The sequence below is a fragment of the Seonamhaeicola aphaedonensis genome (assembly GCF_003386195.1).
Taxonomy (GTDB): Bacteria; Bacteroidota; Bacteroidia; order Flavobacteriales; family Flavobacteriaceae; genus Seonamhaeicola; species Seonamhaeicola aphaedonensis.
The window spans coordinates 1-84,472 of the sequence record NZ_QRDX01000002.1 but is presented as its reverse complement, the minus strand read 5'-3'; the positions used below and the strand labels follow the sequence as shown (position 1 = coordinate 84,472).

68 protein-coding genes and 1 other RNA gene are annotated in these 84,472 nt (G+C 33.3%); 25 read left to right on the top strand and 44 right to left on the bottom strand.

The genetic code is table 11. The features are described 5' to 3' along the window. From DFQ02_RS15115 to DFQ02_RS04130, 3 genes are all read left to right on the top strand, one after another. On the top strand, nucleotides 1–1,185 hold a 1,185-nt coding region (locus tag DFQ02_RS15115; RefSeq protein WP_181896345.1), incomplete at its 5' end, for a T9SS type B sorting domain-containing protein. Nucleotides 1,186–1,197: 12 nt separating this feature from the next. Next, nucleotides 1,198–2,124, top strand: a complete 927-nt coding sequence (locus DFQ02_RS04135) for a PorP/SprF family type IX secretion system membrane protein (protein ID WP_116039746.1) — start codon at nucleotides 1,198–1,200, stop codon at nucleotides 2,122–2,124. Between the two features lie 15 nt (nucleotides 2,125–2,139). Then, nucleotides 2,140–4,056: an OmpA family protein gene (locus DFQ02_RS04130; RefSeq protein WP_116039745.1), complete on the top strand. Its 1,917-nt coding sequence runs from the start codon at nucleotides 2,140–2,142 to the stop codon at nucleotides 4,054–4,056. A gap of 659 nt (nucleotides 4,057–4,715) precedes the next feature. Here the strand turns inward: DFQ02_RS04130 and DFQ02_RS04125 are convergent. The 7 genes from DFQ02_RS04125 to rpsA form a co-directional block, all read right to left on the bottom strand. Continuing rightward, entirely contained in the window at nucleotides 4,716–5,210 is a 495-nt protein-coding gene (locus tag DFQ02_RS04125; protein WP_116039744.1) for a CAP domain-containing protein, read from the bottom strand. Between the two features lie 163 nt (nucleotides 5,211–5,373). After that, entirely contained in the window at nucleotides 5,374–6,021 is a 648-nt protein-coding gene (gene pdxH, locus DFQ02_RS04120) for a pyridoxamine 5'-phosphate oxidase (RefSeq protein ID WP_116039743.1), read from the bottom strand. Nucleotides 6,022–6,053: 32 nt separating this feature from the next. After that, a complete protein-coding gene (locus tag DFQ02_RS04115) occupies nucleotides 6,054–6,959 on the bottom strand; it encodes a ribonuclease Z (protein WP_116039742.1) in 906 nt (301 codons plus the stop codon). A gap of 72 nt (nucleotides 6,960–7,031) precedes the next feature. Further along, nucleotides 7,032–7,364 (bottom strand): ribonuclease Z, encoded by a 333-nt coding sequence (locus DFQ02_RS04110; RefSeq protein ID WP_116039741.1) that lies wholly within the window; start codon nucleotides 7,362–7,364, stop codon nucleotides 7,032–7,034. 10 nt (nucleotides 7,365–7,374) lie between these two features. Next, complete coding sequence (locus DFQ02_RS04105; protein WP_116039740.1) at nucleotides 7,375–8,304, bottom strand: aspartate carbamoyltransferase catalytic subunit; 930 nt, start codon at nucleotides 8,302–8,304, stop codon at nucleotides 7,375–7,377. A gap of 75 nt (nucleotides 8,305–8,379) precedes the next feature. Further along, nucleotides 8,380–8,919: a bifunctional pyr operon transcriptional regulator/uracil phosphoribosyltransferase PyrR gene (pyrR, locus tag DFQ02_RS04100; RefSeq protein WP_116039739.1), complete on the bottom strand. Its 540-nt coding sequence runs from the start codon at nucleotides 8,917–8,919 to the stop codon at nucleotides 8,380–8,382. Between the two features lie 142 nt (nucleotides 8,920–9,061). Beyond that, complete coding sequence (gene rpsA, locus DFQ02_RS04095; RefSeq protein WP_116039738.1) at nucleotides 9,062–10,897, bottom strand: 30S ribosomal protein S1; 1,836 nt, start codon at nucleotides 10,895–10,897, stop codon at nucleotides 9,062–9,064. A gap of 299 nt (nucleotides 10,898–11,196) precedes the next feature. On the opposite strand from rpsA, the gene DFQ02_RS04090 reads away from it, so the two are divergent. Next, on the top strand, nucleotides 11,197–11,577 hold the full coding sequence (locus DFQ02_RS04090) for a LysM peptidoglycan-binding domain-containing protein (RefSeq protein ID WP_116039737.1): 381 nt from the start codon (nucleotides 11,197–11,199) through the stop codon (nucleotides 11,575–11,577). A 21-nt stretch (nucleotides 11,578–11,598) separates the two neighbouring features. Here DFQ02_RS04090 and cmk read toward each other — a convergent pair whose 3' ends face one another. The 4 genes from cmk to DFQ02_RS04070 all read right to left on the bottom strand — a co-directional run bounded on the left by cmk (nucleotide 11,599) and on the right by DFQ02_RS04070 (nucleotide 16,787). After that, nucleotides 11,599–12,309, bottom strand: a complete 711-nt coding sequence (cmk, locus tag DFQ02_RS04085) for a (d)CMP kinase (protein ID WP_116039736.1) — start codon at nucleotides 12,307–12,309, stop codon at nucleotides 11,599–11,601. An 87-nt stretch (nucleotides 12,310–12,396) separates the two neighbouring features. Further along, nucleotides 12,397–13,416, bottom strand: a complete 1,020-nt coding sequence (gene porQ / locus DFQ02_RS04080; RefSeq protein ID WP_116039735.1) for a type IX secretion system protein PorQ — start codon at nucleotides 13,414–13,416, stop codon at nucleotides 12,397–12,399. Nucleotides 13,417–13,516: 100 nt separating this feature from the next. Beyond that, on the bottom strand, nucleotides 13,517–15,967 hold the full coding sequence (lon, locus tag DFQ02_RS04075; protein ID WP_116039734.1) for an endopeptidase La: 2,451 nt from the start codon (nucleotides 15,965–15,967) through the stop codon (nucleotides 13,517–13,519). Between the two features lie 175 nt (nucleotides 15,968–16,142). After that, on the bottom strand, nucleotides 16,143–16,787 hold the full coding sequence (locus DFQ02_RS04070; RefSeq protein WP_116039733.1) for a rhomboid family intramembrane serine protease: 645 nt from the start codon (nucleotides 16,785–16,787) through the stop codon (nucleotides 16,143–16,145). 162 nt (nucleotides 16,788–16,949) lie between these two features. Here DFQ02_RS04070 and DFQ02_RS04065 point away from each other — a divergent pair, with 162 nt between their 5' ends. After that, nucleotides 16,950–17,831, top strand: coding sequence for a lysophospholipid acyltransferase family protein (locus DFQ02_RS04065; protein ID WP_116039732.1), 882 nt, complete (start codon nucleotides 16,950–16,952; stop codon nucleotides 17,829–17,831). Here DFQ02_RS04065 and glmM read toward each other — a convergent pair. Continuing rightward, the gene (glmM, locus tag DFQ02_RS04060) at nucleotides 17,828–19,216 is read right to left on the bottom strand and encodes a phosphoglucosamine mutase (protein WP_116039731.1); all 1,389 of its coding nucleotides are present in this window, start codon (nucleotides 19,214–19,216) and stop codon (nucleotides 17,828–17,830) included. The genes DFQ02_RS04065 and glmM overlap by 4 nt on opposite strands. 76 nt (nucleotides 19,217–19,292) lie before the next feature. Between glmM and DFQ02_RS04055 the strand changes: the two genes are divergently transcribed. After that, nucleotides 19,293–19,892, top strand: coding sequence for an acyl carrier protein phosphodiesterase (locus tag DFQ02_RS04055; RefSeq protein WP_116039730.1), 600 nt, complete (start codon nucleotides 19,293–19,295; stop codon nucleotides 19,890–19,892). Between the two features lie 32 nt (nucleotides 19,893–19,924). Then, nucleotides 19,925–20,725 (top strand): hypothetical protein, encoded by an 801-nt coding sequence (locus DFQ02_RS04050; protein WP_245940196.1) that lies wholly within the window; start codon nucleotides 19,925–19,927, stop codon nucleotides 20,723–20,725. Nucleotides 20,726–20,731: 6 nt separating this feature from the next. On the opposite strand, the gene DFQ02_RS04045 is transcribed toward DFQ02_RS04050, so the two are convergent. Beyond that, the gene (locus DFQ02_RS04045; RefSeq protein WP_116039729.1) at nucleotides 20,732–21,256 is read right to left on the bottom strand and encodes a hypothetical protein; all 525 of its coding nucleotides are present in this window, start codon (nucleotides 21,254–21,256) and stop codon (nucleotides 20,732–20,734) included. A gap of 107 nt (nucleotides 21,257–21,363) precedes the next feature. Continuing rightward, the gene (locus DFQ02_RS04040; protein WP_181896344.1) at nucleotides 21,364–24,747 is read right to left on the bottom strand and encodes a M12 family metallo-peptidase; all 3,384 of its coding nucleotides are present in this window, start codon (nucleotides 24,745–24,747) and stop codon (nucleotides 21,364–21,366) included. Between the two features lie 226 nt (nucleotides 24,748–24,973). Between DFQ02_RS04040 and uvrA the strand changes: the two genes are divergently transcribed. From uvrA to DFQ02_RS03995, 9 genes are all read left to right on the top strand, one after another. Further along, complete coding sequence (uvrA, locus tag DFQ02_RS04035; RefSeq protein WP_116039727.1) at nucleotides 24,974–27,805, top strand: excinuclease ABC subunit UvrA; 2,832 nt, start codon at nucleotides 24,974–24,976, stop codon at nucleotides 27,803–27,805. 20 nt (nucleotides 27,806–27,825) lie between these two features. After that, nucleotides 27,826–28,515 carry an LOG family protein gene (locus tag DFQ02_RS04030; protein ID WP_116039726.1) on the top strand — a complete coding sequence of 230 codons (690 nt, stop codon included), beginning with the start codon at nucleotides 27,826–27,828 and terminating at the stop codon, nucleotides 28,513–28,515. A gap of 108 nt (nucleotides 28,516–28,623) precedes the next feature. Then, a complete protein-coding gene (locus DFQ02_RS04025; protein ID WP_116039725.1) occupies nucleotides 28,624–31,455 on the top strand; it encodes a gluzincin family metallopeptidase in 2,832 nt (943 codons plus the stop codon). Between the two features lie 170 nt (nucleotides 31,456–31,625). Further along, nucleotides 31,626–34,034 (top strand): alpha-ketoacid dehydrogenase subunit alpha/beta, encoded by a 2,409-nt coding sequence (locus DFQ02_RS04020; protein WP_116039724.1) that lies wholly within the window; start codon nucleotides 31,626–31,628, stop codon nucleotides 34,032–34,034. 146 nt (nucleotides 34,035–34,180) lie between these two features. Next, complete coding sequence (gene budA, locus DFQ02_RS04015; RefSeq protein WP_116039723.1) at nucleotides 34,181–35,002, top strand: acetolactate decarboxylase; 822 nt, start codon at nucleotides 34,181–34,183, stop codon at nucleotides 35,000–35,002. An 87-nt stretch (nucleotides 35,003–35,089) separates the two neighbouring features. Then, nucleotides 35,090–35,356 (top strand): DUF202 domain-containing protein, encoded by a 267-nt coding sequence (locus DFQ02_RS04010; RefSeq protein WP_116039722.1) that lies wholly within the window; start codon nucleotides 35,090–35,092, stop codon nucleotides 35,354–35,356. Beyond that, complete coding sequence (locus DFQ02_RS04005) at nucleotides 35,353–35,829, top strand: hypothetical protein (protein WP_116039721.1); 477 nt, start codon at nucleotides 35,353–35,355, stop codon at nucleotides 35,827–35,829. Before DFQ02_RS04010 ends, DFQ02_RS04005 begins: the two co-directional genes overlap by 4 nt. Before the next feature lie 72 nt (nucleotides 35,830–35,901). Next, a complete protein-coding gene (pheT, locus tag DFQ02_RS04000; RefSeq protein ID WP_116039720.1) occupies nucleotides 35,902–38,328 on the top strand; it encodes a phenylalanine--tRNA ligase subunit beta in 2,427 nt (808 codons plus the stop codon). A 95-nt stretch (nucleotides 38,329–38,423) separates the two neighbouring features. Then, complete coding sequence (locus DFQ02_RS03995) at nucleotides 38,424–38,663, top strand: putative signal transducing protein (protein WP_116039719.1); 240 nt, start codon at nucleotides 38,424–38,426, stop codon at nucleotides 38,661–38,663. On the opposite strand, the gene DFQ02_RS03990 is transcribed toward DFQ02_RS03995, so the two are convergent. Continuing rightward, complete coding sequence (locus tag DFQ02_RS03990; protein WP_116039718.1) at nucleotides 38,660–40,285, bottom strand: ABC-F family ATP-binding cassette domain-containing protein; 1,626 nt, start codon at nucleotides 40,283–40,285, stop codon at nucleotides 38,660–38,662. The two genes, DFQ02_RS03995 and DFQ02_RS03990, sit on opposite strands and share 4 nt — an antisense overlap. A gap of 185 nt (nucleotides 40,286–40,470) precedes the next feature. Between DFQ02_RS03990 and DFQ02_RS03985 the strand changes: the two genes are divergently transcribed. Then, on the top strand, nucleotides 40,471–41,895 hold the full coding sequence (locus DFQ02_RS03985; protein WP_116039717.1) for a TlpA family protein disulfide reductase: 1,425 nt from the start codon (nucleotides 40,471–40,473) through the stop codon (nucleotides 41,893–41,895). Between the two features lies 1 nt (nucleotide 41,896). On the opposite strand, the gene DFQ02_RS03980 is transcribed toward DFQ02_RS03985, so the two are convergent. Both DFQ02_RS03980 and ffs read right to left on the bottom strand, forming a co-directional pair. After that, nucleotides 41,897–42,700 carry an SDR family oxidoreductase gene (locus DFQ02_RS03980; protein ID WP_116039716.1) on the bottom strand — a complete coding sequence of 268 codons (804 nt, stop codon included), beginning with the start codon at nucleotides 42,698–42,700 and terminating at the stop codon, nucleotides 41,897–41,899. Between the two features lie 78 nt (nucleotides 42,701–42,778). Further along, an RNA gene (gene ffs, locus DFQ02_RS03975) (signal recognition particle sRNA small type) lies at nucleotides 42,779–42,877 on the bottom strand. An 89-nt stretch (nucleotides 42,878–42,966) separates the two neighbouring features. Here ffs and DFQ02_RS03970 point away from each other — a divergent pair. Then, the gene (locus DFQ02_RS03970; RefSeq protein ID WP_116039715.1) at nucleotides 42,967–43,998 is read left to right on the top strand and encodes a glutaminyl-peptide cyclotransferase; all 1,032 of its coding nucleotides are present in this window, start codon (nucleotides 42,967–42,969) and stop codon (nucleotides 43,996–43,998) included. 1 nt (nucleotide 43,999) lies between these two features. On the opposite strand, the gene DFQ02_RS03965 is transcribed toward DFQ02_RS03970, so the two are convergent. Next, entirely contained in the window at nucleotides 44,000–46,003 is a 2,004-nt protein-coding gene (locus tag DFQ02_RS03965; RefSeq protein WP_116039714.1) for a protein-disulfide reductase DsbD family protein, read from the bottom strand. 156 nt (nucleotides 46,004–46,159) lie between these two features. Between DFQ02_RS03965 and DFQ02_RS03960 the strand changes: the two genes are divergently transcribed. After that, nucleotides 46,160–48,574 carry an outer membrane beta-barrel family protein gene (locus DFQ02_RS03960; RefSeq protein ID WP_245940195.1) on the top strand — a complete coding sequence of 805 codons (2,415 nt, stop codon included), beginning with the start codon at nucleotides 46,160–46,162 and terminating at the stop codon, nucleotides 48,572–48,574. 45 nt (nucleotides 48,575–48,619) lie between these two features. Here the strand turns inward: DFQ02_RS03960 and DFQ02_RS15110 are convergent, their stop codons facing one another. Genes DFQ02_RS15110 through DFQ02_RS03930 form a run of 6 tightly spaced genes read right to left on the bottom strand, consistent with a single transcriptional unit; the run spans nucleotide 48,620 to nucleotide 55,168 of the window. Next, nucleotides 48,620–49,771 carry a hypothetical protein gene (locus DFQ02_RS15110; RefSeq protein ID WP_181896343.1) on the bottom strand — a complete coding sequence of 384 codons (1,152 nt, stop codon included), beginning with the start codon at nucleotides 49,769–49,771 and terminating at the stop codon, nucleotides 48,620–48,622. A gap of 24 nt (nucleotides 49,772–49,795) precedes the next feature. Beyond that, a complete protein-coding gene (locus DFQ02_RS03950; protein ID WP_245940194.1) occupies nucleotides 49,796–50,824 on the bottom strand; it encodes a Gfo/Idh/MocA family protein in 1,029 nt (342 codons plus the stop codon). Next, nucleotides 50,811–52,076 carry an MFS transporter gene (locus tag DFQ02_RS03945; protein ID WP_116039711.1) on the bottom strand — a complete coding sequence of 422 codons (1,266 nt, stop codon included), beginning with the start codon at nucleotides 52,074–52,076 and terminating at the stop codon, nucleotides 50,811–50,813. Before DFQ02_RS03945 ends, DFQ02_RS03950 begins: the two co-directional genes overlap by 14 nt. Nucleotide 52,077: 1 nt before the next feature. Further along, entirely contained in the window at nucleotides 52,078–53,478 is a 1,401-nt protein-coding gene (locus DFQ02_RS03940) for a four-carbon acid sugar kinase family protein (RefSeq protein WP_116039710.1), read from the bottom strand. Beyond that, nucleotides 53,478–54,113 carry a cyclase family protein gene (locus DFQ02_RS03935; protein WP_116039709.1) on the bottom strand — a complete coding sequence of 212 codons (636 nt, stop codon included), beginning with the start codon at nucleotides 54,111–54,113 and terminating at the stop codon, nucleotides 53,478–53,480. Before DFQ02_RS03935 ends, DFQ02_RS03940 begins: the two co-directional genes overlap by 1 nt. 5 nt (nucleotides 54,114–54,118) lie before the next feature. Beyond that, nucleotides 54,119–55,168 (bottom strand): isocitrate/isopropylmalate dehydrogenase family protein, encoded by a 1,050-nt coding sequence (locus DFQ02_RS03930; protein WP_116039708.1) that lies wholly within the window; start codon nucleotides 55,166–55,168, stop codon nucleotides 54,119–54,121. Between the two features lie 185 nt (nucleotides 55,169–55,353). Here DFQ02_RS03930 and DFQ02_RS03925 point away from each other — a divergent pair, with 185 nt between their 5' ends. Continuing rightward, entirely contained in the window at nucleotides 55,354–56,370 is a 1,017-nt protein-coding gene (locus tag DFQ02_RS03925) for a LacI family DNA-binding transcriptional regulator (RefSeq protein WP_116039707.1), read from the top strand. A gap of 35 nt (nucleotides 56,371–56,405) precedes the next feature. Here DFQ02_RS03925 and DFQ02_RS03920 read toward each other — a convergent pair whose 3' ends face one another. The 11 genes from DFQ02_RS03920 to ytxJ all read right to left on the bottom strand — a co-directional run bounded on the left by DFQ02_RS03920 (nucleotide 56,406) and on the right by ytxJ (nucleotide 66,913). Further along, nucleotides 56,406–56,699 (bottom strand): DUF2188 domain-containing protein, encoded by a 294-nt coding sequence (locus tag DFQ02_RS03920; RefSeq protein ID WP_116039706.1) that lies wholly within the window; start codon nucleotides 56,697–56,699, stop codon nucleotides 56,406–56,408. 114 nt (nucleotides 56,700–56,813) lie between these two features. Then, nucleotides 56,814–58,007, bottom strand: coding sequence for a serine hydrolase domain-containing protein (locus tag DFQ02_RS03915; protein WP_245940193.1), 1,194 nt, complete (start codon nucleotides 58,005–58,007; stop codon nucleotides 56,814–56,816). A gap of 129 nt (nucleotides 58,008–58,136) precedes the next feature. Beyond that, nucleotides 58,137–59,534, bottom strand: a complete 1,398-nt coding sequence (gene mnmE, locus DFQ02_RS03910; RefSeq protein ID WP_116039704.1) for a tRNA uridine-5-carboxymethylaminomethyl(34) synthesis GTPase MnmE — start codon at nucleotides 59,532–59,534, stop codon at nucleotides 58,137–58,139. 30 nt (nucleotides 59,535–59,564) lie between these two features. Then, the gene (locus DFQ02_RS03905; protein ID WP_116039703.1) at nucleotides 59,565–60,398 is read right to left on the bottom strand and encodes a CvfB family protein; all 834 of its coding nucleotides are present in this window, start codon (nucleotides 60,396–60,398) and stop codon (nucleotides 59,565–59,567) included. A 305-nt stretch (nucleotides 60,399–60,703) separates the two neighbouring features. Continuing rightward, nucleotides 60,704–61,042 (bottom strand): DUF2853 family protein, encoded by a 339-nt coding sequence (locus DFQ02_RS03900; RefSeq protein WP_116039702.1) that lies wholly within the window; start codon nucleotides 61,040–61,042, stop codon nucleotides 60,704–60,706. Between the two features lie 204 nt (nucleotides 61,043–61,246). Next, nucleotides 61,247–63,001, bottom strand: a complete 1,755-nt coding sequence (gene menD, locus DFQ02_RS03895) for a 2-succinyl-5-enolpyruvyl-6-hydroxy-3-cyclohexene-1-carboxylic-acid synthase (protein WP_116039701.1) — start codon at nucleotides 62,999–63,001, stop codon at nucleotides 61,247–61,249. Nucleotides 63,002–63,096: 95 nt separating this feature from the next. After that, nucleotides 63,097–64,227: a chorismate-binding protein gene (locus DFQ02_RS03890; protein ID WP_116039700.1), complete on the bottom strand. Its 1,131-nt coding sequence runs from the start codon at nucleotides 64,225–64,227 to the stop codon at nucleotides 63,097–63,099. A 5-nt stretch (nucleotides 64,228–64,232) separates the two neighbouring features. Beyond that, nucleotides 64,233–64,658 (bottom strand): PaaI family thioesterase, encoded by a 426-nt coding sequence (locus DFQ02_RS03885; RefSeq protein WP_116039699.1) that lies wholly within the window; start codon nucleotides 64,656–64,658, stop codon nucleotides 64,233–64,235. Nucleotides 64,659–65,404: 746 nt separating this feature from the next. Beyond that, on the bottom strand, nucleotides 65,405–65,692 hold the full coding sequence (locus tag DFQ02_RS03875; RefSeq protein WP_116039698.1) for a hypothetical protein: 288 nt from the start codon (nucleotides 65,690–65,692) through the stop codon (nucleotides 65,405–65,407). 51 nt (nucleotides 65,693–65,743) lie between these two features. Beyond that, nucleotides 65,744–66,385 carry a 3-keto-disaccharide hydrolase gene (locus DFQ02_RS03870; RefSeq protein WP_116039697.1) on the bottom strand — a complete coding sequence of 214 codons (642 nt, stop codon included), beginning with the start codon at nucleotides 66,383–66,385 and terminating at the stop codon, nucleotides 65,744–65,746. A gap of 117 nt (nucleotides 66,386–66,502) precedes the next feature. Beyond that, nucleotides 66,503–66,913: a bacillithiol system redox-active protein YtxJ gene (gene ytxJ / locus DFQ02_RS03865; protein ID WP_116039696.1), complete on the bottom strand. Its 411-nt coding sequence runs from the start codon at nucleotides 66,911–66,913 to the stop codon at nucleotides 66,503–66,505. Nucleotides 66,914–67,079: 166 nt separating this feature from the next. Here ytxJ and clpB point away from each other — a divergent pair, with 166 nt between their 5' ends. The 4 genes from clpB to deoD all read left to right on the top strand — a co-directional run bounded on the left by clpB (nucleotide 67,080) and on the right by deoD (nucleotide 72,261). Continuing rightward, nucleotides 67,080–69,686 carry an ATP-dependent chaperone ClpB gene (gene clpB / locus DFQ02_RS03860; protein WP_116039695.1) on the top strand — a complete coding sequence of 869 codons (2,607 nt, stop codon included), beginning with the start codon at nucleotides 67,080–67,082 and terminating at the stop codon, nucleotides 69,684–69,686. Nucleotides 69,687–70,068: 382 nt separating this feature from the next. Next, complete coding sequence (deoC, locus tag DFQ02_RS03855) at nucleotides 70,069–70,716, top strand: deoxyribose-phosphate aldolase (protein WP_116039694.1); 648 nt, start codon at nucleotides 70,069–70,071, stop codon at nucleotides 70,714–70,716. 171 nt (nucleotides 70,717–70,887) lie between these two features. Next, complete coding sequence (deoC, locus tag DFQ02_RS03850; protein ID WP_116039693.1) at nucleotides 70,888–71,556, top strand: deoxyribose-phosphate aldolase; 669 nt, start codon at nucleotides 70,888–70,890, stop codon at nucleotides 71,554–71,556. Nucleotides 71,557–71,562: 6 nt separating this feature from the next. Then, nucleotides 71,563–72,261, top strand: a complete 699-nt coding sequence (deoD, locus tag DFQ02_RS03845; RefSeq protein WP_116039692.1) for a purine-nucleoside phosphorylase — start codon at nucleotides 71,563–71,565, stop codon at nucleotides 72,259–72,261. Here the strand turns inward: deoD and DFQ02_RS03840 are convergent. The 9 genes from DFQ02_RS03840 to DFQ02_RS03800 form a co-directional block, all read right to left on the bottom strand. Further along, on the bottom strand, nucleotides 72,258–73,106 hold the full coding sequence (locus DFQ02_RS03840) for a 5-oxoprolinase subunit C family protein (protein WP_116039691.1): 849 nt from the start codon (nucleotides 73,104–73,106) through the stop codon (nucleotides 72,258–72,260). The genes deoD and DFQ02_RS03840 overlap by 4 nt on opposite strands. Beyond that, nucleotides 73,099–73,830, bottom strand: a complete 732-nt coding sequence (gene pxpB / locus DFQ02_RS03835) for a 5-oxoprolinase subunit PxpB (protein ID WP_116039690.1) — start codon at nucleotides 73,828–73,830, stop codon at nucleotides 73,099–73,101. The genes DFQ02_RS03840 and pxpB overlap by 8 nt, the downstream gene beginning before the upstream one ends. A gap of 3 nt (nucleotides 73,831–73,833) precedes the next feature. After that, nucleotides 73,834–74,574 carry a 5-oxoprolinase subunit PxpA gene (gene pxpA, locus DFQ02_RS03830; protein ID WP_116039689.1) on the bottom strand — a complete coding sequence of 247 codons (741 nt, stop codon included), beginning with the start codon at nucleotides 74,572–74,574 and terminating at the stop codon, nucleotides 73,834–73,836. Further along, complete coding sequence (locus DFQ02_RS03825) at nucleotides 74,574–75,803, bottom strand: Nramp family divalent metal transporter (RefSeq protein ID WP_181896342.1); 1,230 nt, start codon at nucleotides 75,801–75,803, stop codon at nucleotides 74,574–74,576. The genes pxpA and DFQ02_RS03825 overlap by 1 nt, the downstream gene beginning before the upstream one ends. Nucleotides 75,804–75,829: 26 nt before the next feature. Then, nucleotides 75,830–79,054 (bottom strand): S41 family peptidase, encoded by a 3,225-nt coding sequence (locus DFQ02_RS03820; RefSeq protein WP_116039688.1) that lies wholly within the window; start codon nucleotides 79,052–79,054, stop codon nucleotides 75,830–75,832. A gap of 87 nt (nucleotides 79,055–79,141) precedes the next feature. Continuing rightward, nucleotides 79,142–80,260: a DUF2891 domain-containing protein gene (locus tag DFQ02_RS03815; RefSeq protein WP_116039687.1), complete on the bottom strand. Its 1,119-nt coding sequence runs from the start codon at nucleotides 80,258–80,260 to the stop codon at nucleotides 79,142–79,144. 16 nt (nucleotides 80,261–80,276) lie between these two features. Beyond that, the gene (locus tag DFQ02_RS03810; RefSeq protein ID WP_116039686.1) at nucleotides 80,277–81,815 is read right to left on the bottom strand and encodes a YifB family Mg chelatase-like AAA ATPase; all 1,539 of its coding nucleotides are present in this window, start codon (nucleotides 81,813–81,815) and stop codon (nucleotides 80,277–80,279) included. Nucleotides 81,816–81,873: 58 nt separating this feature from the next. Beyond that, complete coding sequence (locus DFQ02_RS03805) at nucleotides 81,874–82,890, bottom strand: transglutaminase domain-containing protein (protein WP_116039685.1); 1,017 nt, start codon at nucleotides 82,888–82,890, stop codon at nucleotides 81,874–81,876. Further along, on the bottom strand, nucleotides 82,891–83,574 hold the full coding sequence (locus DFQ02_RS03800; RefSeq protein ID WP_116039684.1) for a carboxypeptidase-like regulatory domain-containing protein: 684 nt from the start codon (nucleotides 83,572–83,574) through the stop codon (nucleotides 82,891–82,893). Between the two features lie 343 nt (nucleotides 83,575–83,917). On the opposite strand from DFQ02_RS03800, the gene DFQ02_RS03795 reads away from it, so the two are divergent. Beyond that, a partial coding sequence (locus DFQ02_RS03795) for a RagB/SusD family nutrient uptake outer membrane protein (protein WP_147297728.1) occupies nucleotides 83,918–84,472 on the top strand: 555 nt, incomplete at its 3' end.

Below are 84,472 nucleotides of genomic sequence, written 5' to 3'. Positions count from 1 at the left end.
ACGTGGTCATTGGTTGATAACTGTGGTAATGCCGCTGAAGATCAAACACAAACCATAACCATCTCTGATAATATCGCACCGACATTTACGGCGCCTGCCGATATAACGATTAACTGTCAAGATGATGCTAGTGATTTAACTATTACGGGTGATGTAGCTAATGAAGCTGATAACTGTTCTACAGGCATCCAAACTACCTATTCTGATAGCATAGCCGATGGTGATTGTCCAAATGAACGCATTATTACTAGAACTTGGTCTTTAGTCGATAACTGTAACAATCCAGCTGCTGATCAAGTACAAATTATAACAGTGATTGATGATGAAGCACCTGAGTTAGTAACGCAATTACCAGGAACTATTTCTGCAAGTTGTGATGCTATTCCTGATGCTCCAGAACTCGGTTTTGCGGATAACTGTTCGGAAAACGTTCAGGTAACATTCAGTGAAGAATACATGTACACTACTAATGCTACCGAGAATTATGAAATTATAAGAAAATGGACAGCGGTTGACGACTGTAATAACACTAGAGTAGTAGAACAAATTGTTACTGTTACTATTGATGAATTTGTTACTCAACTAGTGGATAGTGCTTGTTATGATGATGGTACAATCAATTTAGATAATTATATTAATAATTTCTCTGATAGTGCTAGTTGGACATTTGTCTCTGGTGTTGGTACCCCTGTTCTAAATGATAACATTTTCGATCCATCTAACTTGGAGGATTTCTTAGGGGAATATACTTTTAGTTATACCTATACAAGTCCTACAGGCTGTTTAGAAACTACTGAAGTTACATTATCTATTGATGATTCTTGTATTGTTTTCCCTTGTAACTCTGAGGATATCATCATATCTAAAGCAGTAACACCTAATGGTGATTTCTATAATCAAAGTTTCGATATTGACGCTGACCCAGGATGTGGTTTTACTTCTGAGGTAAAAATATTTAATAGATGGGGTGCTTTGATTTATGAATCTAACAACTACCCTATTGGTGTCAATGAGACAGGAATGTCAGAACCTTTAAAATGGGAAGGCCAAGCCAAGGGTGCTATAGGAAACGCTGACAAAGCTCCAAACGGAACATATTATTATATAGTAATTCTAAAAAATAGTGATGGATCAGCATCTGGATTAGCTCCATTTACCGGACCAGTATACTTAGGAACCAAATAAAAACTTTAACCTATGAAACTTATTAAACATTATATAATCGCTATTGCATTGTTTAGCACTGTGTTTGGAATGGCTCAACAGCTACCACAGTTTACGCAGTACATGTACAATACAATCTCAATTAATCCTGCTTATGCCGGTAGTAGAGAGGCTTTGAGCATCGTTGGATTACATAGAAGTCAATGGGTTGACTTTAATGGAGGTCCTATCACACAAACGCTTTCTATTCATTCACCATTAAGAAATGATAGGGTTGGTTTGGGATTGTCTTTTATTCAAGACGATTTAGGTCCTCAAAACTATTCTTACTTGTATGGAGATTTCTCATATAGCATACCTACAGGTGTGGATGGTAAGTTAGCTTTTGGTTTAAAGGCTGGTTTTACGGGTTATAGTTTTGATCAGGAATTCATTAACGACCCAAGTATTATGAATGATCCGTTTTTTAATGGAACCCAAAGTAGATGGACACCAAACATAGGTTTAGGTCTTTTTTGGCACACCAATAAATGGTACTTAGGCTTATCAGCGCCTCGTGTACTTAATAATGACCAAAATAAGGAAGAGGGCTTTGAAGCACTTGAAAGGCTAAGTTATTACTTCACCGGTGGTTATGTGTTTAACTTAAGTGACAAGTTGAAGTTTAAACCCTCTTATTTAATAAAAGCTACTAACGGTGCACCACTATCTTATGACTTTACGGCTAACTTTTTATTTAATGAGAAGTTTTGGATTGGTGGTTCATACAGAATGAATGAATCTGCTGGAGCCTTTGGAGGTTTTATGGATGTGCAAGTGTCTCGACAATTACGTCTTGGTTATGCCTATGAAAAACCAAATTCTGATATAAATAACTATACGAGTGGTACACATGAAGTATTGTTAATTTATGAATTTAAGTTTATGAGTAATAAATTAAAATCACCTAGATATTTCTAATAAAAAGAATCACCCATGAAATTAAAAAATTACATATTAGTTTGTATCCTATTGACGGTGAGTTTAACGGCCTCTGCACAATATGGAAAACAGAAAAAAGCAGATACATTATTTAATAAGTTCTCATTTGTAAAAGCTACTGAAACTTATCTTGAGCTTCTTGAAAATAAGTATAACGAAGATTATGTTGTTAGACGTTTGGCAGATTGTTATGCACTTATGAGAGATGCTAAAAATGCTGCAAAATATTACAAAAAAGCAGTAGCTCAAGAAAACGTTCCTATTGAATATTACTATAATTATGCTCAAGCCCTTAGAGGTATTGAAAAATACGATGAATCTAAAGAGTGGATGAAACGCTATCAAGATTCTGGAGGTGTTGTAAATACCGGAAAATACTTAAAGAAAGGTAATTTTATTACTAATATCTTTAATGCAAAGCAGCAGTACTTTTTAAGTAAATTCAATCATAATTCTAAACTAAGTGACTTTGGTGCTTATGAGTACAATGGTAAAATATACTTTGCCTCTACCAGAGATGAAGGTGTTTCTATCAAAAGACTTTACGGCTGGAATGAACAACCTTTCTTGGACGTTTACGCTGTAGATAAAGATAGTAAAGAGCCTGCAGACCACACTTCAAAATTAAAAGGAGATGTAAACTCTATATATCATGATGGTCCTGTTACAATCACTAATGATGGCAACACAATGTATTTTACCAGAAATAGCTTTATTAAAAACGTTTACGACAGTAATAGTAAAGGTATTAATCAGGTAAAAATCTATAGAGCTACTCTTAAAGATAGCATATGGTCTGATGTTGAGGATTTATCTATTAATGATTCTGAATTTAGTACGCAGCACCCTGCGCTAAGTCCAGATAATAAAAAACTATATTTTGCATCTGATAGACCTGGAGGCGTTGGCGCTTCAGATATCTATGTTGTTGATATTAATGATGATGGAAGTTTAGGTGAACCTAAAAACTTAGGTAATGTAGTAAATACAAGTGGTTCTGAGGGAATGCCTTTCATCAATAATGAAGGTAGCTTATTCTTTTCTTCTGATGGACATGTAGGACTAGGAATGCTTGATATTTTTGGAACTATTACCAATGAAGATGATGAAATTGTAGATGTGATTAACCTAGGAGTTCCTGTGAATTCTAGTAAAGATGATTTTTCCTTTACTATGAATGAAGACGGGTTAACGGGTTACTTTGCTTCCAATCGTCCGGGGGGGAAAGGAGATGATGATATCTATGCTTATAATAGAGTGCCACTATTAAACGTTGAAGGTGTGGTAACTGATATTGTCAACAAAAAGCCTGTACCTAATGCCATTATAACTTTATTAGATGGTAATGGTAAACAAATTGCTTATATGGAAACTGATGAGGAAGGTTATTACGAAATTAATATCGATAGAGATGTAGACTATAAAATTACAGCGAGTCAAAAGAAATACGAAGATGACGTTAAAGAATTTACTTCTAAAGGAATTGAACCTAAAGTTACTACCATTACAGCTAACTTAGAACTAACGCCGGTTAGAGATGTTCCAATTTTAGCAGATTTAGGTATCATCTACTTCGATTTTGACAAGCACAATATTCGTCCTGATGCAGCGGTAGAATTAGACAAGATCGTTAAGTTAATGAACGAAACGTATCCAGGAATGGTTATTAGAATAGAATCACATACCGATTCGAGAGGAACGTTAAGTTACAATGACAAACTATCTATAGATAGAGCTAACTCAACCTATCAATATTTAATTGATAATGGTGTTGACGCAGCTAGAATTACAGCTCATGAAGGATTTGGTGAGCGTAGATTAACTAATGGATGTGATGGAAGCGTCAATTGTGAAGAAAACAGTCATCAGTTAAACAGACGTACCGAGTTTATCATTATCAAAATGGAATAGAGTATTAAAGCTAAACTCAATTATTGTATAAAACCACCAAGCTTAAGCTTGGTGGTTTTTTTGCTTATATAGATAAAAATCAAATAGAAAATAAACCGCTATGTATTTGAAATATATAGTTTTAAATAAAAGAATGAAATTCTTTTGAGAATCATGTCATACCTAGAGAGCAAAGTGACGAGGAATCTAACAATTTTTAAAATAGTATAATGTATTAAATAGTCTCTTGATGTCCTAGTGTTGATTTAGTGTCATACCAAACTCGTTTTAAAAACCCAAAACACTAATAAATATTGATATTTTTTAGAGAACCTGAAACAAGTTCAGTTAACAATGCTTCATAATTTATCATAGACATTCGAAAAAGAATTAATATAAATAGAAGACCAATACATTATAGCCAATACATCCTTATAAATAACTCCCCAATTAATTTTGGAAATGGAAAGGCTTTTAGAATAACTTCCTTAGTTTACAAATACAAAAAACCTTCCTATCTATAGGAAGGTTTTATACCTAAAGCTAAATTCAATAACATAAAGTTATCATAAATAACCTATTTAATTTTTTAATTGCACAATACCTCTACCGTGCAAAGTTGCTAAATCAGTAAATCAAATAAGGTTATGGGTTCATATTACTTTTGGAACTAAGTAATATTATTTTTTAATAAAGATATTGGTATAATACCACTTACCTTCTGCATTTTTTTCTGCTGAAACATCAAAATAAGTAAAGTCTCCTTCAATGGTTTCTCTATGTCCTTCACTTCTTAACCAAGCTTTAACAACAGTTTCGGCAGATGTATATCCGTAAGCCACATTTTCAGAAACACTCTTAGCACCTACGTTTTCCTTTAGGTAATTACTTCGTGTAAAGAAGTTATCATGAGAAATTTGATCTTTATCAACCATATAATCTGTATGGCTAAAAGCAACCGATTTTACAACGCTCATATCAGTCAGGGGTTTAAGACCTACTGACAACCTATGGTGGTTAATTTGTTCTAAAATTTCAACTTCAATAGTTTTTGTTTGGGGAGTTTTAAGGCTTAATTCAATACTATTAACCTTTTCATCTATGCTATCTGTAGAGCAGGAAAAACTCAAAACAGCTAACAATGCCAATATTGGCAATTTTGTTAATAACTTCATAAGTAGGTAAATTTAGATTTGGTTCCATAAATTTATTAACCTAATTCAGCCTACCATTTTATTTGATATAAAAATCGATGAAATGCATTTTTAAAATCGATGAAATACATTTTTAAACGATTAAATGACTTTTTTAAACACATAAATGTATTTAATCGTTTTATTAAGGAGATAATCGATGAATTACCCAATTATAATCTGGTTGAAGTTTGTATCTAATTCTATCGTGTAAGCGGTTGGGTCTCCCTTGCCAAAATTCAACTTCAACGGGCTTTACAATGTATCCCCCCCAACTTTTAGGTCTGGGTATTTCTTTCCCTTGAAATTCTTTTTCTAAATCAGATAGTTTTTGCTCTAAATACTGGCGATTTTCTATCTCTTCACTTTGATTAGATACTAGCGCCCCTAGCTGGCTACCACGTGGCCTAGATTCAAAATAGCCATCACTTAAATTTTCGGCTATCTTTTCTGCTTTTCCTTTTATAATGATTTGACGTTCTGCACCGTGCCAGAAAAATGACAAACATACATTAGGGTTTTGCTCAATTGCCTTTCCTTTTTCACTTAAATAATTAGTATAGAAAATAAAGCCTTCGTAGGTATATTTTTTAAGCAATACTACCCTATTCTTTGGATATCCGTCCAAACCAATGGTAGAAATAGTCATGGCATTAGTTTCATCTTCGGTAAAATAATTATCTACCTCAAAAAACCATTTCTGAAATAGTTCCATTGGGTTTTCTGGAACATTGTTTAAAAGTAGCTCCCCTTTTTCATAAGACTTTCTGTAGTTACTTAAGTCATTTTCCATATTCAAATGTATTGAATAAGAATTAAATCATTTTAAAATTCAAAAACTTTTCCATCTTCTGAAAGCTCAACAGCTTCAAACACCTCTCTTGCTTCCGTTTTAAAAACATTTAAGTCTTTATAGCGCGTAGAATAATGCCCAAGCAGTAATTTCCCTACATTAGCTTTTTTTGCAATTGTAGCGGCTTCTTTTGCTGTTGAATGTTTTGTTCTTAATGCTATGTGTGCTTGTGTGTCTAAAAAAGTAGATTCGTGATATAACACATCTGTGTTCTCTATGATAGGAACAATATCCTCTTTATACATGGTATCACTACAAAACGCATAACTCTTTGGTTTATCACCCGGTCTTGTTACCGCTTCGTTTTTTATAGTAATACCATCTTCATTAACAACATCAAAACCTTGAGTTAGTTTACGGTAATACGCTACATTAATATTAGCTTCCTCAACAGCAGCAATGTTTAGTTTTCGTTTACCTTTTTTTTCCTTAAATAGGAAACCATTTGTATAAACTCTGTGATTTAAAGGGATAGTATGTACTTCAACTTTATCGTCTTCAAAAATTAATTCAGACTTTTTGGAAGTTAACTCATGAAAAATGAGCTTATAATTGGTCCAAGAATCTGCTAATTTCATTTGAAGTGTAATAACTTCTTTAATACCCTCAGGACCATAAATATGTAAATCGGCTTCTCTGGTAAGTAATCTAAATGTTGAAATTAAACCAACCAATCCAAAAAAATGGTCGCCATGTAAATGTGAAATAAATATATGTTTAATACGGCTAAACTTAACTTTGTGCTTTCTTAATTGAACTTGTGTTCCTTCTCCACAATCAATCAAAAACATATGACCCTTGGTCTCTAAAACCTGAGCAGTTGGATTGGTTAAAATTCTTGGGGTGGCACTATAACAACCTAAAATGGTTAATTTCATGTAAATCTGTATGTTGTTAATTTGTAAAGCTGTATCGACTTAATAACGACATACAACTAAACAACAAACTTATTAAAATCCGAGGTCACGCTCCATTTCCTCCATTTCAATAATATCATAAGCTTCCTGAAGTGTAGGAACTACAACAATCTCATCAGGAACCTCGTCAAATTCTACTTTATTGGTAACAAGTATAAAAGAGTGTTTAGACGCCCTATGAGTATTTGAAAGCTGCAAAAATTCAATAATGTCATCTAAACTAATCTTACCAAGCGTAGTTAAATTAACAATAATATTATTGTTTTTGTATTTAGGATATAGAGCTTGAAGTTTTTTCACAAGCTCAATGGTAGTAGCTTTTTCTTGTGTTATGATAGTTATATTTCCGTCTTGATCAAAAATCATAGATTAAAGATTAATGTTTTATTTTAGAAGCTAATAAATAAATCACTGCCATTCTTATAGCTACGCCATTCTCTACCTGATCTAAAATGATTGCTTGATTAGAATCAGCAACATCACTGGTTATTTCAACACCTCTGTTTATTGGTCCTGGGTGCATGATAGTGATTTCTTTATCTAAGGAATCCAACAAATCTTTGTTAACTCCAAATTGTTGTGTGTACTCTCTTGTTGATGGAAAATAACTTATATCCATACGCTCATTCTGAACTCGTAACATATTAGCTACATCACACCAATTTAAAGCTTTACGAAGGTTTGTTTCAACTTTTACACCAAGTTTATCTATATACTTAGGCAACAAAGTTTTTGGTCCACAAACCATTACTTCAGCTCCCTGAAGTTGTAAGGCAAATATATTTGACAACGCTACTCTACTGTGTAAAATATCACCAACAATAACCACTTTTTTTCCCCTAACCCCACCTAGTTTTTCTCGAATTGAATACGAATCTAACAGAGCCTGTGTGGGATGTTCGTGAGCGCCATCACCGGCATTTACGATACTGGCTTTTACATGATTTGATAAAAAGATTCCCGCTCCAGGATTAGGATGCCGCATTACCACCATATCTACTTTCATAGATAAGATATTATTAACGGTATCTATTAAAGTTTCTCCTTTTTTTACGGACGATTGCCCCGATGAAAAATTAATAACATCGGCAGATAAACGCTTTTCTGCTAGTTCAAAAGATAATTTTGTTCTGGTTGAATTTTCAAAGAAGAGGTTGGCAATGGTAATATCTCTAAGCGAAGGTACTTTTTTAATGGGTCTGTTAATCACTTCTTTAAAATGATCCGCCGTTTCAAAAATAAGTTGAATATCTTTCTTGTTAAGATATTTTATTCCTAGTAAGTGATTTACACTTAATTCGCTCATTATCAAAGTTAAAAGTTAAAAGTTAAAAGTTAAAAGTTTTAAATCCTCTTATATTTCAACTTTAGTTATGTAATATTATTTTTCTATTAGGTACACCGCATCTTCACCTTCATTTTCTTGCCAATGTACTATAACTTTTTCATTATTTATGGCATCTACTTGTCTACCCCTGTAATCTGGCTGAATGGGTAAATGCCTACTAAAACGTCTGTCAATCAAGGTTAAAAGCTCAATCTCATTAGGTCTTCCAAACGATTGAATAGCTGTTAATGCGGCTCTAATACTTCGGCCAGTATATAGAACATCATCAATAAACACAATATTTTTATCTTCAACTAAAAAATCTAATTCCGTAGTATTTGCTTTTAAAGTTTTATCGCCTCTCCTAAAATCATCTCTATAAAACGTAATATCCAACTGACCTGATTTTATATTCTTCACTTTATAATCTGCTTTCAAAATTTTGGTCAATCTATCTGCAAGGTACACACCTCTTGGTTGAAGTCCAATTAAAACAGTATTAGAAAAGTCGTTGTGTTTTTCAATAAGTTGACAAGCCAATCGATGTAGAATGATGTTTACCTCTTTTGCGTTAAGTAAAACTTTTTGACTCATAAATTATCCAAACGTGTCTGGAATACAAAGGTAATGCAAAAATTTATAAGTAAAAATATAAAGTTATTGCAATATCCTAATTGCTGAAGCATAAAAAAGCCTTCATTAATGAAGGCTTTTTTATCTCTAAGTTGGAAATTTTTTATTTCTTCTTTCCATCCATTTTATCCTTAAGAGCCTGTAAAGCATCATTAGCATCACCTAATGTTGGTTTTGCTTCTGCCGCAGCAGCCTCAGCTTTTCTAGCAGCTTGCTTCACTATTTTAGCCTCTTCTGCTTTAAATACAGCAGTATGAGATGCTACAACACGTTTAAACTCTTTACTAAATTCAATGATTTTAAACGAAGCTTCTTCTCCTTTTTTAAGTTTGCTTCCGTCTTCTTTTTCTAGATGACGTGCAGGAACAAACGCTATTATATCATCATTGAATTTAACGGTAGCTCCCTTGTCTACCAACTCTTCAATACTAGCTGTATGAGTAGTATCTAAAGCGAAGTCTGTTTCGTATTTATCCCATGGATTCTCAGTTGTTTGTTTGTGACCTAAACTTAATTTACGACCTTCAACATCCAACTCTAAAACGATAACATCTAACTTGTCTCCAACAGCACAGAACTCACTTGGGTGTTTGATTTTCTTAGTCCAAGATAAATCAGAGATATAAATTAACCCGTCAATACCTTCTTCTAATTCAACAAATACTCCAAAGTTTGTGAAGTTGCGAACAATACCAGTGTGTTTAGAACCTAATGGGTATTTAGAAGTAATATCTGTCCATGGGTCTGGAGTTAATTGCTTGATACCTAAAGACATTTTACGTTCTTCTCTATCAAGTGTTAAGATAACAGCTTCAACCTCATCACCTACAGCAACAAAGTCTTGAGCTGAACGTAAGTGTGTAGACCAAGACATTTCAGAAACGTGAATTAATCCTTCAACGCCATCAGCTACTTCAATAAACGCACCGTAATCTGCAATGACTACTACTTTACCTTTCACTTTATCACCTACTTTAACCTCATCTGCTAAAGCTTCCCATGGATGTTTGCTTAATTGTTTTAATCCTAATTGAATTCTTGATTTATCTTCATCAAAATCTAGGATAACTACATTAAGTTTTTGGTCTAATTCAACTATTTCATTAGGGTGGTTAATTCTAGACCAAGAAAGGTCTGTAATGTGAATTAATCCGTCTACACCTCCAAGATCAATAAATACACCATAAGATGTTACATTTTTAACAACACCTTCTAATACTTGACCTTTTTCTAACTGACCAATAATTTCTTTCTTTTGTTCTTCAATATCAGCCTCAATAAGTGCTTTATGAGAAACAACTACGTTTTTAAATTCGTGGTTGATTTTAACAACCTTGAATTCCATAGTTTTGTTTACATACTGATCGTAATCTCTAATTGGTTTAACATCAATTTGAGAACCTGGTAAGAATGCTTCAATTCCAAAAACATCTACAATCATACCACCTTTAGTTCTGCATTTCACAAAACCATTTACAATTTCACCAGAATCATGAGCAGCGTTTACTCTGTCCCAAGCTTTAATTACTCTTGCTTTTCTGTGCGATAATACTAATTGTCCTGTTGCATCTTCACGAACATCAATTAATACCTCAACTTTATCACCAACTGCTAAGTTAGGGTTGTAACGAAACTCGTTTAAAGAAATAACACCTTCTGACTTTGCATTGATATCAATGATGGCATCTCTATCTGTAATGTGTATCACAGTTCCTTCAACCACTTCATCATCTAAAGTGTCAACAAAGTTTTCTGCTACTAATTTTTCAAATTCCTTAAGTTGTTTGTCATCAACTTCATCAATTCCTTCTTGATAATTATGCCAGTTAAACTCTTTTAAGAATTTTTCAGGATTTGCTTGAGCTTCAGATACTACTGGAGCTTCAGCAGTTTTTACTTCGGTTGCTTCAACCTCAGCTTGTTTTTCGTTTTCAGCCATGTGCTGATAAAAAATTTGTATTCTACATGCTTAGGAAAGAATTAAGCAAATAACACGTAGAAGCGTTAATTTTATTGTTGTTTCACCCCTTTTACCTTTCCATGATTTGCCAAAAGGAGTGCAAAAATACATATAATTAAACTAATAACCTAAAAATGAAAAGATAATATAAAAATTGTGACGCGTAGAGATTTTTGTGTCATATTTAGTAACAACTAAAACTGAAATTGATTTTTACAGGAAATGAATTTCGATATATTAGTAGAACAAATAAATTAAACATTTAAAATTTTATAAATATGACAGTAAAAGAAAAATATCAACCCGTTTTAGATTTGGGAGAATCTTTAAAAATTCAAAATGGTGATGTAAAAGTAGAAGGCAGCCTTTTAAAGATTAAAGGTACGGCTAATACACCATACGAAAAAAACCTTATTTGGGATAAGATTAAAGAGATTGGTGGTGAAAAACCTACCGATATCATGGCTGACATAAAAATAGCCGATGAATCTGTTTTTCATAGACACACCGTTAGAAGTGGTGAGACACTTGGTAAAATTGCTAAGCATTATTACGGAAATGCAATGAAGTACAAAGAGATTTTTGAGGCTAACACAGACATCCTGAAAAATCCAGATTTAATTTATCCAGATCAGGAATTAATTATTCCTAATTTGTAAAATCAATAAAAAAAAACAACATTAGTTGCTTTTTTTGTTCTCTTTTATTTCTAAGGTCTTTCGAACAAGCTCTAAAACCTTTTCAAACTGTTCTTCAAGTGATAGATCAGAATTATCAATTTCAATGGCGTCATCAGCCTTAACTAGTGGTGAATCTTTGCGGTTAGAATCTATGTAATCACGTTCTTGGACATTTTTTAAAACGCTTTCATAAACAACATTATCACCTCTATTAATCAATTCATTATAACGTCTTTTGGCGCGTGTCTCGGGTGAAGCAGTCATGAATATTTTTAGTTCGGCATCTGGAAAAACTACCGTTCCAATATCACGCCCGTCCATAACAACGCCTTTACTTTTTCCTATTTCACGTTGTATTGCCACCAGCTTTTTTCGTACCGCTGAAATAGCAGCTACTTTACTCACAAAACGAGACACCTCTAAACTCCTGATAGTTTTCTCAACATTTTTATCATTTAAATAAACTTCTGCAAAACCTAAACCCTTATTAAACTTAAAACTGACTTTAATCTCACTAAGTTTATCATTAAGCGTTTTTACATCAAAATAGTCTTCAGCAATGAGACCCTGATTCATTGCATACAACGTTACTGCTCTATACATAGCTCCAGAATCTACATATACATATCCTAGATGGTTGGCGACTTGTTTTGCAATGGTGCTTTTTCCAGTTGAAGAAAATCCGTCTATAGCTATGGTAATTTTATTCATTTAATAAGTTTGTGTTGGCTAAGGTACTAAAATGTGTAAGTTTGAAGTAACTTAAGTAGCTTCATGATGTAATTTTAGTCACTTTACTTAATTCAAATCAATTTGAAGTCCAAAAAAATTAGAATTTGCTGCGCTTGTGTATTTAGCATGCGTGTAACTAAAACGCATTTTATTCATTTTAATAGAAATGCCTGCCGATAAGCCTGAAAAATTTCGTTGGTCAACAATACGTAATTCTTCACCTCTTCTAAAATTATATCCCAACCTGATATTAAAACCTCCTTCGGGAAATATCTCAGCACCTACAATAGCATGTCTTATAACCTGACCCAAAAATCCCACTTTTTCACTAGATTGGTTACCACTTAAATCACTAGTTACCCGAGCTGGGTTTGGTCTGGCAATAGGCCATGTTTGTAAATTTTCTAAAGTTATATGCCACCTTATTGGCACATTCTCTAAACGTTGAGACATTCCAAAACTAACTTCAAAAGGTAAACGCTCCTGTAATCCAGCATAAGTTGTTATTTGAGTTCCTAAGTTTCTTATCACCAATGCAGCATTGAAATCCAAGTAATCATTAACATACAGCAGACCAACATCTACCGCTGCACCAAAAGAAGTATACTGCTCCAACTTAGAAGTTATAATCTTTAGGTTGCCACCCATATAAAAATCTGAATATCCTATTTGGCGAGCATATCCAAATGATAAGGCAGTTTCACCTCCAGAAAATGTTCCGGTAGCATTTCCTTGCTCATCATATCCATCAAAAGAACCATAATTGATATAGGTTATGCCTCCATGAAAAGTTTGTGTACGCCTGTCAATAGTATAAGCATATGAGGCTGTACCATAGCCAATACCTCCTAAATAATTAGTGTAATTTAAAGCTAGTTGGTTATCCATTTCAACATTGATTGTTGCTGGATTAAATAAGCCTTGAGTTACATCATAATCTACATTTGTTAACACCTTCCCTCCTAATGCAGCCTGTCTAGGCGAAGAAACCAAATTAAGAAACTGATAAGTGTGCTCCCCACCAATTTGCGCATAAATTGAGGCACTGAAGCACAAACTAAATAAAGTGATAATTTTCCTTAGCATATTTACGTTACAAAGAAAGTAAATCTATCTTAAAACGCTAGTTACAATTATTTATTTTAGAGCAAAAAAAAACCTCGATTTTAAATCGAGGTTTTTAATTTTAAAGTGTTTTTGCATTCTTTACTTTCTGATTTGTTAGTGCTATTTTAATAACATCACTCATATCCGTCACATAATGGAAAGTTAAACCTTTAAGATAATCTTCTTTTATTTCTTCAATATCTCGCTTATTATCTTCACAAAGCAGAATCTCTTTTATTTTGGCACGTTTAGCTGCTAAAATCTTCTCTTTAATACCTCCTACTGGAAGCACTTTTCCTCTAAGCGTAATTTCACCAGTCATGGCTAAACTTCGTTTAACTTTACGCTGGGTGAATAGAGAGACTAAGGAGGTTAGCATTGTAACACCTGCACTTGGTCCATCTTTGGGTGTTGCGCCCTCCGGCACGTGAATGTGAACATTGTATTTATCAAACACTTCAGGATTAATCCCATACTTATCGGCATTTGATTTTATATATTCCATGGCAATGGTTGCTGATTCTCTCATAACTTTACCCAGGTTTCCGGTAATAGTTAAACTACCTTTCCCCTTCGATAAAATAGATTCAATAAATAAAATATCACCACCAACTCTGGTCCAAGCTAAACCAGTGACTACACCAGCTACATTGTTATTTTCGTACTTGTCGCGCTCTAACTTTGGTCTTCCTAAAACCTCAATAATATCTTCATTTGATACTTTGACATTATATGTCTCTTCCATAGCAATATTTTTAGCGGCGTAACGCACCATTTTTGCTATTTGCTTTTCAAGACCACGAACACCGGATTCTCTAGTATATCCCTCGACAATCTTTTCTAACTGAGGTTTTCCTATTTTCAAGTTTTGAGCAGACAAACCATGCTCTTTTAATTGCTTTGGAAGTAAATGACGTTTGGCAATTTCAACCTTTTCTTCAATGGTATAGCCAGTTACATTAATAATTTCCATACGGTCTAGTAATGCAGGCTGAATAGATGCTAAACTATTTGAAGTAGCAATAAACATCACCTTAGAAAGGTCATACCCCATTTCTAAAAAGTTGTCATAAAACTCACTATTTTGCTCAGGGTCTAATACTTCCAACATAGCCGAAGAAGGGTCTCCTTGATGCGAGTTTGATAATTTATCAATTTCATCTAACACAAACACTGGATTTGAGGTTCCTGCTTTTTTTAAGCTCTGAATAATACGCCCTGGCATGGCTCCAATATATGTTTTTCGGTGACCTCTAATCTCTGCTTCATCACGTAAACCACCTAATGAAATCCTAACATATTCTCTACCAAGAGCCTCTGCAATAGATTTTCCTAATGATGTTTTACCAACACCCGGAGGCCCGTATAAACATAATATAGGCGACTTCATATCATTACGCAATTTCAGGACTGCCAAATATTCAATAATTCTTCGTTTCACATCATCTAACCCGTAATGATCTCTGTCAAGAATTTTCTTAGCACGTTTTAAATCGAATTTATCCTCACTAAATTCATTCCAAGGTAAATCTAAGAACAACTCCAGGTAATTACGCTGAATAGAATACTCTGAAACTTGAGGATTCATTCGCTGTAACTTGCTTATTTCTTTATCGAAATGTTTCGCCACTTTTTCATCCCAAAGCTTATCTTTGGCTCTGGCTTTCATCTCTTCAATTTCTTCATCATGACTTACACCACCTAGTTCTTCTTGAATAGTTTTCATCTGTTGGTGCAAAAAATATTCACGTTGCTGTTGACTCATATCCATTTGAACCTTAGACTGGATATCGTTTTTAAGCTCTAACCTTTGAAACTCAACATTCATATGCTTTAAAGTGGCTAAAGCACGTTGCTTAAGGTCATTCATCTCTAATAGCTTCTGTTTTTCTCCAACAGAAAGATTCATGTTTGAAGACACAAAATTTACTAAAAAAGAACTGCTTTCTATATTCTTGATGGCGAAAGATGCCTCACTAGGTATATTTGGGTTTTCCTTAATTATTTCTAGAGCCAAATCTTTGATAGAGTCTATTATAGCTGTAAACTCTTTATTGTTTAAAGCAGGTTTAGCCTCTGGTAAATCTCTAATAGTAGCATTCATATAAGGTTCCTCAGTTAAAACTTCGGCAACTTTAAAACGCTTTTTACCTTGAATAATCACGGTTACGTTGCCATCGGGCATTTTTAAAACCCTTAAAATTCTGGCTACGGTACCTGTGCTATATATTTCTTTTACTGAAGGATTTTCAACAGCCTCATCCTTTTGAGCTACAACACCTATTACTTTACTACCTTTATTAGCATCATTTATAAGTTTGATAGATTTATCTCTACCTGCCGTAATGGGAATTACAACTCCTGGAAACAATACGGTATTTCTTAGAGAAAGTATTGGTAAAGTTTCAGGTAATTCCTCTTTATTCATTTCATCTTCGTCTTCTGGTGTCATTAATGGAATTAACTCTGAATTTTCGTCAAACTCCTGAAATGACAAACTGTCAAGCGATAAAAAATTAGATTTTTTCATACATCATTATTAAGTCAATATGTCATTAAAACACATGGACTTCAATCAATTATAAAATTTTTAAGAAATTTAATTATTTGATTTTCAATAATTTAAAATAAAACCAAAATAATTATCATCTATATAGAGTCAATACTTGTGCCATAAGTAAATTTACCAAGCTAAAATTTAAAAGCTATAATTTGCCCGCTTTTTTTAGACCAAATAGCAATACAATTGGGATAGCTAGTAAACCAACCATAAGTAGATTGGCACTAAAAATCCAAGGTGCCAAAAGCAACGTAATTACATAACCTCCTATGGCTCCACCAAAATGGGCATCATGCCCAATGTTACCAATGCGCTTTTTCATTCCATAGATGGAATATAACAGATAGGCAATACCAAACACGTATGCAGGTATAGGTATTATAAAATAGAGCCCTAGAGTCATACCTGGTTGTAGTAAAATAGCTGAATATAATATTCCTGTTACCGCACCACTTGCGCCTACAGCACTATAATGATATTCATTCTTATGAAAATAAAGCGATAGTAAATTACCAAATAATAAGCTCCCTAAATAGACTAATATGAATCCGCTAGTTCCTAGATAGTCAATTACAATATTGGCAAAAAAGAATAGAGTTATCATATTAAACAACAAATGTTGCATATCTACATGCAAAAAGCCTGCGCTAAATAACCTTATTTTTTCACCTCTTTGAATTGCACCAATATGAAACTTATACTTATCTAAAAAGCCGTAATCATTCAAGCCTTTTAATGAAACCATAACATTAGCTGCTATTATTATAATTGTTATACCGTCTAAATTCATATTATGTGAATGTTTGAAATTAAATTAACATACCTTAATTGAGTAAAAAACTAGATTTGATTATTAAAAGCTATCTGTTAATTTGGTTTTACTTTAGTCTGCTCTTCATTTGCAAATGATTTTTTTCATTTACTTTTGCGCTTACAAATCTAAAATTAATTCATGCAATTTCTAGTATATATTGTTGTTTATCCACTTTTGTGGTGTATTTCTAAACTTCCTTTTAAATTGCTTTATTTACTTTCAGATGGGTTATTTTTTTTACTTTATTATATCATTGGATACAGAAAAACAGTAGTTACCAACAATTTAAAATTAGTTTTTCCAAATAAATCTGAATCTGAAATTACTACCATAAGAAAGAAATTTTACAAACATTTATGTGATATGTTTTTAGAAATGGCCAAAACTATGTCCATTTCAGAAAAAGAATTAAAAAAACGCTTTTTAATTATTAACCCAGAAGAATTTAAAAGACTAGAGGCACTGAATAAAAGTATTATACTCATATTTGGACACTACGCTAGTTGGGAATGGGCTATCATAGTGCAACAATACATTAATTTTAAAGGATTTGCAGTTTACAAAAAACTGGCTAACAAATATTTTGATAAGTTGGTAAGAGATATACGTACCAAGTTTAAAACTGATTTAATAAGTACCAAGGAAACTATAAACATAATCACTAGTACTGAAGCAAAAGGCGTTAAGAGTATTACGGGTTTTTTAAGTGACCAATCACCTCGTGTTTCAAAAGAGGTTTACTGGGGTAAGTTTATGGGTATTGATGTGCCTTGTTTTACTGGAGCAGAACGATTAGCAAAAAAACTAGACTTTTCAACGGCTTACCTAAAAATAACTAAGATAAAACGAGGTTTTTATCAAGCTGAAATTATTACACTAGCTGAAAATTCAAGGGAATACCCAGACTACAAACTAACGGATTTGTTTCTTACTGAAGTTGAAAAACAAATACACGAAGCGCCTGAATACTATTTCTGGACCCACAAACGCTGGAAACACAAAGACAAAAAACCTAACTAACTATTGGCTATGGCCTTTAATTCCCAAATAAATTTATCTGCTAATTCATCTGCTTCTAACTGAGATTTAGCCTCAGTATATATTCTAATGATTGGTTCTGTATTACTTTTACGAAGGTGCACCCAATTATCTGGAAAATCAATTTTCACACCGTCAATAGTAGTGAGTTTTTCATTTTGATACCTGTTTTCTATCTCTTTCAAAATGGCATCAACATCCAAATCTGCCGTCAATTCAATCTTCTTCTTACTCATAAAGTAATTAGGATACGTTTTTCTAAGTTCACTAACAGAAATATTTTTATCGGCCAACAAACTTAAAAATAGAGCTACCCCAACCAAGGCGTCTCTCCCGTAATGAGATTCCGGATAAATAATGCCACCATTACCTTCACCACCAATCACCACTTTATTCTTCTTCATAAGCTTCACAACATTAACTTCACCAACAGCACTGGCCTCATAAGTCCCGCCATATTTTTCAGTAACATCCTTTAGAGCCCTGGTAGAACTCATATTGCTTACCGTATTTCCTGGCGTTCTACTTAGCACATAATCTGCACAAGCTACTAGTGTGTATTCTTCACCAAACATTTCTCCGTTTTCATCCATAAAGGCCAACCTATCAACATCAGGGTCTACCACTATTCCAAAATCTGCCTTATATTTTTTTACGGCTTCAGACAAATCAGTTAAATGCTCTTTTAAAGGTTCTGGATTGTGTGGAAAATGTCCGTTAGGTTCACAATGTATCTTTATCACATCTACGCCCAATCGTTCTAAAAGTAAAGGTATAGCAATTCCTCCTGTAGAGTTAACTCCATCTACAACCACTCTAAACCTTGCCTGCTCAATGGGTTTAACCGTTACTAAAGGTAAATCTAGAACTTCAATAATATGTAGATCTATGTAAGCATCATTTTTTGTTATCTTTCCTAAACTATCTACATCTGCAAAATTAATGGTATTACTTTCTGCAATCTCTAAAATTTTTGCGCCTTCAACGGCATCTAAAAACTCACCTTTTTCATTTAATAATTTTAGTGCATTCCATTGTTTAGGGTTATGACTTGCTGTTAAAATAATACCACCATCAGCATGTTCCATAGGTACTGCAACTTCTACTGTAGGTGTTGTTGAAAGACCCAAATTAATTACATGAATACCTTGACCTACTAAGGTGTTCATAACTAAATTTTGAATCATTTTCCCAGAAATACGAGCATCTCTACCAACCACCACACGGTAATTTTCTTTGTTACGCTGCTGCTTAATCCACTGCCCATAGGCCGCAGCAAATTTAACAGCATCAATGGGTGTTAAATTTTCTCCAACCTGTCCTCCAATGGTTCCTCTAATTCCTGAAATTGATTTTATAAGTGTCATAGTTTTCAATCTGATTTCTGCAAACCTACATATTTTTTTTAGCTTAACTTAAAAAATCAATTCGTACTTTACGCAAATGAATTACCTTGCCCACATTTACCTTTCAGGAGATAATGAATTAATTACTATTGGAAACTTTACAGCAGATGCTATTAAAGGTAATAAATACAAAAACTACCCAAAAGAACTACAAATTGGAATACTCTTACATAGGCATATTGACAGCTTTACCGATGCTCATAAAACAGTGAGACTAAGTACCAAACGCTTGCATAAAAACTATGGGCATTATGCTGGAGTTATCGTAGATATTTTTTATGACCATTTTTTAGCCAAAAACTGGAGCAACTATTCTAATATTCCTCTTAAAGATTATGTCGAGAATTTTTATAATTCTTTAGAGGCTAATTTTGAAACACTCCCCCAAAAAGTAAAACACATGGTGCCTTATATGATAAATGGCAATTGGTTATTAAGCTATGCAGATATTGATGGTATTCAAAAGGTTTTAGATGGCATGAATAGACGTACTAAAAACAAGTCTAAAATGAATATGGCTATAAACGAATTACAAGAGTATTACAATGAATTTGAAAGTGAATTCACTTCGTTTTTTAAAGAATTAATAGACACTTCAAACAAAAAACTTCAAGAGTTAAATAAAACTTTTTTGTGACCAAATACTAGTTTTATAGATTAACTAAAAGTATGATTACCAATCATCGAGTAGAAAACGCAACCATCGGTTTTTATAAATTTTGTTTTAGACAATCATTAGTATTTAATAACTTAGAGCCAGTATTAGTCGATAATTACAAGTTTCTGAAATTTAAAAAAACATATAAGATTATTGTTGGGGTTGTTATATTTTTCACCTTACCTACACTCCTGCTTTTCTGTTTTTTGTATTTTAAGTATCATGAACCTTTACCTAATGGTTCAAAAGGAAAACAAGCTGATGATTTAGCTGCCAAAATGCTTGTTGCAATTAATTATGAAGCCTTTATTGCTACAGATGTTTTTGAATGGACCTTTAAAAATAGACGACATTATAAGTGGGAAAAAAGAAAAAATATTTGTGAAGTATATTGGGAACAATATAAAATTAGTCTAGACTTAAATGATAGTAGACAGCACAAAGCATACGTTCACAGTTTTAAGGTTGATGGTGATTTAGCAGAAAAACTCATTAAAAAAGCTATAAAGTATTATGAAAATGATTCCTTTTGGGTGTTTGCGCCTTATAGAGTTTTTGATGAGGGTGTAAAAAGAGAACTTATAAAAGATGATTTATTAGTAACCTATACCAACGGTGACTCTTACTTGTGGAATCTAGATAATGATGGTATGCCCATTAGCTTTAAAATGTGGACTTCTGAGTTTCCTATTGATGGTTTAGAAGTTTTATGGAGTAATTGGAAAACTACCGAAACAGGAGCAAAACTACCTACGCTTATTAAACTGTTTATTTTTGGGACAGAAATAAGCGATATTAAAGGAACGAGCTAAACAAGTTTACTTACTACTTTGCCCTACAAAATTATGAGATTTCGATTTAAAGAGGATATTAAAACTGGTTAAACTACCATAAATTCTAGTAATATACTGTTGTAAATCTATTTTTCCTTGCTCATCTAATTCACTTGAATTAATACGCTGCTCCATAACACGCAATCTATCTCTCACCATGGTTATTTTATGAAAAAACTTATCTATTGGTAGTTCATAAGGTTTTAAACTTTCATCAGCAGGTTGTAGTATAATTTTTCCTCCCTTAAACTTATCTGCAATTGGCACAATTTCTGAAACATCACTCCATTTTTTTAAAATATCAACTAAACTGGACTCTATATCAAAAAAACTAACGGTGTCTACGTCATCATACGCTGCTTCAATAACCTCAAATTCACTATCTAAATCAATTGTTTCTAATCCTTTATCAATAAAAGTCACCCAATAATGCTGTGATGTAACATTGGTAACAACACCTTTTCCGTATTCTGGATGATCTATCCTTGAGCTTATTCCTAATAATTTCATGTCGATATTTTATTTAAATATTTATACAAGTATAATGATTTACTGCAATATAATATCAATAAAAAAGCCACCTAAACAAGGTGGCTTTTAACTATTCGATTAAATATTTAATAATCCAACAAAATCAATTTACGAGTCTGTGTTTGCTGCCCTGGTACTTCAAAAGTCAAAAAATACATGTTGCCTCCACTTAACTTACTTGTATCTAACATGATAAAGTTTTGCTTATAATAACTTTTACTTTGAAGCTTTTTACCCAAAACATCATAAAAGGTAACCTTGACTTCATTTACCATATTAGTCCACCTTACGTAAACTTTACTTTTACTTGGATTTGGATATAACACTAAATTATTATTGTCAATATTTCCTAAAACTTCTGGCAGACCCTCTAGAGCAGGAGCAATTGGTGCATCACTACAGTATGAAATATCGCTTAGTGAAATACTTAAATCGGTGTTGTTATTACCAGTACCATCGCTTAAATGTACTGATATAATCTGTACAGCTCCTGAAATAGAGATTTCAGCATTCACTCCATCAAAAATTCCGTATTCAATAGTATTATTATTTTCATCAACATAAGTAACTTCAACATACTCTGAATATCTATTAGATTTCTTTCCTCCTGTAATTTGGTCTACATCAGAAATGCTAAACGAAACATTAGAAACAATTTCAGTAAAATCTACACTTACAGAACTAGATCCGTTCCCTGAGTGAGTCAATGGGTTAGAATTGAATTGTGTTGTAACTATATTTTCACATCCATTTGCCGTATCACAATCATCTGGTACACCATCTCCATCACTATCTACCCTATCATCTCCTTCAGGACAAATATCACAACCATCTGGAACCGTATCTCCATCACTATCGATATTATCATTATAACCTGGGCACATATCATTTTCATTACAAATACCATCCTCATCAGTATCTGGACAACCTTCATTATTCCAAGGCTTACAATAGTTTATAGTGCCAAGGGTTATATTCATGTTTCCGTCTGTATTGCCTGAATAAATATCTTCTAACTCTACAGTAATACTATCTACCTCTCCTGCAATATTAACATTTACAGATGACGTACTTGAAAAAGTACCATAAGTGACTTTAACATTGTCTCCAAATATAAAATAGACTGTTACCTGTTCAATATATCTACTAGCAGGTTTCCCTCCTGTTTTAGAATTAATACCAGAAATTGTGAAAGTAGCACCTCTACTACCCTTAGGCAAATAAATGGTTGCTTCTGCTATACCAGATCCTGAATGACTCAAGCTAACTACTGAAAAATTTTCTACCGCTGAATTACAATCATCACAATCATCTGGGATACTATCACCATCTATATCAATTCTATCATCTCCATTAGGACAAACATCTAAGGCATCACAAACACCATCTAAATCACTATCATCGGTTGGAGTACCAACACAATTACAATCGTTATCATAAGCATCATTAATTGTGCAATCATTACCATCATCACAAGTTCCACCTGGATAAATGGTTATATCATTATCGTTACAATCGGTGTTGTTAGATACATATCCTGTTGGAGGCGTACAGTCTTCTAAGGTATTATTAGGGTCTCCATAGCTATCTCCATCAGCATCGGCATAGTACGTTTGAACAGTTAAATCTTCATCTATAATACCATCACAATCATTGTCTTTACCATCACATATTTCATCTGCTCCAGGGTAACTTAGACTATCAGAATCGTCACAATCTTTATTATTTTCAACATAATCATTAGGTTGTGAACATGCTAAAATAGAAGTGTTTAGATCTCCAAAACCATCTCCATCAACATCGGCATAATAAGTGCTGTTATTATCAACAATGGTCACAGAGTCTGAAATTGATTCATTTCCGTCGTTTACAGTAACTGTGTAAAAACCTGGTTCAAGGTTAGATATAGAAGCACTCGTAGCTCCATTACTCCATGAATAACTATAATTACCTGTTCCTCCGCTAGCAGCAACACTAGCTGCGCCATCATTACTTGAACCACAAGTAACATTGGTACTAGAAACTTCGGCTAAAAGTGGACCCCCAACACAGGCAGAAAGACATGTAGCATTAGCAACCCTGTTTCTGATAAGGTCTCCTGGTTGCTGCCCAAAACCCAAACTTAAATCTATACCAACACTATTCAAGTGACAATAGCTCATAACCGTCCCCCCTTCTGAAGGGATAATATTATTAACGTTATCAAAACAGGGAGAAAAAGCTTGAGCATCATCTAGATTATCAACAATATTATCCCCATTGTCGTCCCTACCATTAGTCATGTAGTAAACGTTTCCACAATCATCAATAACTGTATTATCTCCATTCCATTTACAACTGTGAGTATGTGAAGATCCTAGGTTATGACCAATTTCATGGGCTAATACCATAACGGTCCAACTATAATTGGGAATATCATTATAACTTGTACCTATACCACTTACACCCACGCCGTAGGTCTTATTACATAAGACGTTCAGGTAAGCACGACCACCTGAAACTTCGGATGATTTTATAATTAAATGCGCTAAATCACCATTATAATTTCCTGACAACTCATCTCTAAATTGTGTTAAAATAGAAGATGTATCTGTTCCTGGATAAGGGTCCACTACATCCCAAACCACCAATTCATTAATTGACATATTGATAGATTCATTGGCATATAGCAAAATAACTTGATTAAATGCACCAGTAACATAATTTGTAACAGCTTCAACACTTCCATAGTGCTCATACATAGAATAATCCGTTTCCAAATACATTTTTACACAATTACCGGAAGACAAACTGCTACTTGATTCTACCTTTTCAATTGATGACTTATGCATGTGTTCCGACTCATCAGGGGTTGAACACTCTAGATCAAATTGTTCTCTTATATCTTTATTTTCATAAAGAATATGGTGTTTGTCCAGATTGTTTCTAATCTTACCTAAATCATAGGACTTTCCAAAAACCTTTAAATTCCCCACTATTTCATCACCATAAAAACTTATGGCCACCATGGATTGAGTATCACCTTTTACAATACCCCAATAATGAGCACCCTTTTTGTATTCAATGGGTTTATTCCGATCTGTACCTTTATAAACCTTAAATTCATCTGTTAAAACTTTTGATTTAACAAGTTGTAATTCCAAAGAACTACCTTTTACATAAGGTAAATTCATGACCATTCTTTCTGATTTTTCAGAAACTATTTCAGCAACAACATTATCATCAAAAGAAAAGAATAATGCCTTGTTTACATCAATTCCTTTCTCAACTTGTCTCTTAGCTTGAGAGGGCACATTATTCAATCTACTAATGGGTTTTTTAGGCTCTGTTTTGTCAAAAAAAGATGCCTGAGAACTCACCTTTTCGTAAGCAGCTGAACGGTTTTGGGCATTAGCTAAAAAAAAGGATAACAATGTTAAGAGAAGTACACAGGTTTTTGTGTTAAAACCTTTTAAGTAATGTTTTTCCATAATAAATTTGGGGTTTGTTAACAATTTCGAATGTATAAACCACATTAAGTAAGTCCAAAATTTTTCGACAAAACACTTATAACGTATTCAAAACAAACACGATAGACATTTAATCGATGATTTATGTAGTAAATCAATAGCCATAAGAACAAAACATTGTGGTTATGGAATAAAGTCCGCTTCCTTTTAAAATTTAATAATTGTAACTTTGCACTTTTGCCTATTTATGAGCCATTTTGACAATTTTATTGAAGTAAAAGGTGCGCGGGTACACAACCTTAAAAACATAGATGTTTCAATTCCTAGAGAAAAACTTGTTGTTATTACTGGGCTTTCTGGTAGCGGAAAATCATCTTTAGCATTTGATACTATTTATGCGGAAGGTCAGCGTCGGTATATTGAAACATTTTCGGCTTATGCCCGCCAATTCTTAGGTGGCTTAGAACGACCTGATGTTGACAAAATTGATGGTTTATCTCCAGTGATTGCCATTGAGCAAAAAACAACCAGTAAATCACCCCGATCTACCGTTGGTACCATTACCGAGATCTATGATTTTATGCGCCTTTTATTTGCTCGCGCCAGTGATGCATACAGTTATAATACAGGTGATAAAATGGTAAGTTACAGTGATGAGCAAATAAAAAAACTTATCATTAATGATTTTTCGGGTAAACGCATTAATATTCTAGCACCCGTAGTTCGTTCAAGAAAGGGGCATTACAGAGAGCTATTTGAGCAAATAGGAAAACAGGGGTTTGTTAAGGTAAGAGTAAACGGTGAAATTGTTGATATTATGAAAGGCATGAAAGTAGACCGTTACAAAACCCACGATATTGAAATTGTTATTGATAGATTAGTTGTAAATGATAATTTAGATACAGATAAGAGACTTACAGAAACTATTAATACTGCTATGTATCATGGTGATGATGTACTTTTAGTAATTGATCAAGACACTAAAAAGGCGCGTTATTTTAGTAGAAATTTGATGTGTCCATCATCAGGGATTTCATATCCCAATCCTGAACCGAACAATTTCTCATTCAACTCACCAAAAGGAGCTTGCTCCACTTGTAATGGTATTGGCGAATTACACAAGGTGAATATTAATAAAATAGTTCCTGATGAATCACTTTCTATAGCCAATGGCGCCATTGCTCCACATGGGCCACAAAAAAACAGTTGGATTTTTAAACAATTTGAAACCATAGCAAACCGTTTCAACTTTAAATTATCAGATCCCTACAAAAGCATTCCTCAGGAAGCTAAGGACATGATTCTTTATGGTGGCAACGAAAAGTTTTCAATTGAAAGTAAAACGCTTGGCGTTACCAGAAATTATAGTATTGATTTTGAAGGTGTAGCCAATTTTATTGAAAACCAGTATGCGACAGCTGAATCTACTTCTTTAAAACGATGGGCAAAAGGCTATATGGATAAAATTAAATGTCCAGAATGTGAGGGAAGTCGATTAAAAAAAGAATCGCTTTATTTTAAGATAAACGATAAAAACATTGCGGAACTAGCTCATAAAGATATAGTGGAATTAGCTGAATGGTTTAATGAATTAGAAAACCATTTATCAGAAAAACAATTTACCATTGCCGAAGAAATCTTAAAAGAAATTAGAGCTAGACTTCAGTTTTTATTAGATGTTGGATTGGATTATCTATCCTTAAACAGAAGTTCAAAATCTTTATCTGGTGGGGAAGCACAACGCATTAGGCTGGCAACACAAATTGGGTCTCAATTAGTTGGAGTACTTTACATTTTAGATGAGCCAAGTATTGGCTTACACCAACGTGACAATGAAAAACTTATCAATTCTCTAGTATCGCTCCGAGATATTGGGAACTCCGTTATTGTGGTTGAACATGACAAAGACATGATTGAACGTGCAGATTACGTTATAGACATAGGCCCGAAAGCAGGAAAACACGGTGGTGAAATTATTAGTACAGGTAACATTGATGAACTTAAAACTCATCACACTTTAACTGCCGATTATCTTAACGGCACAAAAGCGATTGAAACCCCTAAAAAACGGAGAATAGGTAATGGCACGTTTTTGGAGTTAAATGGGTGCACGGGTAATAACCTAAAAAACGTATCTGTAAAATTTCCGTTAGGTAAAATGATTGGGGTGACAGGAGTTTCAGGCAGTGGTAAATCTACACTTATTAATGAAACGCTCTACCCTATTCTTAATGCATATTACTTTAATGGCGTTAAAAAACCTATGCCCTATAAAAGTGTAAAGGGTTTAGAAAATATTGATAAAGTTATTGACATTAACCAAAGTCCGATTGGGCGAACTCCAAGAAGTAACCCCGTAACATATACAAAAACATTTGACGAAATAAGAAGTTTATTTGCCAAAATTCCTGAGGCAATGATACGTGGTTATAAAGCTGGTAGATTTAGCTTTAATGTAAAAGGAGGACGCTGTGAAACCTGCCAAGGAGGTGGTCTACGTGTTATTGAAATGAATTTTTTGCCTGATGTTTATGTAGAATGCGAAACTTGCCAAGGTAAACGCTTTAACAGGGAAACTCTTGAAATTAGATACAAAGGAAAATCTATTAGTGACGTTTTAGACATGACTATCAACGAAGCAGTTGCCTTTTTTGAGCACATTCCAAAGATTTATAAAAAACTTAAAACAATTCAGGATGTGGGCTTAGGCTACATCACTTTAGGCCAACAAAGCACAACTCTTTCTGGTGGTGAAGCACAACGCATCAAATTAGCCACAGAACTAAGTAAACGCGACACTGGAAACACTTTCTATATATTAGATGAACCAACTACCGGTCTTCATTTTGAGGATATTAGAGTACTCATGCAAGTTTTAAACAAACTTGTAGACAAAGGCAATACGGTGCTAATCATTGAGCACAATTTAGATGTCATAAAGACGGTTGACCATATTATTGATATTGGCTACGAAGGTGGCAAAGGAGGCGGACAAATTGTAGTTGAAGGCACCCCAGAAGACATTGTAAAACACAAAAAAAGCTACACGGCTAAATTCCTTAAAAAAGAATTACATTAGCTTATAAAATTAATTTTGATATGAGAAAAGAACTGCGCCATAAAGGTTGGAATGAAATAAAGACAAACGATTCTTGGGCTATTTTTAAAATCATGGGTGAATTTGTCAATGGTTTTGAAAAAATGAGCAAAATTGGTCCTTGCGTTTCAATTTTTGGTTCAGCCAGAACAAAACCAGATAATAAATATTATAAGCTAACTGTTGATATTTCAGAAAAAATAGTGGAAGCTGGATATGGTATTATTACTGGTGGAGGACCCGGAATTATGGAAGCTGGGAATAAAGGGGCTCATCTAGGAGGAGGAACGTCTGTTGGATTGAATATAGAATTACCATTTGAACAACATGACAACCCCTATATTGATCATGATAAAAGTTTAGATTTTGATTACTTTTTTGTTCGTAAAGTTATGTTTGTAAAATATGCGCAAGGATTTGTAGTTATGCCTGGTGGTTTTGGAACTTTAGATGAATTTTTCGAGGCACTAACCTTAATCCAAACACATAAAATTGGCAAATTTCCAATCATTCTAGTTGGAACAGATTTCTGGGAAGGCTTGTTAGATTGGGTTAAGAAGACCTTACTAGAGGAATTTGGAAATATAAGTCCAAAAGATTTAGATCTTATTCATTTGGTAGATTCTGCAGATGAAGTTATAACCATACTAGATAATTTTTATAAAGAGTCTCAGTTAAGTCCTAACTTCTAGATTTAGGAATTTAACCTGTTTATTTGTTTAATAGCTGCAAACGTTCAACACTTATTTTTATATTATTTGCCTTTAAATGAATTTTAACCTCAATAATGTTTTTTTAATTTGAATTATCGTCTAATAAATTGCCTAATTTTCAGCTTAATATGCTTTTATAGCTTTGGTCAAAACAAAATTGACCTCAAGGCAATTTTTGATGTTGAAGACAAAAAGATTAAGATTTCTCAAACTATTCAATATCAAAACACTTCACAGGATGAGTTGCAAATTATATACTTAAATAATTGGGCAAATAGTTATGCTACGAAAAACACACCTTTAGCACAACGCATTGCCGATGAATATATTAATGATTTTCATTTAGCTAAAAATGAAGATAGAGGTTATTCTATAGTAACCTCCATCAAACAAAATAATGAAGATGTGGCTTATTGTGAGCTTGAAAAGCACCCAGACGTTCTAAAAGTTACTCTTAATAAACCTCTAAAACCAGGAGATTTTTATATTTTAAGTTTAGAAAATATTGTTCAATTACCTAGTGCAAAATTTACAAAATACGGCATGACAGATATTGGAAATATCAATTTAAGGTATTGGTACATAACCCCTGCAGTATATAATGGCCAGTGGCAATATTATAGTAATAAAGATTTAGATGATTTATACATCCCTATAGCCGATTTAAATTTTGAGATAAATTTTCCTAACGGATATTTTATAACCTCCGAATTAAATACAGGAATACACACTCAAAATTCTAAAACGCAAACAATAAATCTTCATGGTTTAAATAGAAAAAGCACGAAACTTTTTTTAAGTAAAACTAAAGATTTTAAAACCATTGAAAATGAAAATTTAGCTCTGGTATCTAGTATAGATGACGAAGGTTTAGAAGTAATAGATAAGATATTAATAATAGAAAAAGTTTTAGGATTTTTAAACAAAAACATTGGTAAGTACCCACATGAAAGACTCCTACTCAGTCAAATTGATTATGACAAATCACCTATTTATGGTTTAAACTTTCTTCCCAAATTTATTAAGCCATATCCTAACCATTTTCAATATGAATTGAAAATACTAAAAATTGCACTCCTTAACCATTTAGAGAACACCCTTTTACTTAACCCCAGAAAAGAACAATGGCTTACAGACGCCATTCAAATATACTTTGCCATGAAGTATGTTGATGAACACTATCCTAATATGAAGTTTTTGGGAACCATTGCTGACATTTGGGGAGTTCGCTCGTTTCATATAGCTGATATGAAATTTAATGATAAATACTCATTAGCATTCATGTTAATGGCAAGAACCAATAGAGATCAAAAACTAACCATGGCTAAAGATTCTCTTTTAAAATTTAATGCTAATATATCCAGTAAATACAAAGCAGGTGTTGGCTTAAGGTATTTAGACGATTTTATTAATCACAATGTTGTAGAAAATAGCTTAAACAACTTCTTAAAAGAGACTAAACTTAAAGAAACTTCAACTAAAAATTTTGAGAAATACATAAAATCTAAAACAAACAAAAACATTGATTGGTTTTTTAATGATTACATAAACACCAGAAAAAAAATCGATTTTAAAATAGGGAAGGTTATCAAAACTGAAGATTCTGTAACGGTCACCATTAAAAACAAACGAGATAATAGTATGCCTATATCGCTTTATAGTTTAAAGGATGACAGCATTATTTCAAAAAAATGGATTGAAAACATTACTAACCGTAAAACCATTACTATTCCTACAAATGAAGCCAATAAACTTGTTCTAAACTATAATAAAGTAATTCCTGAGATAAATGTTAGAGATAATTGGAAATCTTTAAAAGGCTTCTTTTTTAACAATAAACCCTTTCAATTTAGAGTGTTTCAGGATATTGAAGATCCTCATTACAACCAAGTATTCTTTATGCCTGCTGTAGAATTTAACAACATTTATGATGGATTTACTTTAGGAACAAGAATATATAATAAAACAGTACTTAGAAAGCTGTTTAACTATAGAATAGAACCGCAATATGCATTAAACTCTAAAACACTTACAGGCTCTGGATTTGTTTCAAATACGCATTATTTTAACAATACAAACCTATTTAATCTTACCTATGGCATTGCTGGAGGTTATTCGTCATATGCGGAAGATCTTTTTGTTAGACAAATTACACCATCAATAATATTTTCTTTTAGAAAAGATGATGACTTTCGTTCAAATGAAAGACAGTCTTTAACATTTAGGTATATTGACATTAAAAGAGACAGAGATCTAAATAATATCCTAACCTCCAACGAACCAAATTATGCCATATTTAATGCTCGTTATGTATACTCAAACGACAACCTGATAGATTTCAAAAAATGGTATGTAGATTATCAGGTAGCTAAGAACTTTAACAAAATTAGCTTTAACTACGAGTATAGAAAACTTTTTGAAAGCAACAGACAGATAAATTTACGTTTTTTTAGTGGCGCATTCCTTAAAAACAATACTGACGTAGATTCTAACTACTTTAGTTTTGCCCTTGACAGACCAACTGATTATTTATTTGATTATGCCTACTTGGGTAGATCTGAATCATCTGGGATTTTTAGTCAACAATTTATTACAGCGGAAGGTGGTTTTAAATCGAAACTAGACTTTCCTTTTGCCAATCAATGGATTAGCACATTAAATGCTAGTACCACACTTTGGCGATATATTTTGGCTTATGGAGACATTGGACTGGTTAAAAACAAATACGATTCTGCCCATTTTGTTTATGATTCTGGCATACGTCTAAACTTAGTAACAGATTACTTTGAAATTTACTTTCCGGTATATTCAAATTTAGGTTGGGAAATTACACAACCCAACTATGATCAAAAAATTAGATTTAAATTCACAGCAGACCCTGAAGTCTTGTTAGGTCTATTCAGGAGGCGTTGGTTTTAAAATCAATGTTTTTAAAAAATTATTACTTATGTATTGTTAAATATGAAAAATTATTTTTTTTTTAAGTGTTTTTCATTTATTTTTTAATAATCATCAATAACATACCTTTTAATATAATTGCAAAAAACGTAAAGTTTAGCTACTTTTGCGTGAGCCAAAAACCTTGACTTATGCAAGAGATTCCTGATTTAAGAAACATATCATTTGAAGATTTTAAAGCAGAAGTAATCAATGATTACAAAATAGCCTTTAAAAGTAGAGAATGTAGTTTATTAGGAAGACGTGAAGTGCTAACAGGAAAAGCTAAATTCGGCATTTTTGGTGACGGTAAAGAAGTACCCCAATTAGCCATGGCCAAAGCCTTTAAAAGAGGTGATTGGAGGTCTGGGTATTACCGTGACCAAACTTTTATGATGGCTTTAGGTGAACTTAATGCTGAGCAATTTTTTGCTGGTCTTTATGCTAATACCAATATAAAACAAGAACCCATGTCTGCCGGAAGACAAATGGGAGGGCATTTTGTAACGCACAGTTTGGATGAAAATGGTAATTGGAAAGACCTCACTAAACAGTATAATTCCAGCGCCGACATTTCTTGCACAGCAGGTCAAATGCCTCGTTTATTGGGGTTGGCACAAGCATCAAAAATTTATAGAAAAGTAAAAGGAATTAAGTCCAACAACTTTTCTGTAAATGGTAATGAAGTTGCTTGGGGAACTATAGGAAATGCCAGTACTAGCGAAGGCTTATTTTTTGAAACTATAAATGCTGCAGGAGTACTTCAAGTCCCTATGGTCATTAGTATTTGGGACGATGATTATGGCATTTCAGTTCATGCTAAACATCAAACCACAAAAGAAAATATTTCAGAAATCTTAAAGGGGTTCCAACGTGATAATGAAAGTAATGGCTATGAAATATTACGAGTTAAAGGTTGGGATTACGCAAACCTTGTTGCTACTTTTCAAGAGGCCAGTGATATAGCAAGAGATGAACACGTGCCTGTTTTAATTCATGTTACAGAACTTACCCAACCTCAAGGGCATTCAACTTCAGGTTCACATGAACGTTACAAAAGTGCCAAACGTTTAGAATGGGAAAGACAACATGATTGTAACTTAAAAATGCGCGAGTGGATTATTGAAAGTGGTATTTCTTCGAATGAAGCTCTTGTTGAAATTGAACGCATTATAAAAAGAGAGGTAAGAGAAGCAAAAAAGAATGCTTGGAATACATTCTTAAGACCTATTTTAAAAGACAAAACAGATTTGGTTTCATTGTTAACACAATTAGCCTCTAAATCTACCAATGGTGTGTTTATTTCCAAATTAAAAGACAACTTAGTAACTATAGACGAACCAACAAGAAAAGATATACTGTCACATGCTAGAAAAGCGTTAAGGTATACCATTGGAGAATCAACTATTGAAAAACAAAATTTATCTGAATGGATAGATTCTTATTTTGAAGTAACTCAACCTAAATTCAGTTCTCATTTATTCTCAGAAACTGCACACTCTAATACGCGTATAAAAGAGGTAAAACCTACCTACGATGATAATGCCCCACAAGTTGACGGTAGAATTATTTTAAGAGATAATTTTGACGCTATTTTTAGCAATCACCCAGAAGCATTAGTTTTTGGTGAAGATACTGGAAACATTGGAGACGTTAATCAAGGACTAGAAGGTTTACAAGCAAAATATGGTGAACTCAGAATTGCAGATACGGGCATTAGGGAATCTACTATTATTGGTCAAGGTATTGGTATGGCCTTACGCGGATTAAGACCTATTGCCGAGATTCAGTATTTAGACTATATCCTATATGCTATGCAAACTATCAGTGATGATTTAGCTACAACCCATTACCGTACCAAAGGAAAACAAAAAGTACCTTTAATTATAAGAACCCGTGGACACAGACTTGAAGGCATTTGGCACTCAGGTTCACAAATGGGTGGGATCTTGCATTTGGCCAGAGGCGTTAATTTATTAGTCCCAAGAAATATGACTAAAGCAGCTGGCTTTTACAACACCCTATTACAAGGTGATGATCCTGCTATTGTAGTTGAATCTCTTAATGGTTATAGACTAAAGGAAAAAATGCCAAACAATCTAGGGTCTTTAAAAACACCTATTGGCGTTGTAGAAACCGTTAAAGAAGGAACAGATATCACCTTGGTATCTTATGGTTCTACTTTACGTATTGTTGAAAAAACCGCCAAGGATTTGCTGACTATAGGTATTAATGCTGAAGTTATTGATGTGCAGTCCTTACTGCCTTTTGATTTGAATCATGATATTGTAAAGAGTATTGAAAAAACAAATAGGCTCATGATTATTGACGAAGATGTTCCTGGTGGTGCATCGGCTTATATTCTAGATGAATTATTAAGCAATCAAAAAGCATTTCAATATTTAGACAGTGAACCAAAAATGTTAACGGCAAAAGCACATAGGCCAGCCTATGGAGATGATGGTGATTATTTCTCTAAGCCATCTGCCGAGGATATTTTTGAAGCGGTTTACGGTGTAATGCATGAGGCTAACCCTGCAGACTTTCCTAAATTAAGATAATTATAATACACTTCTAAGCCTTTCATAAACGAAAGGCTTTTCTGTTGATCCAGATTTAAATATTTTAATAATCTTGGAATTGACTTTACCGCATAAAATAACTAAATTCGTTCATCTGTCTTTTTATCAACTTAACAAATCAAATTATGAAATTTACATTTAAACTTGCAGTGTTAATACTAGCTATAGGAGTGTTGTTATCATGTCAAAATAAAACTGAAAAAACTGAATCGGCAAATACAATTATTAATGAAATCCCATCTATTAATCATGATGCCCAAGACACTTTTTATCAATACTCTATTTGGTTTGCCTTTGTTAATAAAGTTTTTGATGGTAACCTTACGGTAAAAGAACTTAAATCACATGGTGATGTTGGTCTAGGCTCTTTTGATTTTTTAGATGGAGAATTGGTTATGCTTGATGGTATAGCCTATAGAATTAGAGAAAATGGAGAAATTAGTGTTGGTAAAGATGACGACCAAATTGTGTATGCAGATGCTGCTTTTTTTGAAAAAGAAGATAGTTTTCTTGTTGAAGAACCCATCAAATTTACCGATTTAGCCTCAAAATTAGATGCCAAGAAAAAATCACCTCACTACTTTTATATCTACAAAATTCATGGTCAATTTAAACACATTAAACTAGGAGGAGTTCCTAAAGTTGAAAGACCATTTACCGATGGATTGGATGTTTTAATACCCAACAGACCTGTATTTGATGCCGAAAATATATCTGGAACTTTGGTTGGCTTTTACTGTCCAGATTACATTGGTGATATAAACGCGAGAGGTCATCATTTTCATTTTATAAGTGATGACAAAAAATGGGGAGGCCATGTTATGGATTTTGAATCTTCTTCTGCCTTAGAAGTTCAAACAGATACCAAAACTAAATATAAATTTGATTTACCAGTAAGCGAAGAATTTGAAAATGTAGACCTAAGCAAGACATTTCATTACAACTAAAAATAATATACCAGATCTCTTAACATTAAACCTTTCATTTAATTTGAAAGGCTTAATGTTTATATTTATAGCTTAATAAACAATTTAATGAGCAAAGAATCCAATCTAATTACAAGAGATTGGCTAGCTATAGAGCGAACCAAACTTGCCAACGAAAGAACCTTTTTAGCCTATTTTAGAACCTTCATCGTGTTTTTGGGAACAGGAATAACCATTATGAAACTTGAATTCTTCTCTGAGTTAAAAGCCTTTGGTATAGTCCTATTAATAATATCTCCAATCATTTTGGTAATTGGTTTAATACGATTATTCTATGTAAAAAGGATTATAAAAAAACACTATAAAGTGAAATGAAAGCAGTCTCAGTTAAAGAAATACGACAAGAACTCAATGAGCTTTCAAACAAAGAGTTACAAGATATATGTTTAAGGCTTTCAAGGTTTAAAAAGGAAAACAAAGAACTACTTACATATCTCTTGTTTGAATCTCATAATGAGGCTGGTTACATTGAGAGCGTTAAAAAGTATATAGATGAAGAATTTGATATCATCAATAGAGACAGTTATTACTACATCAGAAAAAGTATGAGGAAGATTTTAAGAAACACAAAAAAATATGTTAGATATTCCCAAAACAAAGAAACCGAAGTGGAGCTCCTCCTCTACTTTTGTAAAAAACTAAAAGACTTTAAGCCAAGTATAAACAGAAGTACTCAATTACAAAATATGTATAACCGTCAGTTTCAATTGGCTAAAAAGCAACTATCAACATTACATAATGATTTACAGTATGATTTTAATAAAATCATAGAGGATTTGAATAATTAACAAATCCATACGTATTATTTGAATCTATTTTCTATAGTTTTATATTTGCCCTCTCAATAAGAAGCATACTTTATGAAGATTTCATACAATTGGTTAAAGCAATTCATAAAAATAGATTGGACTCCTGAAAAAACCGGAGAACTATTAACAGACTTAGGTTTAGAGGTAGAGGGTATTGACACGTATCAATCTATTAAAGGTGGACTGGAAGGTATTGTTGTTGGTGAGGTTTTAACTTGTAGAAACCATCCAAACGCAGATAAACTGAAAGTAACTACTGTTAATATTGGTGATGTAGAACCTTTACAAATAGTTTGTGGTGCACCTAATGTTGCTGTTGGTCAAAAAGTACCTGTAGCTACTATTGGTACAACTTTATACACTCATGAAGGCGAAAGTTGGAAAATCAAAAAAGGCAAAATAAGAGGTGAAGAAAGTTATGGTATGATTTGTGCCGAAGATGAACTAGGACTTGGATCATCTCATGAAGGTATTATGGTTTTGGATTCAGACCTAGAAGTGGGGACACCTTGTGCTGACATTTTTGAGATTGAGAATGATCATGTATTTGAAATTGGATTAACGCCCAACAGAGCAGATGCCATGAGTCATTTAGGTACAGCAAGAGACCTAAAATCTGGTTTGCTACTAAAGGATATAAACTTGGAACTTATCACACCATCTGTTAGTGCGTTTCGTGTAGATAACCGTACATTAAAGATGGATGTTGAGGTCATTAATAAAGATTTAGCCCCACGATACTGTGGTGTTACAATTTCTGGATTAAAAGTTAAAGAATCACCAACTTGGCTTCAAAATAGATTAAAAGCTATTGGCTTGGCCCCTATAAATAATGTGGTTGATGCTACTAATTTTGTACTTCATGAACTCGGGCAACCCTTACATGCTTTTGATGCTTTAAAAATAGCTGGCAACAAAATTAAAGTTAAAACTCTAAAAAAAGGTACGAAGTTTAAAACTTTAGATGGTGTGGAACGAGCATTACATGAAGATGATTTAATGATTTGTGATGCCGAAAAACCCATGTGTATCGCGGGAGTTTTTGGTGGTGAACATTCTGGAGTTACAGAAAGTACAACTAGTATATTTTTAGAAAGTGCTTATTTTAATCCGGTTTCGATAAGAAAATCTGCTAAACGTCACGGGTTGAATACGGACGCCTCATTCCGATTTGAAAGAGGTATTGACCCAAATATCACAGAATATGCTTTAAAACGAGCTACTTTGCTAATTCAAGAATTGGCAGGTGGTGAGATTACAAGTGATATTATTGATATTTATCCAAAAAAAATAGAAGACTTTCAAGTAAGATTGAGTTTTGAAAATGCAAAAAAATTAATTGGAGAAGAAATTCCAAAAGAAACTATTAAAAGTATTTTAACTTCATTAGAAATTAAAGTTAATAATGTAACAGAAGCTGGCTTGGGACTTACTGTACCCGCTTACAGAAATGATGTAAAACGTGAAGCCGATATTATTGAAGAAATACTGCGTGTTTACGGATATAACAATATTGGCACCACAAAAAAGTTAAATGCTTCTATTTCTAGTACCTCTAAATTTGATGATTTCAGAATACAAAATGTGGTGGGAAACCAACTAGTTTCACAAGGGTTCTTTGAAATTATGACCAACTCATTAACTACTACAAAGTACATTGAGTTAAGTGAGCAATTAAATGACACCCATAACGTCTCTATTTTAAATCATTTAAGTACAGATTTAGGTGTAATGCGTCAAAGTCTACTGTTTTCTGGCTTAGAAACAGTGAGTTATAATATAAACAGAAAACAAGATAATTTAAAACTGTTTGAATTTGGTAAAACATACCATCAATATGATGACTCCAGAGAAGAATTCAAACACCTATCTATTTTTGTAACAGGAAACCGCTCACAAGAACGATGGACTAACACTGTCACAAAAAGTGATTTCTTTTTTCTAAAAGGAACTATTACTGCTGTTTTAGAGCGTTTAGGTTTATCTCGTTACAAAGTATCTCCTGTAAGCAATGATGTTTTTAGCGAAGGTATTAGTTTGTGCTTAGGGAAAAACAAACTGGTAGACTTTGGACTTATAAATAAAAAGGTTTTGAAGCACTTTGGAATTTCTCAAGATGTATTGTATGCCGATTTTTATTGGGATTCTGTTTTAGACTTGGTAAAACATAACAGCATTAAGTTTAAAGAAATCCCTAAATACCCTGCAGTAAGAAGAGATTTTGCATTGCTTTTAGACGAATCTATTACTTTTGAAGACATTGATAAAATAGCCTCACAAACCGAAAAACAACTACTCAAAGACGTTGATTTGTTTGATGTTTATCAGGGTAAAAACTTACCTAAAGGTAAAAAGAGTTACGCCATTAGCTTTACCCTTCAAGACGAGAATAAAACACTTACCGATAAGCAAATTGACAAAATAATGAATAAACTACAAGCTAATTTTGAAAAAGAATTAGGGGCAGAATTAAGATGATTTAGTTTAAGATAAACTTGAAAAGCCAGCAATTAGCTGGCTTTTTTTTCGTTTAAATTTTGTATATTTAAGAGAACACTTAATTTTTTTTAGCCATGACAGATTCAAACTACATAAAGGTTTTTACAGGTGATTTAATTATAGTTCAACGCATTATTAATGAACTTGAAAAAGTAAGCATCAACCCCATCGTAAAAGATCAAACAGATTCTGGAATTATAACAGACATTTTAGGAAGTTCTGCATCACACTTCCAGGAAATATATGTTCATAACGATGAACTTGACAAAGCTGTTTTAATCATTGAGGAAATAAACTCAGAGTTACAGGCTTAAACCGTTACTCTGTACATTTTGTTACGAAGTTCCTTTATTTTCGGATTTTGCATATACTCATCAAAGGTAGTATACCTATCAATAACACCGTTTGGAGTTAACTCGACAACTCTATTGGCAACCGTTTGTGCAAATTCGTGATCGTGGGTTGTAAACAATATGGTGCCTTTAAAATTTTTAAGTGAATTATTAAAGGCTGTTATACTCTCTAAATCTAAATGATTTGTAGGTTCATCTAGCATAAGTACATTAGCTCTTATCATCATCATTCTGCTTAACATACAACGTACCTTTTCTCCTCCAGAAAGTACGTTGCTTTTCTTTAAAGCCTCTTCACCACTAAAAATCATTTTCCCAAGGAATCCGCGAATATTAACTTCTTCACGTTCCTCTTCTGTTTTAGCCCATTGACGCAACCAATCAACAAGTGTTAAATTATTATCAAAAAACTCGCTATTATCTAACGGTAAATACGATTGCGTTGTAGTGATCCCCCAAGAAAATTTTCCTGCATCGGCCTTTTCCTTATTATTTAAAATTTGATAAAATGCTGTAGTAGCTCTAGAATCTCTTGAAAACACAACTACTTTATCACTCTTAGCTAAATTAAGATCAATATTCTGAAACAATAAATCGCCATCAATAGAAGCCGCAAGCCCTTCAATGTTTAAAATTTGGTCACCTGCTTCTCTTTCACGCTCAAAAATAATGGCTGGATACCTACGAGATGATGGCCTAATATCCTCAATATTCAATTTTTCAATCATCTTCTTTCTACTAGTTGCTTGCTTACTTTTAGCAACATTAGCAGAAAAACGACGGATAAACTCCTCTAGTTCTTTCTTTTTCTCTTCAGCCTTTTTGTTTTGTTGTGCTCTTTGGCGTGCCGCTAATTGAGATGATTCATACCAAAATGTATAGTTACCAGAATAATGGTTGATTTTTCCAAAATCAATATCTGAAATATGTGTACAAACCGCATCTAAAAAGTGACGGTCATGAGATACTACAATAACACAATTATCATAATTTGCTAAGAAGGTTTCAAGCCAAGAAATGGTTTCATAATCTAAGTCGTTGGTAGGCTCATCCATAATAAGTACATCTGGGTTTCCAAAAAGCGCTTGTGCTAATAACACACGTACTTTTTGTTTTCCGTCTAAATCACTCATCAATGTATAATGAAAATCCTCTTTGATTCCCAAATTAGATAACATAGCTGCGGCATCACTATCAGCATTCCAACCATTCATTTCTTCAAACTGCACTTGAAGTTCTCCTATCTTTTCGGCATTTTCATCAGTGTAATCGGCATACAGGGCATCTATTTCAGTTTTAATGTTAAATAATGGTTTGTTTCCCATTAAAACGGTTTCTAGTACCGTATGCGCATCATAGAGGTTATGGTTTTGCTCTAAAACAGACATACGTTTTCCTGATTCTAAAGATACATGTCCAGATGTGGGATCCATTTTTCCAGATAATATCTTTAAAAATGTAGATTTCCCAGAACCATTGGCGCCAATTATACCGTAACAGTTACCCTGTGTAAAGGTCGTATTTACCTCATCAAAAAGAATACGTTTACCGAACTGTACTGAAAGATTTGAAACTGATAACATGTGCTTGTTTTAAATTTTTGGCAAAAGTAGAAAAATGAATTGGTAAGTGGAAACTTAAATAGCCTATTTTTAATCGCTCAAAATAACCGTTTAACTTAACGTTTTCAATATTTAACAACGCATTAACAACAGTGTATAAGAACAACTTATATTTTTGCAAGACAAATTAAACTGACGAGGGATTCATGAAGCTATACATTGCGATATTATTATCCTCACTAATATTATTTTGGGGCTGTAAAGAAAATGGCTCTAATACCGAAAACAATATTGCCTATTTTGGGGGTGAAATTATAAACCCCAATACCAAATTTGTGGTTCTAGAAAAAGGAGGTTACAAAGCTGATACTATTAAATTAGATGGTAGAAACCGCTTTCTCTTTAAAATTGATAGTCTCAAGGAAGGTCTCTATAGTTTTAAACATGGAGGTGAATATCAATTAATTTTAATTGAGCACAATGATAGCTTGCTTTTAAGGTTAAACACTCTAGAGTTTGATGAATCTTTAGTTTATACCGGAAAAGGAGCTAAAAAGAACAACTACTTCATAAATGAGTTTTTAGAAACTGAAAAAGAAGAAAAGTATATTCTTAAGCTTTGCCAATTAGACCCTGAAAATTATCAAAGAAGAATAGACTCTTTAAGAGAAATCAAACTCAAAAAACTAGATCATTTTATCAAAAAACACAACAGTTCTGATTTATTTAATAAGATTGCTCTTGCTAATATTAATTACACATACTACTCCAGTAAAGAAGTATATCCTTTTATACATTATGGCAAAAACAAAGGAGATGTTTTGAAATCACTTCCTAATGATTTTTACAGCTACAGGAAAGACATCGATTATAACGATAACTTCTTTAAAAATTACCATAGTTATTATACTTTTTTAAGACATAGCTTTAATACGATAGCTCTTGAAAATCATTGTGACCATACTGAAGATAAATATTTTCGCTGGAGCTCTTTGTGTTATAATTTAGATAGGTTACACCTTATTGACAGTTTAGTTACCGACACTGATATTAAAGAAGAATTATTATATCATTTCACTATTAAGTACATAGCCATGAGTAATAACGAAAAAAGTAATAGTGAAATCTTAGAAGCATACATTAATAAAACCAATAGTGAAAAATCTAAAACTATGATGACTAATTATGCCAATTCAATAAAACAATTGGTCTCTGGAGCTACTTTACCTAGTCTACAGGTTTTAGATTATAACAACAAAGAATTTGAGATTAATTCTTTAATAAAATCTCCAACTGTAGTTAATTTTTGGTCTCATATTTATCATGATCACTTTAAAAAAAGTTTTAACAAGATTACTGAGTTAAGAGAAAAATATCCTGAAATAAATTTCATTACCATTAATATTGATGATGTTGACCTTGAAAAGCCAAAGCAAATCTTGAAAGATTGTAGGTTTAATTGTGATAATCAATATTTATTTAAAAACCCCAAAGAATCTAAAAAAACTTTAGCTATCTATCCAATGACTAAGACCTTTATTCTAGATAAAGATCAAAAAATTGTCAGTTCAAACTCTAATATCTTTTCTCATAATTTTGAAGAGCAACTATTAGGTTTGATAAATAAATAGTTTAAAGCTTATAATGATTCATTAAAAGCTTTTCATAAACCTTATCGGGTAAAATTCGCTTTAAAACAATAGAGAATTTTTGCATGAACTCGCCCACTTTATAATGAACCTTAGGGTTAGTAGTATTTATAATTTTAAAAACTTTCTTTGCCATTAAATTAGGGTCACTTCCTGAGTCTACATGAGCATTCATAAGTTCTAAAGTATTACCATAAGGTATTTTATAAGGCGAATCTTCTAAAAGCGGTGCGTGGTACCTGCCAGCAGCAATATTAGTAGCAAAATCACCAGGTGCAACATTGGTCATTTTAATATTGAAACCTTTAAGCTCCATTCTAAAAGCCTCTGTAGTCAATTCTAAAGCACCTTTACTGGCACTGTAAATTCCTCGGTACGGCAACCCCATATAACCTGCAATAGAGGTTACATTAATTATCAAACCTCTGTTCTGTTTCCGCATTTGTGGTAATACAGATTTAATGACATTTATGGGGCCAAAAAAATTAGTATCAAAGTTCTTTTGTATTTCTGCTTCTGGAATCTCTTCTATAGGCCCTGTGATACCCGCACCAGCATTATTAATTAATATATCTAATTTTTCTTCGTTTTCAATCACAGTTTTAACGGCACTTTTAATTGAAGCAACATCTTTTACATCCAAAGCCAAAATAGGAAACTTACTCCCCTTATATTTTGAGGGATTACGGCTAGTTCCATAAACTACAAACCCTTTTTCTGAAAGAAATTCACCAATAGACTTTCCTATTCCAGATGAACCACCTGTTATTAATACAACCTTAGACATTTCTTATACTATATTTAAAAACACGTAGCAAAATACAACATACATTGCCGAAAAGAAAATTTAACTTTAGCGCATAAAAAAAGGCAAGCTACCTACATCACACCGCTACAACCGTTTACCTTTGCTGCGTTCCCGCCCTGGAGGATTCAACAGGAGCTGGTTGTGTAGGACTTGCCGGCTGCAAAGATACAACCTTTTAAAATTTTCACAATGTTTTTCTAAACTGATTTTAAATAAATATCTTGCCTTAAATTTTCAAAAACACCATGTATATACCTAAGTACCTTTTTATCATATTTTTAAGTGGATTTATTATTTCCTGCGGTTCAAATAGCGGAAAGAAAAAGGATGAATTTTTAATTAAAACCAATACTGACAAAGGTCATATAGCTAATAACGAAAACTTAACCTTTTCTATTTTTAATAAAAATAAGCACACCATTGACTCTGTTGTTTATAAACTTAATAATCGAATAATAACCAACAACACACCCTTACTTGATTTTAAGCTAGGAAAGCAAACTCTGGAAGCTACTATTTATTTTGATGGTGAGACACAAACTACAACCATACCAATAACTATTTTAAATAGTGTAGCTCCCAAAATTTATAAATACAAAATCATTAATGAGTACCCACATGATATTACTTCCTATACCCAAGGATTAGAATTTTATAACGGATACTTATATGAGAGTACTGGACAGTATAAGGAATCTAAGCTAAGAAAAATTGACTATAAGACTGGTGAGGTTATTAAAAATGTATCTCTAGCCGATGAATATTTTGGAGAGGGTCTCACTATTTTAAACAATAAAGTATTCCAGTTAACTTGGAAAGAAAATATTGGTTTTGTATATGATGTTGATACCCTTGAAAAACTAAATAGTTTTAAATATGGAAATAGCAAAGAAGGATGGGGATTATGTAACCACAACAATATGATTTATAAGAGTGATGGATCTGAAAAAATATGGCTTCTAAATCCAGAAACCCTGGTAGAGGAAGATTATATTCAAGTATGTACAAACAAAGGAATGATCACTCAAATAAACGAAATGGAATGGATTGAAGGGAAAATTTACGCCAACCGATATCAAAAGAATGGGGTTGCTATTATAAACCCTAAAAATGGTGGTGTCATAGGTGTTGTAGATTTTACTCCTTTAAAGAATCAAGTAACACAACATACTAAACTTGATGTTCTTAACGGAATTGCCTACAACCCGCAAAGTAAAACCATTTTTGTTACTGGTAAACGCTGGGATAAGCTTTTTGAGGTTGAAATAATAGAGTAGTCTATCTTTTTAAAATACTTTTAAAGGTATCTATTCCTGATTTTAAAAACTTAGCATATTCCTCTTCATTAGGGGTGTAACCTACGGGTTCACTTAACATTTGCTTACCATTAGAACTCAAAAGCACGTAAAAAGGCTGTGAATTTGATTTAAAAAACTGTGTTTGAAAATTCGCCCACTTATGACCATAGTTTTTAAGTAATCGTGTTCCTCCATTTACCCTGGCAACTTCTACTTGTTCATTTTTGGGTAATTCTTTTTTATCATCCACATAAAGAGATATTAAAACATATTCGTCTCTCAAATATTTGTCTATTTGCTCTAATGGCCAAACGTGTTCTTCCATTTTTCTACAATTCACACAAGCATAACCTGTAAAATCTATCATTATGGGTTTATTAACTTTTTGAGCATACGCAATACCTTCTCTTAAATCTTTAAAGGTTTTTAGGTTATTTGTAGTATTACTTGGCAAAAACCAACTATACCCCACAGGAGGAGCCAATCCGCTTAAAAGTGTCAACGATGTGAACGTATTGGTTTCTTTATTCACCCTAAAACCAGAAACTAGATATACCGCAAAGGCTGTAACTAAAATTGCTGTTGAAATTCTAAAAAATGATAACTTAACAATGGGAGAATCATGTGGGAATCTAATCTTCCCGAAAAGATAAAGCGCTAATCCTCCAAAAATAATTATCCAAATAATCAAAAAAGGTTCAATTTTTAACAATCCCCAATGTGCAACTAAATCGGCATTAGATAAAAACTTAAAAGCCAATGCTAACTCTAAAAATCCTAAAACCACTTTGGTTGTGTTTAACCATCCACCAGACTTTGGTAAGGCGTTCATCATATTTGGAAACATAGCAAACAATGCAAATGGCAATCCTAATGACACCCCAAAACCAGCCATACCTGCTGTAAGTTGCCATGCACCGCCATCAGCAGTTAATGAGCCCGCTAACAACGAACCTAATATTGGCCCAGTACAAGAAAATGATACAATAGCTAATGTTAATGCCATGAAAAATACACCAACAATCCCACCTATGTTTTCACCTTTGGTTGTTTTATTGGTCCAACTTTCTGGTAAAGTCAATTCATAGTACCCGAAAAATGAAAAGGCAAAAAACACGAAAATGGCAAAGAAAATAATATTTAGCCAGATGTTGGTGGATATTTCGTTTAGAATATCGGGATTTACAGAATCTAAAAGGTGAAAAGGCACACTTAATATGAGGTAAACTAATAAAATGAAAAAGCCATACAATAGGGCTTTTCCAATTCCTGAGCTTTTATTTGTGCCTTCGCTTTTAGTAAAGAAGCTCACTGTTAATGGTATCATTGGAAATACGCAAGGAGTTAACAAGGCTAATAGCCCACCAAGAAAGCCAAGTCCAAAAATGCTCAAAAGTGATTTTTTTTCTTTTGTACCACTCTCAATTAAAGAAATGTCTTCAGGGTTCATACCGTAGAGCTCGTTATTTATAGCTAAATTATCTTTGTTTGAAATTAATACATTGTCTTCATTTGAGCTAAAAATTACAGATTCCCCTTTAAATTGAAATATTAAATCAATAGTAGTGGGTGGCAAACATCTTGCATCATCACAAACCATAAAATCTACAGCTCCTTTTATCTCATTAATTGCAGCAGTTAATTCAATTTTCTGTTTAAAGGTTGCTGAATCTTCAAAATACTTTATTTTCATACCAAACACAGGGTCATCAACTGTATGTCCCTCTTCTTCGGTCGTTTTCCCAATAATTTTAAAACTAGGGTTATTTTCAACATAATAAGTAAATGTAGTTGGTATTGGGCCATCTTCAGGAACATTCTGTGAATATAGATGCCAACCTTTATCTATTTTTGCTTTACTAATTAATATATATTCGGTATCAGAAACTTTTTCAACAGAGGTTGACCATTTAACTGGCTCTAAAATTTGAGAAAAACTGTTTATTGAAACCACCAATAAAAGACACGCTAGTAGCTTTTTCATATACTCGTTATATTGTATTTCTAACTTTTACAAAATTATCGTTTACGATGTTAGGCTCATGTTAAAAACTGTTACAATTTAAAAAGTTTCTAATTATTTCCTAAATATATTTATGTTTAATAATTATATATTTATAATAAACCTTTGAAGTCAATTTTGAAAATATCACATTCATACAATCTCTTTAATAACATAAAGGAGAATAAATCTCTAATTATTAATATTACATTTCTTCTATTAGCAGTTTTGGGCTTTAGTCAAGAAAAAAGTGTTAGCATTACAGGAAGGATAATGGAGTCTTCTAGCAATCAACCGGTAGCTTATGCCACCGTTTTAGTGGTTGATGTTAATACTAAGGAGAATATAACTGGAACCACAACCACAGCTGAGGGTTCATTCCAGCTTCAAACAGAAGTGTCAAATTTTTATATTGAGATTACTTTTATTGGCCTAAAAACAAAAAGAATTTTTGAATTTCAACAGCAAAATGGAACTATTGATTTAGGAAACATTCTTCTTGAAGAAGATTTAGAAAAACTTGATGCCATTATTGTAGAAGCCGAAGTTTCTAAAACCGAGTTTAAACTAGATAAACGCATTTTTAATATTGGTAAAGATTTAAGCAGTACTGGTGCAAGTGCATTAGAAGTATTAAATAATGTTCCTTCTGTAAATGTAAATATTGAAGGCGACATTAGTTTACGAGGTAGTCAAGGCGTTCAGATATTAATTAATGGCAAACCGTCAATTATTGCAAGTGATAGTGGTAATGCGCTGGGTACTATTACTGCAGATATGATGGAGCGTGTTGAAGTTATCACCAACCCATCGGCTAAATATGATGCTGAAGGAACTTCGGGAATCATCAATATTATTCTTAAAAAAGAAGAGCGTAAAGGCTTAAACGGTTCCGCTAGTGTAAATATTGGAGATCCTACAAATCATAGTTTTGGTTTAAGCTTAAACAGACGCACTGAAAAGTTTAATCTTTTCAGCCAATTGGGAGTGGGCTATAGAAAACTGCCAAATGACAGAAAAAATATCAACAGAGATTTAATAAACAACACCACCTTAGAATCTGAGGGTACTGAATATCGAAACGAGAAGTATTACAACATTGTTCTGGGAACTGATTATCACATAAACAAAAATAATATCTTAACGCTTTCTGGAAATTTTGCTTACGAAATTGAAGAACAACCCTCTGAAACAAATTTTAGTTTATTTGATGGTAATGAATTAACTAACTGGAAAAGAACGGAAGAAACCGAGGCTACGAATCCAAAATACCAATATGAATTGCAATACAAAAAAGATTTTGATGATCATGAAGATCATATGCTTCTTTTTAGTGCCTTAGGACAATTTTTTGGAAAAGAACAAAGCTCAGATTTTGAAGATTTAACATTGGCTGGAGATGATAGAGACGCTGTTCAAAAAACACGAACCGATTTTAAAGAAGCTAATCATACCTTTAAATTTGATTATACCAAACCATTTAACGAAAAATTCACCATTGAAACAGGAGCACAATACTTACTAAACAATGTAAGTAATGATTTTGAAGTAAAAGATTTAGTTGGAAGTGAATTTATCTCAGACCCTAACCAAACGAATGTTTTTGAGTTTAACCAAAATGTTCTTGGAATATATGGAACCGCTGCTTATGAGGGTGATAAATGGGGCGTAAAAGTTGGGTTACGTGTTGAAAACACAGACCTTGAAACTTTTCTTGTTAATACCAACGAACAAAATGACCAAAACTACTCCAACCTGTTTCCAAGTTTTCATTCTTCGTATAAATTTAGTAATGCTTATTCTCTCCAAATGGGTTACTCACGGCGCGTTTATAGACCTAGACTGTGGGATTTAAACCCTTTTTTTAATATTAGAAACAACTTTAATATAAGAACTGGAAACCCAGATTTACTCCCTGAGTTTACAGATTCATTTGAGCTAACTAATATTTATAATATAGGAAAAGCTTCTTTAAATTTTGGAGTTTATTATCGTTATACCACCAATACCATAGAAAGAAGCGTTTCTGTTTTTGAAAACAATGTAAATACCTATAAACCTTATAATATAGGAACCACCGATGCTATAGGTATTGAAGTTAATGGAAAATATCCCGTTGCAAAATGGTTGGTTTTTAATGGTGACATCAATTATAATACCTTTCAAAGACAAGGTGATTTTAATGGAATTTCAATTGACTTTAATGCAAACCAATGGACAGGAAAACTCACGAGTAAAATTGGGCTTCCTGCGGATATTGACTTTGAAGTTACCGGAAACTATCAATCTGATGTAAAAACAGTACAAGGTAAAATAGCTGAAAATATCTTTGCTGACCTAGGTTTTCGAAAAAAAATTATAAAAGGAAAAGGTGTTTTAAATTTTAGTGTAAGAGATATTTTTGCCTCAAGAATCCGAAAATCTGAAACTATACAAGAAAACTTTTACCTACTTAATAGAAGTTTTAGAGGTAGGTTTATCACCTTTGGCTTCAGTTATGGCTTTGGAAAGGGTGAAGCTATGGAATACTCTGGTCAAAGAAGAAGACGTTAGCGTTTTTTCAGAAAGCCATTTAAAAATTGAACTTAAAAAATCCTTTTAATTTTCTGGAATATAAGTCTTGTCTTTTGCTAAAATCCACTTATCTAGTTCAAAGCCATCTTCACGCATGGAAAAAGAAATAATGTGCTCTCCAGCCTCTTCAAAAGTCAATGTAATTGTTTGCGGATTCCCACAATGATTTTCAGGCACCCGTTGTGCGGATGACCAAGTCCATTTATGTTTTCCTTTACAAAGCTGAATTCTTTGTCCACTTTTAGGCCATGTTCCATTTACCCCCACATGAATCCCATTATCTTCGGCTCCTGTTGAGAAGGCTCTCACCCAAACATAATATGTTCCTGGGTTATTAATTTTTACTTTATAAGATACCATACCGCCTATACCAGGAGTAGGAAAAAAATTCTCATTGATAATAAGCTTATCATCATGTGTAACTCTGGTATCAGGCAATGCTTTTAAATAGGCTTTACCACTAGCAGTTTCAGTATGATTTTTTGTATTTCCCATAGGCAAATCTTCACCATACTTATGCAATAAAAATTTTCTGGGACTTTCATTATCAGTATTAAAATGAAAATCTTCAGCTTCAACAACCAACAGACCATCTTTTTCTTCAAAGGGTGCAACTTTACTCAATTCATTCGCTAAATCAAAATCTACGGGGCTTAAAATCAATGATTTCCATCTTCCTCTAGACCAAGCCGTACCATCATTTTCTGGTATCTTACCATTAGTTACTGCTTTTGAGGCTACTTTTATTTTATCGCCTTTCTTTAAAAATAGTTTGCCTATTTTTAGTTTAACTTCCTTAAAAGATTCTGAGGTTTCGGGATTCACCAATGCCTTCAGTATTCTTCCATTAACATAAAACTCATAATTAGACTCTCCGTCGTTTTCAGTAATAGTGTTTAGCTCCGCAGAATAATATCCTGTTTCCCCTTCAAAATAAAGAGAGGCACTAGCCCATTTATCTCTTAATTCAATTTTTGCCGCATTTATTGCAAGTGTACCACGCTTTTTTTCTTGATAATAAACAGCTTCTGCATCATCATCTATTTTGAAGTCATTAATGCTATTTAATACAAAGGTATCCGACTTAACTAAGTCTTGAGTTTCTTTTACTAGCAGTTGAGAATGTGATAATTGAAAGCAAAGACAAGTGATTATTAAGCAAATAAAATATTTCATATTTAGCTAGTGTTAATTAAATAATTATATAGTCACAGGTACATTAATCTCTGCCGATTTATAAACAGCTTCTTGTACTCGTAACGTTTTTAAATAGTTTTCTCCACTGGTTTCAAAGGCTATGCCAGAATTAAGCTTATCAATAAAATCTCTTTGAAAAATATAGCAGCAATCCCCTGCAAAACCAATATCGTTATGTACATATTCATGTATCCTTTCAGTTTCGCCTAAATTCTGAATAGTAATTGTTCCATCTGAATAAAGCCTAATTGAACCTTGAGACCCATCTATTAAGTATTCGCCAAATGTATATCTAGATTTTTTGAAATTATTTTCGTTATAACGATTTGCATCCCATATAGCATGCGCATTGTTTTCAAAATTTAAAACCATCAATCCAGAGTCTTCTCCTTTAATCACAGGATTTAAACGTTTTAAAATGGCATATGCACTTGTAACTTCACCAGCATGACAACGGAATGTATCAATAAAATGGACACCTGTTTCATAGATAAGTAAATTTTTGTAGTCTCTAAAATAGGGTTGTCTTGCTAAATATGCGTCATCTCCCCAACCATCGCCCATTCTAGACCTAAAGTTAAGACTGAATAAATCTCCTATTTCGTTATTAGTAATGAGCTTTTTTATTTCCCGATGCCAAGGTTGAAATCTAAAATTTTCATGAACTACAAAACGTACCCCTTTAGAGGCTACATAATCTACAATCTTCTGCGATTCTTCATAAGTAGGCGCTAATGGTTTCTGACAAATAATGTGAACACCGTTATCTGCGGCAAATTTACACATCTCAAAGTGCGTTTCAGGCGGCGTGATGATATCAACAAAATCTGGTTTTTCTTTTAAAATCATTTCCTTATAATCAGTGTAATGATTTTTCACACCATAAGGTTCCATAATAGATTTGGCTCGCTCTAAATTAGAATTACAAAGCGCTATAATTTCAACTTCTGGAATACGTGTCCACGCTTCATACTGAAACTTACTAAAATAACCAGCACCAATGGCCACACCTTTTAATTTAGATTTCATCATTCAACTTTTTATTTGGGTTCATAAAAGACCAACAAAATATAGCAACCCCACCTAAAGTTGCAGCTACATAAAAGAAAGGCGCGTCAGTTCCTGTCCATTCACGTAAATAGGGAAATGCTAAAGCTGTAGTAAAAGCTCCTAGGTTACCTGCCATGTTCATCATGCCCGATACCTTTCCAGAGTTTTCCTCTCCAATATCCATACAGAAGGACCAAGAAGGACTCAACGTCATATCAGCTCCAAAGATAGCCACCGTCAAACAAAGTACCGCTCCTAAGGCTGTATCCATATATAAACTCGCAATAATACCAATTACTACAAATACAAAACCAATGGTAGCTGGATACTGTCTAGATTGTTTCCATTTGCCTTTTTTGTAGATAGCATCTACCATAAAACCAGACACCCAGTTACCTACAGCCCCTCCTAATAAAGGTAACATAGCGTAAAAACCAGTGGTTACCAAACTAAGTCCGTATTTAGCTTTTATGTATGGAAACAACCATGTAAGCGTAAAAAAGAAAATAAAATTACTTCCAATGTATTGAATCATAGCCAAAATAACATTCTTTGATGTTAAAACCGTTTTTAAAGGTAGATTACCCCCTACCTTTTCTACTTCATGCTGACGGTTTTTAACTATATATTCTTTCTCAACATCGGATAAGGCTTTATGTTCCTCTGGTTTATTACTAAAAAGTGTATAAAATAAAACTGCAAATATAATACCGATAGCTCCAAAGAAATAAAAGATATTTCGCCATCCCCAAGCATCAATAAGATAAGCTACCAAGGGTAATGCAAAAGCAGCTCCCAATCTAGATCCTGAAAAGTTTATACCTTGAAAAATACCGCGCTCTTTGGTTGGCACCCAAGAAAAAGCAGCTCTCGAAATATTAGGAAAAGCGCCAGCCTCACCGGCACCAAAAATAAATCTGAAAAACAACATAGATATATAATTCCAAGCTGCACCCGTTAGAGCTGTAAATATAGACCACAACACCATGATGGTGGTCATTACTTTTCTAACACCGTATTTATCTCCTAAAGCACCTCCTGGAACTTGAAATAACGCATATCCTAAAGCAAATGCGCTTAGCACCCAACCCATTTGAATATCAGTAAGATTCAAATCTGTTCCAATAGAATCTTTTGCTGACGATATGCATACCCTATCTACATACAATAAAAGGGTAATTAAAAAGGTTCCTAAAAAAAAACCGTATCTTTTGGTGGGTATGCGTTGGTTCATATTACATTAATTTAGTTATTACGTCTTTTAGTGTTTTGGTAGTTCCTACGTTGCCAGGAAAAACGATGTAAGGCAAATTAGGAAATTTAGTTTCGGTATCCATTTTCCAAACGGGAATACCTGGTTGTATTTGTCCGATGACTTTAGAACGAGTCATCTCTAACCCCTTAATCGCTAGGTCATGGGATGTAATACCACCTTTAGCTATCAAGTATTTAGGTCTAACATGTAGTCCATTAACAATAGATACCAAAGCATTTGAAATGGTAGCCGCTATGTTAATTGTTGAGGCTGTATCACCTCCAGTAACTAGTTTTCTACTAGTGAATACTATAGTGTCTTTTCCAGATTCGAGATTCGAATCAATATGGGAAATAACACCTTTTAAATAGTTTTGGGATGCCTTTCCCAAAACCTGTTCAACATCAATTTCAAGTGTGGTGGTGGCATCAAATAATTGTAATGCCTCTTTTAGCTGGTCTGAAGATTTCTTCACATAAGAACCTACTATGGTCAATCCACCATGATTTGATGCCGTAGTTAATACCTCAGAAACATTAAGCAAACCTTTTGGAGGTAACCCTATATATGAAGGTACAAAAGAACTAGAGGTTCTGTAAATTATTTGCTTACCTTGTTTTTCGGCCTGTAGTAAAGCCTGCGATACTTTGTCTAAATCTGCATAATTTATACTATTGAAAATACAATACGATGCATCGGGTAAATTGACTATTTCATGAGTTAACTCCTCAATATTTTTACATCTAATAGCTTTTAGAGAAAACGAATATACGTCGGCAGCTTTTATAGCTCCGTTTGATTTTTCTTCAATATATTCTTTTAAATTAGCTTTAGTATATTTGAAGGAATGGTCTTGGGCAAACGGGGTTTCATTAACCGGTGTTAAATTATCATTCTCCTCAATATAATGCGTATCATTAAGTGTAATTCGCTTCCCTTCAAACATAACAGGAATAAAAGCTGTTATAGCATTTTTTAAACCCAAGCTACTTTGAAGTGTTGAAGGTTCTAAAGGAAAATGCCCTCTTAATGTTGAATCACTTCTACTAATAATAGTTACGGGTTTACCAACAATGGTCGAAGCCTTACCAATATTTTCAGCAATTTCATTATAAACAGTTGCTGTTTTTTCTGGACTTAAACTCCTGGAATTGGTTAAAAGAAAAAAAACGGAGGACTGTTTTAGTTCTTCAGCTAAGGTCTCCACCGTCCAACTGTTTAGTAAGGGGATATCATAAACTGTTTGGTTTCCTGTTGGGTCATCATCGACAATGATGCAAGTTTTATCTAAATCTATAAAAAGTACTTTATTCAAGCTTCTGAAATCTTTTGAATCAGAATCAGGTATATCTGATAATATTTTGGATAATGATATATTCATTAATATTTCTCAATGGCTATTACACGAGCCGGTGCCCCGTCTCCATCGCCAATTTTAAGCGGTAATGCTATCAATTCTACACAATTTGAACTGAGCTTATCTAAATTAGTTAACCCTTCAATAATTACGACACCCTCTAATAAAATCTGATGGACTTTGGTAACCTCTTTAATATTATTCACATCGGCTACCGAAGGTGGTTCCACTCCTATCATTTTCACCTTATTTTCAAGACACCAATGGGCTAATCCTTCACTAATTCTTGGTAATTCATCACGATATTTGGGCTGATTGATATATTGAGACCATCCCGTCCAGAAGATAAGGCTATCTCCTTCAGTAAATTGTTCCATAATACCTTGAGGAATATGGTTAACTTCAATTAAGCCTTTAGAACCAATATATCTCACATCTACAACCCAAGCTTTCCCAACAAAATTATCAACAGGAATTTCGTCTATAGTTTCATTTTTAACATCAAAATGAATAGGCGCATCCATATGAGTACCACAATGCGAGTAGAATGTTAGCGTACTAGCATTCCACCCGTCATTAGCAATAGTTCTCTCAGTTTCTTTAGAAAATCCGTTTAATCCATTGAAATAAGTTATTGTAAGATCTACAATATTGCTCATTAATTTTAAAGGTTTTTAATCACAGCATCGGCAACATCTGAGGTACTTGCACTTCCACCTAAATCAACTGTTAAAACACCTTCAGAAGTACTTTTATCGATAGCTTGCATTATATTGTTGGCAGCTTCAACTTCACCAATATGTTCTAACATAATGGCGGCAGACCAAATTTGTCCGTAGGGGTTTGCAATATTTTTACCAGCAATATCTGGAGCAGACCCATGAATAGGCTCAAACATTGAAGGGAATTCTTTTTCTGGGTTTATATTTCCACTACCTCCTAAACCAAGGCTTCCCATTACCGCACCACCTAAATCACTTAAAATATCTCCAAATAAATTGGTTGTTAACACCACGTCAAAAATCTCAGGCTTCAAAACAAACATAGCTGTAGAGTTGTCAATATACATTTGCTCATGTTTAACATCTGGATATTCCTGTGCCACCTCTTTAATAACTCTATCCCAATAAGATAAACTATTAATTAAGGTGTTAGATTTGGTAATATGTGTAACTTTTTTACGACGTGTTCTTGCTAATTTAAAAGCGTAATGAGCCACGCGCTCAATACCTTTTCTTGTGAAAACACTTGTATCGATACCCATTCCATTAGCTTCATCTGGTAAATATTGACCACCCATTTGAACAAATTCTCCTTCTGTATTCTCCCTTACTATAACAAAATCAATATGCTTTTCAGAACGAATTGGTCGTGTAACACCAGGATAAGTTCTCACAGGCCTGTGATTTACATACTGGTTAAAACCTGTACGTACTTTAAACGTATAGTCTTTAGCTGGTAAGGTATCATCAACTGCTGGTAACCCAACTGACCCGAAATAAATAGCATCAAAAGCTTTTAGTGTTTCTAAACCATTAGCCGGCATAAACTCATTATGCTTTAAGTAATAACCTGCTCCCCAACCAAATGATTCAGTTTCAATTGAAAAACCATGCTTTTCAGCTACTGCATCAATAACTCTTAAACCCTCTGGTACAATTTCATTCCCAATACCATCTCCCGGTACTACCGCAATTTTGTATGTTTTACTCATTTAATTTTAATTTTCTCATTGCGCAATTATTTGCACAATATTAGTTATTTAAATAATTCAAGATACAAATATAGTGTATAATGATAAAAAATAGATGTTAATTTTCATTTATTATTAAATTATTTGTGCAATATTTTGCATAAAACTCATAATTAGTTAATTTTGAAACCAATAATATATATTTAGTGAAAAAGAAAACCACTTTACAAGATATTGCTAAAAATTTAGGAATTTCTACCTCTACAGTTTCCAGAGCGCTTCAAGATAACCCTAGAATTAGTGAAACGATGCGTAAGAAAGTTATTGACCTTGCCTATGAATTAAATTACTTTGATAAAAAATTCCCTGAAAACTTCACCCCTAAAAAACTTAATGCTATAGGCGTTATAGTTCCTAAAATTAGTTACCATTTGTATGCTATGGCTATAAGTGGGATTGAAAAAGTGGCTGAAGAAAACGGTATGCATTTAGTTATTTGTCAGTCTAATGAATCTTTTGAACGCGAAAAAAGCTTAACCAAAGAACTTATTGAAACAGGTGTTTCTGGGCTAATTGTGTCTCTTGCTGGAGAAACTAAACAATTTGAACATTTTCTGGAACTGAAGAAAAAAAACATCCCATTGGTTTTATTTAATAGACAATGTGATGAGGTTGAAACCGATAAAGTAGTTATTGACAATTTTAAAGCATCTTATGATGCTACCGAACACCTTATTTCCTTAGGCTGTAAAAACATAGCTTATATTGGCGGACCCAAAAAACTTCAAATAAGCAACACACGCTTGTTTGGATACCAACAAGCGTTACAAGATGCTGATATAGGTATTGAGTATATTGAACACTGTAATTTTTCTAAAGAGAGTAATTTAAGTGCTGCCAGAAAATTATTGTATTCACCAAATCCCCCTGATGGCATTATTGCCTTTAGTGATCAAGTGGCTATTTCTGCTATGTTAGCCGCTAAAGAAAGAGGTTTAAGCATCCCTGAAGATTTAGCTATCATTGGTTTTAATAACGAACCTGTTGATGAGCTTTTAGAGCCTTCATTGACCAGTGTTAATCAACCCGCATACAAAATGGGTTACGAAGCAGCTGAATTAATTTTTGACAGAATACAAACCCCAGACAAGGATTATATCCAAAAGGTTTTAAAATCTGACTTGGTTATTAGGAACTCCACCAATAAAAACAAACTTAAATAGTGTTAGCTGTTTTAGTTTTAGCTAGAAAGATAAATCTAATCTTCCTTATAACTAATACGCTCTCTAATTTCACCACTAGCTCGATGGATAATCACATCTGCATCATATCGTTTCGCTAGTGTTTTTGCTTTATTAATAGCAGTACTTTGTTTGCGGTGTTTAGAAGTTATGCGTTTATTGCCTTCTCTTCGTACAGCCCATCCGTCTTCGTATGGAACCACATGCTGATGCCATGTTCGTTTTCGAGCCTCTCCTCTATAACCTAATGCCTTTAGAATTGATTCTACAAACTCTTTAATAATATCTAACGTGGTATTTTGTTTAGACATAAAAACATTTATTTTCACAATTGCTTTATGGAAAAATATATAATACAAGAAGATATACTTATTTAGCTTCCAACTAAGACTAGAGATGATAGATTGTTAATGGTATTTATACTATTAAACATGAAAATTTTCAGTAACAATTTCCTTTATTTTTTTGTTAAGCAAAGTCATTGCACTGTAACTCGTGTGTTCTAAAACAATAACAACCAAATCATCTTCCAAGTATTTAGTTAAACCCGTTCTAAACCCATTCCATTTGCCATGATGGTAGATAGTTTTTGGTCCTTCAGTGTTAATTCTAAACCCGAAACCATATGGCACTTTTCTTCCATAAACTGTTTCGCCTTTTGAATACATTAAGTCCAACGACTCCTGTGAAAGCAGTTTTCCACTATCTAAGCCTAGAGTCCACTTATATAAATCTTCAACAGTAGTGTACACATTTTTATCCCCCACAATAGCATCATTAACCGTGTTATTGATTTTTATATGTCTCCAACCTTTATATAACCTATACCCTACCAACTGATTTTCATTAATACTATCTTTTTTAGAAGTGTACACATAAGAATCTTTCATTTGAAGTGGTTCAAAAATGTTATCTCTTAAAAAGGAACTAAAAGTAGTACCTGAAACCTTCTCAACAATAGAAGCCAAAACAAAATAAGCGGTGTTAGAATAATCAAAATTACACCCCGGTTTAAAGTAACGTTGCACATTACTTGACTCTAATAATGTCATCATGTCACTATTTGTTGGGGCTTCTTCCCGTCTCCATTTATGTTCTGCTACCCAAAAATAACTAGGTAGTCCAGCAGTGTGGTTTAACAGGCTTTTAATTGTAACCTGTTGATAAGGAAATTTTGGAAAATACGCTGTTACGGTATCTGAAAGCTTAATTAAATTTCTCTCCTTTAATAACATAATAGCTGCGGCGGTAAATTGTTTACTAACAGAAGCTAATTGGAATACCGACTTTTCATTCAAAGGGGTTTTCTTTTTAAAATCTGCATAACCTACCTGATTATTATATAAAATATGTCCCTTTTTTGCTACCAAAACAGCCCCATGAAAATCATGTCTTTTATTAATACGCTTTAATAATGAATCCAGTTTATAAGTAACATGCCTTGTTTCTTGTTCAGGATAATACTGTATTGAAATCTTTGGTTCTTTTTTATTTGGTTTAGTAGCAGTTATTTCACTGTCTACAACCAAACGCTTAGTAGAAGAAGAGTTTGCTTTGAAATAAAAAACACTCAAACCAATAATAAGGCATAGGGATATATTTCTAATGTTTTTTTTCAAATGGAGCGAACAATGAATTTTGGGACAAGTTAACAATCATTGTTAAAAAATCAAAACATCGTTCTTGCTTAACTTAACTGGTCATGTAACTTATCAAATTCACCTAATGGTAAATTAATCATATGACCATTACTTCCCGATACAGAAATTAGCAAATATGTTACCTAAGAGGTCATCTGATGATATTTCTCCTGTGATTTCACCGAAGTGATATAAAGCCTGACGAATATCTATGGCTAATAAGTCTCCAGACAAACCTGTATTTAGGCCATCTTTAACTTTTGAAACCTCCTCAAGAGCTTTTAAAAGTGAGTCATAGTGCCTTGTATTGGTCACAATGGTTTCATTATTACGCAAGGCTCCGGTGTTAACAAAATTAGTTAATGTAATTTTTAAATCCTCTACTCCTATATTAGTTTTAGCAGAAATAGGTTTGATATCTTTGATACTATTCTTGAGCTCTTCTAACTCTTTACTAGAAATGACATCAACTTTATTAGCGATAACCACTAAAGGCTTTTGTGGGTATTTATTTTTTATTTTTTCAATTTCAATACTAATAGTTTCAACGCATGCTTTTTGAGAAAAAATAGATTTGGCATCAAATAAATAAACAACCACTTGCGCTTGGTCCATTTTTTCAAAAGTTCGCCTTATTCCAATGCTTTCAACCACATCTTTAGTATCTCGAATACCCGCCGTATCAATAAAACGGAACCCAATACCGCCAATAGAAATTTCGTCTTCAATGGTGTCTCTTGTTGTACCTGCAACTTCTGAAACTATAGCCCTTTCTTCATTTAATAGTGCATTTAACAAGGTGGATTTACCCACGTTAGGCTCACCAACAATAGCCACGGGAATCCCATTTTTAATGACGTTTCCAACAGCAAAGGAATCAATCAATCGTTTTAAAACGTTTATGATTCTATTTATTAATTCCTTAAATTGTGTTCTATCTGCAAACTCTACATCCTCTTCAGCAAAATCTAATTCTAATTCAATTAACGAAGCAAAATTCAATAGTTCTTCACGTAGTTTGGCAATTTCTGAAGAAAATCCACCGCGCATCTGTTGCATCGCAATTTGGTGAGATGCTTTATTATCACTAGCAATTAAATCGGCTACGGCTTCTGCTTGACTTAAATCTAATTTCCCGTTTAAAAAAGCCCTTAATGTGAACTCACCTGCACTAGCCATTCGGCATCCGTTTCTTAAAAATAATTGAATGATTTCTTGCTGAATATAATTAGAACCATGACAAGAAATCTCTACCACATTTTCACCTGTATAAGAATTAGGGTCTTTAAATACAGACACCAAAACCTCATCTAAAACTCTGTCTCCATCAATAATATGCCCTAAATGAATGGTATGTGTTGGTTGCTTTGATAAGGTTTTACCCGATACCGATTTAAACTGCTTTTCTGCGATGATTATAGCATCTTTACCCGATAAACGAATCACTGCAATAGCACCTGCCCCCGAAGGAGTTGCTAGGGCCACTATGGTATCTTGAGTTATCATAAAATAAAAGTAACAAAAAGTGTACGGTATTTATTTAACCAAGTAAATACCATCAGCTTTTAATTCTATTTGACGTTGTTTGTACAAGGTCCCCACTGCCTTTTTAAAGCTTTTTTTACTCATTTGTAGCTGATCCTTGATGGCTTCAGGATCTGATTTGTCAGTAAGATTGATATAACCACTATTATCTTCTAGTTCTTCAAGAATACGCTTTGCATTTGGTTCAATATTTCTATAACCAACCTGCCCTATAGCAATATCTAATTTATTGCCTTTTCTTATTTTTTTAACAATACCCTTAAACTTATCCCCTACATTAATATCTGTAAAAATGGTATCCTTAAAAATAAGTCCTGAATGCTGTTTGTTAACAATCACATTCCATCCAATTTCTGAAGGATGTGAGGCTATAATATCAACTTCATCAAATTCTTTCACAGTGAGTTCTTTGTTACTTAAAAAACTATTGGTCTTACTTGAGGCTACAAGTCTCTCTGTTTTTTCGTCCAAATAACAATACACTAAATACCAACCGCCAGGTTTCATTTTAAAGGCTTGCTCCTTAAAAGGACAAAACAATTCCTTTACCAAACCCCAATCTAAAAAAGCACCATAGTCGGTTACCTGACTGCACCTTAATAATGCAAACTCACCTCGTTTAATAAAAGGCATATCAGTAGTTGCTACCAGACGCTCTTCATTGTCTAAATAAACAAACACTTCTATCTTGTCCCAAATTTTAAATGACTCTGGAACGTAACGATTGGGAAGTAATACTTCATTGTTTTCTTCATCTACTAAATAAATTCCGTGATCAGTTTCACGAAGTATTTCCAATGTGTTTATTTGCCCTAGTTGCATCATGCGGCAAAGGTAATAATATAAAGCTACAAAATAACTTTTGCGTTAAGGATTGCAGCGATATCCTTTTTAAATTTTATAAATAAATTTTAATGTATGTTTTCTTGTTGTGAAATTTTCATAATAAATTTAAAATTCTCTTTAAATAACATTTAAAAAGATATAGCGAAAAGCCTGACCTTTGGTCTTGAATCAAGTTCAAGACGAAAGGGAACGCTCATAAAGAAAGTAAGTTACCTAATGGAATCATTATATAAAAAAGCGCCACAAATCTTGAAGCGCTTGAATATAAAATATTTGCTATATTTCTAATAGACAGATTCTTTCCCAAAGTGTTTTGTTAATAGATAATACACAACGGCACGGTATTTATTTCGGTTAGACTGACCATATTGATTCATTACAGAAGCGATTCCTCCACCTAAATCATCGCTTGCACTTAAGCCTAACTTCTTAATTAAAAAGTTGTTTTTTACAGTTTCTAACTCTGACTCATCTGAACTTGATACTGTTGATGAGTCTGCATTATAAATTGATGGTCCACAACCAATGGTTACTTTGGTTAATAAATCCATGTCTGCATCAACACCACACTTTTCTTTTAAATCTGCAGCGTATTTTGCAATTAGCTCGTCGCGTTTACTCATGATAAAAATTGTTTAATTGTTAATAAAATATTTGAATTGATAACTTTTTGAAAGATACTGGTTTTTAGACACAGTACCTTTAAGAAAGTCACATTTTTACCAAATAACTGGGAATTTAACAGTCAAACCATCTACAGAATCTAGATTGGTAAGAAGTATATCAAAACTTATTTTCAAGACAATTCAATGCTTCGAGTATCAAGTTTACTTTATAAATTTAAAATAGTTTAAAAGCACCTCATCATTCAAGTTTTTAGGAGTAAAAACCTCTAGTAACTTTGGTTGGTTTCCTTCAGAAAAAAAGCTTTGTAATTCATTAGTTAATTCGGTTTCGTTTGAAGCAGTTAAATATCCTAAACCAAACATTTTACATAAATACTCAGCAGTTAAATGATGATTGGTTTCAAAATAGGTATCAAAATTCTCAGTGTTCTTATGCCCTGGTAATATCCTGAAAATGCCTCCTCCTTGATTGTTTATTACTATAATTCTGAAGCTTTTAGGAATATGGTTATTCCAAAGCGCATTACTGTCGTATAAAAAACTTAAATCGCCCGTAATAAGAGTGGTTTGCTTATCTGTTGCGACTGAACAACCAATGGCGGTGGATGTACTTCCATCAATACCACTGGTGCCACGGTTACAATACACTTCTAAGGTGTTGCTAATATTAAAAAGTTGTGCATACCGCACTGTAGAACTATTACCAAGTTGTAGAATAGAATGGTTTGGAATAGCATTTAAAATACTATCAAACGCCTTTAAATCTGTAAACTTTATTTGGTTTAGATATGTATTGTGTTTTTGATGCCTTACTTGTTTTACAGTTTCCCAATGTAGCCTATAATTACTTGAAACTGGATGAGTTTGTGTTAGTAATTTTGATAAAAAATAATTTGGGGTTGTTTCAACAAACCTATTCAAACAGAAAAATGTATCATTGGCTTTTTGGACATCTATGTGCCAGTGCTGCTTAGGTTGATACGTTCTTAAAAAGGCTTTTATCTTTTTAGAAACTATAAGTCCTCCAAAAGTTAATAAAATATCTGGTTGCAAATTTTCAAACCCATCATTATCTAAAGACGCAATGATTTTATCAATACTTGGAAAAAATGCCTCGTGATGTATATTAGACGTTGTTTCTGTGAATACTAAAACACTATCGTCTTTCGCTAAAACATCCAACCATTGCTGTTCTAAGGTATTGGGATGCTTTACACCTACCAGAATCATTTTTCGCTTAGCAGTATTCCAATCATCTATACATTTGTTTAAAATAGAGGCTTCTATTGCCAGAGATTTTTCTTTTGCCGGAACTATTTCGGGTTGTACCGATAGTTTTTCAACATATTCATACAAAGGTTCATCAAAAGGCACATTTAAATGTACCGGACCACTTTTTTGGATCGAAATATTAATGGCCTTATTGATTTCAGATTCATTAAACTCTTGAATAGACTGCTTTAAACCTATCAAGGTTTCTACTTTATTTTCAAGACTTTTAAAAATAGGTAACTCTTCTTGAGTTTCAGTTTCTGCTTCTTTTAAATCGAGTTTTAAGTTAGCTGAATACAGTATATGATTTTCAAAAACATTAGGTTGGTTTATGGTTTGTCCGTCACCAACACCTATTAAATGCTTAGGTCTATCTGCCGAAATTACCACTAATGGAATGCCACTATAAAACGCTTCGGCTAGAGCGGGATAGTAATTAAGCAATGCACTTCCAGAGGTGCAAACCACAGCAGTAGGTTCTTGTAATTGTTGCGCTATTCCTAAAGCAAAAAATGCTGCACAACGTTCATCTACTATGCTATAACTTTTAAAAAAGTTGTCATTAGAAAAGCCAATTGTTAATGGTGCATTACGACTTCCTGGAGAGATAACAATATGTTTGATACCCTTAGCTTTACATAGTTGAATAACAGTTTGAGCTAATGGGATTTTTGGATATATCATATTTTAAAAATCTATTTGCAAAATTACAAAATACGAAGTTAAAGTTCTCAATACATTATACTAAAAGTGTGACCCTAGAACCGACAAAAAATATTCTAGCTAAGAACGTTTTTAATAACCAACGATTTAGCTACCGTTTCATCCCATTCTTTTTCTGCATCAGAACTTTTGGTAATACCTCCACCAACATAAATAGTAGCTTGTGAATTTTTAAGTTGCATACAGCGGAGGTTTACATATAGCTGCGTGCTTTTTCGGTTAAAAGTATAGGCTCTATTTTCAATGTTGCGCTTTCCAGAGCGCAGTGTCGTTGTAGTTTCTAAATTTAACTCACCTAAAAAACCAGTATAAAATTCACGGTTATAATTTTCATAATTTAAAATGAAGTCTTTAGCTGCTTGCTTTGGTACACCACAAACTGCAGGGGTTGGATGAATTGCCGAAATAACTTCTTTTAAATTAGAATCCAATTTTAATTGTGCCGAAATCATAGTTTTTAAATGTAGTAAATTTCCCGCCTTAACTGTATTGGTATCAGAGACTTCAATGCTTTCTACTAATGGCTTTAAATTATCAACTACAAAATCTGTAACAAACTGCTGTTCCTTAATTTCTTTGTCTTGCCATACCACATCCAACGTACCATTGTACACTTGTGTTCCTGCCAATGCCATGATGGAAAATCTGTTGCCTTCAATCTTTACCAAGGTTTCTGGGGTTGCACCTAACCATAAGCCTATTTTAGGATGATACCAACAATACACAAAAGCCGATAGGTAATTATTTAAAAGCCTTTGGAAAATACTAATAGGGTTTACTTCTTGTAATAAAACATCTTCTGTTCTAGATAATACCACTTTTTTAAAAGCATCATTTTTAATGGCTTCAACTCCCTTTTTAACCAATTTGATATGATAGTTTTTAAACTTTTCATCAGTGCTGTTCCTTTGTATTTCAGTCGCCTTATAAGCACTTCCACTTTGCGTAGTTTTACATTCTGCTATCAACACTTCTGAGTTTTTAAAAGGCATTAAAACAGTATTGACACTATCATCAAACGGTGAAAACACAAACCCTTGCTCTATGAATTTTGTAGTAAAATACAAATCAGCAGTTTGTTGCAATAAAACTTTAACCTCACTTTTATTGGGTTTTCTGTAAACTACAAATGGTAATTGTTGCTCGTACTGCGTTTCAATGCGCTTAAAAAAAGCTTCCAAAATCATAGTGGTTATTTAGTTCTTGGAAGTGAAATAGTAGTTAGTTTACACAACGAGATTAAATTATCATTGTCATCGGTCACTTTAATTTCAAATAATTGTGTAGTACGCCCTTTATGAATAAACGTAGCTCTGGCATACACATTACCACTACGCACACTTTTAATATGATTGGCAGAAATTTCAATACCTCGTACAAAAAATTGTTTAGTATCTAAAAGTAACTCGGCAGCAAAACTACCACAGGTTTCGGCTAAGGCCACTGTGGCTCCGCCATGCAACACTCCATCAGGTTGATGTACTTTAGGAGTTACTGGCATTTTTAAAATCAAAAAATCATCCCCAAAGTCCATTAATTCAATATGTAGTGTTTCTAACAAGGTATTTTTTGCTATGGCTTGAAAACGCTCCACCAGAACTTCTTTAGATAATTGCATGGAAATAATTATTTTTAAACTTTGGTGTGTAAAAATACGAAATGCATATATAATTTTAGTTTCATTTTAAAAGATTCCTGCCTTCACTTCAACTGCGCTTATTGTGACATATAGCAATGACAAATATGACCATACCTGCTTATAGATACCCGTGTAAAACTCACCTTGTTACGTATGAGTAACTACGAGCATTTGCTTAAAATTGCTCAAGAACCCAATTTGATACAATACTCCACCCAGTAAAATTGATACGCCCAAAGACTTAAAAAACTATGTACAAACTGCTATAGATGGTTATTATAACCGCACTACCTTTCCGTTTATAATTTTTGATAAACAAACTCAAGCCTATGTGGTTTGCACTAGGTTTGGATATATAAATTAGAATAGTAAATTGTTGCATATTGGCTGGTCATGGCTTGGACACAACTTTCAAGGTAAAGGACTTAACCAGCACGTTAAGTTTTTAATGCTGGAATATGCGTTTGAATCTTTGAATTTTGATAATTTAGAGTTGATGAACGCAATATACGCTCTAGAAAAGCGGTAGAAAAACTGGGCGCTACCCTAGAAGGTATTTTACGAAAAGATACCCTCATATTAGATGGCTTTAAACGAAACATTTGTTGCCATGGTATTTTAATAGAGGAATGGAATGAGATTAAAGGGCATTTTTTGTGGGTTTTTAGAAAGTGTGAACCTTTAGGAGTTTACATACTTTGATTATATTTTTAGATTCAAATTAACTAATCCCTAAGTTTAAAAAGTACATTGAGTAATTCAATATTTGGTGCCTCTACAATTTCGTATGCTTCTGGAATACTGGCTGCTAACTCAGATGCTTTAAAAGCATTTAAAGACTCTACAGAATCCCAAACATAAATACCACCAAACTGCCCGGAGTCGGCCATTTTAACATAATACTTTTGCAACAACCCTGAGATGGCTTTAAACTGAGGTTCTCGTTCTTTGGCTCGTCTTAATAATTCGTCTTCTGGTAAATTTGATTTCAATCTAATTATTTGTATTATCATAATGGTCTATTTAAAGGTTATATCTGCATTTTTCATCACTGTAATAAACTATTAATCTAAAATCTCTATCCACAAATTTCTAAACTGAATTTTAGAACCTTCGGCCTGCAAACCAATACTACCTTTGGTTACCGAACAGTTGGTAGCTACATTCTGGAGTACGCCATTTACAAACAACTCGATAGTATCCCCCTTACAGATAATATCATAGCTATTCCATTCGCCGGGGGGTTTCTCGCTAGACGCTTCGTATTTCGGAATAAGCGGTTTATGGTCAGCGGTAGATGTGTAAGTACTATCGGCCAGGGTAGCGCTTCTGCCTACGCCATGAACGATGAAATCACCTGCATTTTCATGTTTTAACTGCCCTTGGTAGTGACCAACCCAAATAAGATCCTCTCCTGTTGCATGTACAAAAACACCACTGTTGGTTGGTTTTTCGGGGTAGCGCCATTCAAGGTGTAATTTGTAACTTGTATATTCTTTAACCGTTCTTAAATAACCTACGGGCTTTCCAACCGTCTCAATCACCCCCTCACTAACATAAAAAAACTCATTAGGTTTTATGATTGAGTCTTTAACAAAAATGGTCCAACCATCCAGATTTTCACCATTAAACAGGTATTCTTGTTTTTGAGAGTTACTGTTGTTAAAACAAGTAACAAAAATTATTAGGAAAAGACACGCTTTCATAGGTATAAAAATTTAATGCATTAAAGCTAAGTTATTTCTCTATACAATAAAAATCTGATGAAAAGTTCTTATTTGAGAGACTCACAAAAATGATACGTAAAAAACGCTTTTTAAGCATTAACCCTGAATCATGGAAGAATCGATAAACTTGTTTAAATCAATAGTGTTAATTTGTCCATGAGACGCATGTGCAACTACAAAGCCTGCTTTGATAACCACAAGTTGAGGCGATTCATGCCATACCTGAAATTGTTCAGCTATTTTATTAGAAATTTCTCTATAATTCAACAAATCTAGAAAGTACAAATCAATAGCTTCCTCATTTAAATTATAGCCAGCTACAAATTGATTTAAAACCATTCTACTAATACCACAACGCGTAGAATGTTTAAATATGACCTGAACTCTATCTTTTGATTTTTCTTCTATTTTTTTTAATTGTAATATGCTATTTAATTCAATCCAAGGTAAAATCTTTTCTTCTTTTTTCTCTGTAGTACTTCCAAACAATTTATTTAATAATCCCATATCCTTTTCAAAGTTTATTATTTCCCCCTTAAGTCGGTCTAATCTCTTAAACTTACAAACTGACTAAAAGTCATAAAAACAAAGGTTTTTGACGACATTTTGTCCGGTAAAATGTATTGGTAAGATTATTGACCGAAGTAATGTGTAAAGAAACAAATTTAACGCTATGAACTTTAATAATTATACAATAAAATCACAAGAGGCTATACAACAAGCGCAACAGATAGCGGAAGGTTATAGTCATCAACAAATAGAAAATGAACACCTTTTTAAGGCTCTTTTTGAGGTTGATGAAAATGTGTTACCTTTTATTTTGAAAAAACTCAATGTTAATGTACCTGTACTTCAACAAGCTTTAGATAAACAACTGGAAAGCTTTTCAAAAGTAAGTGGGTCAGAATTAATGCTCTCCAGAGAAACTGGTAAAAGCCTAAATGAAGCATCTATCATTGCTAAGAATATGAAAGATGACTTTGTCTCTGTTGAACATTTAATAATTGCCATTTTTAAATCGAAAAGCAAAATAGCACAGATGCTGAAAGATCAGGGTGTTACCGAAAAAGGTTTACATTCTGCTGTTGAAGAATTACGCAAAGGGGATCGTGTTACCTCACAAAGTCAAGAGGATACCTACAATTCATTAAGTAAGTATGCTAAAAATCTAAACCAATTAGCTAAAGACGGCAAACTAGACCCTGTAATTGGTAGAGATGAAGAGATTCGCAGAATTCTTCAAATTTTATCTCGCAGAACTAAAAATAACCCCATACTTGTGGGTGAACCTGGTACTGGAAAAACAGCTATTGCTGAAGGTTTAGCACATAGAATTATTGACGGCGATATTCCTGAAAATTTAAAAGATAAGCAAATTTTTGCTTTAGACATGGGAGCTTTAATTGCTGGCGCTAAATACAAAGGTGAGTTTGAAGAACGCCTTAAAGCCGTAATTAAAGAGGTAACCACAAGCGAAGGAGATATTGTGCTGTTCATTGATGAAATACATACTCTTGTTGGGGCTGGTGGTGGCCAAGGTGCCATGGATGCGGCCAATATACTAAAACCAGCTTTAGCTCGGGGGGAACTGCGAGCTATTGGAGCCACTACTTTAGATGAGTATCAAAAATACTTTGAAAAAGATAAAGCTTTAGAACGTCGTTTTCAAAAAGTAATGGTAGATGAACCTGATACAGAAAGTGCCATATCCATACTTCGTGGGATAAAAGAGAAATACGAAACACATCATAAAGTTCGTATTAAAGATGAAGCCATTATTGGTGCCGTAGAATTATCAACACGTTACATTACCAATCGATTTTTACCAGATAAAGCTATTGATTTAATGGATGAAGCAGCTTCTAAACTACGCATGGAAATCAATTCAAAACCAGAAGAATTAGATGTTCTGGATAGAAAGATTATGCAGTTAGAAATTGAAATTGAAGCTATTAAACGTGAAAAAGATGAGGCTAAATTAAAATCGCTACGTTCAGATTTAGCTAACGTAAAAGAAGCTAGAAACGAAATAAATGCCAAATGGAAAAGTGAAAAAGAAGTCGTTGACAATATCCAAAACATTAAACAGGATATTGAAAATTATAAATTGGAAGCCGAACGTGCAGAGCGGGATGGTGATTATGGAAAAGTAGCCGAATTACGATATGGTAAGATAAAAGAAGCACAAGAGCAGCTTGAGGTTTACCAAAAGCAATTACAAGAACAATCTGAAAACTCCTTAATTAAGGAGGAAGTGACTTATGAAGACATTGCGGAAGTAGTTGCTAAATGGACTGGAATTCCTGTAACTAAAATGATTCAGAGCGAACGCGAAAAACTGCTAAAGTTAGAAGACGAGCTTCACAAAAGAGTTGTGGGACAAGAGGAAGCTATTGAAGCTGTGAGTGATGCCGTAAGACGCAGTAGAGCAGGATTACAAAATCCACAAAAACCCATAGGAACCTTTCTGTTTTTAGGAACTACGGGGGTTGGAAAAACAGAACTTGCAAAAGCATTGGCAGAATATCTTTTTGATGACGAAAATGCCATGACACGTATTGATATGAGCGAATACCAAGAACGTCACGCGGTGAGTAGATTGGTTGGGGCTCCTCCAGGATATGTTGGTTATGATGAAGGTGGACAATTGACTGAGGCCGTTAGAAGAAAACCATATTCTGTGGTTCTTTTAGATGAAATTGAAAAAGCACATCCTGATACATTTAATATTCTGCTTCAAGTTTTGGACGAAGGACATTTAACCGATAATAAAGGTCGTGTAGCCAATTTTAAAAACACAATCATCATTATGACGTCTAACATTGGAAGCTCTATAATTCAAGAGCGTTTTGAGGCTACTAGAGATATGAATTCAGCTATTGAAGCTGCCAAAATTGATGTGTTAGCATTATTAAAGCAAAATGTAAGACCAGAGTTTTTAAACAGAATAGATGATATCGTGATGTTTACGCCTTTAACTAAGGAAAACATTTTTGATATTGTTGGTCTACAACTTAAAAATGTTACTAAAATGTTGGCACAACAAAATATCACGTTTGATGCAACAACAGAGGCCGTACAATATTTAGCAATGAAAGGCTACAACCCTGAATATGGTGCAAGACCTGTAAAACGTATCATTCAGAAAGAGGTGCTCAATGCTTTAAGTAAAGAAATACTAGCTGGTAAGGTAACTACCGATAGCATTATTTTGTTAGACGCTTTTGATGATAAACTAGTTTTTAGAAATCAAAGAGATTTAGTGACTGAAGAAATTTAAAGTAATTTTTATAGGATGTTGTAACATTTTGTTCTTTCAACAGTCTATTAGTTGGTTGGTTAGTTGAAAAGCAACGTGAATCTATTTAAGATAATCGTTGCTTTTTTTATTAAGAGGTTTTAAAAATTTCTATAGTTTAAATACCAAAAACATCGTTTAAAAACTTAAAACCTGGACAAAATACAATTATTTGAAAATTAGTTAGTTAAAAAAATTGTGTTTGTAGTTCATCGAAAATCCTTTCTTAAAGATGTTTTCAACTAAAATTATTTATAAATTCGTGTTTCAATGTATTGCACCAACCAATACATTTATTTACAATTAATAGCACCTATTTTATGGTTTCCCTCCAATAAAATAGATTTAAAACCTACTTAAGACAATGAACTTATTCAAAATTTTTGAACTTACCCAGTTACATCCTAGAACTAGCGAACGAGATATCATAGATTTATGCCAAGAAGCAGTAGCATTAGAAGCGCATTCTGTATGTATAAATAGCAGCTATGTTGCGTTAGCAAAACAACTTCTTGAAGGTAGTGATGTAAAATTAGTATCAACAGTTGGTTTTCCTTTTGGCACAACTGATACCTTAACCAAAATCCATGAAGCTAAAACAGCTATTGAAAATGGAGCTGACGAAATAGATATGGTAATTAATCTGGGACTTTTTAAAAGTAAAAACTATGTGTCTGTTTTACGAGATGTCACCGATGTAAAGTTAGCTATAGGAAGCATACCTTTAAAAGTAATCATAGAAATTTCAGAGTTGAACAAGAACGAAGTACTAAAAGCTTGTCAAATCTGTTTAGATGCAAAGGTTGACTACATAAAAACTTCTACAGGCTTTTCAAAAGGTGGTGCCACCTTAACGGTTGTGAAAATTCTAAAAAAGTCTGTTAAAAATCGAATTAAAATCTGCGCCTTTGATGGTATCTATGATGAAGAAACCGCTTCGAAATATCTCGACATTGGTGTAGATAGAATTGGTATAAATTCTGATTTTAAAGCCAGTGAGGTTGCTGCATAACTCTAAGGAACATAGACTAAAGAACATAGACTAAAGGCTATATTTAAAATATAGCTTTTTTTGTTGTTTTAAACTGATATTAGTCATTCTTACATATACTTAAAAGCCTAATTTAATATTCACACATTTGTGTTTGATTAGAACTAAAATAGCTTTAACTTTAACATAGTTTTGAATACATTAAGCAAATATATAGACCATACCCTTTTAAAAGCAACTGCTACAAAATTTGATATTATACAGCTTTGTGATGAAGCTAAAAAGTATCATTTTTTTTCGGTGTGTGTCAATAGCTGTTATGTAGCCTTGGCAAAAGAACAATTAAAAGGAACTGATATTAAGATATGCAGTGTTATTGGTTTCCCATTAGGAGCCATGTCTACCCCAGCAAAAGTTTTCGAGGCTAAATCTGCTTTAAAAGATGGGGCTGATGAAATTGATATGGTAATCAATATTGGACTTTTAAAAAGTAAAGATTTTGATGCCGTTTGGAAAGATATAGAATCTGTAAAATCCATCATGCCAAACAACGTCTTAAAAGTAATTTTAGAAACTTGCTATCTTGAGGAGATTGAAATTATAAAAGCCAGTGAATTAGCCATTCAAAGTGGAGCAGATTTTGTTAAAACATCTACTGGATTTGGGATTGGAGGTGCAACAAAGGAAGATGTAAAAATTATGGTAAGTGTTTGCAAAAAATGCATTAAAATAAAAGCCTCTGGCGGTATAAAAGATACTAAGACAGCTATGGAATATATTAATTTGGGCGTAGATAGAATAGGCACTTCATCTGGAATTGATATTGTTGAAGGAACAACTAATTCAAAATCTAATTATTAAAATTTTATGAGTGTACATATTGAAGCCAAAAAAGGCGATATTGCAGAAACTATTTTACTTCCAGGTGATCCACTTCGTGCTAAATGGATTGCAGAAACATTTCTTGAAAACCCCATTTGTTTTAATAAAGTTAGAGGTATGTTGGGATACACGGGGACCTATAAGGGTAAAATAGTATCTGTTATGGGAACTGGTATGGGTGTACCCTCTATTTCTATCTATGTTCATGAATTAATTAATGAATATGGTGTAAAAAATCTAATTAGGGTTGGTAGTGCTGGCTCTTATCAAGAACATGTTAAAATACGAGATGTGGTCCTTGCTATGGCTGCCTCCTCAAATTCAGGTTTAAATGAACTGCGGTTTGGTGGAGCAGACTATGCGCCTACTGCAAATTTTGACCTATTTCAAAAGGCGGTTGAAGCTGCCGAAGCTAAAAATATTACTATAAAGGCTGGAAATGTTTTTACCTCGGATGAGTTTTATGCTGATGATTTTGAATCCTACAAAAAATGGTCGAAATTCGGTGTACTATGTGTTGAAATGGAAACAGCTGGTTTATACACTGTAGCAGCAAAACATAATGTAAAGGCTTTGAGTATTTTAACTATCTCCGATTCTTTAGTTACAGGAGATAAACTAACTAGCAAAGACCGAGAAACCACCTTTAGTGATATGATTGAGATTGCGCTAGAACTCGCTTAACTTATTAGCTTAAAACAAACTTTATTTCCTGTAAACTTTTGTGCTATCGCATTTATAGAATCTTCACTTAATTGTAAAACTCTAGGATAGCCCCCGGTGGTTTGACAATCGCGCATTAATAATATTATCTTTCCAGAAGGTGTTAACTGTAATGTTCCAGGTAACACCAAAGATGTGATGATGGGCTCTATATCGTTTTCTAATTCTTCGTTTAATTGATAAGCCATTCTATTGTTATCTTTAGAGATAGTAAAGTCTTGATTAAAAAGGATTTTTTTTTGTGCTTCTGATAGTTTATCAAATTCAGGCCCTTTAAACACTTCTATCTCTTTCAAATTAAAATAGTCATTATTAACTTTGATAGAAGCATGATGGCTTTCTAAGGATTTCTTATTAGATTCAATCTCTAAAATATCACCTTTTTCAATTTTCGTTTTTTTAGTTATTCCATAATACATGCTGTAACTTTGCATTATATAATCCGTTTTAAAACCTCCAGAAACTGCCAAATACGACCGAAACCCATTAACTAATCTTCCAAAAGACAAAATGTCTCCCTTTTTAACTGAGATTACCTTATTGATTGAAAAAGGTATACTGTTTAGTTTAGGTGACATATCCGCTCCCGAAATACAGATTAATGTATTGCAATCAAACTGTAATTTTGGTCCCATCATAGTTATTTCAAGAACTGGTAAATCTTTAGCATTGGCTATAATTGCATTAGCAAATGATGCTGCATTTTTGTCCATAACACCAGATAAAGGTACCCCAAATTGCTGAAACCCGAATCTGCCAAAATCTTGAATGGATGAATAGATGCCTGGATTTAAAACCTTAACCATGCATCACCTCACTTTCTATTTGGTATACACCAGCTTCTACTAGAGTTTTAATATTTGCATGTTCATGTTTTGATATGGCATAAAATTGAATTTGGTCTCCAGAAGTAGCAAAACATGGTACTTCATTTTCAATATTGAAAAAGTTAATGGGTGAATTGCCTATAATATTCCAACCTCCCGGACTTTTACAAGGATACACCCCTGTTTGTGCTCCCCCAATAGCTACAGCTCCTTTTTCTATTTTCAACCTTGGTGTTGCTTTTCTTGGTGTATGCAGTACTTCATTTAAACCAGCTAAATATAAAAACCCAGGCAAAAATCCAATAAAATAAACAGTATAATAAGTTTCAGTGTGAAGTATTACTAAATTTTCAACAGATATGTTTTTAGAATTTGCCAGTGCTTCAATATCAATTCCAAAACAGGAATCATAACAAACCGGAATCTTCCATAAATTGAAAGTAGGTTTATGAATTTTTTTTAAATTCTTATAGACTTCTTTTAAAGTTTTAACCTTGTTTTCAAAGTTGAACTCTAACAAACTATAAACAACTAATAGTGAATTATATGCATTATTAACCTCTGGTAGCGCTTTAATATTTGAATTTTGAATAGTTTCTTTGAAAGCCAGTACATCATATAGAATATCCTTATCTATAATCTGAGGCCACTCAATTAAAATTGAACGCTCACCAAATGATTTATATGTTAGATTGTAAGACATATATTAACAGATTCTTACACCGTTTACTTCTAGTTTTTTATTCAAAGTTTTTACCATTTTAATCACATTAGGGCCATCACCATGAACACAAATAGTTTCTGCCAAAATTGGTATTTCTTTTCCCGAAACTGTTTTCACCATTTTATTTTTCACCATATATAAAACATGCTGCAGCATTTGGTTTTCATCAGTAATGATGGCATTATTTTCTTCCCTAGAAACTAGACTTAAATCATTATTATAGTTTCTATCTGCAAACGCCTCATAAGTAATTTCAATCTTGTTTTCTTTAGCCAATGTTGCAATAACAGATTTATACGGTACATATAATTGTACTGGTCTATCCATACTTTTAATCACTTCAATAATCACATTAGCAAACTTTTCATTTTCTGCTGCTAAGTTATAAAGTGCTCCATGGGGTTTAATATGATGCAATGTTGCATTTTCTTTATGTAGTATACTTAAGAGGTCTTTTATTTGATGTTTCAATGAAGTAATCAATGCTGCACAAGATATATCCATCCTCTTACGTCCAAAGTTTTCTCTATCTGGAAACGAAGGGTGTGCTCCTATTTTAACTTTATGTTTTTTTGCTAATTGCACTACTTCATGCATGGTATTAACATCTCCTGCATGCCCTCCACAGGCTATGTTGCATGACGATATTAAAGGCATTAATTCGGATTCATTACCTATACCTTCGCCTACATCGGCATTAATATCTATCACACAAGATTCCATTAAAAAATATTTAAACCAAACACTTTATTGAGTGCCGATATTGATAACAAAATAGTTATACACAAGATAAAAATGCCTAGAATATTTTGCTTAATGTTATTTCTGTAAACACCCAAAACGGATGATTTATTCATAATCCAAATCAAGACTATTACTATTACTGGCAATAAAATACCATTGGCCACTTGAGCAAATTTAATGATATCAATTGGTTTTATATTCAATGAAGATAAAAGCACACCTAATAATAGTATAAACATCCAAATGCCTCTAAACTTTTTTGATTTTAAATCTGACTTAAACCCTAAACAACCACAAGCCACATAGGCTGCTGCCAAAGGAGCAGTAATAGCACTGGTAATACCAGCTGCAAAAAGGCCAATTGCTAAAAAATATTTTGCAAAATTTCCAAACAAGGGCTCCAGTCCTTTCGCTAAGTCAGATGCGTTCAAAACATCCATATTTTGAATAGAAGCTGCTGAAATTATAATACAAACAGATACCAATCCACCTAAAACAACTGCTATGTAAGTATCTTTTCTAGCAAAACTCAAATCACTTTTACGTTTCCATTTTTCTTTTACCAAAGACGCATGTAAAAACAAATTGTAAGGCACTACAGTTGTGCCAATTAAACCAATAACAACGAGTAAGCCATTCTCAGGAAATGTTGGAATAAACATTCCTTTAAAAATATTAGATATATTAGGTTTGGTCAAAATAGCGGTAGTTAAAAAAGCTAAACTCATGAGTATCACCAAGGTGATTAAAGCGCTCTCAATGACCTTATAATTGCCAAAATATAAGAGTATAAACGCTATAAGACCGATTAAAACACTAAGGAAGTTTATTGAAAATCCAAGTAATTCAATTTTGGTTGTGCCTGTAAAAGTTTCCAAACCTAAAACACCTCCTGATATATTACCAGCCTCATAAGCTGCATTCCCTATAACTATTGCAGATAGTATTAAAATAACAGTAAAAGATTTTAGTACAGGATTATTAATTTCCGTTCTAATTATTTCAGACAATCCTTTTTGGGAAATAATTCCCAATCTTGCTGCCATTTCCTGTAAAACTAAAGTAGCAAGAATAGAAAGTGTCATGGCCCATAATAATGTGAAACCAAAATTGACCCCTGCCATGGTACAAATGGTAACGGTTCCCGGACCAATAAAAGCCGCAGCTACCAATGGTCCAGGACCTGTGTTTTTAAAGAAGTTTTTCAATCTAAATAGTTCTTAAAACTAAGATACTATTTTAATTGACTTAATAATTCGTCCACCGCCCTTTTAAGTTGTGTATCTATATTTTTGGCTTTATCATCTGGGTTATTATACACTACAATATCCGGGATCGCAGGCCCTAGTTCCATATTAGATTTTGTCTCCCTTACATACCATCCTCTAAATGGCATCCTTACGTAAGACCCATCTATTAGACCAATTCCACTCGTAGATATAACGGCTCCAAAAGTTGGTGCACCAACTAAAGTTCCTATGTTTAATGCTTTATAGGCGTGTGAAAAGATCTCTGCATTAGAATAACTGTTTTGGTTACACAACGCAATGGATGGCTTTGTCCAAGATGCTAAAGGCAACCGTTCACTGTAGGGATAATGATTTATAAACTTTGTATGCTCAGAGTCTAGATTTTTAGCAGCACCTCTTGGAACGGTGTAAGCATGTTGCTTGACGTTTAGAACTGCCATTAAATAATCGGTGGTCCAACCACCACCATTAAATCTTACATCTATCACAATACCCTCTTTTCCCAATCCAGCCGCTGTTAACTCTCTTTCAAAACGCTCAAAACTTGTCCAATTCATCCCTTGTATGTGGATATAACCCAAACGACCGTTAGAATATATATCTGTTAAACGTTTGCGTTCTTTTACCCAAGTATTGTAATTCTCTAATTGATTGCTACTTTTTGGTCTAATTACAATTTCCTTTAAAGCACCTCCCTTTTCAATTTCTATATAGATTTTCTCATTAGCAGTTCCTTCTAAAAATTCGTAAATATTACTAGACTTATTTAACTCGTTACCATTAACTCCAGTAATCACATCCCCTACATTAATTTCACTCGCGCTTCTATCGGCTGGCATTGCGGGTACTACAGACGTAACCTTCAAATTACCATTAGACATTGGCTCAAACTCAATACCCAACAAACCAGTACGCTCGCTCTGTAAATCCGCTCTAGTTTCCAGGCGGTAAAGCCCCATATGGCTCGCATTGATTTGTCCAAGCATCCAATTGAAAATAGTTTGAAAATCATTTCGCGTAGAAGCACTCATCGCTAAAGGCTCATACTTTTTTCTAAGACTATTCCAATCTTGACCATGGAAATTAGAATCATAAAAACCATCATTTATTGCTTTCCAAGCTTCATTGAAAATTTGCTGTAACTCAACGTTGTAATCAATATCTAACTTTGCTAAAAAGGATAACGACTCCATCTTATCGTTAGACAAATTCAAACTTGATAAACTACCCTTTTTAGTGAGATATATTTTTGATAGTTTTTTATCCGTAGTTATGTTTGAAGGCCTTGTGTCATTTGTCGTTAAGACCTTTTTATCTTTTCCATCCCAAGTAATCTTAAATAAATCAGATTCAGTTTGCGCATCACCTCTGCTACCATTACCTGTAGTGTAGTATATAGTTTTTGAATCTTTTGAAAATAACTGACCAAACTCACCTCCTAAATATGAGGTTACCTGAACTTGACGCTCATGAATATCTTCAAAATCAATGATTACAGGTTCTACTTTGGGCATTTTATCTTTCTCGTTCTTTTTCTCATCCTTCTTGTCTTTATCTTTCTCTTGACCACTATCCTCTTCCCAATCTTGAGAGGTTTTTTCCCAATCAGTTTTTGTTAACCAAGTAAACCAAACATCATAATCGCTGTTGTTTCTATTAGAAGAAAACATTAATTTCTTTCCATCCGGACTCCAAACAGGGCTTCTATCTTGTTTTGGATGCATAGAAATATTTACTGGTCTAGCAGAGTTATCAGCTTTATGTATGTAGATTTCTGAATTAAAATCTAAATCACTCAAACTATAAGCCAACCATTTTGAATCTGGAGACCAAGTAACACCATCAGCTGTTGCCCAACCATTTAACAAGGTCTTTTTGTTAGATAAGCTACCTTTATGGTCAATCTCTGCTACAATTAATTGTCCCCTACCCAAATTGTAAGCTATAGATTTTCTATTAGGTGATAGTACTAAATTACGTTCATCCTCTGAAGTTTTGGTAATCCTTTCAATCTTATACTTTAAGGTTTTAAGTAAATTTGATTCATTTGCATTGTCAGATTTTATCAAATACAAATCTTTTTGTCCATCTCTGTCAGACACAAATAACAATGTACTGTCATTTAACCATGTGGCATCGGTATCTCTAAACGAAGAGCGCGTTAGATTAACGGTATGCCTTTTTTCTTTATCTGTTTCCCTAATAAATATTTCACCTCTTATATTAAAAGCTGCATACTTTCCATTTGGTGAAATTGAAATATCATCTACATCACTACTGTATGTTTTATGTTCCACAGGATTAAATCTATAATCTGAAGCTATATTTATATTGATTTCTTTTTTAGCTTTAGATTGAGTATTTACCAAATAAACACTTTTTCCTTTAGTCATTATCAAATCTGTTCCATTTCTACTGAGTTGGAAAGAGAAAATCCCCATATCCGAAAAATTAGTGATTTGAGTAACTGCTCCTTGTTTCTCTCCCGCATCATTAATATGCAATTTATGAACGTTATATTTACCACTTCTTGACGATTGAAAGTAGATGGTATTATTATCTCCCCATTGGGGATAAAAATCATTTCCATCATAGTCTGTTAATTGTGTGTAGGTTTCATTTTTGATATTGTATAACCAAAGATCTCTATTAGCGGGGCCTTTGTAAGCCTCTCTTTCTAATCTGCAGCTACCCTTTACAAAAACTACGAAGTTTCCGTTTGGAGATAATTTTACATCAAAACCTGTAGTCTCTAAGTAACGCTTTGGTGTACCACCATTTTCATTAATTATATGGGTTTCAAATTCACGTTCTACTTGCACAAAATTGCGACGTGTAGAAAATAACAAATCTCCATCAGGTGTATAGTCTGTAATAATATCAATTGTAGAATGGTGAGTTAGGCGTTTTGGAGCACCACCGTTTGCTGGCATTACAAAAACATCGTAATTACCAAAGCGTTCACTTACAAAAGCAATGTAGTTACCATCAGCACTCCAAGTTGGTTTAGTGTCATATGCCTCGTGTACAGTTAAACGTTTTGGATTCTGACCATTGATATTGGCTGTCCAAATGTCGCCTTGGAAATTAAAAGCTATGGTTTGCCCGTCTGGGCTTACAGCAGGTGTATTAATTAACGGTTTTTGAGAAAATCCTAAACTTATAGAAAAACATATAGCAAATATTACAAACGTATTACAGAGTTTCATTAGTTAGAGTTATTTTGATTAAAATATAAAAATAAAACTTCGGTATTTAAAAGAACAACTGATTGGTTAATGTTTAACAAAATATTATCACAATTTGGAAGAATTCAATGCGTAAATAGCAAAACTACCTAACCAATGTCCTCCCATATAATCATCTGCAAAAATATTGGGTAAGGAATAGTTGATGTGTTTATTTGCTAAGGATTTAAGATGACTATATTCTGGCAAACCCTCTGCTATTTTAAATAAATTCCATGCTCTTGAAAAATTTACCCCATCTAAATGCACCAATTGTCCGTCGGTTCTGTCAGAAACAATTCCTACTTCCATATCAAAATCTTTTTGTTTTAATTGAGGGAGAAAATCGTTTAACCAAATTTTAAATTCATCTTCAGGTACTAAGCGCTTCATTAAGGCAGCTTCTTCTAAACACGGCGATAAAAAATCACTCCCACTTGGCTCCCAAGATATGGGGCAATTTTCGTCATTTTTAAAGAAAAACAAAGCCCTGTCTTTTATGGCATTTTTTAGAGGTTCATGACCAACTGTTTCTGCATAGTCGTATGCAAAGGACAATCCGAAAGCCGTATTTGTATGGATACCTACCCGTAATGAATAATTTAGTTTTGGCAAATATTCGATATACTTATCAATAATTATATTAGATAAAGGTTGTAGATTATTTTCTAGAACTCTTGCATAATCATCATCCCAAGTGTGCAATTCTTCTGCTAGTTTTAATAGCCACGACCACCCATAAGTACGTTCAAAAGACTTGTTATGTTCCCCATCAAAATAAGCAACTTCGGCTTCAATATTTTCTTTGGAAATATTAATAAGTAACCGTTCTTTAATTTCCTTAGCTTTATCGAGATTAGGAAATTGTTTTAGTAAGCTCACCAAACTCCAATGCCCATGTACTGATGAATGCCAATCAAAACAACCATAAAAAGCAGGGTGTAATTCTGTTGGAGGTTTTAAATCTTTATCACTTCCTAATGTTTGTGATAAACGGTTAGGATACTCAATATTCATGCAATGTAGGGGTAGTTCAGCTAATTTGTTAGCTTGAGTTAAATCTAGTTTTGGAATTATCTCAGTAGTTTGTTCATTTACAGTTTGTAAAGTTTTGTTTTCCTCTTTTTTTGAATTATTACAAGAGAAAATCAAAACGAACAACATAAAAAATATAAAATACCTTTTCATAAATTACTTTTTTAATTTACCCCAACCACCCTTCTCTGTCCAAACTTCTGTATTGAATGGCTTCGCTAATGTGGGCGCCACTTAAATTTTCAGAACCTTCCAAATCAGCAATAGTTCTCGCTACTTTTAAAATACGGTCATAGGCTCTAGCTGATAAATTTAATCGTTCCATAGCAGTTTTTAAAAGTTGTTTTGAAGTTTCATCTAATACACAATATTTTCTAATTTGTTTGGTATTCATTTGTGCGTTGTAATGCACCTTATGGTTATCTTGAAAACGCTTACTTTGAAAATCTCGGGCAGCTGTTACGCGCTTTCTTATGTCTACTGAAGATTCCCCTTTCCTATCATCTGATAGTTTTTCAAATGGCACGGGCGTTACTTCAATATGAATATCAATTCTGTCCAATAAAGGGCCTGAAATCTTGCTTAAATACCGTTGCATTTCAGCAGGACTTGATGTTACGGGTGCATCGGGGTCGTTAAAATAACCTCCCGGACTTGGATTCATACTGGCAACTAACATAAAAGAAGATGGGTAAGTAACCGTAAATTTTGCTCTGGAAATAGTGACTTCCCTATCTTCCAGAGGCTGACGCATGACTTCCAATACAGAACGTTTAAATTCTGGTAATTCATCTAAAAATAACACGCCATTATGTGATAAGGAAATCTCCCCGGGTTGCGGATAAGCACCGCCACCAACAAGCGCCACGTCTGAAATGGTATGGTGCGGACTTCTAAAAGGTCTTTGAGCCATTAACCCAGTATTATCCTTTACTCGCCCTACAACAGAATGTATTTTGGTAGTTTCCAAAGCCTCTTTTAGTGTCATCGGTGGTAAAATGCTTGGTAGTCTTTTAGCCAACATGGTTTTTCCGGCGCCTGGTGGACCAATTAAAATAATATTATGACCGCCAGCTGCTGCTATTTCCATACACCGCTTGATACCCTCCTGCCCCTTAACATCTGCAAAATCAAAATCTGGAAATTCTAAATTTTTGTAAAATTCTTCTCGGGTATCAACAATAGTCTTTTCTAAGACTTCTTCTTTATCAAAATAATTGATAACCTGTTTAATATTATCAACACCAAAAACCTCTAAATCATTAACAATAGCCGCTTCTTTAGCATTTTGACTTGGAAGGATAAAACCTTTAAAGCCTTCTTCTCTAGCTTTAATAGCAATAGGTAAGGCTCCTTTTATGGGTTGCAAGGAACCATCAAGCGATAGTTCTCCCATAATTAAATACTTATCTAAATCGTCTGCTTTAATTTGATTAGAAGATGCCAAAATTCCAATAGCCAATGTTAAGTCGTAAGCACTTCCCTCCTTTCGTAAATCGGCAGGAGACATATTAATAATAATTTTCTTCCCGGGAATTCTGTAACCGTTGTTTTGTAAAGCTGCAGCAATACGAAAATTACTTTCTTTAATGGCATTATCTGGCAACCCAACTAAATGATAACCAACACCCTTATCTGTATTAACTTCAACTGTAATGGTGGTAGCCTCTACTCCGAAAACGGCACTACCAAATACTTTCTTTAGCATAAAACTTGTTTTCAGCTTAAATGTAAGAAAAGTAATTTAACTAATGCTGTATTTTAATTTAGCTTTTATTTTTTAATACTTTAACTGTGTAGGTCACTAATAAATCCTCTCCTAGTTTTAAATGAACATCATAAAAGCCACGCCTTTTAAAAGTGTTTTCAAACTCAACTATATGATTTCCGCTATTTAATTGAAATACTTCAATAAGAGACTTATCAGAATTACTGCCAACCAATAATTCCAGAGCATTAATATCAAAATCTTCAGGAACTTCAAACCTAAAACTTAGTCTGTCATTTTGGAGTACTTCTAGTTTCATTTTTGAGAGACCAATAGGTTTAACCCCATATTTAAACGCATTACCATACACTAAGGGCCCGTTTAAAAAATCTTCTATGGTAAAAGAATTTCTGGTTAATTTCCATGAACTTTCTAAAGGATAATGACTTTTTACAAATAACTCTGGATCTGTTAAGAAGTACCCATCATTAAAGTTAGCCACAAAATAACCCTCATCTATATGAAAAAATCCGCTAGACCAAGTAGGGTCCGTTAAATACCACTTATTATTTAATTCTATAACATTCCAAGAATGATTAGGGATGCTTAATTCATGAATATTAGATGCAACAGTTCTCCCATAACCATGAACCATTTTACAATTTAAGCCTGCTAGTAAAGATAATTCTTGAAGCAAATAGGCATAACCTGTACAAATTGTTTTTTTATGCTTTTTTAAATTCCTGAATACTTTTTCTCTAAACTGGTTATTCCAATTTTGCAGTGCCACAGTATCATTCTGAAATTTCTTTCGCTTACGTAAATTCAAAACATGGTTACTATGGTCATTTTTAATATTCAGACATATCCAAGTATAGATAGCTCTAAATTTTTCAACATCCGTATCTAAATTTGAAGTTAGCTGATTCACCAATATTGGCATATTCTGTAAAGAAGCCCCATTAAATTGCTTCGCAACATTATCAGCTTTTTCAAAACTAATATGCTTGAAATCTGTTGCTTGAGAAAAAAGTTTTAGACCAAATAAAAATGATAATAAAATCAGTTTCCTCATTTAAAAAACACCTTTTATCTTTTGCCAAAGTGATTTTCTAGATTTGTAGGGCCTATTGGTGTCAATAGCTCCCATGAGCTCTACAAGTTCAGCTTCCATGGTTACATTGAGTATCTTTTGGTTGTTTGCTATGGTTACTTTTTTAGGTGAGTAACCTAGAAAACTAAACACTAAAACATCTCCTTCTTTTAATTTTTCTGGAAAGGTGTACTTACCATCAAAATCTGTAGCGGTTCCAATTTTAGTTCCTTTGAGAACAATGCTTAAACCTGGTAGTGGCAAGTTTTCATGATCTAGAACGACTCCCGTTAATAAATCTGCTTGTTGAACCGTTTGAATTGATTGACTAACTTGATTTGAAGTGCCTTTCTGTTGGGCATGTACATTCTGTATAGCAACTAATGAAAATGCTGCTATTAATAAAGCGCTAAAGTAGCTAAGACCTCTTTTAGATTTATAAATTAAAAGGTTAGATGGTGTTTTCATTTGAGATGATTTAAAAATTCCACAAGTAACAGAATGGTTTTGTTTTAAGAACCTAGTAAGATCTGTAAATGTCATGCTTCTAAAGTCTATAACTTCTGTTTTGCAAGTATTACAAAACCCTCCGTTTGAAGTCTTGTTAAAAGTATTGAACTGAGCTTTGCATGGATTGTTAATTGAGATACTAAATTGTGTTTTCATAATTATAGTTTTTTAATATCTCGAAACTAAATATAAGAAACATTTTAAGGAATTAAGTTTTAGGGAATATAAACTTTGGTTGAGTAAAACCTGTTTCTTATTTAACCAACTTTTCACCAAGTTATATTTAATTAAATAAAAAAAATTAAAAAAACCAAATAATATACATAATTAAAATTTAATCAATTAGGATATTAACCAATAAACACCTCATAAATAAGACACAAACACTTATTTATCAATGGTTTATAATTTTTATAAAAAGTTATTAACAATGTGAAATCTATTATAAAAAAGACTAATTTTAACTAAACTAAAAGATCTTTATAAAATAATAATTAATATGAAAAACTTTATATTAAGACTATTTCTAGTCTTAAGTTTATTGCTATTAACGGTTTCATGTGAGGAATACCTGGATATAGCACCAGAAGCTGAAATTGACATTACAGATGTATTTGCAACTTTTCAGTCTTCTCAAGGATTTGTAGAGGAAATGTACAACTTAGTAGTTGAATATGGTACTTCGGGCCATTCCTTTCAGGATTACACTTTTGGGGACGACTCATACAGGGGTAGCCAGTTTAGTGGTGCCGTAGATCGAGGTCAGTTAGATAATTGGGTGAGTCAACGATTCGCTTATCTTGGTAAGAATACGCACCAAGGTCAAGATGGAGACACCAATAATGCTGAAGCTAGGAAAAGACCAAGAATATGGCGTGGTAGTATGTTGGGTATCCGTAAGGCTAATATCGTTATAGCCAACCAAGATTTAATGGTAGGATTAACTCCGGTAGAAAAGAATGTTATATTAGGACAAGCTTACTTTTTTAGAGCATTCTTCCATAACGAAATCATGAAGTTCTGGGGGCGTTTCCCACATATCACTGAGGTATAT

What these genes read in the sequence shown, in the direction of transcription:
- DFQ02_RS04135 (WP_116039746.1), top strand. Translation starts at nt 1,198, where the DNA reads ATGAAACTTATTAAACATTATATAATCGCTATTGCATTGTTTAGCACT.
- DFQ02_RS04130 (WP_116039745.1), top strand. Translation starts at nt 2,140, where the DNA reads ATGAAATTAAAAAATTACATATTAGTTTGTATCCTATTGACGGTGAGT.
- DFQ02_RS04125 (WP_116039744.1), bottom strand. Translation starts at nt 5,210, where the DNA reads ATGAAGTTATTAACAAAATTGCCAATATTGGCATTGTTAGCTGTTTTG.
- pdxH (WP_116039743.1), bottom strand. Translation starts at nt 6,021, where the DNA reads ATGGAAAATGACTTAAGTAACTACAGAAAGTCTTATGAAAAAGGGGAG.
- DFQ02_RS04115 (WP_116039742.1), bottom strand. Translation starts at nt 6,959, where the DNA reads ATGAAATTAACCATTTTAGGTTGTTATAGTGCCACCCCAAGAATTTTA.
- DFQ02_RS04110 (WP_116039741.1), bottom strand. Translation starts at nt 7,364, where the DNA reads ATGATTTTTGATCAAGACGGAAATATAACTATCATAACACAAGAAAAA.
- DFQ02_RS04105 (WP_116039740.1), bottom strand. Translation starts at nt 8,304, where the DNA reads ATGAGCGAATTAAGTGTAAATCACTTACTAGGAATAAAATATCTTAAC.
- pyrR (WP_116039739.1), bottom strand. Translation starts at nt 8,919, where the DNA reads ATGAGTCAAAAAGTTTTACTTAACGCAAAAGAGGTAAACATCATTCTA.
- rpsA (WP_116039738.1), bottom strand. Translation starts at nt 10,897, where the DNA reads ATGGCTGAAAACGAAAAACAAGCTGAGGTTGAAGCAACCGAAGTAAAA.
- DFQ02_RS04090 (WP_116039737.1), top strand. Translation starts at nt 11,197, where the DNA reads ATGACAGTAAAAGAAAAATATCAACCCGTTTTAGATTTGGGAGAATCT.
- cmk (WP_116039736.1), bottom strand. Translation starts at nt 12,309, where the DNA reads ATGAATAAAATTACCATAGCTATAGACGGATTTTCTTCAACTGGAAAA.
- porQ (WP_116039735.1), bottom strand. Translation starts at nt 13,416, where the DNA reads ATGCTAAGGAAAATTATCACTTTATTTAGTTTGTGCTTCAGTGCCTCA.
- lon (WP_116039734.1), bottom strand. Translation starts at nt 15,967, where the DNA reads ATGAAAAAATCTAATTTTTTATCGCTTGACAGTTTGTCATTTCAGGAG.
- DFQ02_RS04070 (WP_116039733.1), bottom strand. Translation starts at nt 16,787, where the DNA reads ATGAATTTAGACGGTATAACAATTATAATAATAGCAGCTAATGTTATG.
- DFQ02_RS04065 (WP_116039732.1), top strand. Translation starts at nt 16,950, where the DNA reads ATGCAATTTCTAGTATATATTGTTGTTTATCCACTTTTGTGGTGTATT.
- glmM (WP_116039731.1), bottom strand. Translation starts at nt 19,216, where the DNA reads ATGACACTTATAAAATCAATTTCAGGAATTAGAGGAACCATTGGAGGA.
- DFQ02_RS04055 (WP_116039730.1), top strand. Translation starts at nt 19,293, where the DNA reads ATGAATTACCTTGCCCACATTTACCTTTCAGGAGATAATGAATTAATT.
- DFQ02_RS04050 (WP_245940196.1), top strand. Translation starts at nt 19,925, where the DNA reads ATGATTACCAATCATCGAGTAGAAAACGCAACCATCGGTTTTTATAAA.
- DFQ02_RS04045 (WP_116039729.1), bottom strand. Translation starts at nt 21,256, where the DNA reads ATGAAATTATTAGGAATAAGCTCAAGGATAGATCATCCAGAATACGGA.
- DFQ02_RS04040 (WP_181896344.1), bottom strand. Translation starts at nt 24,747, where the DNA reads ATGGAAAAACATTACTTAAAAGGTTTTAACACAAAAACCTGTGTACTT.
- uvrA (WP_116039727.1), top strand. Translation starts at nt 24,974, where the DNA reads ATGAGCCATTTTGACAATTTTATTGAAGTAAAAGGTGCGCGGGTACAC.
- DFQ02_RS04030 (WP_116039726.1), top strand. Translation starts at nt 27,826, where the DNA reads ATGAGAAAAGAACTGCGCCATAAAGGTTGGAATGAAATAAAGACAAAC.
- DFQ02_RS04020 (WP_116039724.1), top strand. Translation starts at nt 31,626, where the DNA reads ATGCAAGAGATTCCTGATTTAAGAAACATATCATTTGAAGATTTTAAA.
- budA (WP_116039723.1), top strand. Translation starts at nt 34,181, where the DNA reads ATGAAATTTACATTTAAACTTGCAGTGTTAATACTAGCTATAGGAGTG.
- DFQ02_RS04010 (WP_116039722.1), top strand. Translation starts at nt 35,090, where the DNA reads ATGAGCAAAGAATCCAATCTAATTACAAGAGATTGGCTAGCTATAGAG.
- DFQ02_RS04005 (WP_116039721.1), top strand. Translation starts at nt 35,353, where the DNA reads ATGAAAGCAGTCTCAGTTAAAGAAATACGACAAGAACTCAATGAGCTT.
- pheT (WP_116039720.1), top strand. Translation starts at nt 35,902, where the DNA reads ATGAAGATTTCATACAATTGGTTAAAGCAATTCATAAAAATAGATTGG.
- DFQ02_RS03995 (WP_116039719.1), top strand. Translation starts at nt 38,424, where the DNA reads ATGACAGATTCAAACTACATAAAGGTTTTTACAGGTGATTTAATTATA.
- DFQ02_RS03990 (WP_116039718.1), bottom strand. Translation starts at nt 40,285, where the DNA reads ATGTTATCAGTTTCAAATCTTTCAGTACAGTTCGGTAAACGTATTCTT.
- DFQ02_RS03985 (WP_116039717.1), top strand. Translation starts at nt 40,471, where the DNA reads ATGAAGCTATACATTGCGATATTATTATCCTCACTAATATTATTTTGG.
- DFQ02_RS03980 (WP_116039716.1), bottom strand. Translation starts at nt 42,700, where the DNA reads ATGTCTAAGGTTGTATTAATAACAGGTGGTTCATCTGGAATAGGAAAG.
- DFQ02_RS03970 (WP_116039715.1), top strand. Translation starts at nt 42,967, where the DNA reads ATGTATATACCTAAGTACCTTTTTATCATATTTTTAAGTGGATTTATT.
- DFQ02_RS03965 (WP_116039714.1), bottom strand. Translation starts at nt 46,003, where the DNA reads ATGAAAAAGCTACTAGCGTGTCTTTTATTGGTGGTTTCAATAAACAGT.
- DFQ02_RS15110 (WP_181896343.1), bottom strand. Translation starts at nt 49,771, where the DNA reads ATGAAATATTTTATTTGCTTAATAATCACTTGTCTTTGCTTTCAATTA.
- DFQ02_RS03950 (WP_245940194.1), bottom strand. Translation starts at nt 50,824, where the DNA reads ATGATGAAATCTAAATTAAAAGGTGTGGCCATTGGTGCTGGTTATTTT.
- DFQ02_RS03945 (WP_116039711.1), bottom strand. Translation starts at nt 52,076, where the DNA reads ATGAACCAACGCATACCCACCAAAAGATACGGTTTTTTTTTAGGAACC.
- DFQ02_RS03940 (WP_116039710.1), bottom strand. Translation starts at nt 53,478, where the DNA reads ATGAATATATCATTATCCAAAATATTATCAGATATACCTGATTCTGAT.
- DFQ02_RS03935 (WP_116039709.1), bottom strand. Translation starts at nt 54,113, where the DNA reads ATGAGCAATATTGTAGATCTTACAATAACTTATTTCAATGGATTAAAC.
- DFQ02_RS03930 (WP_116039708.1), bottom strand. Translation starts at nt 55,168, where the DNA reads ATGAGTAAAACATACAAAATTGCGGTAGTACCGGGAGATGGTATTGGG.
- DFQ02_RS03920 (WP_116039706.1), bottom strand. Translation starts at nt 56,699, where the DNA reads ATGTCTAAACAAAATACCACGTTAGATATTATTAAAGAGTTTGTAGAA.
- mnmE (WP_116039704.1), bottom strand. Translation starts at nt 59,534, where the DNA reads ATGATAACTCAAGATACCATAGTGGCCCTAGCAACTCCTTCGGGGGCA.
- DFQ02_RS03905 (WP_116039703.1), bottom strand. Translation starts at nt 60,398, where the DNA reads ATGATGCAACTAGGGCAAATAAACACATTGGAAATACTTCGTGAAACT.
- DFQ02_RS03900 (WP_116039702.1), bottom strand. Translation starts at nt 61,042, where the DNA reads ATGAGTAAACGCGACGAGCTAATTGCAAAATACGCTGCAGATTTAAAA.
- menD (WP_116039701.1), bottom strand. Translation starts at nt 63,001, where the DNA reads ATGATATATCCAAAAATCCCATTAGCTCAAACTGTTATTCAACTATGT.
- DFQ02_RS03890 (WP_116039700.1), bottom strand. Translation starts at nt 64,227, where the DNA reads ATGATTTTGGAAGCTTTTTTTAAGCGCATTGAAACGCAGTACGAGCAA.
- DFQ02_RS03885 (WP_116039699.1), bottom strand. Translation starts at nt 64,658, where the DNA reads ATGCAATTATCTAAAGAAGTTCTGGTGGAGCGTTTTCAAGCCATAGCA.
- DFQ02_RS03875 (WP_116039698.1), bottom strand. Translation starts at nt 65,692, where the DNA reads ATGATAATACAAATAATTAGATTGAAATCAAATTTACCAGAAGACGAA.
- DFQ02_RS03870 (WP_116039697.1), bottom strand. Translation starts at nt 66,385, where the DNA reads ATGAAAGCGTGTCTTTTCCTAATAATTTTTGTTACTTGTTTTAACAAC.
- ytxJ (WP_116039696.1), bottom strand. Translation starts at nt 66,913, where the DNA reads ATGGGATTATTAAATAAATTGTTTGGAAGTACTACAGAGAAAAAAGAA.
- clpB (WP_116039695.1), top strand. Translation starts at nt 67,080, where the DNA reads ATGAACTTTAATAATTATACAATAAAATCACAAGAGGCTATACAACAA.
- deoC (WP_116039694.1), top strand. Translation starts at nt 70,069, where the DNA reads ATGAACTTATTCAAAATTTTTGAACTTACCCAGTTACATCCTAGAACT.
- deoD (WP_116039692.1), top strand. Translation starts at nt 71,563, where the DNA reads ATGAGTGTACATATTGAAGCCAAAAAAGGCGATATTGCAGAAACTATT.
- DFQ02_RS03840 (WP_116039691.1), bottom strand. Translation starts at nt 73,106, where the DNA reads ATGGTTAAGGTTTTAAATCCAGGCATCTATTCATCCATTCAAGATTTT.
- pxpB (WP_116039690.1), bottom strand. Translation starts at nt 73,830, where the DNA reads ATGTCTTACAATCTAACATATAAATCATTTGGTGAGCGTTCAATTTTA.
- pxpA (WP_116039689.1), bottom strand. Translation starts at nt 74,574, where the DNA reads ATGGAATCTTGTGTGATAGATATTAATGCCGATGTAGGCGAAGGTATA.
- DFQ02_RS03820 (WP_116039688.1), bottom strand. Translation starts at nt 79,054, where the DNA reads ATGAAACTCTGTAATACGTTTGTAATATTTGCTATATGTTTTTCTATA.
- DFQ02_RS03815 (WP_116039687.1), bottom strand. Translation starts at nt 80,260, where the DNA reads ATGAAAAGGTATTTTATATTTTTTATGTTGTTCGTTTTGATTTTCTCT.
- DFQ02_RS03810 (WP_116039686.1), bottom strand. Translation starts at nt 81,815, where the DNA reads ATGCTAAAGAAAGTATTTGGTAGTGCCGTTTTCGGAGTAGAGGCTACC.
- DFQ02_RS03805 (WP_116039685.1), bottom strand. Translation starts at nt 82,890, where the DNA reads ATGAGGAAACTGATTTTATTATCATTTTTATTTGGTCTAAAACTTTTT.
- DFQ02_RS03800 (WP_116039684.1), bottom strand. Translation starts at nt 83,574, where the DNA reads ATGAAAACACAATTTAGTATCTCAATTAACAATCCATGCAAAGCTCAG.